Annotated in this window: 76 protein-coding genes and 1 pseudogene; 37 read left to right on the forward strand and 40 right to left on the reverse strand. The window is 70.8% G+C overall.

Annotated features, from left to right (window positions below; genetic code table 11):
* Positions 1 to 2918, reverse strand: a 2918-nt coding sequence (locus tag SFY69_06290; GenBank protein MDX2131641.1) for a VWA domain-containing protein, incomplete at its 3' end; no start/stop codon positions are given.
* A gap of 151 nt (positions 2919 to 3069) precedes the next feature.
* On the opposite strand from SFY69_06290, the gene SFY69_06295 reads away from it, so the two are divergent.
* A complete protein-coding gene (locus SFY69_06295) occupies positions 3070 to 4335 on the forward strand; it encodes a hypothetical protein (protein MDX2131642.1) in 1266 nt (421 codons plus the stop codon).
* 3 nt (positions 4336 to 4338) lie between these two features.
* On the opposite strand, the gene SFY69_06300 is transcribed toward SFY69_06295, so the two are convergent.
* Together SFY69_06300 and SFY69_06305 are read right to left on the reverse strand one after the other, a co-directional pair.
* Entirely contained in the window at positions 4339 to 4623 is a 285-nt protein-coding gene (locus tag SFY69_06300; GenBank protein ID MDX2131643.1) for a hypothetical protein, read from the reverse strand.
* Positions 4624 to 4735: 112 nt separating this feature from the next.
* The gene (locus tag SFY69_06305; protein ID MDX2131644.1) at positions 4736 to 5521 is read right to left on the reverse strand and encodes an enoyl-ACP reductase; all 786 of its coding nucleotides are present in this window, start codon (positions 5519 to 5521) and stop codon (positions 4736 to 4738) included.
* An 81-nt stretch (positions 5522 to 5602) separates the two neighbouring features.
* On the opposite strand from SFY69_06305, the gene nadC reads away from it, so the two are divergent.
* Positions 5603 to 6535, forward strand: coding sequence for a carboxylating nicotinate-nucleotide diphosphorylase (gene nadC / locus SFY69_06310; GenBank protein ID MDX2131645.1), 933 nt, complete (start codon positions 5603 to 5605; stop codon positions 6533 to 6535).
* On the forward strand, positions 6532 to 7392 hold the full coding sequence (locus tag SFY69_06315) for a biotin--[acetyl-CoA-carboxylase] ligase (GenBank protein MDX2131646.1): 861 nt from the start codon (positions 6532 to 6534) through the stop codon (positions 7390 to 7392). Before nadC ends, SFY69_06315 begins: the two co-directional genes overlap by 4 nt.
* 31 nt (positions 7393 to 7423) lie before the next feature.
* Here SFY69_06315 and SFY69_06320 read toward each other — a convergent pair whose 3' ends face one another.
* Complete coding sequence (locus tag SFY69_06320) at positions 7424 to 7846, reverse strand: HIT family protein (GenBank protein MDX2131647.1); 423 nt, start codon at positions 7844 to 7846, stop codon at positions 7424 to 7426.
* A 29-nt stretch (positions 7847 to 7875) separates the two neighbouring features.
* Positions 7876 to 8292, reverse strand: coding sequence for a VOC family protein (locus SFY69_06325; protein ID MDX2131648.1), 417 nt, complete (start codon positions 8290 to 8292; stop codon positions 7876 to 7878).
* Positions 8293 to 8390: 98 nt separating this feature from the next.
* Here SFY69_06325 and mutL point away from each other — a divergent pair, with 98 nt between their 5' ends.
* On the forward strand, positions 8391 to 10433 hold the full coding sequence (mutL, locus tag SFY69_06330) for a DNA mismatch repair endonuclease MutL (GenBank protein ID MDX2131649.1): 2043 nt from the start codon (positions 8391 to 8393) through the stop codon (positions 10431 to 10433).
* A gap of 34 nt (positions 10434 to 10467) precedes the next feature.
* On the opposite strand, the gene SFY69_06335 is transcribed toward mutL, so the two are convergent.
* Positions 10468 to 11055, reverse strand: coding sequence for a hypothetical protein (locus SFY69_06335; protein MDX2131650.1), 588 nt, complete (start codon positions 11053 to 11055; stop codon positions 10468 to 10470).
* Between the two features lie 187 nt (positions 11056 to 11242).
* On the opposite strand from SFY69_06335, the gene SFY69_06340 reads away from it, so the two are divergent.
* Entirely contained in the window at positions 11243 to 11632 is a 390-nt protein-coding gene (locus tag SFY69_06340; protein ID MDX2131651.1) for a hypothetical protein, read from the forward strand.
* Between the two features lie 84 nt (positions 11633 to 11716).
* Here the strand turns inward: SFY69_06340 and SFY69_06345 are convergent, their stop codons facing one another.
* The 9 genes from SFY69_06345 to alaS form a co-directional block, all read right to left on the reverse strand.
* The gene (locus SFY69_06345; GenBank protein ID MDX2131652.1) at positions 11717 to 12922 is read right to left on the reverse strand and encodes a phosphoglycerate kinase; all 1206 of its coding nucleotides are present in this window, start codon (positions 12920 to 12922) and stop codon (positions 11717 to 11719) included.
* 40 nt (positions 12923 to 12962) lie between these two features.
* Positions 12963 to 13571 carry an ATP synthase F1 subunit delta gene (gene atpH, locus SFY69_06350; GenBank protein MDX2131653.1) on the reverse strand — a complete coding sequence of 203 codons (609 nt, stop codon included), beginning with the start codon at positions 13569 to 13571 and terminating at the stop codon, positions 12963 to 12965.
* Positions 13572 to 13619: 48 nt separating this feature from the next.
* Positions 13620 to 14207 carry a F0F1 ATP synthase subunit B gene (gene atpF / locus SFY69_06355; protein MDX2131654.1) on the reverse strand — a complete coding sequence of 196 codons (588 nt, stop codon included), beginning with the start codon at positions 14205 to 14207 and terminating at the stop codon, positions 13620 to 13622.
* Positions 14208 to 14317: 110 nt separating this feature from the next.
* Positions 14318 to 14521, reverse strand: coding sequence for an ATP synthase F0 subunit C (locus SFY69_06360; GenBank protein ID MDX2131655.1), 204 nt, complete (start codon positions 14519 to 14521; stop codon positions 14318 to 14320).
* A 193-nt stretch (positions 14522 to 14714) separates the two neighbouring features.
* Complete coding sequence (gene atpB / locus SFY69_06365) at positions 14715 to 15632, reverse strand: F0F1 ATP synthase subunit A (GenBank protein ID MDX2131656.1); 918 nt, start codon at positions 15630 to 15632, stop codon at positions 14715 to 14717.
* A 14-nt stretch (positions 15633 to 15646) separates the two neighbouring features.
* Positions 15647 to 16078 carry a hypothetical protein gene (locus SFY69_06370; protein ID MDX2131657.1) on the reverse strand — a complete coding sequence of 144 codons (432 nt, stop codon included), beginning with the start codon at positions 16076 to 16078 and terminating at the stop codon, positions 15647 to 15649.
* A gap of 120 nt (positions 16079 to 16198) precedes the next feature.
* The gene (locus tag SFY69_06375; protein ID MDX2131658.1) at positions 16199 to 16693 is read right to left on the reverse strand and encodes an AtpZ/AtpI family protein; all 495 of its coding nucleotides are present in this window, start codon (positions 16691 to 16693) and stop codon (positions 16199 to 16201) included.
* Positions 16690 to 17229 carry a hypothetical protein gene (locus SFY69_06380; protein ID MDX2131659.1) on the reverse strand — a complete coding sequence of 180 codons (540 nt, stop codon included), beginning with the start codon at positions 17227 to 17229 and terminating at the stop codon, positions 16690 to 16692. Before SFY69_06380 ends, SFY69_06375 begins: the two co-directional genes overlap by 4 nt.
* Before the next feature lie 6 nt (positions 17230 to 17235).
* Positions 17236 to 20136: an alanine--tRNA ligase gene (gene alaS / locus SFY69_06385; GenBank protein MDX2131660.1), complete on the reverse strand. Its 2901-nt coding sequence runs from the start codon at positions 20134 to 20136 to the stop codon at positions 17236 to 17238.
* Between the two features lie 98 nt (positions 20137 to 20234).
* Here alaS and sthA point away from each other — a divergent pair, with 98 nt between their 5' ends.
* From sthA to SFY69_06400, 3 genes are all read left to right on the forward strand, one after another.
* Positions 20235 to 21653 (forward strand): Si-specific NAD(P)(+) transhydrogenase, encoded by a 1419-nt coding sequence (sthA, locus tag SFY69_06390; protein ID MDX2131661.1) that lies wholly within the window; start codon positions 20235 to 20237, stop codon positions 21651 to 21653.
* Positions 21654 to 21715: 62 nt separating this feature from the next.
* Entirely contained in the window at positions 21716 to 22201 is a 486-nt protein-coding gene (locus tag SFY69_06395) for a hypothetical protein (protein MDX2131662.1), read from the forward strand.
* Between the two features lie 36 nt (positions 22202 to 22237).
* Positions 22238 to 23371, forward strand: coding sequence for an AAA family ATPase (locus SFY69_06400; GenBank protein ID MDX2131663.1), 1134 nt, complete (start codon positions 22238 to 22240; stop codon positions 23369 to 23371).
* On the opposite strand, the gene fliS is transcribed toward SFY69_06400, so the two are convergent.
* The 3 genes from fliS to SFY69_06415 form a co-directional block, all read right to left on the reverse strand.
* Positions 23355 to 23798: a flagellar export chaperone FliS gene (gene fliS / locus SFY69_06405; protein ID MDX2131664.1), complete on the reverse strand. Its 444-nt coding sequence runs from the start codon at positions 23796 to 23798 to the stop codon at positions 23355 to 23357. The genes SFY69_06400 and fliS overlap by 17 nt on opposite strands.
* Positions 23799 to 23873: 75 nt before the next feature.
* On the reverse strand, positions 23874 to 26795 hold the full coding sequence (fliD, locus tag SFY69_06410) for a flagellar filament capping protein FliD (GenBank protein MDX2131665.1): 2922 nt from the start codon (positions 26793 to 26795) through the stop codon (positions 23874 to 23876).
* 26 nt (positions 26796 to 26821) lie between these two features.
* A complete protein-coding gene (locus tag SFY69_06415) occupies positions 26822 to 27058 on the reverse strand; it encodes a hypothetical protein (GenBank protein ID MDX2131666.1) in 237 nt (78 codons plus the stop codon).
* A 250-nt stretch (positions 27059 to 27308) separates the two neighbouring features.
* Between SFY69_06415 and SFY69_06420 the strand changes: the two genes are divergently transcribed.
* Positions 27309 to 27986: a hypothetical protein gene (locus SFY69_06420; protein MDX2131667.1), complete on the forward strand. Its 678-nt coding sequence runs from the start codon at positions 27309 to 27311 to the stop codon at positions 27984 to 27986.
* Here SFY69_06420 and SFY69_06425 read toward each other — a convergent pair.
* Genes SFY69_06425 through SFY69_06435 form a run of 3 tightly spaced genes read right to left on the reverse strand, consistent with a single transcriptional unit; the run spans position 27955 to position 31255 of the window.
* Entirely contained in the window at positions 27955 to 28869 is a 915-nt protein-coding gene (locus SFY69_06425; GenBank protein ID MDX2131668.1) for an aldehyde dehydrogenase family protein, read from the reverse strand. The two genes, SFY69_06420 and SFY69_06425, sit on opposite strands and share 32 nt — an antisense overlap.
* A 32-nt stretch (positions 28870 to 28901) precedes the next feature.
* On the reverse strand, positions 28902 to 30521 hold the full coding sequence (locus SFY69_06430) for an aldehyde dehydrogenase family protein (protein ID MDX2131669.1): 1620 nt from the start codon (positions 30519 to 30521) through the stop codon (positions 28902 to 28904).
* A gap of 56 nt (positions 30522 to 30577) precedes the next feature.
* Positions 30578 to 31255, reverse strand: coding sequence for a DUF1801 domain-containing protein (locus SFY69_06435; GenBank protein MDX2131670.1), 678 nt, complete (start codon positions 31253 to 31255; stop codon positions 30578 to 30580).
* A gap of 101 nt (positions 31256 to 31356) precedes the next feature.
* Here SFY69_06435 and SFY69_06440 point away from each other — a divergent pair, with 101 nt between their 5' ends.
* Both SFY69_06440 and SFY69_06445 read left to right on the forward strand, forming a co-directional pair.
* Positions 31357 to 32517 (forward strand): mannose-1-phosphate guanylyltransferase, encoded by a 1161-nt coding sequence (locus SFY69_06440; GenBank protein ID MDX2131671.1) that lies wholly within the window; start codon positions 31357 to 31359, stop codon positions 32515 to 32517.
* Between the two features lie 97 nt (positions 32518 to 32614).
* A complete protein-coding gene (locus SFY69_06445; GenBank protein ID MDX2131672.1) occupies positions 32615 to 33712 on the forward strand; it encodes a M20/M25/M40 family metallo-hydrolase in 1098 nt (365 codons plus the stop codon).
* A gap of 61 nt (positions 33713 to 33773) precedes the next feature.
* Here SFY69_06445 and SFY69_06450 read toward each other — a convergent pair whose 3' ends face one another.
* From SFY69_06450 to SFY69_06460, 3 genes are all read right to left on the reverse strand, one after another.
* A complete protein-coding gene (locus tag SFY69_06450; protein MDX2131673.1) occupies positions 33774 to 35126 on the reverse strand; it encodes a DUF1501 domain-containing protein in 1353 nt (450 codons plus the stop codon).
* 163 nt (positions 35127 to 35289) lie between these two features.
* Positions 35290 to 36921: a DUF1800 domain-containing protein gene (locus SFY69_06455; protein ID MDX2131674.1), complete on the reverse strand. Its 1632-nt coding sequence runs from the start codon at positions 36919 to 36921 to the stop codon at positions 35290 to 35292.
* A 186-nt stretch (positions 36922 to 37107) separates the two neighbouring features.
* Positions 37108 to 38406: a COX15/CtaA family protein gene (locus tag SFY69_06460; GenBank protein MDX2131675.1), complete on the reverse strand. Its 1299-nt coding sequence runs from the start codon at positions 38404 to 38406 to the stop codon at positions 37108 to 37110.
* Positions 38407 to 38710: 304 nt separating this feature from the next.
* Between SFY69_06460 and SFY69_06465 the strand changes: the two genes are divergently transcribed.
* The 13 genes and pseudogenes from SFY69_06465 to SFY69_06525 all read left to right on the forward strand — a co-directional run bounded on the left by SFY69_06465 (position 38711) and on the right by SFY69_06525 (position 54429).
* Positions 38711 to 39406, forward strand: coding sequence for a cytochrome c3 family protein (locus SFY69_06465; protein MDX2131676.1), 696 nt, complete (start codon positions 38711 to 38713; stop codon positions 39404 to 39406).
* Between the two features lie 79 nt (positions 39407 to 39485).
* On the forward strand, positions 39486 to 43250 hold the full coding sequence (locus SFY69_06470) for a TAT-variant-translocated molybdopterin oxidoreductase (GenBank protein ID MDX2131677.1): 3765 nt from the start codon (positions 39486 to 39488) through the stop codon (positions 43248 to 43250).
* Positions 43247 to 44893 (forward strand): NrfD/PsrC family molybdoenzyme membrane anchor subunit, encoded by a 1647-nt coding sequence (nrfD, locus tag SFY69_06475; GenBank protein MDX2131678.1) that lies wholly within the window; start codon positions 43247 to 43249, stop codon positions 44891 to 44893. Before SFY69_06470 ends, nrfD begins: the two co-directional genes overlap by 4 nt.
* Positions 44894 to 44895: 2 nt before the next feature.
* Positions 44896 to 45465: a DUF3341 domain-containing protein gene (locus SFY69_06480; GenBank protein ID MDX2131679.1), complete on the forward strand. Its 570-nt coding sequence runs from the start codon at positions 44896 to 44898 to the stop codon at positions 45463 to 45465.
* Between the two features lie 53 nt (positions 45466 to 45518).
* On the forward strand, positions 45519 to 46337 hold the full coding sequence (locus tag SFY69_06485) for a cytochrome c (protein ID MDX2131680.1): 819 nt from the start codon (positions 45519 to 45521) through the stop codon (positions 46335 to 46337).
* Entirely contained in the window at positions 46334 to 47653 is a 1320-nt protein-coding gene (locus SFY69_06490; protein ID MDX2131681.1) for a hypothetical protein, read from the forward strand. Before SFY69_06485 ends, SFY69_06490 begins: the two co-directional genes overlap by 4 nt.
* A gap of 94 nt (positions 47654 to 47747) precedes the next feature.
* Positions 47748 to 48155, forward strand: coding sequence for a hypothetical protein (locus SFY69_06495; protein MDX2131682.1), 408 nt, complete (start codon positions 47748 to 47750; stop codon positions 48153 to 48155).
* 2 nt (positions 48156 to 48157) lie between these two features.
* Positions 48158 to 49102: an SCO family protein gene (locus SFY69_06500; GenBank protein ID MDX2131683.1), complete on the forward strand. Its 945-nt coding sequence runs from the start codon at positions 48158 to 48160 to the stop codon at positions 49100 to 49102.
* A complete protein-coding gene (locus tag SFY69_06505) occupies positions 49099 to 50238 on the forward strand; it encodes a cytochrome c oxidase subunit II (GenBank protein ID MDX2131684.1) in 1140 nt (379 codons plus the stop codon). The genes SFY69_06500 and SFY69_06505 overlap by 4 nt, the downstream gene beginning before the upstream one ends.
* Before the next feature lie 22 nt (positions 50239 to 50260).
* Positions 50261 to 51931 (forward strand): annotated as a pseudogene (locus SFY69_06510) (cbb3-type cytochrome c oxidase subunit I).
* 159 nt (positions 51932 to 52090) lie between these two features.
* A complete protein-coding gene (locus SFY69_06515) occupies positions 52091 to 52846 on the forward strand; it encodes a cytochrome c oxidase subunit 3 (protein ID MDX2131685.1) in 756 nt (251 codons plus the stop codon).
* A 29-nt stretch (positions 52847 to 52875) separates the two neighbouring features.
* Entirely contained in the window at positions 52876 to 53631 is a 756-nt protein-coding gene (locus SFY69_06520; GenBank protein MDX2131686.1) for a cytochrome C oxidase subunit IV family protein, read from the forward strand.
* A 36-nt stretch (positions 53632 to 53667) separates the two neighbouring features.
* Complete coding sequence (locus SFY69_06525; GenBank protein MDX2131687.1) at positions 53668 to 54429, forward strand: hypothetical protein; 762 nt, start codon at positions 53668 to 53670, stop codon at positions 54427 to 54429.
* 52 nt (positions 54430 to 54481) lie between these two features.
* On the opposite strand, the gene SFY69_06530 is transcribed toward SFY69_06525, so the two are convergent.
* Both SFY69_06530 and SFY69_06535 read right to left on the reverse strand, forming a co-directional pair.
* Positions 54482 to 55393, reverse strand: a complete 912-nt coding sequence (locus tag SFY69_06530; protein MDX2131688.1) for an ABC transporter permease — start codon at positions 55391 to 55393, stop codon at positions 54482 to 54484.
* Positions 55394 to 55516: 123 nt separating this feature from the next.
* Entirely contained in the window at positions 55517 to 56389 is an 873-nt protein-coding gene (locus tag SFY69_06535) for an OmpA family protein (protein MDX2131689.1), read from the reverse strand.
* Positions 56390 to 56538: 149 nt separating this feature from the next.
* Between SFY69_06535 and SFY69_06540 the strand changes: the two genes are divergently transcribed.
* From SFY69_06540 to SFY69_06570, 7 genes are all read left to right on the forward strand, one after another.
* A complete protein-coding gene (locus tag SFY69_06540; GenBank protein MDX2131690.1) occupies positions 56539 to 57879 on the forward strand; it encodes an amidohydrolase family protein in 1341 nt (446 codons plus the stop codon).
* A 72-nt stretch (positions 57880 to 57951) separates the two neighbouring features.
* On the forward strand, positions 57952 to 60519 hold the full coding sequence (locus tag SFY69_06545; GenBank protein MDX2131691.1) for a hypothetical protein: 2568 nt from the start codon (positions 57952 to 57954) through the stop codon (positions 60517 to 60519).
* The gene (gene ccsA / locus SFY69_06550) at positions 60516 to 62342 is read left to right on the forward strand and encodes a cytochrome c biogenesis protein CcsA (protein ID MDX2131692.1); all 1827 of its coding nucleotides are present in this window, start codon (positions 60516 to 60518) and stop codon (positions 62340 to 62342) included. Before SFY69_06545 ends, ccsA begins: the two co-directional genes overlap by 4 nt.
* Positions 62339 to 62977: a DNA-3-methyladenine glycosylase gene (locus tag SFY69_06555; protein MDX2131693.1), complete on the forward strand. Its 639-nt coding sequence runs from the start codon at positions 62339 to 62341 to the stop codon at positions 62975 to 62977. The genes ccsA and SFY69_06555 overlap by 4 nt, the downstream gene beginning before the upstream one ends.
* A gap of 50 nt (positions 62978 to 63027) precedes the next feature.
* Entirely contained in the window at positions 63028 to 63411 is a 384-nt protein-coding gene (locus tag SFY69_06560) for a hypothetical protein (GenBank protein ID MDX2131694.1), read from the forward strand.
* 46 nt (positions 63412 to 63457) lie between these two features.
* Positions 63458 to 65077, forward strand: coding sequence for an AI-2E family transporter (locus tag SFY69_06565; protein MDX2131695.1), 1620 nt, complete (start codon positions 63458 to 63460; stop codon positions 65075 to 65077).
* 204 nt (positions 65078 to 65281) lie between these two features.
* A complete protein-coding gene (locus SFY69_06570) occupies positions 65282 to 66085 on the forward strand; it encodes a methyltransferase domain-containing protein (GenBank protein ID MDX2131696.1) in 804 nt (267 codons plus the stop codon).
* On the opposite strand, the gene ffh is transcribed toward SFY69_06570, so the two are convergent.
* Positions 66069 to 67592: a signal recognition particle protein gene (ffh, locus tag SFY69_06575; protein ID MDX2131697.1), complete on the reverse strand. Its 1524-nt coding sequence runs from the start codon at positions 67590 to 67592 to the stop codon at positions 66069 to 66071. The two genes, SFY69_06570 and ffh, sit on opposite strands and share 17 nt — an antisense overlap.
* A gap of 147 nt (positions 67593 to 67739) precedes the next feature.
* Here ffh and SFY69_06580 point away from each other — a divergent pair, with 147 nt between their 5' ends.
* The 4 genes from SFY69_06580 (at position 67740) to floA (ending at position 71852) form a co-directional block, all read left to right on the forward strand.
* A complete protein-coding gene (locus SFY69_06580) occupies positions 67740 to 68306 on the forward strand; it encodes an NUDIX domain-containing protein (protein MDX2131698.1) in 567 nt (188 codons plus the stop codon).
* A 50-nt stretch (positions 68307 to 68356) separates the two neighbouring features.
* Positions 68357 to 70174: an NfeD family protein gene (locus SFY69_06585; protein MDX2131699.1), complete on the forward strand. Its 1818-nt coding sequence runs from the start codon at positions 68357 to 68359 to the stop codon at positions 70172 to 70174.
* 33 nt (positions 70175 to 70207) lie between these two features.
* Positions 70208 to 70708, forward strand: coding sequence for an NfeD family protein (locus tag SFY69_06590; GenBank protein ID MDX2131700.1), 501 nt, complete (start codon positions 70208 to 70210; stop codon positions 70706 to 70708).
* 91 nt (positions 70709 to 70799) lie between these two features.
* The gene (gene floA / locus SFY69_06595) at positions 70800 to 71852 is read left to right on the forward strand and encodes a flotillin-like protein FloA (protein ID MDX2131701.1); all 1053 of its coding nucleotides are present in this window, start codon (positions 70800 to 70802) and stop codon (positions 71850 to 71852) included.
* 47 nt (positions 71853 to 71899) lie between these two features.
* Here the strand turns inward: floA and SFY69_06600 are convergent, their stop codons facing one another.
* From SFY69_06600 to SFY69_06640, 9 genes are read right to left on the reverse strand one after another with little or no spacing between them, the layout of a single operon-like run.
* Positions 71900 to 72532 carry a hypothetical protein gene (locus SFY69_06600; protein ID MDX2131702.1) on the reverse strand — a complete coding sequence of 211 codons (633 nt, stop codon included), beginning with the start codon at positions 72530 to 72532 and terminating at the stop codon, positions 71900 to 71902.
* Positions 72529 to 74037, reverse strand: a complete 1509-nt coding sequence (locus tag SFY69_06605; protein MDX2131703.1) for a hypothetical protein — start codon at positions 74035 to 74037, stop codon at positions 72529 to 72531. The genes SFY69_06600 and SFY69_06605 overlap by 4 nt, the downstream gene beginning before the upstream one ends.
* A 35-nt stretch (positions 74038 to 74072) precedes the next feature.
* Positions 74073 to 75146, reverse strand: a complete 1074-nt coding sequence (locus tag SFY69_06610; protein ID MDX2131704.1) for a chemotaxis response regulator protein-glutamate methylesterase — start codon at positions 75144 to 75146, stop codon at positions 74073 to 74075.
* Between the two features lie 17 nt (positions 75147 to 75163).
* Positions 75164 to 75634 carry a chemotaxis protein CheX gene (locus SFY69_06615; protein ID MDX2131705.1) on the reverse strand — a complete coding sequence of 157 codons (471 nt, stop codon included), beginning with the start codon at positions 75632 to 75634 and terminating at the stop codon, positions 75164 to 75166.
* Positions 75631 to 76014 (reverse strand): response regulator, encoded by a 384-nt coding sequence (locus tag SFY69_06620; protein MDX2131706.1) that lies wholly within the window; start codon positions 76012 to 76014, stop codon positions 75631 to 75633. Before SFY69_06620 ends, SFY69_06615 begins: the two co-directional genes overlap by 4 nt.
* Complete coding sequence (locus SFY69_06625; protein MDX2131707.1) at positions 76011 to 76868, reverse strand: HDOD domain-containing protein; 858 nt, start codon at positions 76866 to 76868, stop codon at positions 76011 to 76013. The genes SFY69_06620 and SFY69_06625 overlap by 4 nt, the downstream gene beginning before the upstream one ends.
* On the reverse strand, positions 76865 to 77392 hold the full coding sequence (locus SFY69_06630; protein ID MDX2131708.1) for a chemotaxis protein CheD: 528 nt from the start codon (positions 77390 to 77392) through the stop codon (positions 76865 to 76867). Before SFY69_06630 ends, SFY69_06625 begins: the two co-directional genes overlap by 4 nt.
* Before the next feature lie 13 nt (positions 77393 to 77405).
* Positions 77406 to 78233 (reverse strand): protein-glutamate O-methyltransferase CheR, encoded by an 828-nt coding sequence (locus tag SFY69_06635; GenBank protein ID MDX2131709.1) that lies wholly within the window; start codon positions 78231 to 78233, stop codon positions 77406 to 77408.
* 30 nt (positions 78234 to 78263) lie between these two features.
* The gene (locus tag SFY69_06640) at positions 78264 to 80180 is read right to left on the reverse strand and encodes a methyl-accepting chemotaxis protein (protein MDX2131710.1); all 1917 of its coding nucleotides are present in this window, start codon (positions 80178 to 80180) and stop codon (positions 78264 to 78266) included.
* A 293-nt stretch (positions 80181 to 80473) separates the two neighbouring features.
* Here SFY69_06640 and SFY69_06645 point away from each other — a divergent pair, with 293 nt between their 5' ends.
* Complete coding sequence (locus SFY69_06645) at positions 80474 to 83008, forward strand: chemotaxis protein CheA (protein ID MDX2131711.1); 2535 nt, start codon at positions 80474 to 80476, stop codon at positions 83006 to 83008.
* Between the two features lie 23 nt (positions 83009 to 83031).
* Positions 83032 to 83610 (forward strand): chemotaxis protein CheW, encoded by a 579-nt coding sequence (locus SFY69_06650; GenBank protein MDX2131712.1) that lies wholly within the window; start codon positions 83032 to 83034, stop codon positions 83608 to 83610.
* A gap of 173 nt (positions 83611 to 83783) precedes the next feature.
* On the opposite strand, the gene SFY69_06655 is transcribed toward SFY69_06650, so the two are convergent.
* The 4 genes from SFY69_06655 to SFY69_06670 form a co-directional block, all read right to left on the reverse strand.
* Positions 83784 to 85259 carry a FapA family protein gene (locus tag SFY69_06655; GenBank protein ID MDX2131713.1) on the reverse strand — a complete coding sequence of 492 codons (1476 nt, stop codon included), beginning with the start codon at positions 85257 to 85259 and terminating at the stop codon, positions 83784 to 83786.
* A gap of 32 nt (positions 85260 to 85291) precedes the next feature.
* Positions 85292 to 85669, reverse strand: a complete 378-nt coding sequence (locus SFY69_06660) for a response regulator (GenBank protein MDX2131714.1) — start codon at positions 85667 to 85669, stop codon at positions 85292 to 85294.
* 23 nt (positions 85670 to 85692) lie between these two features.
* Positions 85693 to 86208, reverse strand: coding sequence for a chemotaxis protein CheX (locus SFY69_06665; protein ID MDX2131715.1), 516 nt, complete (start codon positions 86206 to 86208; stop codon positions 85693 to 85695).
* Positions 86209 to 86667: 459 nt separating this feature from the next.
* Positions 86668 to 87619, reverse strand: a 952-nt coding sequence (locus tag SFY69_06670; GenBank protein MDX2131716.1) for a hypothetical protein, incomplete at its 5' end; no start/stop codon positions are given.

Genomic DNA, 87619 nt, shown 5'->3' on the forward strand with positions numbered 1-87619 from the left:
TCGGCGCGAAGGCCCGCGAGGCGCTCGGCCCGGCGCCGGTCGCGGGCGGCCGCCGCGAGCGCCGCCGCGTCGTTCGCGCCCAGCGTGAGGGCCGGGCCGGCGGGCGGCGCGTCCTCGGCGCGCAATCGCCCGGCCCGCAGCCCGCCGACGGTGCGGCCCGCCGCGAGCGCGCGCTCGCGTTCGAGACGCTCGGCGGCGAGCAGGTCCGGGTTGAACCGCCGGCTGATCCAGCGGTCCCAGGCGATGCGCCGCGTCGCGATGTCGAGCAGCAGCAGCGCGAGCGCCCACGACAGCAGCGGACGCCACAGCGACGACACGCTTTCGCGCGGCGGCACGCCGGTGCGCTCGAAGAGGGCGGCGTCGGCGGGGCGGTCGATGGACAGCACCCGCCCGCCGCTCGCGCGGGCGATGCGCTCGAGCAGGGCGGCGTCGGACGATCGCGCGCGGTACTCGACGCCCTCGAGCACGGTCGAGCCCACGACGCTCGCGGGCAGCGGGCGTCCGTCGCGCGTGGGGCGGATGACGGCGACGTGCGTGCCGGTCTCGCGCACGCGCGCGAGCCCCTCGTACACGCCCGGGGCCACCTGCGAGAGCACGAGCGTGCGGGCCTCGCCCGAGGGCGCGAAGACGGTCGCGTCGACGGCGAGCGCGTCCATGGGCGTGGCGTCGGGGTTCTGCGCGACCAGTCTCAGGCGGATGCCCTCGGGGCCTGATTCGCTCTCGCCCCGGATGGTCGGGCTCTCGGGCGCGCGGCCGACGGTGCGCAAGATCTGGGTCCAGAGGCGGGCATAGGCGGGATCGTCGATCCAGGCGCGCGACCAGGCGCCCGCGTCGCTCGTCCACGCCGCGACCTGCCCGAGGCCGACGTTCCAGATCGCGAGCACGGGCTCGCCCCGGGGCGTGGTCATCGCGAGGGTGATGCCCGGCTCGGTGCGCGGGCGGGTGAGCACGAGCCCGCCCAGGATCGGCGGCGCGTCGAGCCCGGCGGTGACGGCCGACCCGCCCCCGAGCACGACGGGCGTGAACGGCTCCTCGCGGATGAGCGGGGAGCGCACGATGCGGACGGCCTTGAGCAGCAGGCGGGGGAGTTGGGCGGCGCTCTGGGCCTCGAAGTGCTCGCCCCCGCCGACGGAGGCCATGCGCCGCAGCAGCGCGTTGTCGGCGCTGTCGCCCACCGCGATGGTCGAGACCTTGATGCCCTCCGCGGCGCACTGCTCGGCCAGGGGGACAAGGCGCTGCTGCGCCTGCGAGACGCCGTCGGTGAGGAGCACGATGTGGCGCACCTTCGCGTCGCGCCCGGCGCGGCGCATCTCGGCGATGGCGATCTCCATCCCCGCGGGCGCGTTGGTGCCGCCGCCCGACGAGATCCCCCGGATGGTGCGCACGAGGGCGGGCGGGTCGTCGTTGGGCGCCAGCGGCGCCTCGAGCGTCGCCTCGGTGTTGAACGTGACGACGCCCACCAGGTCGCGCCGGTCCATCGAACGCACCGCGAGGGCGGCGGCGTCGTTCGCCAGTTCCTGCTGCGAGCGACCCGACCCCAGCACCGGACGCCACATCGAGCCGGAGTTGTCGAGCACGAAGATCGTCGCGGCGTCGGGCGTCACGACCACGTCGGGCACCTCGAGGTCGACCGGGAGCACGGGCTCGAGCGTTGAGCCCCGCCAGCCGCCCGGCGCATACGAGTTGAGCCCCCCCACGTACACCAGCCCGCCCCCCAGGTCGTTCACATGCGTGCGCAGGGCGAGTTGCACGGCGTCGGGAACGTCCTCGGCCGGCACATCGTTCAGGATCACCAGGTCGTGCGCCTGCAGCGCGAGCAGGTCGGCCGAGAGCCCGGCGGGCGCGGTGACGCGGACGTCGGCCCCGCCCGCGCGCAGCACGCCCGCCAGCGTGCGCGACGACAGCGACTCGGGCTCGCCCACCAGCAGGACCGACCCGCGCCCGGGGCTCACGGTGAAGGCCTCGCCCCGGTTGTTCTCCTCGATCGTGTCGGCGAGCGCACGCACGCCCCCCTGGTCGTCGGGGCCCAGCGCGGGCTCGAAGACGGCCCGGAACCGGTGCACGCGCCCCTCGCCCAGCGGGACCTCCACCCGCTCGACGCGCAGCCCGGGCTCGAGCGCCACCGCCAGCCCGTCGCCGGGCGCGCCGGGCGAGATGTCCACGCTCTCGCCGTTGCGCAGGAGGCGGAGCGTGCCGGTCGTCGCCTGCGTGCTCGAGAGCGCGACGCGCACGCTGACCGTGCTGCCCGCGGCGGCGGTGGCGGGGGCGTCCACCGCCTCGATGGCGACCTCGCGGTCGACGCTGTACTCCAGCGGCACGACATCCACCGGCACCACCGTGCCGGCGACGACGCCCGCGCCCGGCGCTTCCTGCGCCGCGGTCAGGGCGTCGCCGGCGGTCTGCACGCCGTCCGAGATCAGCACGAGGCGACCGGCCGCGCCGGGGGGGATCATGGCGCGCGCCAGGCGCAGGGCCTCGGCGATGTTGGTGCCCTCGCCGGTGCGGACGTCGAGGGACAGATCGCCCACGCCCGCGCGGGTCGGCCTCCGGACGCCCACCGGCGCCGCGTCGAAGGCGACGATGCCCAGGAGATCGTCCGGTCCGCGCGAGACACCGGCGGCGCGAAGAAACGCGGCGGCCTGCGCGGTCGCGTCTTCGCCCTGTGCCCCCCGGTAATACCGACGAGCGCTCCCCGAGGTATCCACGACGGCGACCACCGCCAGCGCCTCGGACCGGCGGACCGTGCTCAGGTCCGCCAACGCCGCCACGAGCACGGCGCCCAGCACCACCCGCACCAGGACCGCGGCGGCCCGGCGCACGCCGGTCATCGCGAGCAGCCATCGCGCGCCGATCAGCGTGAGCAGCACGAGCGCGCCCAGCGCCCAGACCCAGACGGGCTCGTCGAGTCGGACCGTCACGAAGAAGAGCGTACGCGCGGAGTTATGCGACACGGCGCAGCGGCGGGCCGGCCGCACCGGCGTCAACCCCGTCATACGCGCGGTGATTCACCGGATCATCACGGATGGGAACACGAAATGGGCCATACCCGGGGACCGATGTCAGAGGGCCATGGAAGACACCAACACATTTCGCCAGGCGGGCGTGCTGCCGCTGTCCCGCCGTGAACCCTGGCCCGGATCGCTCGTGCGCCGGGCGACGCTCGCGACGTCCGCGATGCTGCTGAAGCTGAGCGCGGCGTCGATCGACGCCTGCCGCGGCGCCGGCCTGCGCGCGGGCGGGCACATGATGTTCCCGGGCTCGGCGGCCGACGCTCTCGGCGCCTGGCACGACCGCCAGGCATGGCCCGAGAAGCCGCTGCGGGTGGGGCTGGTGGATCCCGGGCACTGGGCGACCGTGCTCGCCGAGACCTCCGGGGCGACGCACGTCGAGTGGTACGCGCTGGCGGACGGCGTCGCGTGCGACTGGGTGCGCGAGGGGCTGGACGCGCTCGTCACGCACGACGCGGACGGGATGCTGACCATCGAGACGCCCGAGCACGCCGGGCGCGAGGCGCCGTGGTACGACTGGAACGCGCCGCGCCCGCTGTCGTACCCGTCGGTGTTCCCCAACCGGCTCGACGCGGCACGGGTGACCCTCGCCGAAGGGATGAGCGACGCCGCCATGACCCGGCTGATCATCGAGGCCGCCGGCATCCTCGCGCGTCATCCCGCACGCCTCACGCTGCACGACCGGCTGATCGGGCGGCGTCCGCTCCCGGCCACGCCCGAACGCAGCGAGCGCCCCGTGCGCTTCTACCCGCGCGCGGACGTGACGACCGCGATCGTCGGCCGCATGGTCGAAGAACTCGCGCGCTACCGGACCGGTTCGGTGCCGACCGACGCCGAGCGGGTCGCGGCCCGGCTCGTGAGCGCCTGGGCCGCCACCTGGTCGGCGGACGTCGACGAGGAGTTCCGCCGGCTGGCCGCGGAGGCGTCGATGCGGGTGTGCGCCGACGAGCCCGAGACGCTGCTGCGCGTGGGGGCGGTGCGGCTGTCGGGCATGGACGATGAGGCCGGGCTTGAAGTGCTGCTCCGCGCCGAGCGGGTGGTGCGTCGGCGCGAGCCATCCATCACCGACCAGGTGCCGTTCCTCGCGGGCGAACTGGACGCGGGCACGCCGGGCCCGCGCACCACGGGACGCATCGCCGCGGGCATCAGCCTGGTCGCCGCGACCCTTCCCGACGACAAGCTCGCGTACTTCCGCGACGATCTGACCGATGACCTGCGCCACGCCAACGCGCTCGTCGGGCGCGACCAGGATCACACGCTGCTGCTCTCGCTCGTCCGCCAGATCATCGAGTTCCGCACGAAGGTCGCGACCGCCGCGGCTGCCTGAACCCTACCCCGCGACGTCGAGCCGCCCCGGCCCGTCCGGGTGGTGCAGGCGCCCGCTGGCGGTGTACTGGCTCTGCTCCCGATCCTCGTGGGCTTCCTCCTGGTCGTTGCCCTTCAGCGAACGGGCGGCCTCCGGGGCTTCCACCTCGGTGCTGTCCACGAGCACCTCGTCCGCCGCGGGCGCGTGCTTCGGGGGTGGGGCCGGGCGCGCGGGCGGTCGAGCCATGACGCGTTCGGCGTGCAGCGCCCCGGCGAGTGACGCGGCGATGTTCGTGCCGATCACGGGCATACCCGTAGATCGGCGAGCGGCCCGCGCGCACTTGATCAACGGACCACCCGTTTAGGGGATGATGGCCGGAAACGCGCGGCGCGACGCGCACGCCCCGCGCCCGTCGCACGCATCAGGCTCCGAGAATGTTCACGCCGCAGTCCACGTAGATCGTCTCGCCGGTGACGCCCGAGGACAGGTCCGACACGAGGTACACCGCGGTGTCGCCGACCTCGCGCCCCTCGACGTTGCGCCGCAGCGGGGCCTTCTGCTCGACCATCGCGGAGATGGTGTCGACCCCGCCGATGGCCGACGCCGCGAGCGTCCGCAGGTACCCGCCCGAGATGAGGTTCACGCGGATCTTGTCGGGGCCGAGTTCGGCCGCGAGGTAGCGCCCGGTGGCCTCGAGGGCGGCCTTGGCGACGCCCATCACGTTGTACCCGGGCACGACCTTCTCGGCGCCGTAGTACGACATGCCGAGGATCGAGCCCCCGCCCGAGCGCGCCATCAGCGGCCTGGCGCGCTGCGCGAACGCCAGCAGCGTGTACGCCGAGACGTCCAACGCGCTCGTGTACTGTGCGCGGGTGGTGGTGATGAACTTGCCCGGCTGCAGGATGTCGCGGTCGGCGAAGGCGATCGAGTGGATCACGAAGTCCAGGCGGTCGAACGACTCGGCGTACTTCGCGAAAGCGCCGTCGATCTGCTCGTCGTTCCCCGCGTCCATCGGGCACATCCACGGGTTCTGGGCCCCCAGCGTGTCGACCGCGCGCCGGGTGCGGTGCTCGTTGCGCTCGCCGGGCATGTGCGTGAACGCGCAGCGCGCGCCGTGCTGAATCAGCGACTTGGCGATGTGCCACGCGTACGAGCGGTCGTTCGCGATCCCCACCACCAGCCCGACCTTGCCGTCCAGAAGACCCATGTGGTTGCGCTCCATGCGGCGTTGGGACGCCGGAATCGCAATGCTAGGAACCCACCCGCGCGACGCCCGGTACCATCCCGCGTGCCCGACGACACCGAAGTCAACGCCCTGCCCCTGCCCGACCTCTTCGCCCGGTTCGTCGCGAGCGGGCTGGTCGCGCGCGTCATCGACCTCGCCTTCGACGAAGACCTCGGGCGGGCCGGCGATGTCACCAGCCTCGCGTGCATCCCCGAGGATCGTGTGGGCGTTGGTCGCCTGGTGGCGCGCGGTGGGGGGGTCATCGCCGGGCTGGCCGCGCTTCCCCTCGTGCGGGATCGCTTCGCGCCGGGCCTCCATCTGCGCATCGCGCATCGCGACGCAACGCCCGCCGCGCCCGGCACGCTCCTGGCCGAGCTCACCGGCCCGCTGCGCGCCATGCTCGCGATGGAACGCACGGCCCTGAACCTCGTCGGGCGTCTCAGCGGGGTCGCGACGCGCACCGCGGCGTTCGTCGGCGCCATGCCGCCCGCCTCGCGTGCCGCGATCTACGACACGCGCAAGACCACCCCGGGCCTGCGCGTGCTCGAGAAGTACGCCGTGCGCTGCGGCGGGGGGCGCTGCCACCGCCTCGGGCTGCACGATGCGATGCTCATCAAGGACAACCACCTCGCGGGCGTCGGCACGGCGGAACTGGCGGCGTTCGTGCAGGGGGCGGCGTCGCGGGCGCGGGCGATGTCGCCGGTCGCGTTCGTGCAGGTCGAGGTCGACACGCTCGACCAGTTCGAAGCGCTGCTCGCGCTCCCGCCGGGCGTGGTCGACATCGTGCTGCTCGACAACATGACGCCCGCCGACCTTGCCCACGCCGCCCGCAGGCGCGACGCCCGCGCCCCGCGGCTCGAACTCGAGGCCTCGGGCGGGGTCACGCTCGCCACGCTCCCCGCGATCGCGACGAGCGGCGTGGATCGCATCAGCGTCGGCGGGATCACGCACCAGGCCGTCTCGCTGGATGTCGCCCTCGACGTGGAGCCCGGATGACCGCGCCCGACGAGACGGGCCGCGTGCGTGACGCGGTGGGCGAGATCCTGGCGCGCGAGCAACGCCCGGCGCGCGTCGTCGTGCTCGATGAAACGCCGAGCACGCAGGACGTCGCCCGCGAGATGGCGCGCGACCTCGAGGGGGCGTGGGGAGTGGCGATCGCGCTCGCGCAGACCGCCGGACGCGGGCGCCTCGGCCGCTCGTGGACCGCCTCGCCCGGCCTGTCGCTCGCGTGCACCATCGCGATCCCCGCCCCGGCGCTCGACCCGGCCCGCCTCAGCCTCGCGGCGGGCGTGGCGGCGGTGCGCGCGTGCGAGGCGCTGCTCGGCACGCCGAACGCAGTTACCCGGCCGCCCGCGCCTACCGCGCCAGATGCGCCGCCCGCTGCCCGTCTGGGCCTGCGCTGGCCGAACGACGTCGTGGAGCGCGGCCCGCGCGGGCGCAAGCTGTCGGGCGTGCTCATCGAGATGGCCGGCGGGGCGGCGTTGGTGGGCGTGGGCATCAACCTCCGACACACCGACGCCGACTGGCCCGCCGAACTCCGCGGCCGGGCCGTCTCGCTGCGACAACTGGCGTCCCGCGACGACGGGCCGCTCGTCGACGTTTCCGCCGCGGCGTGCGCGCTGGTTCGCGCCATGAGCCGCGTGCTGCGCGAGCCGTTCGAGCACGCCCTCGACGACTGGCGCGCGTGCGACGTGCTCACGGGCACCCGGCGCGCGTTCGTCCGCGATGGCGTGCGCTACGAGGGGATGGTGCGGGGCGTCGACCCGCTCAGCCACCTGGAACTCGACGACGACCAGCGTGGCCTCGTGCGCCTCGACGTGCTCACGACCTCTATGGTGCACGACGTGCCGTGAGGGAACGGCGCGAGCCGCCGGGAACGCCCCCTCACACCCCGGCCGCGATCTCGCGCGCGAGCGATGCGCCCTCGCCAGCGTCGAGCTTGCCGGCCTTCCACACGATGCCCAGCCCCGCGCCGTCGGTGCGGTCGGCGTACTTGGGGATGATGTGGAAGTGCACGTGGTCGATCGCCTGGTGCGCCAGCCCGCCGTTGTTCTGCAGCACGTTGTACGCCGTCGCGCCCGTCGCCCGCATCACGGCCCGGCAGATCCGCGGCAGCACCCGCCCGATCGCGGCGGCCGCGTCGTCGGACAACTCCGCCAGCGTCGCCTTCGCCTCCCTGGGGATCACCAGCGTGTGCCCGCGGCTGATCGGGAAGATGTCGAGGAACGCCAGCACGTGCGCGTCCTCGTGCACCGTGTGGCACGGGATCTCGCCCCGCAGGATCTTCGAGAAGATGGTGTCGGCCATGGTCTCATCGTAGTGACCGGGCTGAACTTCTACACGCGTGTCGGCAGGGCCGTGGTGTCGAGCCAGATCACTTCCCAGATGTGCCCGTCGAGGTCGGTGAAGGCGTGCCCGTACATGAACGCGTGCTCCTGGGGCTCCTTGTGCACGCTCCCTCCCGCGGCGACGGCCCGGCGGACCAGCTCGTCCACGTCCTCGCGCCGTGGCCTGGTGATGCACACGAGCACCTCGGTGGTGCGGGTCGCGTCGGCGATGGCCTTGGTGGTGTACGAGCGGAAGGCGTCGTGCGTCAGGAGCATCGCGAAGATGGTGTCGGAGAAGACGACGCACGAGCCGTGCTCGCCCGAGAACCGCGGGTCGATCTCGAACCCGAGGTGCCGGAAGAACGCGGTCGATGCCGCCAGGTTGCGGACGGGCAGGTTGACGAAGATCTGCGTGTGTGCCGCCATCGTGGCCTCCGCGGGCGCGGCGTGCGCCGGGCCCCGCGGGGCGAGCATACCACGCTGCGTGTCGGGAGCGCCCCGAAGACGCGGGAGTACGATCGCGCGTGCAGGAGAGCCGCCGCCCGATCCGAGTGCTGCCGCCGCTCGTCGCGAACCAGATCGCCGCGGGAGAGGTGGTGGAGCGTCCGGCCAGCGTCGTGAAGGAACTGCTCGAGAACGCGATCGACGCCGGCGCCACGCGCCTGGTCGTCGAGCTCGAGCAGGGCGGCATCGAGCTGGTGCGCGTGACGGACGACGGCGTGGGGATCCCGCCCGACGAGCTCCCGCTGGCGCTGGAGCCGCACGCCACGAGCAAAGTCTGGTCGCCCGACGACCTGGCCCGCATCGCGACGCTGGGGTTCCGGGGCGAGGCGCTCGCGTCGATCGCGTCGGTGTCGCGCCTGTCGATCCGCTCGCGCACGCCCGGCGAGGCGGGCGCGACGCAGATCGACCAGGAGGGCGACCGGCGCACCGCCCCGCGCCCGGCGCCCGGGGCCGTGGGAACCAGCGTCGGCGTGCGCAACTTGTTCTTCAACACGCCCGCACGCCGCAAGTTCCTCCGCACCGTGCAGACCGAGCAGGAACGCAGCGTCGAGGTCGTGCGCCACGTCGCGCTGGCGCACCCGGGGGTGGGCGTGCGGCTCACGTGCGACGGGCGCGAGGTGCTCGACCTGCCGGCGAACCAGTCGCCCCGCGCGCGCGCCCTGGCCGTGCTGGGGGGCGAGCTCGCGGGCGAACTGCTGGACGTGGCGGCCGATCGCTTCGACGACGCGCGCGGGCTCACGCTGTGGGGGCTCGCGGGCACGCCGTCGATCGCGCGCGGGAGCGCCAAGGGCCAGTTCGTGTTCGTCAACGGGCGCCCGGTGCGCGACCGGACGATCCAGCACGCGATCGCCGAGGCGTACCGGGGCCTGATCGACGCGTCGCGCTACCCGACGGTGGTGCTCATGATCGAGATGTCGCCCGAGGGCGTCGACGTGAACGTGCACCCGCAGAAGGCCGAGGTGCGCTTCCGCGATTCCTCCATGGTGCACTCGACCGTGCTGCGGGCGCTGCGCGATGCGCTCCGGGGCGCGGACCTCACGCCCGCGCTGCACGCCTCGCCGGCGTTCCAGTCGCTGGCGCGCCAGGGCGTGCCGGCGTCGATTCCCGGGTCGGGGCTTTCAGGAGTGGGGCTGTCCGGTCTGGGGCCGCCCGGTTCGGGGCCGCCCAGTTCGGGGCCGTCGGTGCCGAACGCGGCCGGTGCCGCGGCACCGTGGGCCGGCGCGCGCGCGGGCGCCTCAGGCGACAACGTCGCACGCTTCGTCGAGTACTTCACCCGCCCCGCGCCGGCGCAGCGCACGCTGGATTTGATCTCGGTGCCCGCGCTGCGCGAGGCGCTCTCCCCCGCGGCTCCGGACGCCGCGTCGCCCGCGCCGGTCGAGGTGCTGGCGCCCGATCGCGCGGGCGCCCCCGACGCAGGCCGCCCCGCCTGGCGTGACGATCCGCCCGGCCCGCTGGTGCCGCAGGAGGCGCCCCGCGTGCTGCAGGTGCACAAGAGTTTCCTCGTCACGCAGGACGAGCAGGGCGTGGTCATCATCGACCAGCACGCCCTGCACGAGCGCGTGATGTTCGAGTACCTGCTGGCCCGCGTGCTCGGCCCCGAAGGGCGGCCTCTGGAAACGCAGCGTCTGCTCAGCCCCGCGGTGGTCCCGTGCTCGCCCTCGCAGGGCGAGCGGCTGGGCGCGCTCCGCCCGCTGCTGGCGCGCCTGGGCATCGAGTGCGAGGCGCTGGGGCCGACGACGCTGGGCGTGCAGGCGTTCCCGTCGTTCCTGTTCGAGCGGGGCGTCGATCCCGTCGAGTTCATGACCGGGCTTCTGGAACGCATCGAGCAGGCCGACTTCCTCCGCGAGGCGTCGCACGCCGGCGAGGCGGCGTTGCGCGAGGTGCTCGACATGATGAGCTGCAAGGCGGCCGTCAAGGCCGGGGACCGCCTCACCGACCTCGAACTGGGCGAACTCGTGCGACTGCGCGAGGACGTCGAGCGAGCGTCGAGCTGCCCCCACGGGCGCCCGACCAGCATCCGCCTGAGCATCCGCGAACTGGAGAAGCTCTTCGGGCGGACGTGACGCGGCGGTCAGCGATCAACGCCCCGCGCGCCCTCTACGACCGCCGCCGGCGGGCGACGGCCAGCCCGGTCGCGAGCAGGAGGGCGCTCGCGCCCGGGGAGGGCACGTCGACGACGACGTCCCAGCCGTACTCGGTGTACGGCCCGATCTGCTGCACCCAGAACGAGTACGTGCCCGCGGGCAGCGGCGGGGTGAACCCCATGCCGTTGCTGCCCATGATGGGGAGCAGGTCGACGTTCAGGTCCTGGGGACCGAAGAGCATCCAGCCGAGGAGGTCGTCGGGCTGCACGGTCTCGGGGTCGTTCGGAAAGACCGGGCCGGGCTGAATGCCGCCGAACGCGGCGAAGTCGTCCGACGCCCAGCCGGTGAGCGTGATGGACGAGAGTTGAAAGCCCGCGGGCACGGTGAAGCTGAAGTAATCGCGGTCGAACGAGCCGTCCGGGTTGTCACCCGAGATCACGCCGAACAACTCGTTCGAGCCCGGCGTGAGCGTGAACGCCGTGGGCTCGAAGCGGTTATTGGACAGGTCTCCCTGCAGGAACTCGTTGTAGAGCAGCCCCGCGCTGGCCGGGGCGGCCAGGGGGACGCAGAGCATCAGGATCGCGGCTGAGCGGGTGTTCATGCGGGGGTCCTCCGTCGTGCGGAACGATCAATTCTGGCACATGTTTCTGCGCGGGCAAGCAAATTCGGTGATCGCCGCCTCCGGGCGCCCGCATGAACCGCTGGTTTCGCGGGTGCTGCGTCGTGCGCCCGATCAGCCGGGCGCCCCGGGGCGTATCGAGCGTGGGGACGGGCCCAGGGAGGCGCCCGTGAAAGACGTTCGAGTGATTCACCCCGACGGGACGACGACGCGCGCCGTCACCGATTCTTCCGTCGAGCACGTGCTGCCCGAGACGACCATGCCCGGCACGCCCGAGGAAGCGGCCTCGGAAATCCGCGAGGTGAGCCCCGAAGGCCGCCCCGGCGACGCGAAGACCGGCCCGGGCGGGATCATGCTGTGGATGGCGGCGGCGCTCGTGTTCGTGATCGTCGTGTCGGTGGTGGTGGGGTGGTGGGTCGATTGGCCGGTGGGCGCGATGGTGTTCGCAATCGGTACGATCGGGCTGCTGTCGAACCCGTCGATCTACGCCGCGGCGAGCCGGGCGAAGGAGCGCGGGGCGGTCATCCGCCAGCACCGGCACGACCACCCGCCGCGGTGAAGCACCCGCGCAGGACGAGCCGCGCGTGGGGCGTTCGGCCCGTGCGGCACCCCGGGGCGCGATGTGTCGAAGGCGCGAGCGTGCCTACGCGTTGTCGAGCAGGTCGACGCTCTCGAACTTCTTGCCCTCGAGCATCTCGAGGCTGGCGCCCCCGCCGGTCGAGACGTGCGACATCCTGTCGGCGAGGTGGAACTTCTCGACCGCCGCGGCGGAGTCACCCCCGCCGACGATGGAGACGGCACCGCTCTTGGTGGCGTCGGCGATGGCCTTGGCCACCTGCTGGGTGCCCTGCGAGAAGGGCGACCACTCGAACACGCCCATCGGCCCGTTCCACACGATCGTCTTGGCCTTGCGCAGCGTGAGGGCGTACTTGGTCTGGGTCTTGGGGCCGATGTCGAGCCCCATGAACCCGTCCTTGATCTCGGCGTCGAAGACCTCGATGTCGCCGGACTGCTCGTCGAACTGCGTGGAGCAGACGTGGTCGAGCGGGTAGAGGATCTCGACCTTCATCTTCTTGTCGAGCTCGATGATGCGTTTCGCGTCCGCGATGCGGTCCTGCTCCACGCGCGAGGTGCCGACGTTCTTGCCCATCGCCGCGAGGAACGTGTAGGCCATCGCGCCGCCGACAAGGATGAAATCGGCCTTGGGCAGCAGGTTCTCGATGGCGCCCAGCTTGTCCGAGACCTTCGCCCCGCCGAGCACGACGACGAAGGGCTTGGCCGGGTTCGCGAGCGTCTCGGAGAGGAACTTGATCTCCTTCTCGACCAGGAACCCGCTGACGCGGGGCTTGCCGCTCATGGCCTTGGGGACCGCGACCATGCTGGCGTCGGGGCGGTGGCAGGTGCCGAAGGCGTCGTTCACGTAGACGTCCCCGTACGCCGCGAGCTTGGCCGCGAACGCCGGATCGCCCTTCTTCTCGCCCTTGTGGAAGCGGAGATTCTCGAGCAGCAGCACGTCGCCGTTCTGCATCGCCGCGACGGCGGCCGCGGCGGCCTGGTCGGTGCAGTCCTGGCTGGGGAACGCGACGGGCTTGCCGAGCAGTTCGCCGAGGCGGACGGCGCACGCCTTGAGCGAGGCGTCGGCCTCGTAGCCCTGCCCCTCGGGTCGCCCCATGTGCGACATGAGGATCGCCCGCCCGCCCCGGTCGATGACGGAGCGGATCGTGGGGAGCGCCTCGCGGATGCGCCGGTCGTCGGTGATCGCGCCGTTCTCGACCGGCACGTTGAAGTCGACGCGGATCAGGACGCGTTTCGCGGACACGTCGACGGCGCCGATGGTCTTCTTGGGCATGGGCTGTTCTCCGCTGGAGTTCGGGTCGGGCGGGGACGGGCTACTCGGACAGGATGTCGGGGAGGCGCGCTCGCACGCCGGCCGCCCCGTCGGTCGCCAGCTGGTCCTTCAGACGCCGCAGCTTCGTGGCGATCGACCCGTCGATGAGCTGGTCGCCGATGCGCAGCTTGACCCCGCCGATCATCTGCGGATCGATGTACGGGTGCAGCACGACCTCGCGCGACAGCGCCCCCTGCAGGCGCTCGCGCAGCGAGGCGAGCGAGGCGGCGTCGAGGCGCTCGGCGGTGAAGACGTCCACCTCGACGCGTCCCAGGCGCTGCTGCACGAGCGAATCGAACCCCTCGACGAACGCCGGCAGCGCGCCGATCCGCTTCTTCGCGTTCAGCACCAGCAGGAAGTTCAGGGTCAGGTCCGTCACGCGCCCGGCGAAGATCCGGCGCAGCGACGCGCCCCGCGCCTCGGCGGTCACCGATCGCGACGAGAGCAGCTCGGCGAACTCGGCGTCGTGGCGCGCGATCTCCAGGACGTCCTCGAGTTCGGCCAGCACTTCTTCGATCTTCTCGCGCCCGCCCCGCTCCGACGCGAGGTCGTACAGGCTGCGGGCGTAGGTGAGCGCGACGGCGTCGGCGGGGATTTCGAGCAGCGGCATGGTCGGTCGTCGTCCTTCCTCGGGAGGGGGTCGTCCGCGGGCGCGCGGTCAGTTCCGCGACGCCGCCAGCTGGGTCACCGATTCTTCGACCAGCGCCTGGGTGTCGGCGGGGGTCACCTGGCGCTTCAGGATCTTGCCGGCGATCATCGCGCCGAGGTTCGACGCCTCGGCGTAGACCTCCGCCACCGCCGCCCGCTTGGCGGCCTCGATGTCCTTGCGGGCCCGGTCGCGCATCGCCGTCAGCTCCGCGTCGGCCTGGGCCTTGAGCGACGCCGCCAGCGCCGTCTGCTGCTGGCGCGCCTGCTCGATCATCTTCTGGGCCTCGGCCCGCGCCTGCGCGAGCGACTGCTGGTACTGCTCCAGCGCGTCCTTGGCCTGCTGGCGGGCCATCTCGGCGGCCTCGATCTCTTCGCGGATCTTGTTCGACCGGGCGTCGAGCGCCCCGGCGATCACGGGCCACACCTTCACGTGCAGCACCGCCGCCACGATCACGAACACCACCACCGCGGTGATCGCCGTCACCAGCCCCTGGTTGGGCGAGGGGACGGCCTGCAGCGGCGCGTGATGGGCATCGTCGGCTCCGAACGCGACCGGGGCCAGCACAGCGAGCATCGCGAACGACACGGGGATCTTCATGCGGCAACTCCGCGAACGGGTGGCGGGGCTCCAGGCCCCTTCGGGTGGATCTCGAACAATCGCCCCGACGCCGGTGAGGGCGGCGGGGCGTACGTCTGGATGACGGAGCCTTAGGCCAGGAAGCCCACGGCCACCGCGAACAGCGTCGCGCCTTCGATCAGCGCCGCCGCCAGGATCATGTTGATCTGCACCTTGCCGGCCGCCTCGGGCTGGCGGGCGATCGACTCGACGGCGGCCTTGCCGACCAGGCCGATGCCCAGCCCGCCGCCCACCACCGCCAGGCCCGCGCCCAGCGCCGCCAGGCCCTTGCCCATGGGCGTGCCGACGTCCTCGGCGGCCTGGGGGGCGGCGGCCGCCGCCGCCGCGATCGCCGGGAAGGCCAGCACCGCGGCGCCGGCGAACAGAGCAGAGATCTTCTTCATCGCAACATTCCTTTCACACCAACAACCCGCACGAGCGAGGAAAGCGTCGGGGCGGGGTCCGCCGCCGCCGAACATGGCCCGTTATTCACGCGTGCGCGTGCTCGTGGCCGGGGGCATGGGCGTGCTCGTGTTCGTGCCCATGCTCGTCCGAGTGATCCATGAGAGAGATGAACACCGTCGTGAGGAACATGAAGATGAACGCCTGCAGGAACGCGACGAACAGCTCCAGGAACATGATCGCGATCGCCCCGACGACGCTGATCAGCGTCACCGGCGCCTGGATCAGCAGGCTCTTGCCCCACACCTGCCCCACGAACCCGAACAGCGTCGCCAGCAGGATGTGCCCGGCGGTCATGTTCGCGAACAGACGCAGCGCCAGCGCCACCGGCTTGATCAGCACCTGCCCCGCGAACTCCAGCAGGAAGATCAGCCACGCCACGAACCAGGGCGAGCCCGCCGTCATGTGCGCGAAGTACCCGCCGATCCCCAGCCGCTGGATCGCCGCGATGTTGAAGAAGATGCCCGCGATGACGGCGAGCGCTCCGGTCACCCAGATGTTCTGCGTCGCCGTCCCGCCGATGAACGTCTCGTGGTCCGCCTTCAGGTCCGGGATCGCGATGTGCACGATGTCCATCAGCGGGACCAGCCCCAGCAGGTTGTTGATCAGGATGAAGAAAAAGATCGTCCAGAGGAACGGCGTCACCTTGTTCGTGCGATCGTGCAGCAGCGGGCGGACGACCTCCTCGCGCAGGTACAGGCAGATCACCTCGATCATCTGCGGGAACCGACCCCGCGTGAGGTACCGGTCCGCGCCCATCGTGTCCGGGCCCGTGCGGATCCGCCCGGCGACCCACAGCATGCCCAGCACCAGCAGCACGCCCCCCAGCACCAGGTTCCCCTGATTGCCGGACCACAGCCACAGCCCGTGGTCCGTCTTGAGGAACGGGTGGTTGTACACGTGCTGGGCGGGGTCGTCGGCGGCGAGAGTGAACAACTGGTGCATGGGTGCTCCGAAAGTCATGCGGCGTGGGGGCCGGCCCCGCCGCGCTCCGACGCGGGCCGCAGGCCCCGCGCGAGTGGGTCTGTCGGTACGAGCGCGACGCCGCCGGAGCGTCCGCGCAGAATCACGATCGCCATCGCCGTTTCCGCCACCAGCACGACGCCCGCCCCGGCCAGCAGCGCGATCGCGAACGGCTGACGGGGCAGGTCCTCGACCACGCGGCTCGCCAGCCCGCCCGCCGACAGCAGCGCCAGCATCCGGGCCATCGACGACCCCGCCACCACCAGGCCCCACCGCTCGGCGGACACGTGCAGCAGCGCCGGCGCGAAGGTGAACACCGACGACACCAGCAAGACCAGGACCGCGGCCTGCTTCGCCCCGCCGGTGTTCTCGCCCGCGGGCGCCAGCATCCACGCCAACCCCAGCGCGACACCCGTCGCGATGGTCATCGCGAGGGCGTATCGGACGCGCGGGATGGCGGAAGACGGGTCACGCATGGTCTGGCCCCGCGCCCTGCCCGGCGCGAGGGGATCAAGGGTAGCGCTCGCGTCCCCGTCCGGCGAGGTTGGTCACGGTTTGCGCGCGCCCCGCGGGCCGTCCCCCGGGCGCTGCCCCGGTCCCGGGCTCCCGGCGCGCTCGCCACCCCTCGCCCGCTCGCGGGCACGCTCCTCGAGCAGGGTGCGACGCAGGATCCGCCAGAGCGCGTACGCGAAGCCCAGCCCCAGCCCGATGAGTGCGCCCGTGGGCGTCGACTTGAAGTAGAGATCGGCTGCGACGCCGATGAGCAGCCCGCCCGCGATGGTGAACATGAACTCCATCGCCACGCCCCAGGCCTTGCCCATCTCGCTGAGCGAGGTGCGGCGTGATGCGCCCGTCTCGGCGGGGGCTCGCACCGGGTGCAGCAGCACCGACGGGATCGGCGGGGGCTCGGGCGTTGGGGGAATGAACGCGACGTCGTGGCGGGCGTCCTCACCGGGAGTGTGGTCGTGCCCGCCGCTCCACGGCCCGGGGTCGGGCGGGGAAAAGTCGGGGGGCGGAACGTCCGGCGGGGGGGAGTCGCTCACGGGGCATTGTTCGGGGGTATACCCGACCCGTGCCGGCGCAGGGCCAGCACCGCCCAGGTCGCCTCGGCCGCGGTGATGAGGAACACCGCGGCGATCAGCGCCACGACGAAGGGCGTGCGCTCCGGGCGGAGGTTGATCCAGAGCGTGTAGCCGAGAAGGCCCGCCACGCCCAGTCGCACCATGGACGCCACGACGATGGCCACGCCCAGCCGCGACGGGCCGCGCATCGCCCGGGGCGCGAGCACGAAAAGCCCGACGACCGCCCCCGCGCACGCCGCGAACGCCCCGAGCATCGCCGAGTGGGACGGGCTGGTGCCGCCGGACTTTTCGCCCACGATGCCCGCGGCGAAGAACCCCAGCGGCATCGCGAGGAGGCACGCGCACGCGACCGCACCAACCAACAGGGGCAGGCGCCCGATCGGGGCGTCGGGAACTGCGCCCGGGCCCGTGCCGCGCACGCCTCCCGGCGGCGCCGCCGAGCCCGCGGGCGCGGGTTGGTCCGGGGCCTTGTCGATGGGCCTTGGGGGGGCGCTCATGGCGGGCTACTTCATGGCGATGGTCAGTGCGCTCACGCGGGCGGCCTTGATCGCGTCGCTCACCTTCGCGATGTCCGTGCCGCCGCCCTGGGCGCTGTCGGGCTTGCCCCCGCCCTTCCCGCCCAGCAGCGCGCAGGTGTCGCGGACCCAGTCGCCCGCGCGCAGGCCCTTCTGCACGAGCCAGTCGGGGACCATCGCGCACACGCCCACCTTGCCGGCCCCCTCGTCCACGCACACCAGCATCACCGCGGACTTCGTGCAGATGTCGCGCACCGTCTTGACGGCGGCCTGCAACGCCGCCCGGTCGTCGCCGATCGCCAGCGTCGTGACGATCACCTGGTCGTTGGCGGCCTGGGCGCTCTGCGCGATGCTGCGCGCCAGTCGGACGGCCTCGTCGCGCATCGCGGCGCCCATCGCCTTCTCCGCCGCCTTCACACGCTCCTGCAGCGACGCGATCCCCGCGCGGACCTGCGCCTTGCGCCACGACGAGCAGACCGCGGCGTCCAGGTCCGCCAGCAGCCCCTGCACGAGATTCGGAAGGTCGATGTCGCGCGCGCCCGCCGCCTCCGCGACGCGCCGTTCGAGCGCGATGCCCGCGGCCTGGGCGGCTTCCGCCGGCTCGCCCGTCAGGGCCACGATGCGCCGGATGCCCTTCGCGACGGCCTCCTCGCCCACCACCGCGAACGACGCCAGCAGCGCCGTCCGCTCGACGTGCGTCCCGCCGCAGAACTCGACCGACAGCTCGCGCCACGCCGGGTTGGCCGGGCCCGCCACCAGGTCCGACACGGGCTGCCCGATCGAGACCACGCGCACGGGGTCGGGGTATGTCTCGCCGAAGACCGCGCGCAGCCCGCTGATCTCGCGGGCCGCCGCCAGCGGCGCCGGCTCGGCGTACACCGTCAGGTCCTGGCGGATGGCGGTGCCGACGATCTCCTCGATACGCCGCAGCTCGTCGGGCGAGACCGGCTGCGCGTGGCTGAAATCGAACCGGAACCGGTCGGGGGCGACGAGCGAGCCCTTCTGGTCCACCCCGTCGCCCAGCACCGCGCGGAGCGCGAAGTTCGCCAGGTGCGTGCCCGTGTGGTTGCCCGCGATGCGCGCCCGACGCAGCTTGTCGATCTGCATCGACACGCTGTCGCCCACCCGGATCTCCCCGTGCGTCACGCGCCCGATGTGCAGCACGTACCCGCCGAACGCCTGCACCGATTCGACGACGAACTCGCCCCCCTCGTGCCGGTCGTGCGCGTGGGCGCGGCTCTCGGACACCACGACGATCCGCCCCGCGTCGCACTCCTGCCCGCCCATCGTCGCGTAGAACGGTGTGCGGTCGGTCACGATGCCGATCGTGCGTGACCGCTGCGACAGCGTGACCCGCGCGTGCTCGTCGAAGTGCTCGCCCGTCCAGATCGCACGCACGTGCGCCACCAGATCTCGCGCCTGGAACTTGTGATGATCGTCCGTCGCGTCGATGTGCAGGTGCTTCAGGCGCGCCACCGCATCGCCCGGGAGCGTCAGCGCCTTCGCCTCGTCCTTCGCATCGACCGCGCGAGAACGCTCCTTGGCGGCCTCCATCGCCGCCTCGAACCCGGCGACGTCGACCTTCAGCCCGCGCTCCTCGGCCATCTGCACGGTCAAGTCGATCGGGAACCCGTAGGTGTCGTACAGCTTGAAGGCGTCGTCGCCCGAGATCGGGCTGCGGGCCGCGACTTCTTCGAAGAGCTTGATCCCGCGGTCCAGCGTCTTGCCGAAGCTCTCTTCTTCCTCGTGGATGACCGCCGCGACGCGGGCGGGGTCCTTGTTCAGTTCGGGGAACGCGTGCCCGAAGCGCTCGACGACGGTGGGGACGAGCTGCGCGAAGAACCCCGTGCGGGCGCCCAGGACCTGGCGCCCGAAGCGGACGGCCCGGCGCAGGATGCGGCGCAGCACGTACCCCCGCCCGACGTTGCTGGGCAGCGCGCCGTCGGTGATGGCGAACGTGAGCGTGCGGATGTGGTCGGCGATGACGCGGTAGGCCGTGTCGACGTTGCCGGTGTCGGCGGCGCCGAGGCGGCCCGTGTAGCCGTGGGGCGGGTTGGTGAGCTGCTCGATGCGCGCGAAGATGGGCATGAACACGTCGGTGTCGTAGTTGCTGCGCTTGTTCTGGAGGATCGAGGTGAGGCGTTCGAGCCCCATGCCGGTGTCGACGTGGCGCGCGGGCAGGGGCTTGAGCGTGCCGGCGTCTTCGCGGTTGAACTGGATGAACACGTTGTTCCAGATCTCGATGAGATCGGGGTCGCCGGCGTTGACGAGCTCGGGGACGAAGCGCCCGCGCTCCTGCGGGCCGATGCGGTCGTAGTGGATCTCGGTGCACGGGCCGCACGGCCCGGTCTCGCCCATCTCCCAGAAGTTGTCCTTCATGTTGCCCGGGAGGACGCGCTCGGGGGGCAGGTACTTGAGCCACAGCGCGCGGGTCTCGTGGTCGGGCTCCAGGCCTGCCCTGGGGTTGCCCTCGAAGTACGTGGCGTAGAGGCGGTCGGGCGAGAGGGCGTAGACCTTCGTGAGCAGTTCCCACGACCAGTCGACGGCCTCCTGCTTGAAGTACTCGCCGAACGACCAGTTGCCGAGCATCTCGAAGAACGTGTGGTGGTAGGTGTCCTTGCCCACGTCGTCGAGGTCGTTGTGCTTGCCGCCCGCGCGGATGCACTTCTGGCTGTTGGCGGCCCGTCGCAGGCGCCCCAGGTCGGAGTTCGGGTCGGCCTGCCCGAGAAAGATCGGCTTGAACTGGTTCATCCCCGCGTTCGTGAAGAGCAGCGTCGGGTCGTCGAGCGGGACGCACGGCGACGAGGGCACGAAGACGTGCGACCGCTTCGAGACGAAGTAGTCGATGAAGGCGGCGCGCACGCGATCGACGGTCCAGTGGGTGCCCATAGGGGGCGGATTGTAGTTTCACGCCGGGCGGGCAGAACGCGCCTCGCCCCGGCGCACCAGCGCTCCGCCCGAGCGCCGGTCGGGTATGCTGTGCCCCGATGCGTTCCTACGACCTGGTGGTGATCGGATCGGGCCCGGCGGGGCAGAAGTGCGCCATCCAGGCGTCCAAGCTGGGCAAGCGGGTGTGCGTGGTCGAGCGCAGCGAGGTCGTCGGCGGGGCGGCGATCAACACTGGCACCATCCCCAGCAAGGCGCTGCGCGAGGCGATCCTCGCGGCGACGGGCAAGAGCCCCTTCATGCCCCGCTTCGGCGACTTCATGTCCGCACGCGGCAAGGTGAGCCTGCGCGACCTGTTCACCGCGTGCGAGGCGATCATCAAGAACGAGATCGCGCTGGTGCGCGGGCACTTCCGCAGCAACGGGATCGACCTCCTCAACGGCAGCGCCCGGTTCCGCGATGCCTCGACCATCGAGGTCGTCAGCGAGCACTCGCAGGAGGTGGTGCAGGCTGCGCACGTGTGCATCGCCGTCGGCACCAGCCCCGCCCGCCCCGGCACGATCGACTTCGACGCCTCCGACATCATCACGAGCGACGACCTGCTGCGCCTCGCCGAACTCCCCCAGTCCATGATCGTGGTGGGGGGCGGGGTCATCGGCACCGAGTACGCCTCGATGCTCGCGGCATTGGGCGTCAAGGTGACGCTGGTGGAGGGTCGCACGCGCCTGCTGGACTTCGTCGACGCCGAGATCGCCGAGGCGCTCCAGTACCACCTCCGCCAGGCGGGCGTCACGCTGCGCATGGGCGAGAAGGTCGTCAGCATCCGCAAGGTCGAACCCCCGCCGGGCGCGCGCAGCACGAACAACGTCATGGCCGAGGCCACGCTCGAGAGCGGGAAGACCCTGCGCGCCGACTGCCTGCTGTACGCCATCGGGCGTCAGGGGGCGACGGCGTCGCTCGGGCTCGAGGCCGCGGGGCTCGCGCCCGACGATCGCGGGCGGATCAAGGTGAACGCCCAGTACCAGACGGTCGTCCCGCACATCTACGCCGCGGGCGACGTCATCGGTTTCCCGGCGCTCGCGAGCACGAGCATGGAGCAGGGGCGGATGGCGGCGTGCGGGATGTTCGGGGAGAAGTGCGAGAGCTACGGCAACCTGCTCCCGTACGGGATCTACTCGATCCCGGAGATGAGCATGGTGGGGTGGACGGAGGAGGCCCTGACCAAGGAGGGCATCCCGTACGAGGCGGGGGTGGCGCAGTACAAGGAGATCGCGCGCGGGCAGTTGCTGGGCGACGAGATCGGCATGCTGAAGATGCTGATCCACCAGGAAAGCCGCACGATCCTGGGCGTGCACGCGCTGGGGACGGGCGCGACCGAGCTGATCCACATCGGCCAGGCGGCGATGGCGTTCGGCGCGACGGTCGACTACTTCGTGAACGCGGTCTTCAACTGGCCGACGCTCGCGGAGTGCTACAAGGTGGCGGCGCTCAACGGGCTGAACAAGCTGCGCAACGTCTGAACGTGCCGCGGGGTGTCCGGGCGGGGTGGCGGTGCTCGTGCGGAGCGCCGTGGGGAGGACGGGTGTTCAACGTCATCGCGGCGCAGCCGAGCGAGAACCTGCTGTCGGGGGCGGCGGACATCATCGCGCTGGTGGTTCTCGGGGCGGTCGCCGTGGCGGGCCCGTTCGTCGCGCTGCTGCGCCGCGAAGCCAACCGGCGGCGGCAGGCCGAGCAGGCCCTCGTCGAGGCGCGCCGTGCGCTGGAGGCATCGGCGAACGCGGCGGGCGCTGGAGGCGGGGTGTCGCGCGAGGTGCACGCGCAGCGCGAGTCGATCGCGTTCGAGCAGCACCGGCGGCTGAACGACCTGGCGTACCGCAAGATGGGGCTGGAGGTGCAGGCGCTGGAGGTGCAGCTCAAGCTCATGGAGAGCGACCTGCGCCGGCGCGACGAGGCGGGCGAGCACGCCGAGGCCGCCCTGCAGAAGGTGCGCCTGGAGATCGACAGCCTGCGGTTGCACATCCGCGAGCAGCGCAAGCGCGTGGACGACTACGGGCAGTTCGACGAGTAGCCGCCGGGCGTGGGGCGGGGGCCGTACGCTGGGGCCGTGGCGAAGCGTCCGGCAAAGTCCGCGGTCGGGGCGATCGAGGCGCCCCCGCCTCCCGAGCACCCCGTGCCCGCGCCGATCCCGCTGACGGGCGTGGTGGGGCAGGACCGCGCAATCGGCATCCTGCTCGACGCGATGCGGGCGGAGCGCGTCCACCACGCGTGGGTCTTCCACGGGCCCACGGGCGTGGGGAAGTTCACCACCGCGCTCGCCTTTGCGGCGGTGGTGCTGGACCCCACCAGCGCCCCGACGCTGACGGGGGGCCTCGCGCCCGACCCCGAGAGCCACACGCAGCGCCTGCTGCGCGCGGGCGCGCACCCGGACCTGCACGTCATCCGCAAGGAACTGGCCCGGTTCCACGACGACGCGAAGGTCCGCGAGCGCAAGCAGACGAACATCCCGCTGGACGTGGTGCGGTCGTTCATGCTGGAGCCGGCCGCGCTGAACGCGACGGTGCGCACATCCGCGCCGGTTGCCAAGGTGTTCATCGTCGACGAGGCCGAGATGCTGGCCGGCGCGTCGCAGAACGCCGTGCTCAAGTTCCTCGAAGAGCCCCCGCCCCGGACGCTGGTGATCCTCGTGACCGACAGCGAGGAGCGCCTGTTGCCCACGATCCGCTCGCGCTGCCAGCGGGTGTTCTTTCCCCCGCTCTCGCAGGCCGACATGCAGCGCTGCGTGCGCGCGAGCGGGCTGGAGCTGGACCCCGCGGCAACCCCGTGGCTGCTGGAGTTCGCCGACGGCTCGCCCGGCGTGCTGCACGGCGCGGTGCGCCACGGGCTCTGGGCGTGGCAGCAGCGCCTCGCCCCGCTGCTGGCGGCGTCCGACGGCGCGTCGTACCGCGTGGAGCTCGGATCAACGATGGCCGACCTGGCCGACGAGTGGGCCGAGGCGTGGGTGAAGGCCAACCCGTACGCGAGCAAGGAAGGCGCGAACAAGGCCGGCGCCGACTGGGTGTTCCGCGTGGTGGCGTCGCACCTGCGGGGGCGGCTTCGCCGGGGGGCGTCGGCGGGCGCGTGGCGCCGCGTCGAGGCGCTCCGCGAGGCGGAGCGCGAGATCGATTCCAACGTGAACCAGACGTTCGTGTTCGAGAAGCTCGCGGCGGAGCTGTGCGCCCGGGCTACGCCTGCGCGCTGAACGCCGCGGGCGCCGGGCGCGGGGCGGCGCCGCGCTCCTCGGCGAGGCGGCGCATGAGCAGAACCCAGGTCTCGCGCTCGAACTCGAGCAGCTCGATGACCTTGTCGATCTTCGCGAGGTCCTTCTCGTGCGCGCCCTCGACGAGCGTTCGGTAGATGAAGGCGTAGAGGGCCTTGGCGTTGCGGGCGAGCTCGGGGTCGATGTCCTCGCGGATGGTCGTCATGAGTTCGAAGACGATGTCGCGCGCCTGCGAGAAGCCCTGGAACGCCGCCTCGTGGCGCGCGCGCGCCAGCCCGTCGCGCCCCTGCGTCGCGAACTTCACCGCGCCCTCGAGCAGCATGAGGCGGAGCTCCTCGGGCGAGGCGGTGAGCACGCGGGTGCGGAGGTAGGCGTTGGCGTGCGCGGCGGCCTGGGGCGACGTGGTCATGGTGTTCATTCGATCGGAGTGCGGGGGCGTCGTCTTGAACGCGTCGGGGGCGGATCTCGTCGGATCGTGCGGCGACTACCCGGCGCGCGTCACCCCGCCGATGGAACCGAGGGCCGCCTGCTGCGACTGGAGCGAGCCGATCGCCTTCTCCATGGCGAGGAACTGTCGTTCGAGGATGTTGCGTCGCTGCTCGAGGCGTGCGTTGTACGACTCGATGCGGGCGTTCTGCAGGGAGATCTGGTTGCCGATGCCCTGGGTGCGCCCGGTCAGCACGCCGCTGGTCGAGTCCACGTAGCGGTCGACGAGCTGCTCGAACTGGCCCATGACGCCCAGCGCGGAGAAGGTCGAGCCGGCGTTGGGGTTGCGCACGAGCACCGAGCCGTCGCCGAAGACGTCGAGCTGCGCGTCGTCGGACTGCGTGCGCGTGACGAAGAGCGATTCGACGCTCGCGGGGTCCTCCTGCAGGGCCTCGCGCAGACGATCGGTGTCCAGTTCGAGCGTCCCGCCGTCGCCCACCGAGATGCCGACCTCGAGCAGCGTGTTGAACCGCCCGCTCGTCCCCACCCCGGGCGACGAGACGGCGCGGAACAGGGCGGCACGCAGCTCGCGGACCGTGCCGTCGCCCAGCAGGGGCCCGCCCCGCTCGGTCGCCTTGTCGTAGCGGCTCTGCGTGTCGATGCGCTGGATCGCTGTGTTGAAGCTCGACACGAACAGCTCGACGGCCTTCTCGATCGCGTTCGTGTCGGTCTGCACGTTGAGCGTCACCGGCGAGTTGCTCGCGCCGGTCAGATCGATCCGCACGCCCGGCACGATCGAGTCCACCGTGTTCGACGAGCCCACGATCGCGACGCCCCGCGCCGCGTCCGTCGAGCCGTAGAACACGCGCGAATCGCTCCCGGCGTCGAGCGTCGCGAGCCCGAGGTCGACCGAGCCCGAGTCGATGATGAACCGCCCCGCGGTGCCGGCGTTCCCGCTCGTCAGGCTCAGGCGGAACGGCGCGGACGACGATCCGTCGCGCACGATCGCCGCCGTCACGCCCGCGTTCGCCTGGTTGAGCTTCGTCACGACCTGGTCGAGGGTGTCGGCGGCGGAGAACGACACGACGCGCTCGAACGTGCCGTTGAGGGCGTTCGCCCCGCCCGTGCCCGACGCCGTGCCCGCGAGGTTGAGGCTCCGCGCCACGCTGCCGGACTGGTCGCTGATGGAGATCTTGGTGGCGCCGGGGACGGGGTCGGTGGTGAGGTCCTCCACGATGCGGATCCCGTCGCCGTTGCTGTTGATCTCGGCCCGCACCCGCAGCCCGCGCGAGTTGATCTGGTCGATGAAGTCGCCCACGGTCTTGATCGAGTCGGAGATCGTCACCACCTGCGACTCGCCGTCCGAATCCACCAGGCGGAACGTGCCCGTGCCGATGCCCCGCCCCGCGTTGAGCGAGGAGAGCAGCGTGGCGCGGCTCATGTACTGGCGCTGCAGGTTGCCCGACGACTCCGTGCTCGACGCGACGCCCGAGGGCCCGGTCGAGATGCCCAGCGAGGCGGCGGTGTCGCTCCCGGACGTGCCCGTGATGATGAGGTTCGAGGCCGACGCGCCGGTGAGGTCGGTGACGACGATGCCCGTGCCGCGTTCGTCCAGCGAGACGTCGACGCGCGCGCCCGAGCCGGCGTCGGACGCCTGCTCGATCTGGCGGAAGATGTCGTCGAGCGAGGCCTCGCGGTCGATGGTGACGGAGAAGGTCGCCCCGTTGCGCAGCGTGAAGTTCAGCGCGCCGTCGCCGGCGATGCCCGCCCCGCCGTTCAGCCCGCGTCCCAGGGTGGAGTTGAGCGTGGCGAGCACGCGCTTGCCGTTCAGCGTGGCGCCGGGGGTGGCGCCGATGAACCCCAGGTCGGTAGCGGTGGTGTCGCCGTTCTCGACCACGCTCAGCGTGCGTGTGCCGGTCGAATCGACGAGGCGCAGCCGCCCGTTGGTCGCGTCGACGCTGATCGAGACGTCCGTGACGTTGCTGTCGGCGAGGGCCTGGGTGACGCGGTCGATCACGCCCTGCACGGTGGTGACCGCGCCCTGCGTGCGGGTGAGCACCGGATCGCCCCCGCCCGAGGGGACGACGTCCTCGTAGACGTCGCCGATGTTGACGAGCACCTCGGTGGGCGTGCCCCCGCCGTTGTCGATCACGATCTTGAAGTTGAACGCGCCCGTGCCGGCAACGCTGTCGATCGACACGCCCCGCCCGTCGTTGAGGGTGCTCAGCAGCGTGCCCCCGTGCAGCGAGTAGACGGACGAGCCGGTGATCCGCCCGCCCGTCGCCGAGCCGGCGATGCCCAGGCTGCTGGCGGTGGTGTAGCCGGCGGTGTTCGCGATGGACATGGTGCCGGGCCCGCCGGCGGTGTCGTCCACGACCAGGCGCCCGTCCTGGACCCGGGCCGAGACCCGCGCCGTGCCGTTCTGGTTGATCGCGGCGAGCACCTCGCCCACCGTGGTGGTGCGCGACAGGTCGACCACGGCCGTCCCGCCGGCCGAGTCGGTGATGGAGATCCTGCCGCGCGAGACGCCCGCGCCGCTGTTGAGGTCGCTGAGTTCCACGTCGCGATCCAGTCGCGCCTGGGTGGATTCCAGCGTCACCTGCGTGAGGCCCACGGCCGAGACATCGCGATTCGCGAAGCCGCGGCTCAGGAGCTGCTGCGTCGACACGAGCCGATCGACGATGAACTGGTACACGCCCGGGGCCGCGTCGGTCGAGGCGGTGGCGCGGAGCACGTCGGGGTTCGAGGACGTCGCGCTGCGCGTCTGGAAGGTCTTGTTGTCGCGGAACGCCTTCGCGGCGGTGCGGAGTGCGCTCAGGCGCGAGTTGATGTCGAGGTACGCGGAGTTCTGGAGCTGGAGCTGCACGATGCGCGCCTGCGCCTGGTCGCGCGGGCGGGCCTCGATCGCCAACAACTGGCTGATGATCGACTGCGAGTCGATCCCGCTGAAGATGCCCACCCCGCTGGTGATCCCGCCCATGACATCCTCCTTGAACCCGGCGCGATCTACGCGGCGCGCCGCTGCGGCCGCCAGCGCAGCAGCGACGTGTCCGCCTCCGCCATCTCGGACGCGACCGGCGTGCCGCGACTCGGGAACGCCAGCACGCGGCGTGCCGAGGCCCGGCGGGGGATGTCGCGCCCGGTGCGCCGCAACTCGAGCAGGTCCTGCGCCCATGCGCACATCACGCGGGCGTACATCGCCCGCGCAGCCTCCAGTCGGGATTGGACTTCCGCGTCGATCATGGCGTCTCTAGTAGATCGGACCACGCCCGGTGCCCCCTTCAGCCCGCCTCGGCGCAGGCCGAACATCGCACGCCCGGTGCCTCGAAACGTCCGATAGTCGGCCGATACCATCCGAGGCCGCACTTCGCGCGGGTGAGCGTCGTACGTGCCGAGGTGGTTTTCGGGCTGAAGCCGGCCCGCCCGACACCCGAAGACCCCACCGAGACCGGCGTCCGACGATCCCGCCCCGCAGACCCCGACGAGCACCCGCATGACCACCCAGACGCGCGAGACTTTCGCCCCGCCGTTGCCCGCCTGGCTGCGCCTGGGGCTGCGCGTGCTGTCCGGGGTCGTCGCGCTGAGCGCCGTGGGCATGGCGCTGGCATCGCTGGTGATCGCGCCCAACGCCGTGTGGGTCATGTTCGGGTTCGAGGTGGTGGTCGCACTCGCGGGGGTTGTTGGCGTCGTGGCCGCGGGCGGGCGGTTCGACAGCGGCCAGGGGCTGGTCTGGCTGTGCGTCGCGGGTGTGCTGTTCGTGGCCGGGGTGCTGAGTTACCTCGGCACGCCGCAGGGCATCGTGTGGTCGCAGGGAACGCCGGCCTCGCCGACGACGACGTGGAGCGTCGGGCGGGTGGCGCTGGCGGGCGTGTTCGGCGCGGCGGCGGTGTACGCCGTGCTGCGTCGCAGCGCCGAGGCGCGTCGGAACTTCGCGCGGGGGCTGGTTGCGGGCGTGCTGCTGGTGTGCCTGATGGGCGGGCTGGTGATTTTCGGCGGGCGCGCGATGGCGGCGCTCGCGGGCACGGCGGGGGTCGTGAAGGCCGCGATCGCGATCGTGGTCGGTTTCATCGGCATCACGCTCATGAGCGCGGCGGGGCACTGGCTGATCCGCGCGTTCGAGTGCGCCCGGCGCGAGGACGCTACGCCGACGCCGGCTGCCAGACCGTCTTGAACTCAACGAGCGGCTCGATCCACCAGGGCGAGCAGCACGCGCCGTCGTCGTGCCAGTCCACGCCCTCGATGATCCGCACGCGCTTGAGATTCTCCGCGACTCCGGCGCGCAGCGTGCGCGCCAGGTCGGGCTCGGGATCGCCCGCGACGATCGCGTCGATGTCGCGGTGCTGCGCGGCGATCGGGGCCAGTTCCTTCGCGTCGCCGGTCAGGATGTTCACCACGCCCGGCGGGACGTCGCCCGTGGCGATGGCCTCGGCGAGCGCGACCGCCGCCAGCGGGTTGCGCATGCTCGGCACCGCGACGCAGGTGTTGCCCGCGCACAGCGCCGGCGCCAGCAGCGACACGAGCGCGAGCAACGGGTGGCGGTCCGGGGCGAACGCCGCGACCACGCCCGTGGGTTCCGCGACCGTGAACGTGTAGTACGAGCCGGCGACGGGGTTGTGGCAGCCGAGCACCTGCGAGAACTTGTCGGCCCATCCCGCGTAGTGCACGACGCGGTCGATGGCGCGCGAGACCTCGCCCGCGGGGCCGAGGTCCGGCGCGTTCGCTCGCGCGGCCCGCTTCGTCGCGGTTCGCCCGGGCGAGCGGGTCGCATGGATCGCGTCTTCCAGTTCGCGACGGCGCGATTCCATCATCTCCGCGACGCGGTACAGGATCTGCCCGCGCAGCAGGGGCGACGCCGCCGCCCAGCCGGGCTGTGCGCGGCGGGCGGCCTCCACCGCGTCGCGCAGGTCCTTGCGCGAGGCGAGGCTGGCGTGCGCGAGAATCCCGCCGCGTGTGTCGTGCACGCCCCACGTCCGCCCGCTCTCGCTGCGCGGGAACTTGCCGTCGATGAACAGCTTGAGCGTCTTCTGCACGTCGAGGCGGGCGTCGTCGGGCATGGCGGCACCAGTCTAGCGGTCGGTGCGGGCGCTCATGTCGCGCGCCCGCGCGGGCGTCGGGGCTCGTCCAGGCGGACGTACGCGCGCAGGCCCTGCACGCCCCCCTCGCGCCCGAAGCCCGACTCCTTGTACCCGCCGAAGGGCGAGGCCGGGTCGAAGCGGTTGTAGGTGTTGCACCAGACGACGCCGGCCTTGAGCTTGCCGGCGATCTCGAAGACCTTGGAGCCCTTGTCGGTCCAGATGCCCGCCGCCAGCCCGTAGGGCGTGTTGTTGGCGCGGGCGACGGCCTCGTCGGGCGTGCGGAAGCTCATGACGGCGAGCACGGGGCCGAAGACCTCGTCGCGCGCGATGGTGTGGCTGGGCTGCACGCCCGTGAAGAAGCAGGGCGGGCACCAGAAGCCCCGCGAGAGCCCCGCGGGCCGCCAGGCGTCGAGCGCGTCGGACGTAAGGGGCCGGGCGGGCTCGCCGTTCTCGCGGGCGGGCGTGCAGAGCACCGCGCCCTCGGCCGTTCCTCGGCGCAGGTATCCGAGCACGCGGTCGAGGTGCGATCGCGAGTTCATCGCGCCCACGTCGGTGTTCTTGTCGAGCGGATCGCCCACGCGCAGCGACGCGAGGCGTACCTCGAGCGTGCGGAGCACCTCGGGCAGGATCGACTCCTGCACGAAGAGCCGCGACCCGGCGCAGCAGACCTCGCCCTGGTTGAAGTAGATGCCCCGCACCACGCCCTCGACCGCCTGGTCGATCGACGCGTCTTCGAAGATGATGTGCGGGCTCTTGCCGCCCAGTTCGAGCGTGAGGCGCGTGCCCCGCCCCGCGACGCTCGCGGCGATGCGCTTGCCGACCTCGGTGGAGCCGGTGAACGCGATCTTGTCGACCCCGGCGTGCTCGACCAGGGCCGCCCCGGTCGTGCCGTCGCCCGTGACGACGTTCACCACGCCCTTGGGCAGGCCGATCTCGTCGATGATCTCGGCGAGGCGCAGGGCCGAGAGGGGCGTGGTCTCGGCGGGCTTGAGGACGCAGGTGTTGCCGCAGGCGAGCGCGGGTGCGAGCTTCCACGCGGCCATGAGCAGCGGGAAGTTCCACGGGATGATCTGCCCGCACACGCCGACGGGGCGGGGCGTGCGTCCGGCGAAGGCGAACGCGAGCTTGTCGGCCCAGCCGGCGTGATAGAAAAAGTGTGCCGCGGCGAGGGGCACGTCGACGTCGCGCGATTCGCGGATGGGCTTCCCGCTGTCGAGCGACTCCAGCACCGCCAGTTCGCGCGACCGTTCCTGGATCCGCCGCGCGATCCGGAAGATGAACTTCGCGCGCTCGGCGGGGCGCAGCGCGCTCCACGCCGGGAGCGCCGCCCGGGCCGCCCGCACCGCGGCGTCCACGTCTCGCCCGCTCCCCTGCGCCACCTCGCTCAGGACTTCCTCGGTCGCCGGGTTGATCGTCGGGAAGCGCGTGCCCTCCGACGGCTCGCGCCACGCGCCGTTGATGTAGTGCGCGTGGCGCGGGGCGATCGCAGTGCGGACGGTCTCGGGCGCGGGGGCGTAGTCGGCCGCCCACACGCCCGCGAGCGACGGTCCCGGCGCGCGGTCGTGTACCCCGGCGCGCGCGGACGGGGCGTTCGAGGGCGTCGTGCCGTTGCGGGCGGTGGTGCGGGCCATGCGTCCTCCGCGCCGGGTGCGTCGCCCCGCGCGGAGCGACTGTATCGCGCGGACCGTCAGGCCCGGGACTTCTTCTTCGACGCCTTGCGAGCCGCGCCGCCCGCCCCAGCCCCGCGCGAGGACCCGCGCGAAACCCCGGCCCTGCGCGGGGCCTTCTTGGAAGCCGCGGAGCCGGTCCTCTTGGACGTTTTGCGGACGGCTTTCCCGGAGACCTTGGTGGCGGTCTTGGCGGCGGCCTTCCCGGTGTGGCTGGCGGACGCCTTCGCCGCGCTCGCCTTGTTCTTCGATCGGATCTCGCGCGTGTAGTGCTCGATCCACCGGTGCGCCGGCATCTCTCGGATGGACTTGCCGAGTACGTCGAGCGCGACCTGTTCGAGGCGCTTGAACCGGATGCAGCACTTGCCCATGTCGAGCTTGCGACCTGTCGCCTCCCAGTCGCGCCGGAACGCCGCCTCGCCCCCCGGACTGCCGTACATGCTCATGAGGTACACCGACATGTGGTTCTTCTGCGATGCCAGCCCCGCGAACGGCAGCGGCTGGCGCGGGTCGCAGTGGTACCCGTCCGGGAACACCGAGTGCGGCACGTAGTACCCGATCATCCCGTACTGCATCCCTTCCTCGTACTGGTCGTCGAGATTCTCGAGGATCGTCCGGCGGACGGCCTCCAGCGCCTCACGCCGGTCGGGCGGCAACGAATCCAGATACTCCGCGACGGTGGTGGCCTTCGATTGCATCGGCCCGAGTGTACCTCGCGGGCGTCCCGTGCGCCCCGCCGACTGTGGGGGGCGTGGGCCCGCTGGAGCCCGCCCGGGCGAGCGCGATACCCTGCCCCCTCATGCGCTACGCGATGATCATGGCGGGCGGGGCGGGGACGCGGCTGTGGCCCACGAGCCGCAAGGACCGCCCCAAGCAGTTGCTCCGCTTCATCGAGCGCCCCGGGCGCGTTGGCCGCGTGTCGCTGCTGGAACTGGCGGCGGCGCGGCTGGACGGGCTTATCGACCCGCAACGCCGCTACATCTGCACCGCCGAGTCGTACCGCGAGGCCGTGCGCGAGCAGCTCCCCCAGTTTGATGACGCGCACGTGCTCGGCGAGCCCTGCGGGCGCGACACCGTGAACGCGGTGGGGTTCGCGGCGGCGGTGCTGGCGAAGGAAGACCCCGACGCCGTCTTCTGCGTGCTCACCGGCGACCACGTGATCGAGCCCGAGGACGCCTTCCGCGCGCGGATGGACCTGGGCTTCCGGCTGGTGGAGAACGACCCGCGCCGGTTCGTGACGTTCTCGATCAAGCCGACGTACCCCGCGACGGGCTTCGGCTACGTCGAACGGGGCACGCCCATCCGCGACCCCCGCCACGGCAAGAGCGCCATGATCGACGGCGCCAAGGAGCACGCGTACCACGTGGCGCGGTTCGTCGAGAAGCCCGACCGGGCCCGGGCCGAGGTCTACGTGCAGTCGGGCGACTTCGGGTGGAACAGCGGGATGTTCGTCTGGAAAGCCTCCGCCGTGCTCGAGGCGCTCGCGAAGTTCAAGCCCGAGAGCCACGAGGGGCTCGTCAAGATCCAGAAGGCCTGGGGCACCAAGAAGGCCAAGGGCGTGCTCGAAGAGGTCTACCCGACGCTTCCCAAGATCAGCGTGGACTACGCGCTGCTGGAGCCCGCGAGCCAGGCGGCCCGCGCGGGGGCGCCCGGCGCCGACCAGTTCTCCGTCTGCACCGTGCAGATGGACCTCACGTGGCTGGACGTGGGCAGTTGGCCCAGCTTCGCCGAGACGCTCACGCCCGACAAGGCGGGCAACTGCGTCGCGGGCGAGGGGGAGGCGGTGATCCTGGGCGGGCGGAGCAACCTGGCGGTGACCGCGGCGGGGCACACCCTGGCGCTGCTGGGGTGCGAGGACATGATCGTCGTCCACACGCCCGACGCGACGCTCGTGATGCCCAGGGCCAAGGCCGAGGAACTCAAGCTGCTGCACGCGCAGATCGACGAGCGCCTGCGGTAACGGGCGACGGGGTGCGGAGGGGCGCGCATCCGCGTGATCTGCTACGCTCGCGCCCCCGAGCGCCCGCGGGAGGGCGCCGAACCACCGAGAGAGAACCATGGCGAACATCGAACTGCTCAAACGCCTGTGCGAGACCCCCGGCGTGCCGGGGCGCGAGGAACGCGTCCGCGCGCTGATCGAGTCGGAGATCGCGGGCCTCTTTGATAGCGTCGAGACCGACGCGCTCGGCTCGCTCATCTGCACCCGTGCGCCCCGCCCGGGCAAGAAGGGCGCCAAGAACGCCCCCGCCCGCCCGGCCAAGGCCCGCGGGGGCGAGCGCCCGCTGCGCGTCATGCTGCTCTGCCACATGGACGAGATCGGGTTCTACGTCACGTCGATCGACAAGAACGGGTTCCTGTGGATGAACCCCGCGGGCGGGTTCGACACGCGGAACCTCTTCTCGCGCCGGGTGCTGGTGTGCGCCGACAGCGGCGACTTCCGGGGCGTCATGAACCCCTGCGGCCGCCCGATCCACATCTCGAGCCCCAAGGACCGCGAGAAGGTGCCCGAGGTCAAGGAGTTCTTCGTCGACACCGGCATGAAGGCCGACGACGTCAAGAAGAAGATCAAGGTCGGTGACTTCGTCGTCATGGACGAGCCCGCGATCGAGATCGGCACCAAGGTCGTGAGCAAGGCGCTCGACAACCGCGTCGCGTGCTGGCTGGGCATCGAGAGCATCCGGCGCCTCGACGCCTCCGGCTCCGGGCACGCGTGCGAGATCGTCGTCGCCTTCACCACGCAGGAAGAAGTCGGCCTGCGCGGCGCCCGCACCGCCAGCCACCGCGTGCTCCCCGACATCGGCATCGGCCTGGACGTCACCCTCGCCTGCGACACGCCCGGCGTGCCCGACGAAGAAACCGTCACCAAGCAGGGCGTCGGGTTCGGGCTGCACATCAAGGACAGCTCGTTCATCGCCGACCACCGCCTCGTCGCCGAGTTCGAGGCCCTCGCCAAGAAGCACAAGGTGCCCTACCAGCGCACCATCCTGGCGGCCGGGGGGCAGGACGGCGCCGCGGCCCAGCAGGCCGCCGCCGGCGCCCGCGCCATCGGCATCACCGTCGGCACCCGCTACATCCACACCGTCACCGAGATGATCGACACCAAGGACCTCTACGCCGCCCGCGACATCCTGGCGGCGTACCTCGCTGTCGCGTAGGCGTTGCAGAGGCGTCAAGGGCCAAAGTCGTTCCGCGGCCCGCCGCCCGGCCCCGAGCGCGTCAGCGCGCCGTCTTCGCGTTCGTCGCGCCCGCCGCCAGCACGGGCAGGGCCTTGAACGTGCCCTCGAGCACGGCCTTGCTGTCGGCCTTCATCCACGACTCCAGCACGCCCGCGTACACCGAGCGGAAGTCGATCTTGTACTTGAGGTCGCCGTCGTCCAGGTCCTTGAGCGACGGGTGCTCGCCCACGACGCCCCGGCGCACCATGGGCCCGAACAGGAACATCGGGGCCGCCGTCCCGTGGTCGGTGCCCTGGCTCTGGTTCTGCCCCACGCGCCGCCCGAACTCCGAGAACGCGACCGACAGGACGCGCTCGTCGGCGCGCTGCTCCTTCAGTTCGGCGTAGAACGCCCGCACCGCCTGCGAGAACTGGCCTAGGAGCTGCGCGTGGCGCCCCTGCGCTCCGCCCTGGCCGGCGTGCGTGTCGAACGAGCCCATGTTCGCGTAGTACACGCGCGTCTTGAGGCCCGCCCCGATCATGCTGGCGATCATCGAGAGCTGGCGCCCCAGGTCGCTGTTGGGGAACTGCGTCTTGGGGCGCTGCTCCACCGCCTTGCGGATCAGGTCGCTGGACACCTGCGCGTCGAGCGAGGTCCGCAGCAGGAACGCCGCGTTCGAGTCGGCGCGGGCGGCGTTGCCATCGCCCGACTCGCGCGTGTTGAGGCTCGAATAGCCCTTGCGGAGCGCGTCGTTCATTTCCTGCGCCGACCAGCGGAAGAGGTCCGCGGACTCGAACGCGACGGGCTTGATGCGGCGCCCTTCCATGGCGAGCGGGGCGGTGCGGCCGATGGCGATGCCGGGGGGCCCGGCGCCGGGCGTCTGGGCCGCCTCGGGCGTGCCGGACTCGCCCTTGCCAAAGCCGCAGCACTCGCTGTCGAAGTACTTGCCCAGCCAGCCGTCGCCGGTGGCGGAGGTGTCGGCGGTGTGCCAGATGTCCATGGACTTGAAGTGCGAGCGGTTGGGGTTGGGGTAGCCCACGCCCTGCACGACGCAGACCTTCCCGTCGTCGTACATCTCGCGGAGCGGGGCGAGCTGAGGGTGCAGCCCCACGCCGTCGGCCTTCGACAACTTGAGCACCTGGTTCTCGGGAACGCCGATCCCGGGCCTGGCGCGGTAGTACTCGGGCGCGCCGAACGGCACGACGGTGTTGAGCCCGTCGTTGCCCCCCGAGAGCTGGATCACCACCAGCACGTGGTCGTCGGGCACGCCGGGCACCGACGACAGCCCGCCCGCCGCGGCGTGCATCGCGAGCGCGGAGTTGTTGAGAAACGCCGGCAGCGTCGCCGCCGCCGACGCCATCACCAGCCCGGTGCGGAGAAACTCACGACGCGTAAACGGGTTCTGCGTGCTCATGACGTCCCTTCCGCCCTCTTGCTCGTCCCCAGTCCCCAGTCCCCAGTCCCCAGTGCCCAGTGCCCAGTGCCTTTATGTCTCTTCCGAATGCCCTAATGCCTAATGCCTAATGCCTCATGCCTAATGCCTAATGCCTAATGCCTCACGCCTCATGCCTTCGTCTTCAGCACAACTGATACTCCGGCATCGCCGAGATGAGCAGCAGCATGCCGCTCACCGTCTCGTTGTTCACCGCGTTCTCGTTCGACCCGAGGAACGCGAGCAGTTCGGCGACGCCCGCGCTGGGCGCCCAGCCCAGCGCCAGGCGCAGCAGCGCCTCGGCGACCGCGCGGGGCTCGCCCCGCCCCACGGGCGAGTCCTTCCCGTACGGCGTGAGCAGGGCCATCGCGTCGTAGGTCTGCGTCCGGGCCGTGGGGTCGTAGCCCCGCGGGCGCTTGCCCGCGATGAGAAACGCGAGCGTGTTCTGGCGCACGTAGTACGTCGAGGTGTTGATCCACGCCCGCCCGCCTTCCCAGCCCTTGACGCTGGGCGGGAACATCAGGCGCTGCCCCATCAGGTCCATCGCGTCGTTGAGGATCGAGAGATCGCGCACGGGCGTGTCGAGCGAGCGGCACGCGCCGACGACCAGCTGCACCGGGCTCTTGATCTGGTCGTTCATGAACCGGGGCTCGTAGAAGTGCTCGCTCAGGAAGAGCTTGCGCAGCACAGGCTTGAGTTCGTACTTGCCGCCCGAGAGCGAGATCGCCATCTGCCGAAGCACCGCGCGCTGCGCGGGGTCGAGGCCCTTGTCCCCGCCGCGCTCGTCGGGCGGGACGTCGGCGACGAAGTGGTGGTAGAGGCGCCGCGAGATGTACCGCGGGCACGCGGGCTGCGAGAGGATGATCCGCACGAAGTCGTCGCCGTCCCAGTTGCCGGTCTGCCCGAGGATCGTCTTCTTGCCGGTGTCGTGGTTGTCCTTCTCGAGCACGAACTCGTCGTCGCGGAACGTGTAGCCCGTCAGCGCCCGCGCGCCCTCCTTGATGTCCTGCTCGGTGTAGTTCCCCACGCCCAGCGAGAACAGCTCCATGATCTCGCGGGCGAGGTTCTCGTTCGGGCGGTTCTTGCGGCTGTCGTTGTTGTCGAGGTACGCCAGCATCGCGGGGTCGCGGATGAGGGCCTTGAGCAGGTCGGCGTAGCTGCCCACCGCGTGCTTGCGGAAGGTCTGGTTCTGCAGGAACATGTGGTACGAGTTCTCGATCGTGCGGTAGTTCGTCGCCAGCAGCCCGTGCCAGAAGAGCGTCATCTTCTCTTCCAGCGGGTTGGGCGTCTCGATCATCCGCGCGAGCCACCACTTCTGCACCTGCGTGATCTGGGCGCGGTCGTCGCGCTCGCGCCGCTCGCGCTCCAGGCGCAGGCGCGCGAGGGTTTCCTCGTCCTGGTTGCGCTGCGCCATGCGGTACGCCTGACGCTCCTGCTCGCTGGGCGGGCGCATGATGTCGGGGTCGAACTCGCGCTCCCCGGGCCACGCGAAGTCGCTGGGCTTGTAGTTCACCAGCAGGTCGACCGCCTTCTCCGGGCCGATGTCCGCGAGGTAGCGCACCTGCTTCTCGTTCCCGCCCAGGCCCGCCCGCCACAGCAGGTGGCGCGCCTGCTCGTACCCGAAGTCCTTCCGCTTGATCGGGCGCAGCGAGGCCTCGAGCTTCTCATCGATCGGCGCCCCCGGCACCTCGTCCGTGGGCGCGGCCGGCGGTTGGTCCGTCGCGCTCGGTGCGGCGTTCGGTTCGGTGCCCGGCGTTGGTCCGTCAGGTTGGCGCATCGTCCCCTCCGACGCCGCCCCAGACGGCGGCCCCCGTGCCCAAGTCTCCGCGGGCTTCGAGCGCCCACGCACCGCCGAACGCCCGCCGTCCGCGCTCATTGCAGCGCGAACCGCACCCCGTGAATGTATCGGACGCCGGGACGCGAGAGAAGCCCGATTTCGTCGGCAGTTACCCGCCCTCGACGATCACCCGCCCGCCCGCGCGGGCTCAACCCCGCCGACCACCGGCGGCGTGGCGCGCGCCAGTTGCTTCGCGATCACGACCAAGTATGCCACGACCCCGATGAGCAGCGCCCCGTTCGCCTGGTGTGCGGTCCGCACGAGCGCCTGCGGCACGGACGACGTGTCCAGCGACTGACCGGCGGTCACCATGAACGCGATCCACCCGAGCACGAACTGCACCGCCACGACGCCCACCAGCGCCCCGCCCGCACGCCGAACACGGGCGCCCGGACGCGGGTCTGACGCGTCCTTCAGGAAACTCATCGCGGCGAACCCGGCGATGATCGCCACCAGCAGCACGACCGTGGCGAACGCCGCGTGCGTCCAGAGCACGTGGGTGTGACGGAACTGGCGGTAGACAGCGCCCAGCGCGAGCTGGATGAACAGCGTGTGCAGCGTGGCGGTCGCGAACGCGCGCAGACGCCGCGCCCCCGGCTGCGCACCGCCCGCCGCGAGGCCCGCGTACCACGGGGACAGATACACCGCCAGCGCGACCATGCCGGCGAAGATCACCTGCGCCGACACGCCGTGGAACGCCGCCATCCAGCGGCTGTTCTCCAGCACGCGGGCCGCCCCCAGCAGCCCCTGCGCGATGATGAACAGCAGCAGCCCCGTGGCCCACCACTTGACGAACGACGAGGTGCGCGACACCCACACCCAGACGGTCAGGATGATCGCGGCGAACCCGACGAGCGTGCCGAAGAGGCGGTGCGCGTGCTCGAGGTAGATGTTCGCGGGCACGCGCGGGCCCAGCGGGTACAGGAACATGTTCGAGCCGTACGTGTTGGGCCAGTCGGGCACCGCCATCCCCGCGTCGGTGCTGGTCACGAGCCCGCCGACGAAGAGCAGCGGGGCCGCGGCCAGGCACGCGACCCACGCGAAGCGCGCGAGCCAGGGCGTGTTCGCGGCCGAAGCCGCGGGGCGCGCGAACCGCGAGCCCAGGAAGGCGCCTGCAAGCCCGAGCACCGTGCCGAACACGAGAAAGCCGAGCACGATCGCGGGCGCGCTGGGCGTGAGCGAGGGGTCCGCCGGCCCGCCGCCCTCAACCTGCGGGCGCAACTTGCTGCCGACCACGGCGAGGCCGGTGAACGCGGAGACGAAGCCCGCGAGCGCACCGACCTGCCACGCGCGCGCGTGCGCGAGGTTCCGCCCCGCGACGACAAAGCACAGGAACCAGACGCCGACGATCGCGGGGATCGAAATCTGTTCGCGAATTCCCAGCCAGGGGAGGTGGGTGACGAACCAGAGCACCCAGACTCCCACGGCCGCCATCATGCCGGTGACAAGCGCCGGAGAAACAACGTCGGCGAGGGGAGAACGAGCGGTACCAGTGGAAGACGCGGGCATGACCAGCACCTCCGAAAAGTTCTGAGAATCGGTCTCAGTTGCGGTCCGACAGGAATCGGGACTTGACAGGGTAGGGGTACTCAGTCCAAATTGCGGTCTCGCAGGAACGGTTGTCGTCCGGCGGGAGACCCTTCGGCGGTTCGCCGCGGGCCGTGGATCGGACGCGGAAGAAGGCGTAAGCGCGGCGTGAACGCCGCTGAGGAGGCCGGCGGTGTCGCTGATGTTTCCCAAGTGGATGAACCTGTTTCCGACGGTCTCCGCGGTCGCCGGGCTGCTGGGGACGTGCACGATCATCGGAGGGTTCTGGTACTACGCGACGCCGAAGTTCTTCCGCGTGGGCTACATGCCGACGCAGCCCGGGGGCGGGTTCAGCCACCAGTTGCACGCGGGCAAACTGGGGATGGACTGTCGTTACTGCCACACGAAGGTGGAAGAGAGCGCCGAGGCGAACATCCCGAACGTGGCGACGTGCGTGGGGTGTCACGCGGAGGATCGGCTGACGCTGTTCCAGACCTCCGACACGCACAAGGCGCTGACGCAGTTCGTGCGGGACGCGTATGCGGCCGACCAGCCGATCGCCTGGGCGCGGGTGCACAAGCTGCCGGACTACGTGCGGAACTTCCCGCACCAGGTGCACCTGCAGGCGGGGGTGAGCTGCTTCTCGTGCCACGGGCGGATCGACCAGATGCCCATCGTGTACCACGCGGAGCCCCTGTCGATGGGGTGGTGCCTGGAGTGCCATCGCGAGCCGGAGGCGAGTCTGGTGCCGCGGGAGCAGGTCACGAACCTGAACTGGGTGGAAGAGCACCTGGCGCAGCGCCAGTCGGGGGCGGCGGGCGCGGTGACGACGGGCAAGCAACTGCTGGATTCGCTGCGGAACGCGCCGCCGGAAAACTGCGGCGCGTGTCACTACTAGCGGGGCGGCGTCCGGCGTGGCCGGTCGCGGGGGCGTGCAGAGGAACGGAACGGTGTTCGCGCGAGGACAGACGGCATCTATGACACACGATCAATGCCCATCGACGCGGACGGGGGAGAAGGCCAAGCCGGGCAAGGCCCAGTTGGCGCGCGTTCCCCGTATCGCCGGCACGGTCAACGGGCTTCCCGTCTGGCGCAGCCCCGAAGAGCTGGGCGACGAGGCGGCGTTCCGCGACTGGCTCGAGCGTGAGTTTCCCGCGGGCGCGTCCGAGCTCGACCGGGCGGAGATCGCCGACGCGGGTGATCCCTCGGGGACCGGCGAGACCCGCCGCACGTTCCTGAAGCTGATGGGGGCGTCGGTGGCGCTGGCGGGGGCGGCGACGATCCCCGGCTGCCGGCGGCCCGAGCACCCGATCATGCCGTACTCGCGCGTGGTGCCCGAGGAGGTCGTGCCCGGCAAGCCCCTGTACTACGCGACGAGCTGGGCGCGCCCGGACGGCGGGGTCGAGGGCCTGCTCGTAGAGACGCACGAAGGGCGTCCGACGAAGATCGAGGGCAACCCGCTGCACCCGGCCAGCCGCGGGAAGTGCACGTCGTGGGCGCTGTCGAGCATCCTGAGCCTGTACGACCCCGACCGCCTGAAGAACCCGGTCTACCGCAACCCCACCCGCGGGCAGGTGGGCGCGACGTGGGACGACTTCCGCGTCTGGGGCGCCTCGCACTTTGCGCCCTACGACGCGTCGAAGGGCGAGGGCCTCGCGTTCGTAGTGGCCAAGTCTGCGAGCCCGACGCGCCGCGCGGTGTGCGCCCGCCTTCGTCAGAAGTACCCCAACGCGATGTGGGTCGACTGGGCGCCGGCCGAGTCGCCGGGCCCTCGCGAGGGGACGCGGGCGGCGCTGGGTGCGCCGTGCCGCGAGGTGCTGCACCTGGGGCGTGACACGGCCGAGGTCATCCTGAGCCTCGATCACGACTTCCTGGAGCACGTGCCCGACCAGGTCCGCAACTCGCTCGGGTTCGCTTCGTCGCGGTCGCTGGGCGCTCCGAACCCCGCCGACGACACGATGTCGCGACTGTACATGGTCGAGAGCGGGTTCTCGATCACGGGTGCGCAGGCCGACCACCGCGTGCCGATGGCGCCGTCGCGCATCAGCGGCTTCGCGGTCGAGCTGGCCAGGTTCATGCTGCCCAAGGTGGGCGCCGCCGACGCGGCCCCGCTCGCCACGGCGCTGGGCGCGGTGCAGACGCCCGCGGGCGAAGACCTGGGCGGAGCCCGCGCGTTCCTGGAGGCGTGCGCCAAGGACCTGATGGACCCCGCGCGGCGCGGGCGCGCGGTCGTGACCGCCGGCCCGAGCCAGCCCCCCGAGGTGCACGCCCTGATCGTCGCGATCAACGCCGCGCTGGGCAGCATCGGCGTCGGCGTGTCGTACGTCGCGATGACGCCCGACGAGGCGGCCGACGGGCACGCGGACCTGGCGCGCCTGACGGCGGCGATGAAGGACGGCGCGATCTCCACGCTCGTGTGCGTCGGGGCCAACCCCGTGTACGACGCGCCCGGCGCGCTCGACTTCGCCGGCGCGATGGCCAAGGTGGGCGCCACCGTCACCCTGAGCGTCGAACTGACGGAGACCGCCCTCGCCTCGACGTGGATGCTCAACGCGGCGTCGTACCTCGAGAGCTGGGGCGACACGATCAGTTCCGAGGGCGTCATCGCGCCCGTGCAGCCCATGATCGCCCCGCTGTACGAGCCCGCCCTGTGCGAGATCGAGTTCCTCGCGCTGCTCGCCGGCACCGACTGGACGGCACGCATCGACGGGTTCGAGATCGTCCGCGCCCACTGGCGGGGCGTGGTCGCCGGCACGGACGGCGCGTTCGCCAAGGCGTGGCGGGCGGCCCTGCACGAGGGCATCGGCCCGGTCGTCGCGCCCGCCGCGCGGACGCGCGTGGACTACGCGAGCGTCGCGCAGGGCGTGTCGCGCCTGACGCTGGCCGGTGCGCCCGGGGCCGAGGCGCTGGACGTGGCCTTCGGGGTCGGCAACCTGGCGGACGGGCGCCTGGCGAACATCGGCTGGCTGCAGGAGCTTCCCGCCGCGGGCACGCGCGTGGTGTGGGACAACCCGGTGCTCATGAGCCCGCGCACGGCGGAGGCGCTCGGCGTCGCGCCGGTGGGCTTCTCGCGTGCGGACGACATGGGCGGGGTGTACACATCACCCAAGTACCCGACCGCGCGGCTCGCGAAGCTGACGCTGGCGGGGCGCGAGGTCGTGGCGCCGGTGTGGATCCTCCCGGGCATGCCCGACTTCACGCTGCGCTGCACGCTGGGCTACGGGCGGACAGCGGCGGGGCGCGTGGGCGACGGGGTGGGCGTGAACTTCTACGCCGTGCTGCCCGCGACGGGGCGCCAGAGCATGGCGGGCGGCACGCTGCGGCGCGAGCCCGGATCGCACATGATCGCCTCGACGCAGAACCACTGGTCGATGGAGTCGCGCACGTCCATCGTCCGCGCGGTGGATCTGCCGGCGTGGCAGAAGCACGGCACGCACGTGCAGAAGACGCTGGACACGTTCTACGCGAACGAGGGCAAGGTGCGCGAGCTGAACTTCGCCGAGATGCTCGGCGAGCTGAGCCACACGCCCCCGAACATCTCGATCTACGAGAACCCGTTCAACCGCTCGCACGCGGACCCGGACCCCAAGGACATCGGGCCCGCGAAGCCGGACGGCCCGGCGTATCAGTCGCTGCAACCCCCGGTGTACACGCAGGGACCGCAGTGGGCGATGACGATCGACCAGACGCTGTGCACCGGGTGCGGCGCGTGCACGATCGCGTGCCAGGCGGAGAACAACATCCCGGTGGTGGGCAAGAAGGAAGTCGCGAAGGGGCGCGAGATGGCGTGGATCCGCGTCGACCGGTACTTCACCGGCGACATGGACAACCCCGGGGCGATGCTGCACCAGCCGGTCGCGTGCGTGCACTGCGAGAACGCCCCGTGCGAGGTGGTGTGCCCGGTGAACGCGACGGTGCACGGGCCCGAGGGGCTCAACTACATGACGTACAACCGCTGCATCGGCACGCGGTACTGCGCCAACAACTGCCCGTACAAGGTGCGCCGGTTCAACTTCTTTGACTATGGCGTGACGAAGTTCAACGGGGACTACTTCTTCAAGGAGTTCGTCGACGACGCGGGCGGCATGGTCCCCGGGCAGGAGGGGATCACGGGGAGCGGGGCGTACAACAAGATCAACCCGAACCTGATTCCGCCTCGACTGCGCGAGAAGCTCGACCAGATCAGCCGCATGCAGAAGAACCCGAACGTCACGGTGCGTTCGCGCGGCGTGATGGAGAAGTGCACGTACTGCATCCAGCGGATCAACGCCGGTCGCATCGAGATCAAGCTGAAGGGGCTGGAGAAGCTCCCCGACGGGTTCGTGCAGGCCGCCTGCCAGCAGGCGTGCCCGAGCGACGCGATCGTGTTCGGCGACATGCTGGACCCGGCCAGCCGCGTGGCGCGCACGCGGGCGAACGCGCGGAGCTACGAGCTGTTGGGGTATCTGAACACGCGCCCGCGCACGTCGCACATGGTGCGGGTGATGAACCCGAACCCCGCGCTGTGCGACGCGGCCCGGAAGGACTCGTGGGAGCACCCGTTCCACCACGCCGGCGGGCACGGGGAGTCGCACAACGGGCACAACGGGCACGGGCACGACGGGCACGGGCACGATGAACCGGGGCACGACGGGCACGCGCCCCCGACGCCACCCCAGTCGTTCCGCTTCGACGGGCGCCGGCGCCGCGAGGACCGCGGGTACGCCCTGAGCCTCACGGTGCTGCACGGGAGGAAGGCATGACGACGCACCCGCATCCCGACGAACTGACGGCCCGGCGCCTGGCGGGGCTCGAGCGCGACGCCGCGGGGAGCGTGCTCCCGCCGCCGGGCACGGGCGACGGCTCGCTGGTCGAGACGCCCGGGGTTCGCCCGCCGCTGGTGCTGAACAACCGCTCGTTCCGCGAGGTGACGGACATCATCTGCGGGTACACGGAGTCGCCCCCGCCCCGGTGGTGGTACGCGGTCGCGGCGATGACCGCGGGGCTGGCGTCGATGATGGGCGCGTTCATCCTGTACCTGGTCATCACGGGGATCGGCACCTGGGGTCTCAACAACCAGGTGGACTGGGCGTGGGACATCACGAACTTCGTGTTCTGGATCGGTATCGGGCACGCCGGCACGCTCATCTCCGCGATCCTGTGCCTGCTGAAGCAGAAGTGGCGCACAGCGGTGAACCGCTCGGCCGAGGCGATGACGATCTTCGCGGTGATCTGCGCCGCGACCTTCCCGGGCATCCACGTCGGGCGCCAGTGGATGGCGTGGTTCCTCGCCCCGCTGCCCAACGCGAACGCGATCTGGCCGAACTTCCGCTCGCCCCTGCTGTGGGACGTCTTCGCGGTGTCGACGTACGGCACGGTCTCGCTGCTGTTCTGGTACATGGGCATGATCCCCGACCTCGCGACGCTGCGTGACCGGGCCGACCGTCGCCTGCGTGCCAACCGCGAGGGCAGCCCGCTCGTGGTGCCCTTCCTGCCCTTCCGGGTGGATGAGGTGCGGGCGAAGGTGTACGGGTTCCTGAGCCTGGGGTGGCGGTTCAGCGGGCGCCACTGGCACCGCTACGAGGCGGCGTACCTCGTGCTGGCGGGGATCTCGACCCCGCTGGTGCTCAGCGTGCACTCGATCGTGTCGTTCGACTTCGCGACGTCGATCCTGCCCGGCTGGCACACGACGATCTTCCCGCCCTACTTCGTCGCCGGCGCCATCTTCGGCGGGTTCGCGATGGTGCTGCTCCTGCTGATCCCGGCGCGCGAGCTGTACCCGCACATGAAGGACTTCATCACCCTCCGCCACCTCGAGAACATGGCGAAGATCATCCTCCTCACCGGCATGATGGTCGGCTTCGCGTACTCGATGGAGTTCTTCATCGCGTGGTACGGCGGGAACGAGTTCGAGCTCTACGCCTTCAAGAACCGCGCGTTCGGGCCCTACTGGTGGGCCTACTGGACGATGATCTCGTGCAACGTGCTGAGCCCCCAGGTGTTCTGGCACAAGTCGATGCGGACCAACCCGCTGGTCATCTTCATGGTCAGCGTGCTGGTGACCATCGGCATGTGGTTCGAGCGGTTCGTGATCATCGTGACCAGCCTGCACCGGGCGTTCCTGCCCGGCGAGTGGCACATGTTCCACCCGACGCTCGTGGACATCTGCATCTTCGTGGGGTCGATCGGGCTGTTCATCCACCTGTTCCTGCTGTTCATGCGGTTCCTGCCGATGTTCGCGATGGCCGAGCTCAAGGCGGTGCTCCCGCAGGCCAGCCCGCACTACCACCCTCATGGGCACTCCAACGGGCACGGGACGGGGGACGGGCACGGCGGGGGTCAGACGGGCGACGGGGGCGACGCGCGCGTCCGGGTTGAGACGCGGGCGCCCGGAGGGGGACACTGACCATGGCGACCGCGAGCGGACGCGTCTACGTGACCGAGTCGGGCGAGGCGATCCACGGGATCCTGGCCTCGTTCGCCACGCCGGCGGACCTGTACCACGCCGCCGAGAAGGTGCGCGACCAGGGCTACAGCCGCTGGGACACCTTTACGCCCTTCCCGATCCACGGGCTTGAGGAGGCCATGGGCATGCGGCGGACGAAGCTGCCCGTGCTGGTGGCGTGCATCGGGCTCTCGGGGTCGGGGCTGGGGTTCCTCATGCAGTGGTGGATGTCGATGTACGGGTACGCGCTTGTCACGCAGGGCAAGCCGTTCAACAGCTGGCAGGCCTTCGTGCCCATCACGTTCGAGCTGGGCATCCTGTTCTCGGCGTTCACGGCGCTCATCGGGATGCTGGCGCTGAACGGCCTGCCCCGCCACCACCACCCGCTCTTCCGCAAGGAGCGGTTCCTGGCGAGCAGCGACGACGGGTTCTTCGTGTGCGTCGAGGCGTCGGACCCCAGGTTCGACCCCGACCGCACGCGATCGCTGCTGGAGCACGCGGGGGCGACGAGCATCGAACTGGTCGAGGAATGACGGGCGATGCCCGGTCGGGGCGCCCGAGATCGAACGCAGGGGCTGGTGCACGCATGACGACACGATCCACATCCCGAGCGACCCGCGCGTCCAGGCTGGCCCTGGTCGTGCTGCTGGCGGCGGGCGTCGGGGGCCTGGCGGGCTGTCGCGACGATCGCAGCCGCGAGGCGCCGCGCCAGTTCTTCCCGGACATGGACGACGCCCCGCGCTGGAACCCGCAGAGCGGGACGGAGATGTTCGCCGACGGGCGCACGATGCGTCCGGTCGTGCCGCAGACCGTCGCGTTCGCGCGGTGGCCGATCGTCGCCGACCAGGAATGGGCGGATCCGTGGCGCCAGGAGCGTGCGGACCTGCTGAAGCACGACGACCAGTTCTACACGGGCGTGGAGGGCGTGGAGGCGGACGGGACGAAGCGGTACGTGCGGTCGATTCCCCAGAGCGTGCCGGTGGACGAGGCGTTCATCCGCCGGGGCCAAGAGCGGTTCAACATCTACTGCTCGGCGTGCCACGGCTACCTGGGCGACGGGCAGGGCACGGTCGGACGCCAGTACAACCCGATCGTGGTGAGCTTCTACGACCCGACGTTCGCCGATCCGAAGAACGTGCGCAGCCGCGACGGCTGGATCTTCCAGATCATCCGCAACGGCAAGCCCACCGAGGGCCAGCCGGGCAAGTACAACATGCCCCCGTACGGGCACGCGGTGAACGAGCGTGACGCGTGGGCGATCACGGCGTACGTGCGGGCGCTGCGGGCGTCGCGCGAGGGCACCATCGACGACGTGCCCGCGAGCCTGCGCGACCAGTTGCTGCAGAAACGCACGACCCCGGCGCCCTCGGGCGCCGCGCCGACGCCGGCGGGAGGTGGATCATGAGCGCGGCCGCGACCGGGAACCTCCTGCGTTCCGACAACATCACTCTTCCGGGGGCGCCCATCCGCCCGCTGGGCATGGGCGTGCTCGTGGCGGGGGCGGTCGCCGCCCTCGCGGTGCTGGGCATGGGCTTCACCGGGGCGGCGGGCGTGACGCTGAAGCACGCGCTGGCCGTGTACCACGTCGGGGCCATGGGCGTGCTGGCCATGTGCCTGGGCAGCCTGTTCTTCGTGATGGTGTTCCACCTCATGGGGGCGGGCTGGTCGATCGTGCTGCGCCGCCAGCTCGAGAACATCGCCTCGTTCCTGCCCTTCGCGTGGCTGCTGGTGATGCCCGTGCTGGTCATCGAGCTCGTGACGCAGGGCACGCTGTTCATCTGGATGAAGCCGGTCTTCTACGCGGACTACCTGCTGCAGAAGAAGGCCGCCTACTTCTTCGCCCCGCTCGCGATCGTCGACCACGACACGCACGAGGCGAAGACCACCTTCGTCTTCCCGGCGTTCTTCGCCGTCCGCGCGCTCTTCTACGGGGGCGTGTGGACGCTGCTCTCGCGCCGGATGGTCGCCTTCGGGCGGGCGCAGGAGGCCCGCACCGACCTGCAGGCGGCGTCGAAGGCGCGGTTCACCTCCGCGTGGGGCCTGCTGCTCTTCGCCCTCACCACCGCGTTCGCGTCGTTCGACTGGCTCATGTCGCTCGACTTCAAGTTCTTCAGCACGATGTGGCCCGTGTGGTACTTCGCGGGGTGCGCGTTCTCGGGCATCTCGCTGCTCGTGCTGATCGTCGCGCGGCTCAAGGCCGCCGGACGCCTCCAGGGCGTCGTCACCAGCGAGCACTTCCACGACACCGGCAAGCTCGTCTTCAGCTTCACGGTCTTCTGGTCGTACATCGCGTTCAGCCAGTACTTCCTGATCTGGTACAGCAACATCCCCGAGGAAACGGCCTTCTTCTTCTACCGCACCAACGAGGGTTCGCCCTGGCGACCCCTGGGCATCTTCCTCATCATCGGGCACTTCGCCGCCCCGTTCCTCGTCGGGCTCTTCCGCCCGGTGAAGCGCAGCCCGATGGCCCTTGGCCTGCTGGCGGCGTGGGCGCTGTTCGTGCACTTCGCGGACCTGTACTACGTCGTCCGCCCGATGGTCGAGACCGCGGGCGGCGGGCCGATCCAGATCGCCCGGTTCATCTGGGTCGACGTCATCGCGATCGCCGGCGTGTTCGCGATCCTCATCGGGTACCTGCTCATGCGGATCCCCGCGACGCCTCTGGTGTCGGCGAAGGACCCGCTCATCGAGGAATCCCTGGAACACCGCAACTACGTGTAGGCATCCACAGGTTCGTGGCGACGGGGTCGACTTCTGGTTTCGCAGCAATCCGTTCGGGTTGACCGGACGAATACAAGGCCAAAGGGAACGAGTCATGTCGGGGCACAACCACACGCCGGAGGTTCACGAGCACGTCGACGCGTGGCACCACCACGGGGCGGACGAGGGCTTGCCGCAGGCCGAGCACCTGGGCAACCTGAACGTCACGGCGATCTTCCGGTGGGGCGCGGCGATCAGCGTGATCTTCGTGCTCGTGCTGGTGGTGACGGCGATGTACTTCTCGCGGTACACGAACCGGCTGCGCCTGGAGCGCCAGGAGCGGGCGGCGTGGAACGGGCTCTCGGCCGAGGCGCGCGGGCTGCGCGACAGCGCGGAGGCGACACTCTCCACCGGCGGCAAGCCCGAGACCTACGCGTGGGCGAGCGAGCAGCAGGGGGCGGTGCAACTGCCCATCGAGCAGGCGATGCGCAAGGTGGCGCAGACGTATCGGGAAGGGAAGTAGTCGTGCGGCGGACGGTCCTGGGAATACTGCTGGCGGGCGCGGTCGCGATGAGCGGCCCGTCGTCGGTGCGCGCCCAGGTCCAGGCGACCGACGAGGGGATGAACTTCTACCAGACGCCCTCGCAGATCCGCGGGCTGGACGTGGTGGAGAACATCGGGCGGACGCTGCCGATGGAGCTGACGTTCACGGATCACGAGGGGAAGGTCGTCCGCCTGGGCGACTACTTCGGCGCGAACGCGAAGCCCGCGGTGGTGACGCTGGTCTACTACAACTGCCCGGTGGTGTGCGACGTGCTGCTGACGAAGCAGACCGAGGTGTTTGAGAAGCTCGACTACTCGGTGGGGAAGGAGTTCACGGCGCTGTCGTTCAGTTTCGACCCGCGCGAGACGCCCCCGCAGGCGCGGACGGCGCGCGAGGCGTACATGTCGTCGTACGGGCGGCGTGGGGAGCCGGGCGTCGAGGGCGGGTGGCGGTTCCACGTGGGCGAGGACTCGAACAACCGGGCGCTGGCGGAGGCGCTGGGGTTCCAGTATCGCAAGCTGGGGGACGGGAACTACTCGCACCCGGTGTGCCAGTTCATCATCACGCCGGACGGGCGGGTGAGCCGCTACCTGTACGGGTACCCGTCGGACGTGCGCGATCTGAAGCTGGCGTTGATCGACGCGAGCGAGGGGAAGCTGGTGCGGACGATCGGGGAGCGGTTCCTGTCGTTCTGCTACGAGTTCGACGTGTCGAGCGGGAAGTACTCGCTGCGGGTCTACCGGGTGCTGCAACTGGGCGGCGCGGTGACGGTGATCACGCTGGGGTCGGTGATCGGCGCGTTCATGCTGGCGGAGCGGTCGCGACGGCGGCGTGGGGGCGGGGGGTCGGGCCCGGGCGGGGCGCCGAGTGAGACGGGCAATGAAGACGGGCCGCACGCGGTCGGCCCGACGGGGTACGCACGATGACGGGGCAGCACCACACGCTGGGGACCGGGGGGCCGTTCACGCAGTTGTGGCTGGACGGGCCGTCGGCCACGATGGCCGGTCGCGAGACGGATGAGATGTTCATCTGGCTCTGGTGGTTCTGCGTCGTGTGGTTCGTGGGCCTGATGGCGCTGATGGCGTACTGGGTGGTGAAGTACCGGCGGCGTCCGGGGAAGATCGCGCCGATGAGCCCGTCGCACAACACGCGCCTGGAGATCGCCTGGACGGTGATCCCGTCGCTGTTCCTGGTGTACATGTTCTTCAAGGGGTTCAAGGGGTACATCGGGCAGTTGCTGGCGCCGGGCGACGCGATCGTGATGAACGTGACGGGCGCGAAGTGGTACTGGCAGTTGACGTACCCGAACGGGGCGGAGTCGCCGGCGACGGCGCGCCCCGGGGCGAAGGACATCCCGGTCTTTTACTTCCCGGCGAAGACGAACATCCAGCTCAAGATGCAGAGCAAGGACGTGCTGCACGCGTTCTGGGTGCCGGATTTCCGCGTGAAGCAGGACGTGATCCCCAACCGGTTCACGACGCTGTGGTTCAACGCGGAGGGCCCCGGGCCCGGGGCCGCGGTGCACCCGACGCCCAGCGAGGGGTCGGCGGAGGCCAAGCGGACCGACGTGATCGCGCTGGCGGGCGTGCCCTACACCGAGCACATCCTGTTCTGCGCGGAGTACTGCGGGACGGAGCACTCGGAGATGGCGGCGTTGATCCGGATCGTGCCCGACGACGCGTACCGGCGCTGGGTCGAGGCGATCGGCACGCCCTCGGACCCCGTGGAACTGGGGCGCAAGCAGTGGCGGCTCAAGTGCGCCTCGTGCCACACGATCGACGGCTCGCCGAACACGGGCCCGACGTGGCTGAACGCGTACGGCGCGACGCACGAGATGACCAACGGCGAGCAGGTGACGGTGGACGACGCGTACATTCTCGAATCCATCATGGAGCCGTCCAAGCGGGTGGTGAAGGGGTTCGAGAACGGGAACATGCCGTCGTTCCGCGGGCTTCTCACGCCCACGCAGGTGGACGGGATCATCCAGTTCATGAAGTCGATCAGCGATAAGGCGGGCACGGACGGCGCGGCGCCGGCGGCGGAGAGCGCCCCGACGCCCTAGGCAGGGCGGGGAAGGAGCGGTCATGGCAGGGCACGAGCACCACGGAAGCTACCTGGAACCGAAGGGCGGCTTCATCACGACGATCTGGGACTGGGCGACCACGGTCGATCACAAGAAGATCGGCGTGATGTACCTGTTCGCGATCCTGTTCATGTTCTTCCTGGGCGGGGTGGCGGCGCTGGCGGTGCGGCTCGAGCTGCTCGAGCCCGTCCGCGTGACGCAGGACGCGACCGGCGCGGTCACGGGCGTCACGGGGCAGCTCTTCGGCGACAGCGACGCGAAGTCGATCGCCAAGGGCAACGACATCTACAACACGCTGTTCACCCTGCACGGGGCGATCATGGTGTTCATGGTGATCGTGCCGAGCGTGCCGGCGTCGCTGGGCAACTTCCTGCTCCCGCTGATGCTGGGAGCCAAGGACGTGGCGTTCCCCAAGCTGAACCTGCTGAGTTGGTACATCTACGTCGTGGGATCGATCTTCGCGGTGATGTCGATCATCCTGGGCGGGGTGGACACGGGGTGGACGTTCTACACGCCCTATTCGACGACGATCTCGGCGGGCGAGTCGAAGGTCGTGCTCATGGTGCTGGGGGCGTTCATCCTGGGGTTCAGCTCGATCCTGACGGGGCTGAACTTCATCGTGACGGTGCACAAGCTGCGGGCGCCCGGGATGGGCTGGTTCGACATGCCGCTGTTCGTGTGGGGCATCTACTCGTCGGCGATCATCCAGGTGCTGGCGACGCCGGTGATCGGCATCACGCTGCTGCTGCTGGCGTTCGAGCGGTTCACGCGGATCGGGATCTTCGACACGGCGCTGGGGGGCGACCCGGTGCTGTTCCAGCACTTCTTCTGGTTCTACAGCCACCCGGTGGTGTACGTAATGATCCTGCCCGGGATGGCGATCATCTCGGAACTGATCGCGGTGCACTCGCACAAGAAGATCTTCGGGTACAAGGCGGTCGCGTTCGCGTCGCTGGGGATCGCCGGCGTCTCGTTCATCGTGTGGGGGCACCACATGTTCACGAGCATGAGCGAGATCGCGAGCACGATCTTCTCGGCGCTGACGTTCCTGGTGGCGATCCCGACGGCGGTGAAGGTGTTCAACTGGATCGCGACGCTGTACAAGGGCTCGATCGCGCTCAACACGCCGATGCTCTACGCCCTGATGTTCCTCTTCCTGTTCAGCATCGGCGGGCTGACGGGGCTCCCGCTCGGCACGCTCTCGACCGACCTGCACCTGCACGACACGTACTTCGTGGTGGCGCACTTCCACTACGTGATGATGGGCGGGACGATCATCGCGCTGGTGGGGGGCATCCACCACTGGTGGCCCAAGATGTTCGGCAAGATGTACAACGAGCGGGCGGCGATGGTCGGCGCGGTCGTCGTGTTCATCGGCTTCAACGTGACGTTCTTCACGCAGTTCTTCATGGGCTCGCGCGGCATGCCCCGGCGCTACGCGAGCTACGTCGACGACTTCCAGATGTGGCACGTGGTGTCGACGATCGGATCGTTCATCCTGCTGACCGGGTTCCTCATCCACCTGTTCGTGTTCGTCCAGAGCCTGGTGGGCGGGCGCAAGGCGCCCAAAAACCAGTGGGGCGGGCTCACGCTGGAGTGGATGGCGGACACCCCGCCCAGCGAGCACAACTTCGACCACGAGCCGATCGTGCGCCACGGCCCGTACGACTTTGAGACCAACGTGCCGCACCACTGGGACCCCAAGGACTACCCCATTCCCGCCGAGAACCTCAAGGCGGCCCATCACTCACCGCCGGCCGTCGCGGGCCCGTTGGGGCCCGCGACGGGGGAGACGCCCGCGATGAGCACCATCGACGCGAAACAGACCGACATGAGCCCCCAGCCGGCGTGGAAACGCTACCGGCACGGGCACCACTGGCGCACGCAGGCCGACGAGTTCGACGGGCTGAAGCTCGGCTTCTGGCTCTTCCTTTCCACCGAGGTGCTGCTCTTCGGCGGGATCTTCTGCGGGTACGCGATCTTCCGCGCGCTCTACCCGGGCGCGTGGGCCGAGGGCTCCTCGCAGCTCGACTGGCGCATCGGCGGGTTCAACACCGCGGTGCTGCTGGTCTCCAGCTACACCATGGCCGCGAGCATCTACGCCATTCAGACCGACCAGCAGCGCCGGGCGCGGCTGAACCTGGCGATCACGTTCCTGCTGGGGCTGATGTTCGTCGTGCTCAAGCTGGGCTTCGAGTACGTCCCGAAGTGGTCGGGGTACTTCCTGGTCTTTGATCCGTCGCTGCACCACTACCAGAGCATGGCGGTGGAGGGCAAGACGGCGTTCTTCGGGCTCTTCCAGTTCGTGGAGGGCTACGGCGGGAAGCGCCCCGGGATGCTCTTCGACTACCCGTTCGCGAGCGACCCCAACGTACCCCTCTGGTGGGCCGTGTACTACTGCGGCACGGCCATCCACGCCGCGCACGTGCTCATCGGCATGGCGCTCATCGCCCGGGTGTGGTACTACTCCGGCAAGGGGCAGTACGGCCCGACGCACTACACGGGCGTGGAGATCGCCGGCCTGTACTGGCACCTGGTGGACCTCATCTGGATCTTCCTGTTCCCGCTGCTGTACCTCATCCACTGACCGCGCGCGACGCACCCCGAGACCACGCCATGGCCACCCAGCACCCGCACGCCTCGCACCCCGTCGCCCCGTTCGACCAGACCGACCCGCACGGGACGGGCTCGCACGCCAGCCACGTCATCGTGGGGCCCATGGCCCTGCGGACGGTGCTGGCGATTTTGCTCGTGTTCACGGCCCTGACGGTCGGCTTCGCGCAGGCGGAGCAGTGGGCGGCGTCGTACTTCAACGTGTCGCTGCCCGGGTGGATCAACATCGTCGGCGCGATGACGATCGCGACGATCAAGGCCGTGCTCGTCATGGCGATCTTCATGCAGCTGCGCTACGACAACGCGCTGAACACGCTGATCATGGCGGTGACGTTCTCGGCGCTCGCGATCTTCGTCGGCATGACGGCGATCGACCTGCTCGGGCGCGACCGCGTGTACGAGTTCAAGAGCGGGCAGATCACGCCCGGCGGCACGGGCGACCAGGTGGCGACGGCGAACGGGCGTCCGATGGTCGTCGCCGCGAAGGAGCGATACCTGGGCGTGCTGCGGGAGCGCGTGATCGCGATGCACCCCGAGCTCGCCGACGCCGCGAACGCGGCGGCCCTGGACGCCCGCGTGCAGGCGATGTACCTCGAGCACAAGGGGATCATCAAGCACTCGGCGCACCACGCTCATGATGACGACGGGCTGAACACGCCCAACCGCACGCGTCCGCGCACGGGGCTGTCCGGCTCGCTCCAGACCGACGCCCCGGCGCACGACGATCATTCACACGGGCCCGCCTCGAGCGGGCATTAGCGTCCGGCGGCCCGGCCGCCACCGATTTCGCTCGCGATGGAACGCTCCAGACTCATCGCCCTCGTCCTCGCCGCGACCAGCGGGGTGGCCGCCGTCGCGTGCGCGGTCGGGGTGGCGCGCGCGGTCGCGGACTTCCACAAGCGCAACCCGCGCGAGGTCTTCGCGTTCAAGAAGATCGAGAAGCGCGAGTTCACGTTCTCCGGGCGTCCGGTCTCGCTGACGGACGACCGTTCGAACCCGGACCAGGCCTACCTCGTCGTGACGTACGGCGACACGCAGGAGCGCCTGCGCGTGACGGTGCCGGGCGACTGGCGCCTGCCCGATCTGCTGCCGCACAAGGACTGGCTGCGGGTGCTGGTCTTCGCGCCCGCGAGCGGGCTCTCGACCGAGGCGTTCCTCGACGAGTTCGACCGCGTGCCCGACAACTACCGCCTGGTGATCGTCACGCGCACGCCCCGCGCGGGGGTCGATCCCGAGACGTGGGGTGCCGCGTGGAAGCGCGACTGGGTGTTCGACTTCTACGAGTTCGACCGCGGGGGCGGGTTCGTTCGTGAGCGGCTGAACTACCCGAAGCGCGGCGGGATCCGCGAGCCTCGTCCCGGCGAGCTGCGCGAGAACACGTGGCAGTTCCAGGCGGCGTTGCAGCTCATGCCGCAGGCGGGGGGCGTCGGCCCGACGCGCAACTTCTTCGGCGATGCGCTGTCGGCCGCGGGGTGGCTGCTGCCCGGGGCGGCGTTCGCGGGGGCGATCTTCACGTTCTCGACGGCGTTCGTGTTCGCGCCCCGACGACGCGCGTGAAGGGAGCGAGACCGGCGAGGCGCGAAAAGCGAGACAGGGCAAGAGCGAGCGTCTAGCGGAAGACGGAGTCCACGCCGCCCCGGATGAGGAAATCGAGGTCGTTCAGCAGCTTCACGAGCACGAGGCTCATGACGATGATGGTGATGAAGCTGGTGACGAAGGAATCGGTGGTGGCCTCGCCGACGCCCTCGGCGCCGGGCTTGCACGAGAAGCCCTTCCAGCAGGCGACGAGCCCGATGCCCGCGCCGTAAAAGAGGCTCTTGACGAGCCCGCTGAGCACGTCGAACCAGTGCACGAACTGCTCGGAGTAGCGCCAGTACAGGAGCTGGTCGGAGTCATAGAAGCGCGTGAGGATGAGGTAGCCCCCGAGCACGCCGCAGAGGTTCGAGAGCACGGTCAGCGCGGGGATGACGAGCACGCAGGCGAGCAGGCGCGGCACGACGAGCACGCGGACGGGGTCGCTGCCCATGGCGCGCATGGCGTCGAGCTGCTCGGTGACGCGCATGGTGCCGAGTTCGGCGGTGAGCGAGCAGCCGACGCGTCCGGCGAGCATGACGGCGGCGAGCACCGGGCCGATCTGCTTGACGAGCGAGAGGTTGATGACCCCGCCCAGGCGCGATTCCTGTCCGATGGTCTGGAACTGGCGGTAGCCCTCGAAGGCGAGGATCATCCCGATGAACGCGCCGGTGATGGCGAGCACCGGGAGCGAGGTGGTGCCGACGAGGTACAACTGGCGGGGCAGTCGGTCGCGCCGGCCCCACGAGCGCGCGTCGAAGATGCCCAGGAACGTCCCCGCCGCGAAGCGCGTGAACCGCCCGAACCCGATCACACGGTCGACCAGGTCGTGCCCGAGCGCCACCAGCAGCGTGAGCGGCGTGACGAGCCCGGACAGCATCGCGGACCACAGCCCCGCGGGCGGCGAGGTCGCGTCGGAAGGCGGGGCGGGCGTGGGGGGCGTGCTCATCGGAGGGTCGCCAAGCGTAGACGGTGCGCTGGGGGGCTCGGAAAAAGAAAGGCCGCCCCGGTGTGGGACGGCCTGCGTGGCGTGCGTGGTGCGGACCGGTCGGGGGAGCGCCGCGAGCCGCGATCACTTCGTGAGGTCGATCGCCGGCCCGCTCGGGGTGGTCGGGGTCGGGGTGGGCGCCGGTTCGGCGGATTCCGTCGAGCGGCGCGAGCCGGTGGAGCGGACGAGGAAGATCTCGACGCGCCGGTTCTGCGGGGTGTTGCCGCTGGCGGTGTTCGGTACGGCGGGGCGATGCTCGCCCCATCCGGCGGCCATCATGCGGTCGGACGCGACGCCCAGCTTGCCGAGTTCATCGATGACGGCGATCGAGCGGTGGGCCGAGAGGCGGCGGTTGGTGCGGTGCTCGCGGAGGGTCGCGGGGTTGGCGATGCGCTGGCTGTCGGTGTGCCCCTCGATGATGACGTCGTAGGCGCTGGCCGACGCGCTGTTGAGGATCTGCGCGAGCGCGCCCAGGGCCTGGCGGGCGTTCTCCTTGACGGCGTCGGAGCCGGAGTCGAACGTGAGGTCCGAGGCGAAGCGGAGCATGCCGCGAGCGGGGTCGTAGCGGATGAGGTCCGGGTACTGGGCCGCGAGGGCGGCGAGGGCCTGGTCGGTCTCGGCGTCGACGGGCCCGAAGTCGAAGGCGGCGATGCGCTGTTCGAGCGTGCGGTAGTCGGCGAGGGCCTGCTCGAGCTGGCGGCGGAGTTCGTCGTTCTGGCGCTGCAGGTCGGAGAGGGTGCCGGCGTTGCTGCCGACGCTGCGGCGCATGAGCTCGATCTGGGCGCGTGCCTCGTCGCGCTCGCGGGTCAGTTCGGCGTTGCGCCGGGTGAGGCTGCTGTTGGTCTCGTACAGCTTGTCGTACTGGCCCTGGCCGATGCAGCCGGTGAGCAGGGCGGCGCTGGCGAGCATGCCGAGCACCAGGATCAGTTGAACGCCACGCCTCTGGGACGTTGCCATCGTCGTACACTCCTTCGCGAACGGCGCCGCGCGGCGCCGGGGCCTGCCAACGGCGAGCCCGTCCGCGCCGATCGTAGCCGACGGCGCGAGAGCGGGACCTCTTCCATCGTCCGTCCCGGCGCCGGGGCATGAGTTCGGGGGCACCCCACGTGACGCGTCGCACAGCCCTGCGCATCGACGGCGCGTGCGTCGCCGACGCGGAACGGGCCTATTCGCCCGGGTCCCTGCTGCTCGAACTGACCGACGAGACCCCGCCGGTGCAAGGCGCGATCCACGCCCGGGCGCGGGTGCTCGCGGTCGGGGGGCCCGAGGACGTGGCCGCCGACGCCCGGGGCGCGGGCGCCCGGGTTCTCGACATGCGGTCGCACGCGGTGCTACCGGCGTTCGTGAACGCCCACACGCACCTGGACCTGACGTGCGTGGGCCCGCGGGCCTACGACCCCGCCCTGGGGTTCGGCGGGTTCGTGGAGGTCGTCCGGGCCGCCCGGCCAACGTCGGCGGAGGCGATCGCCGCCAGCGTGCGTGCGGGGGTTGAGGCGTCGATCCGGGGCGGGGTGGCGATCGTCGGCGATATCTGCGGCGCGGTGGGCGGGCGGGCGTCGGCCCACGCGTTCGAGGCGCTGCGCGATTCGCCGCTGTGGGGCGTGGGGTTTCTCGAGTTCTTTGCGGTGGGGGGCTCCACCCCGCGGGCGTTCGCGGCGCTGCGCGAGGCGCTGGAGCGCGCGGAAGCGGGGGGGCGAACAGGAACACGTGTGCGGCCCGGCGTGCAGCCCCACGCGCCGTACTCGGTGGGGATCGAGGGATACGCGAGCGCGTGGGACATCTGCCGCGAGCGGGGATTGGCCTTCGCGACGCACCTCGCGGAGACGCTCGAGGAGCGGGAGTTCGTGGAACTGGGCCGCGGCCCGCGCCGGGCATTCCTGGAGCAGATCGGGCTGTGGGACGAGCACGCCGCCCGCGAAGTCGGGCACGGACGCTCGCCCATTGCGCACGTGGCCCGCGCGCTGGGGGGCTGGTCGCCGGGCGATCCTCCGCGTGTGGCGGCCCACGTGAACGACCTCGGGGACGACCTCGGCACGCTTGCGGCGGCGAAGTTCGCGGTCGTGTATTGCCCGCGGGCGAGCGCGTACTTCGGCGCCGAGCGCGTCATGGGCGCGCATCGGTACCGGGAAATGCTGGCCGCCGGAATCCCGGTGGCGCTGGGGACCGACTCGGTGATCAACCTACCGGAGGATGCGAGGCCGCTGGTGCTGGGCGTGCTCGACGAAGCGCGGCGTCTGTTCTCGCGCGACGCGGTCGATGCACAGACGTTGCTGCGGATGGCAACCGTGCACGGGTGCGCGGCGTTGGGCATCTCGACGGCGCACGCGTTGCTGGGCCCGGGGTGCGAGCCGGCGGGAATCGTCGGTGTGCCCGTCGGTCCGAGCGCGGGTTTGTCTGGGGTCTTTGCGGGTTCGGAACCGCCGGCGATGCTGGTGCTCGGGAAATAGTACTGTCTGACTAGAATCGGCGTCCGATCGGAACGGGTGCGCTCGGTGTCCGGGCGCGGTGAAACACACGACATGAGCGTCAAGTGGCGAGTGAACAAGGCGTGGGAAGATGCGCACCTGACGGGGGCGTGGCTGCCGCTGAAGTGGGTGCTGCGTGCGTTCAGCAGCGTGACGCTGGCGGTGGTGCTGCTGACGTTTGTGATGTTGTACGGCGTGACCGCGAGCGTGCCGGTCGGGGTGCTGGCGTTGGCGCCGACGTACGTGGTGTACGGGCTGACGCTGCTGGCGGTGGCGGTGGTCGTTGTCGGCGGGTCGCTGCTGGGCGTGCGGACAGCGCTGCGGGGCGACGCGCGCCGGGTAGGGCGTGTGGCCGCGATGCTGGGCGTGGTGGTGCTGATGACGCCGCTGGCGGTGTGGGCGTGGCACGCGTGGCTGTGGCCCGTGCTTCGGTACGACCCGATCGCGGGGACGGGCGTGCGGCTGTTCGCGGGGTTCGTGCGTGAGACGTCGAGCACGACGCTGCGCCGCCTGCCGGGCGTCGAGATGAGCGAGTTGGAGTTCTACGCGTGGTGGCCCCTGCGGCTGGCGCTGCTGCTGTTCGTGGTGAACCTGGTGGTGGCGACGATCCGCCGGATCGAGTTCAACTTCAAGAACGTGGGCGTGCTGACGGTGCACACGGGGATCGTGACCATCGCGCTGGGGAGTGTGTACTACAGCGGGCTGAAGCTCGAGGGCGACACGCTGCTGCTGGCGGGTCGGGCCGGGCCCGACGGGCGACCGGGCGTGGGGCCGGCGCAGGACCGGTTCTTCGACAACACCCGGGTGGCGCTGTTCGTGGACCAGGGGTGGGGGCTGGAACAGCGCTTGCTGGAGGGCGTGCCGCGGTACAACCACTACGGGCTGGAGCAGGTCGGCGGACGGCCTGGGGAGGCGTCGGCGCTGGAGGCGGCGCTGTATCGCCGGCCATGGGCGGAGGTGCGGTCGAGAGATCTGTCGCTGCCCGTGCCCGGAACGCCGGTGGGAGAGGGCGACGAGGGGTTCCGGCTGCGGATCGTGGGGTATGCGCCGTACGCGGAGCCGGCGGAGGACTGGGTGCGCGCGGGCGCCACGGAGGGCCCGGGCGAGCCGGTGCGCATCGTGCACCTCTACAGCGCGCTGCCCGATCCTGAGACGGGCAAGGCGCCCGACGGGCCGATCTTCGGATTCGTGCTGACGCCCCAGAAGCCCGCGGGACGCATCTCCGACAACGGCGTGTTCGGGATCGAGTACACGCGCGGGGCCGATGAAGGGATGTCGCCCGCGCGGTGGCGCGATCTGTCGGAGGCACTGCCCGAGGGCACGTCGCACGCGCTGGCGCTCGACCTGCCCGGGGGCGAGCGGGTGGTGCGGGCGGTGAAGCCCGGCGACGAGGTGTCGGTGGGCGGGTTCGTGGTGGCGGTGCGCGACCTGCTGCCCGAGCCGCCTTTCCCGATCATCACGCAGGGGTACCAGGGCGCGACGAGTTCGGTGGCGGTGCTGCGTGTGACGACGCCCGGCGGCGAGTCGTTCGACCGGTACGTGTACCACCGGTTTCCGGCGATCGACCAGGACGTGCTGGGGGCGAAGGACGACGGGCGTCCGATCCGGCGCGACGCGGACCCTTCGATCCGCATCGGGCTGATCGAGTGCGACCGGCTGCAGGTGTACATCGACGACGCGCCGGGCGGCGTGACGCGGGCGATTGTGCGCCAGCCGGGCGGGGCGGTGCGGGTGGTCGAAGACGCGGGGGCCGAGGGGTGGCTGCGGGAGATCGTGCCGCAGGTCAGCCTGCGCGTGGCGGCGAGGTGGGACGACGGGGTGCGGGTGGAGCGGCCCGCGCCGGTGCCGCCCGAGCGTCAGGACAAGCGATTCGTCGGCACGCACGACCAGGCGATGCTGGGCGTCGAGGTGACGGTGCCGGGGGGGGCGGGCGCCGGCCCGGCGTTCCGGCGCGTGGTGTGGGTGCCTTTCTCGAAGTACGTGGGCGTGGCGGCGGGGACGGAGCGGCCCGTGTTGCTGCCCGACGGGCGCACGGTGCGACTGTCGTTCGGGCGTCTGCAGCACCGGCTGCCGGGGTTCGTGATCCGCCTGGTGGACTTCGAGATGGTGTCGTACGACCATCGCGGCGCGCCGCGAGACTACCGGTCGGTGGTGAGGGTGTCGCCGGTCGACGGGGCGGAGTTCGAGGAGTACGAGCACGTCACGAAGCTGAACGAACCGCTGCGGGCGCCGTTCCGGTGGGACGAGTCGCGCGGGCTGGCGGCGAACATCGCGGGGCGGATCGGGGCGGGGCTGTCGCCCGGGCAGTTCAAGCTGAGCCAGGCGGGGTGGGACGAAGCGGGGTGGGAGCGGACGCAGAAGCAGGCCGACGCGGGGGCGATCCCGCGCGCGTACGCGTCGTTCACGATCCTGGGCGTGGGGAACAACCCGGGCATTCACGTGATCGCGCTGGGCGGCGTGCTCATGGGGCTGGGCATCCCGTGGGCGTTCTATCTGAAGCCTTATCTCGTGCGGCGGGAGCGCGACCGGCTGAAGCGCGCGGTGCTCGCGACTCGGCCGGGCGCGGGCGGCGAACCGATGAGTGTGCCGGCGAACGCGGCGGCGGAAACGGGGCGGCCATGACACGAGTGCTGTCGGTGCTGGCGGGGGTGCTGGTGGTGCTGGGCGGGTGGGCGCGCGCGGGCGCGCAGACAGCCCCGGACGGGAACGCGCACCCGCCCACGCAGGGCGTGAACGCGGGGGGCGCCGCGGTCGGGCACCCGTTCGGGAGGCCGTCGGCCGATGACGTGCCGACGCGTGACGAGAAGTGGGCGTTCGCGGAGCAGGTGGACGTTGGCGCGCTGCGCGACCTGGCGGTGTTTCACAACGGACGCGTGAAGATCATCGACACGCTGGCGCGCGAGACGGTGCGGTCGATCACGGGTCGGGCGACGTACCGCGAGGACTATCGGAACGAGCGGAGCGGCGAGACGACCGACGGGCTGGGCGGGCCGGTGAAGATCATCTCGCGGACGTACGACCCGGTGTTCACGCTGTTCGACCTGACGATCGACCCGGCGTACTACCTGGACAAGCCGCTGATCGGGGTGGACTACCTGCCGCTGCGTCGCGAACTGGTGGAGATGGCGTACCCGGACGACGCGGACGCGCGGGAGCGCTGGCTGAAGCTGGGGCGCGTGACGCCCCGGGTGGTCGAGTCGTTCCTGGGCGAGCTGTCGCGCCGGCACATGGGCGAAGACGCGTGGCGGCGCGCGCAGGACCGCGTGGACCGGTCGGTGGGCTGGTTCATCGGCGGACGCTCGAACTTCGAACTGGTGGCGCCGGAGCGGCGCGACCTGGCGTGGATGCACATCGCGTCGCTCGACGACACGCACCCGGCGCGGGCGGCGGCGCTGGAACTGGGGGCGGCCTGGCGGGCGCGCGACGCGGGGCGCGTGAACGAGGCCATCGCGCGCCTCGCGGCGGAACTGCCCCGGATCAACGCGGAGGTCTACCCGCAGGGGCGTCGGACGCTCGAGCGCACGTACAACCGGGTAAACGCGTTCGAGTGGGGCTTCTGGGCGTACTTCGTGGCGCTGGTGTCGCTCGTGCTGGCCTTCGGCACGGGGCGCGTGTGGCCGGCGCGGATCGGCACGGGCATGCTGGTGCTCGGGCTTGGGCTGCACGCCTTCGGGTTCGTGGCGCGCTGCATGATCGCCGAACGGTTCGCGATCCAGAACCAGTTCGAGTCGATGACCGGCCTCAGCCTCTTCGGCGTGATTGTCGGCGGGGGCATCATGCTCGCACGCCGCGCGTACCTCTTCGGGGCGGCGGCGGCGGCGGTGGGGTTCATGGTGCTCGTCACCGCGACGCAGGCGAAGATCCCCGGGGTCTCGATCGAGCGCGAGGCCGCGATCCTGAACACGAGCGTGCTGCTCAAGTACCACGTCACCACGGTGCTCTCGTCGTACGCGCTCATCGCGCTGGGGTTCGTGGTGAGCATCTTCTACCTCGCGACGCACTACCTGGGGGCGCTGCGGAGCGCCCCGGCGGCGGGCGGCGGCGGGGCAGGCACGCCCGCGCTCGCGGGGCTCGACGGAGAAGGCGCCGCCCTGGCCCTGGGCGCCACGGACGTGCGGACGCCCACGCGCGAGCGTGTGCTGGGCGACCTCGACTCGGCGCAGATGATCGTGCTGCAACTGGCGTTCTGGACGCTTGGCGTGGGGATCCTGCTGGGCGCGTGGTGGGCCGACCACTCGTGGGGGCGGTGGTGGGCGTTTGACCCGAAGGAGACGTGGGCGCTCATCACGTGGATCATCTACCTCATCGTGATCCACGTGCGGATCGGGTTCCCGCGCGGGAAGGGCCTCACGACGGCGTGGCTGAGCGTGATCGGGTTCATCATCATGCTCTGGACGTACTTCGGGGTGAACCTCATGCTGCCCGGGCTGCACGCGTACGCATGAGCGGGCCCACGCGGCTGGATCGGTCGTTCTTCGCGACGCAGGCCGACACGCTGGCGCCGCGCCTCATCGGGTGCGTGCTCGCGCGGCGCGAGCCCGGGGGCCGGGTGCTGCGCGGGCGGATCGTGGAGGTCGAGGCGTACCTGGGCGCGAAGGATCGCGCGAGCCACGCGTACGCCGGGCGGCGGACGCCTCGCAACGAGGCGATGTACATGCGCGAGGGAACGCTGTACGTGTACTTTACGTACGGCATGCACCATTGCCTGAACGTGGTGTGCGCCGAAGAGGGCGTGGCGCAGGCGGTTCTCGTGCGGGCGCTGGAGGCGGTGGACGGGCTGGAGGTGATGCGGGCGCGCCGCGCGCGGGCGGGACGGGTGCCGGCGGACGAGGCGCTGTGCCGCGGACCGGGCAACGTGTGCAAGGCGCTTGGGGTGGATCTTGCCCAGAATCGCGCGGACCTGTGCGATGGGGGCGTGGTGTGGCTGGAGGCTGGGGCGGGCGGGCGGCTGGGCGTGAGCGCGCGGATCGGGGTGTCGTCGGCGGGGGCGTGGGCCCGGCGGCGGCTGCGGTGGTTCGAGCGTGAAAACCGGTGTGTGAGCGGGACGGGAGCGTTGTCCGGGCGTCGCCGCCGGACATAGAGTTGTCCCCCGAACCGGCTGGCGGGTGCTAGGGATGGGAGGATTCGTTCGTGAGCGAGCAACAGCCTGGGAACCAAGGACTTGACGCCCTGGGGAGCGTGTATCCCCCGCAGGCGTTCCAGTTCATCCGCGACGGGCTGGCGCACACCGTGAAGACGGTGCACGGCTCGGGCGAGGGCGACGACGAGCGGCGGCACGTGACGGGACAGCAGTTGTGCCTGGGGCTGAAGGACTACGCGATCCGGCAGTACGGGCTGCTGGCGCGGACAGTTTTGCGGAGCTGGAACATCCACGGCACGGAGGACTTCGGCAAGATCGTGTTCGCGATGATCGAGGCCGACCTCATGCGCAAGAGCGACGAGGACACCTTCGACGATTTCCGGCGGGTCTACGACTTTGACGAGGCGTTCGGGGAGTTCACCTTCAGCGGGTGAGGCGGGCCGAATTGCGTCGGGCCGCGCGTCCCCCTAGATTCTGCGGATGCCGCGCGAACAGGACGACTGGAAGAACCTTCATCTCTGGCAGATCCAGCCCGTGCGGGACGGGCTGGTGTTCGCTGGCGTGTTCGGCATCGTGTACCTCGGGTACGTGCTGCGCGTGGTGACGGTGCCGATCCTGCTGGCGCTGGCGCTGGCGTACTTGTTCGAGCCTCTGGTCGGATGGCTGGCACGCCGGGGCTCGGTGCGGCGGCCCGTGTCGGCGGCGGCGATCATCGTGCTGGCGGCGGTGGTGATCGTCGTGCCGGCGGTGGCCGGGCTGGTGGCGGGGGGCGTGCAGGCGTCGCAGGCGGCGCGGTCCATTGCCGGCAAGGTCGATCTCGTGTATCGATCGACGCAGCACCCGGAAGACACGGCGCTGCTCACGGCCCTGTACGCGCCGGCCGAGCGCGCCAAGCCGTCCGGCGAGCGCGTGTCGAACGCGTGGGTTGATCTCCGCAACTGGCTGGTGGAGCAGGAGCGGCGTGCGGGGCTCGAGCGGCAGATCAGTGGCTCGAACAGCACTGCCGACCCCGAACAACGCAAGACGCCGGACGGTGAGGGCACGCCGGGCGACAAGCAGCCGGACGACAAGCCGCCGGGCGATGCGCCGGGCGGCACGCGCCCGGATGGCACCCGCGCAGAACCAGCGGACGGGGCCTCGGGCGACGCGGAGCGCCGGCGCGAGCCTGTGGTCGAGGGCGGTGCCCCGGGCGAACCCGCAGCCGACGCGCCGCCGGGTGACGCGGGCGAACCACCAGAGAAACCAAAGCCGGAACTGACAAACCCCGGGGCGCCGGCGACCGGCGGGAGCATCGTCGAATCAGCGGTAGCGGAACTGCTGCCCCCGGAGGCGGCGTACGCGGCGGCGCAGTGGCTCATCCGCTGGATGAAGGCGAATGTCGAGGCGATCGGGCAGCACGCGCTCGAGGCGGGCGGGGGCGCGGTGGGCGCGGTGGGCGGTGCGGTCGGGTGGCTCGGGCGCGTGGCATTCGGCGGGTTCCTGACGGCGTTCTTCTTCTACTTCTTCGTCGTGGGGTACGACCACGTGCTGCGCTTCGGGCGCGAACTGGTGCCCAAGACCAACCGCGGGCGCGTGCTCGACCTGGTGCACCAGATGGACCGGGTGATCGCCGGGTTCATCCGCGGGCGCCTGACGATCGCGACGATCCTGACGCTGTATTACATCATCGGGTACTGGATCATCGGCGTGCCGGCGTTCCTGATTTTGGGGATCGTGGTGGGAGTGCTGACGCTGGTGCCGTACGCCGCGGGAATCGGGATCCCCGCGGCGATACTGCTGCTGTGGCTGAGCGCGCAGGACGGGGTGCAGGGGACGTGGTGGTGGATTCTGGGCGCGCCGATGGTGGTGCACTCGCTGCAGCAGTTGCTGGACGACTACTTCCTGACGCCGCGGATCCAGGGGAAGAGCACGAACATGGACACGCCGACGATCCTCTTCGCGTCGATCGCGGGGGGCGTGCTGGCGGGGTTTTATGGATTGTTGCTGGCGATCCCCGTGGCGGCGTGCATCAAGATCCTGCTGAAGGAGGTCTTCTGGCCGCGCTTCAAGGCGTGGAGCGAAGGCCGCGCGAGCGATTTCCTGCCGATCGGGAAGGAGTGACGCCCGGGAACCGAAGCACCGCGGGCGCGAGAACCCGGCTGGATCCGCGGCGGATTGTGCCGGGCGCTTCGCGGCGTTCACCGGCCGTACTGTCGGGCGTTGCGGAGTGCGAGCCGGCGGTTGCGCCGTGGGGCACCAGTGACCCCACGGTGCGCCCGGCATGACCACATCGACTCTGACCCCCGTCGTTCTTACGTGCCCGCTGTGCGAAGAGCCAGCCCCGATGCGCCGGTGTTCCGCACGCACCGGGAATGGACGCTGCGGCGTTGCCCGCGCTGCGCGGCGGTCTTCCTCGAGAACCCCGCGACGAGCGACGAACTCGGCGGCGACATGCGGTGGTCCGACACCTACACGCGTGAACGCACGCGACGCGACACCCGCCCGCTCGGCATGCGAAGGCTGCGGGCCGGGCTCCGCACGTTTCAGCAAGCCGTGCGGCGGAACAAGCTGGCGGCCCTGGTCCGTGCGTTCCTGCCCCGCGGCGGGATCCTGATCGATGTCGGCTGCGGGCGCGGGAATCAGTTGGCCATGCTCCCGGCCTCGATCGTTCCCATCGGGGTGGAGATCGACCCCGAAGGCGCCGATCAGGCCGAGGCCGCCTTTGCGCCGCGCGGCGGGCGGGTCATCCGCGCCGATGCCCTGACAGCGCTCGGCGCGCTCGAACGGTCGTCTCTCGACGGTGCCGTCCTGATGTCGTACCTGGAGCACGAAGCCCAGCCGATGGCCACGCTCCGCCTGCTGCGCCGAGCGCTCCGGCCCGGGGCGCCGGTGTTCATCAAGGTGCCGAACCACGCCTGTGTGAACCGGCAGGTGATGAACGGGCGGTGGAGCGGCTATCGCTACCTCGACCACGTTGTGTGTTACACCCCACGCACGCTGCGGCGGACGCTCGACCGCGCGGGATTCGACGTCCGGCGCTTCGGGATCACGGATCGCATGCCCACCAGCGACAATGTGTGGCTGGTCGCCGCTTCCCGCGCGGAGGCGACGCCTACTTGCGCTTCTTGAAGCGGCTCTTGACGCTCGGGGTGTAGCTGCTGCCCTTCGAGGAGAAGTTGGGCATGCCCTTGAGCCCGGGGATCATGGCGCCGGCGCCGCCGCTGCTGCCCATCTCCTTGACGGCGCGGACGCGGTCGGCGGCGGAGAGGCTGGCCATCTGGCGGGTCATCTTGCTCACCATGTCGAACTGCTTGGTGAGGGCTCCGACGTCGTCGGGCTTGACGCCCGAGCCTTTCGCGATGCGACGGCGGCGTGAGATATCGATGACGCCGGGGGCCGCGCGTTCGTCGCGATTCATCGAGCAGATCATGGCCTCGACGCGGTCGAGCTGCGAGTCTTCGATGTGGACGTCCTTGAGGAGCGAGCCGACGCCCGGGAGCATGCCGAGGAGCTGCTTCATCGGGCCCATGCGGCGCAGGGTCTTGAGCTGCTTGAGGAAGTCGTCCATGCCCATCTGGCCCTTGGCCATCTTGGCCTGGAGTTCTTCGGCCTCCTTCTCGGAGACCTGCTCCTGGGCCTTTTCGACGAGGCTGAGCACGTCGCCCATGCCGAGGATGCGTCCGGCGAATCGCTTGGGGTGGAACTCTTCGAGCGCGTCGATCTTCTCGCCGATGCCGACGAACTTGATGGGCGCGCCGGTGACATGACGCACGGAGAGGGCGGCCCCGCCGCGCGTGTCGCTGTCGAACTTCGTCAGGATGACGCCGTCGACTTCGAGGCGCTGGTGGAAGGCGCGGGCCGAGTTGACGGCGTCCTGGCCGGTCATGGCGTCGACCACGAGGAAGATGTGATGGGGCGGGACCATCTGCTTGACGCGGGCGAGTTCGCCCATGAGCTCGTCGTTGACGTGCAGGCGTCCGGCGGTGTCGAGGATCAGGACGTCCACGCCCTGCTTTTTGGCCTCGTCGAAGGCGCGGCCGGCGACCTGGACGGCGACGCCGACGGCCTTGCCGTACGCGGCGCATTTGTCGGGCTCGCCGTAGAAGAGCACGCGTCCGGTGCCGGGCGATTCGTCGCGGACCTGGTTGGCGAGGATGTGGAGCTGCTCGACGGCGGCGGGTCGCTGGAGGTCGCAGGCGGCGAGCATGACCGACCAGTTGCGCTTCTTGAGGTAGGCGGCGATCTTGCCGCAGGTGGTGGTCTTTCCGGAGCCCTGCAGGCCGCACATCATGACGACGGCGGGCCCGCCGGCGACCTTCATGATGGGGGGCGTGGAGGTGGTGGAGGGGAGGCCCTGGGCGTCTTCCGGGGTGCCGCCGAGCAGTTGGATGAGCCGCTCGTAGACGATGCCGATGATCTCCTGGCCCGGCTTGAGGCTGGCGGTGACGCGTTCGCCGACGGAATCGGCGACGACCTTGTCGCAGAAGTCGTTGACGACGTCGAGGTGGACGTCGGCCTCGAGGAGGCTGGTGCGGACCTCGTTCATGGCGTCGCGCACGTTCTTTTCGGAGATCGTGTCGTTGCCGGAGAAGCGCTTGAACAGGCCGTTGAACGATTCGGTGAGGCGGTCGAGCACGGGGAGATCCTTCGCGAGGCGCGGCGGGCGCGCCGGTAAAGCCACCCGGGCGAAATCGGGGCGGGAGCACGCCGAATGAGGGCCGTGACCGCAGCCGCGGGAGCGTAGGTTGCGCGGGGCGGGTGCGGGTGCGATACGCTCGGGGCCATGGAGTCGAGCGAGGCGAAGAGGTCGAGCGAGGTGACGGGATCGAGCGGGTCGATGCCGTACCGGATCGCGTGCCTGTGCGACCTGCGGGACGATCGCGGGCGGGTTCTGCTGCTGCACCGGGCGAAGGCGCCGAACCTGGGGATGTACTCGCCGATCGGCGGGAAGCTGGACGTGGTGTCGGGCGAGTCGCCCGCGCAGTGTGCGCAGCGGGAGATTCTGGAAGAGGCGGGGGTCGAGGTGCCGGTGGAGCGCCTGCACCTGGTGGGGCTGGTGAGCGAGGCGTCGTACGAGGGGCACGGGCACTGGCTGATGTTCGTGTACCGGGTGCTGGGCGCGGTGCGGGTGGAGGCGCGCGAGATGCGCGAGGGGCGGCTGGACTGGCACGCGATGGAGACGCTGGAGGGTCTGGCGGTGCCGGAGTCGGACCGCGAGGTGATCTGGCCCCTGATCCGCCGGGCGGAGCCGCGCGGGGCGGGCGGGCGGCCGGGGTTCTTCGCGGTGCACATCGATTGCACGGGGGGCGGGATGCGGTGGGTGGTGGAGCAGGAGACGCCCCCGTCGTAGTCGCGTGCATCCAATAATGTGAATCGGGCGGAACACGCCAGGAGCCCGGCATGAGCGCGCCCAGCGGACAGGTCGACATGATGACGGGAGCGCGGAGGGGTGTGCGCACGGTCGCGCGCCTGGTGATGCTGCTGTGCTCGCTGGCGGCGTTGTGGACGTCGGCGACGGCGCAGGCGCCGGCGGTGGGCGGGGGCGTGCCCAAGGACCGGCAGGCGACGAACATCGCGATCATCACGATCCGGGGCGAGATCGACGCGCAGGGCGTGATGGCCGAGAGCGTGGAGCGCCGCATCCGCCTGGCGGAGCGGGCGGGGGCGGACGCGCTGGTGTTCGAGATCGACACCCCGGGCGGGGCGGTGGACAGCGTGCTGCGGATCTGCACGGCGATCAAGGGGTCGACGGTGCAGAACACGGCGGCGTGGATCAACCGCGACGCGTACTCGGGCGGGGCGATCATCGCGCTGGCGTGCCGGCGGATTCTGGTGAACGACCCCGTGAACTTCGGCGACGCGATGCCGGTGTCGGGCGGCCCGCTGGGGATCGTGCCGCAGGAGATCCCGACGGAACTGCTGAAGAAGGTGCTGACGCCGCTGCTGTCGGACGTGCGGGACTCGGCGCGCCGGCACAACGAGCACTTCGGTGCATACCTGCGCGACGAGTACCTGGTGCAGTCGATCGTCGCGAACGACGTCGAGCTGTGGTACGTGCGCAATCGCGAGACGGGCGTGCGGGTGGCGATCGACCGCGCGGAGTTCGAGCGGCTGTTCCCCGGCGCGGACGCGGGCGGGCCGACGCGTCTGGCGGGCCTGCCCCAGTCCGGCGGCGGGGGCGGCAGCGGGGCGGCGGAGAGCGCGCCCGACACCGGGGTGCCGGCGGGCTCGCGGAAGATGGCGCTGGTGGCGGGGGAGGTCGAGGGGCGTCAGACGATCTCGTCACGCCGCCCGGTGATCAACGGCGCGGACGCGGGGAAGTGGGAACTGCTGGAGAAGGCGACGGACGGGACGGCGCCGGCGATGCTGAAGGCGTCGGACATGATGTTCTTCGGGCTGGCGAACAACGACGTGCTGCCGACGGGCGAGGTCGTGCACATCCGCTCGGACGCCGACGTCATGGCGTACTTCCAGGGGTCGAACCTGCTGCGCCTGGACCGGACGTGGTCGGAGGGGCTCACGCTGTTCCTGACGAACATCGTGGTGCGTGCGGTGCTGGTGATGATCTTCCTGGTGGCGTTGTTCGTGGAGATGACGCACCCGGGAACGTTCGTGCCCGGGCTCATCGCGCTGGCAGCGCTGGTGGCGCTGGTCGCGCCGCCGATGCTCATCGGCATGTCGGGGTGGTGGGCGATCGCGGCGATCGGCATCGGGATCGGGCTGCTGCTGGTCGAGGCGTTCGTCCTGCCCGGGTTCGGCGTGGCGGGCGTGGTCGGGCTGGTGCTGCTGTTCGCGGGGCTGATCGGGACGTTCCTCCCGCGCGGGGAGGGCGGGTTCCCGGGCATCGGCGAGGGCGGACGCCCGGCGATCTACGGCTCGACGGCGGTGCTGCTCGCGACATTTACGGCGGGCGTGGTGATGTACTTCATCGCGAAGAACTTCGGCTCGCTCCCGATCCTCGGGCGGCTGGTGCTCAAGGACCCGGGCACGACCGAGGAGTCCGAGGGCTTCCTGGCGGACGCGTTCCCGCCCTCGCCCGCGGAGGGCGTGAAGGTGGGGGACGAGGGCGTGGCGCTCACGCCCCTGCGCCCGGCCGGGCGGGTTGAGGTGGGGGAGCGCGTGATCGACGCGGTGGCGGAGTTCGGGTTCATCGACGCGGGCTCGCGGGTGCGCATCGTCACGATGGACGGGTTCCGGACCGGGGTGGAGCGGGTGTAGGCCCGCGACGCCGGGCAGGAGAGTGGCCAACCTATGGAAGCGATGCTGGTGTGGGGACTGTCGCTGCTGGGGGCGGCGGTCGTCATCGGGGTGCTGGAGTTCGTGCTGCCCACGGGGGGCGTGCTCGGGGTCATGGCGGCGGTCGTCGCGATCGCGGGCGTGGTGTGCCTGTACCTGGTGGGCCCGGAGTGGGGCGGCATCGGCACGCTCGGGCTGCTCATCCTGGGGCCCGCGGCGGTGTACCTGGGCTTCAAGACCTGGCCCCACACGGCCGTGGGACGCCAGATCATCGGGACCGAGACCGACGAGCAGCGACACACGCGCGAGCAGACCGAGCAGGAGGCCCGCGCGCGGGTGGCGGCGATGATCGGCAAGGAGGGCGTGGTGCTCACCGACCTGCGCCCGGTGGGCACGGTGCAGGTCGACGGGGTGCGGTACGACGCCCTCTCGGACACGATGTTCGTCCGGGCGGGCGCCCGGGTGAAGGTCATCGGGACCGACGTCGCCCAGTTGCGGGTGCGCGAGGTCCGGTAAAGTCGGTCGTCGACGGCTACACTGGGCACGCGCCCGCGGTTTCCCAAGTTTCCGGCGGCGCGGGCGCGCGCGGGGAACTTACGGCATGCAGATGTACACAGCGTCGGCGGCGGCTGCGCCGGTCCTTACTCTCGGAGTGGTAGAGGTGATCCTCACGATCCTCGCGATCGTGGGCATCATCGTGGCGATCATCATCTTCTTCTTCCTGCTGCAGTTCTTCAATCTCTACATCCAGGCGTACACGAGCAACGCCAAGGTCGGCATGTTCGACATGGTGGGGATGAAGCTCCGCAAGGTCGACATCCGCACGGTGGTGATCAACCGCATCCGGGCGGTGAAGGCGGGCATGGACATCCCGACGAACGCGCTCGAGACGCACTACCTGGCGGGCGGGCGGGTGAGCAACGTGGTGACCGCGCTCATCTCGGCGCGCAGCGCGAAGATCGACCTCCCGTGGTCGACGGCGACGGCGATCGACCTCGCGGGGCGCGACATTCTGGAGGCCGTGCACACGAGCGTGAACCCGAAGGTCATCGACTGCCCGGCGTCGGTGGGCCCGCGCGCGACGATCGACGCGGTGGCGAAGGACGGCATCCAGCTCAAGGTGAAGGCCCGCGTGACGGTGCGGACGAACATCGCCCGCCTGGTGGGCGGTGCGACCGAGGAGACGATCATCGCGCGCGTGGGGCAGGGCATCGTCTCGACGATCGGCTCGGCGCACGACCACAAGGCGGTGCTGGAGAACCCCGACGACATCTCCAAGACGGTGATGAAGTCCGGGCTGGACGCAGGGACGGCGTTCGAGATCCTGTCGATCGACATCGCGGACGTGGACGTGGGCGAGAACATCGGTGCGCAGCTGCAGGCGGCGCAGGCCCAGGCGGACAAGAGCCGCTTCCAGGCCGAGGCCGAGAAGCGCCGCGCCATGGCGATGGCGCAGGAGCAGGAGAACAAGGCGAAGATCGAGGAGAACCGGGCGCTGGTGACGCTGGCCGAGGCGGAGATTCCCAAGGCGATCGCCGAGGCGTTCCGCAGCGGGCGGCTGGGCGTGATGGACTACTACCGCTTGCAGAACCTGCAGGCCGACACGGGCATGCGGTCGGCCATCGCGGGCGAGGACTCGGGCCCGCGCGCGAGCGTGTAACGCCGGCGCGGCATGCAGGCGCCGGCGCGTCAGGCAGGCGGCTCCGGTCAGGGGTGGGGCCGCGACTCGTGCCGCTCGGCCGGCGCGTGCAGGGCGGCGTCGAGCAAGGCCGCGATGCGCAGGGCGCGGTAGTCGGGGTCGGTCCAGATCGATACGCCGCGAATCTCGGTGATGCTGGCGCCGCTGGAAGCGGGCGGCACGGCGCCGGTGGGGCGATCGTGCGAGGGCGAGGTGCCCGCGGCGGCGCCGGCGGCGTGACCGGCGGAGAGGTCCGCGCGCCGGTCGTACGCCGCGTCGCCGGTTCCCGGACGCGGGGGCGGCTCGCCGATGAGGAACGTGGTGTCGGCGGGAATGGTCGCGACGAAGCGGCCGTCGGGCCCCATGACGTACGACGACTCGGGGAAGAGCGCGGTGGTCGCTCCGGCGCGGCGGGCGAGCATGCGTCGCGGCTCGGGCGCGAAGAGGCGGGAGGGCGTGTTCACCTCGTAGACCGTCGAGAAGTCCGGCTCGAGGCGGAGGTCGATCGGTTCAAGCCGGAACGAACGCTGCAGCGGGGAGACATCGCCCACGCCCGGATCGAGGCGCGTGGGACGCGCGAACTCCGGCTGCGTGCGGCCCGGCGCCGGCAGGCCGAAGATCGCCCCGGTGACACAGATGAGGATCGCGGCGCGCGGGTTCATGGCGATTGGAAGTCGATGCGGAAGACGAGGGTGATCGTTGCGCCGGGATCCGAAGCGCTCAGGCGATCGAGCTCCTTGCCCGCGGCGCTCCAGCGGTAGAGCGAATCAAGCAGCGGGCGGTCGATGGCCTCGTAGCCGGTGGTGCGTCCTTCGACGAACTCGGCGCGAGTGACGCGCCCCGTGCGGTCGAACGAGAGGCGCACCAGCGGGTTGCGGGGCCTGGCGAAGACGCGGGTGGTGCTGTCGAGGCGCAGATGCGAGGTCCGGATCTGCAGGCCGCGCCGGGCGAGGTTCTTGCCCGGCTGCACCACGATGGGCTCCAGCGCGGCGCGAGCGATGGACTCGTCTTCGGCGACGGCGTCGGCGGCGCGTCCGGGGACCGTGGCGGAGCCCTCGCGCCGGGCCGGGTCGGGCGGGGGCGCGTCGGTGATGCGCACGGGACCGGGAATCGTGTCAGGCTCTGCGAGGTCCAACGCGGGAGCGCGTGGCTCGCGCGCGAGCGGCGAGGGCGGCTGCGGTGCCGGATAGGCCGTCGGAGGGCTGGGGGCCGCGGGCGGAGAAGGGCTCTGCGCGTCGGGCAACGTCGGGGCGGGCGCGGTCAGGGCGGGCGTGGTATCGCGCGTCAGGGCGTCGGGCGCGATGGCTCCATCGGATTCCGCCGGGTCGGGTGCGTTTTCCGGACGTTCGTCGGCCGGCGTGTCGGCGTGATCTTCGGCCGGCGCTTCGACGAGCGGCGTCGCGGGCTCGGCGGGAAGCGGGAGGTCGATCTCGGGTGCCCCGTCGGCCTGTGGCGGGGGCTCGCGCTGCGCGTCGGCCTGCGGCGGGGCCTCGCGTTGCGGGGCGGCCTGCGGCGGCGGCTCGCGTTGCGGGGCGGAATCGCTGGCGGCGAGTTCCGCGGGCTGCGGCGCGGGCGCGGGCTCGAGTTCGGGCGCGGGCTCCGGGGCGGGTTCGGGCTCGGGGGCGGGCTGTGGCGCGGGCGCGGGCTCGAGTTCGGGCGCGGGCTCGGGGGCGGGCTCTGGTTCTGGTGCAGGTTGCGGCTCTGGCTCGGGCTCTGGCTGCGGGTTTGGCTGCGGCGCGGGCTGTGCCGCTGGCGGCGTTACCAGGCCGCCGGGCGCGCGCGTGAATCCTGCCTGATCCATGGACCAGAGCGGAGCACTGCGCGGGGTTTCCTCGAGGAAGCCCTTCCATGCCTGGACCATGGCGTCGGAGTCGTCGATACCGGCCGTCACGATCGGCTCGGGCTCGGGCTCCGGTTCGGGCTTCGGCGTCGGCGCCGGCTCGGGTTTGGGTTCGGGCGGAGGCGCGGGAGCGGGCTCGGAGGGCGCCGGGGGTTCGGGGGATGGTGGTTGCGGCTCCGGGCGTGATTCGAGCGGGAGCAGCGGGGCGAGGCGGGAGAGCGCGCCGTCGCGGGCGGGCGGGCCGCCGTATCGGGCGAGCACGCCCCCGGCAAGGGCGTGAACGCCGATGCTCAAGGCGCTCGCGGCGATGGCGGTGCGGGCGTGCATACGACGGGGAATCGTATGAGGCGCCGCGGGGCGGCTCAGGCCGACGCGCTGCGGGAAGCCCGGAGGGTGCCCGTGGCGAAGTCGACGATGTGCCGGGCGATGTCGGAGAGGGGCGATTCGAACATGGCCGCACCGCGGGCGATGGCCTCTTTGGGCATGCCGAAGACGACGCAGCTCGCCTCGTCCTGGGCGACGGTGACCGCGCCCGCACGGCGCATGGTGAGGAGCCCATCGGCGCCGTCGTCGCCCATGCCGGTGAGGATGATGCCCATGGCGTTGGGCCCGGCGAACTGGGCGACGGATTCGAAGAGGACCTCGACGGAGGGTTTGTGCCTGCGGACGCGCGGGCCGTCGCAGACGCGGACGACGTAGCGAGCGCCGTCGCGCGCGAGTCGCATGTGCCGGTTGCCCGGGGCGAGGAGTGCGACGCCCGGGGTGACCCAGTCGTTGTCTCGTGCCTCGCGGACCTCGATCTCGCAGAGGGTGTTGAGGCGGCTGGCGAACGGGCCGGTGAAGCCTTCGGGCATGTGCTGGGTCATGACGATGCCCGGGCACTGCTTGGGGAGGGCGGTGAGGATGGTGCGGAGCGCCTCGGTGCCGCCGGTGGAGGACCCGATGGCGACGACCTTGTGGGTGGTCTGGATCATGGCGTCCGCGAGGGCGAGGCGGCGTGGGGGCGGGGCGTCGGAGGTCTGGGCGCGTGCGCGGATCTTGGCGCGGGCGGAGCCGCGGATGATGTCGCCGAGCTGGGACGCGAGGTCGCCGATGGAGTAGGACTCGCCGGGCTTGCAGAGGACGTCGATGGCGCCGGCTTCCATGCAGGCCATGGCGGTCTCGCAGCCCTTGGGCGTGATCGAGCTGACGACGATGACGGGGAGCGGGTGGAACTTCATGAGGCGGCGGAGGAACGAGAGCCCGTCGAGCCGGGGCATCTCGAGGTCGAGCGTGATGACGTCCGGGCGGAGGGCGAGGATCTTGTCGCGCGCGACGAAGGGGTCCGGGGCGGCGCCGACGACGGCGATGCCGGGCTGGCGCCCGAGCTCGTCGGTCAGGACGCGCCGGACGATGGACGAGTCATCAACGATCAGCACGCGGACAGGGTCGGGCACGCGCGGTGTCTCCGTGTTCAGGCGGCCTTGGCGGCGTCGGCGGCGTCGGGGATCCAGGTCACGTACAGCGTGTGCCCTTCGCAGTGCAGGGCGCAGGTCGTGGCGCGCGGGCGGCCGGGGAGGCTCGCGGGCGGGACGGTCTGCGGGAGACCCAGCGAGTACGTGGAGTTGGCCCCGCCGAGCGTGGCGACGACCGACCCGCCGACGATGTTCGTGAGTTCGCGGATGGCGTCCTCGCCGCTGGCGTCGAGGTCGATGTCGTCGGGCTCGACACCGAGCAGCCCCGCGGCGAGCCCGCGCAGGAAGCCGTCGGTGGTGCGGAGTTCGACCTGGCCGGCCTGGGGCCCGTGGTAGCGGATGATCGCGGCGCGGGTGGTGCGGGCGAAGGCGGCGGGGTCGGTCTCCGCGGGGTCGGCGAGCATGAACGCGGTGCGCTCGAGCGTCGCGATCGTGAGCTGCGCGAGATCGTCGGCGGTGAGAGTGGTCATTGCTTGACTCCGAGCACTTTGGAGATGAGGCGGCAGAGGTCCTCGGGCTCGAACGGCTTGCGGAGCGACTCGGCCACGCCGAGCTCGCGGAGGCGGTCCAGGCGTTCGCGGTTGGCCTCGGTGCTGACGATCACCACGGTGACGTCGGCGAGGTCCGGGAGCGTGCGGAGCTCGCGCACGAACTGCTCGCCGTCCATCACGGGCATGTTGAGGTCGAGGAGCACGAGGTCGATCCACACCATGTTGAGGATGTCGAGGGCCTCGCGTCCGTTTCCGGCCTCGTGGATGCGGTCTTCCTCGATCCCCGCGAGACGCACCACCTTCTTGATGGCCTTGCGCAGGATCGGCGAGTCGTCGACGATCAGGACGTTGCAGTTCATGCGGGTGCTCCGGGAGCGTGCTGGGCGGAGGCTTCCACTTCACGGACGCCCGCGAACGCGTCGGCCATGGCGAGCTCGACCGTCGGACGGTCCAGGTTCAGGCGTGTGCGGACGTGATCCGCGAGGCGGTAGTGCAGCCCGTCGACCCCCACGCCCAGGCCGGCCCACAGGGCGACCATGTCCGCGGCGTGGACGATGTCAAACAGGGCGTTCTGGCGACGGGGATCCTCGGGCGGGGCGTGGTGGAACGCGATGGCCTCGGCGATGCGTTCGGGCAGGCTCCAGCGCGTCGCGAGCGCGGCGCCGAGCTCGGCGTGGTCGAACCCGTACACCGCGCGCTCCGCGTCGAGGCACGAGCGATCGGGCGTCATGGCCTCGGCGATCCGGCGCGCGTGCTGCTCGCCGTGGGCGGCGTCGAAGGCGAGCTTGCCCACGTCGCGCAGCAGCGCGGCGATGAAGGCGAGGTCGGCGTTGACGCTGGCGGCCCGCCTGGCGAGCCCCTCGGCGGCGTGCGCCCCGCCCACCGCGCCGCGCCAGAGCGCGCCGCGCTGCAGCCCGTACGCGCCGCCGGCGTCGGCGAAGACACCCGCGGCCTGGTGCTCGAGGACGATCTTCTTGAGCAGTTCGGTTCCCAGGCGCGCGATGCCCTCGCGCAGCACGAAGGTGCGGCCCGGGCGCCCGTAGCGCGCGGAGTTGGCGTAGCGGAGGACGGCCATGCTGAGGGCCTCGTCCTGGCGGATGACCTTCTCGAGGGCGGCGACCGTGGACTCGCCGCCGGCGATCATCGAGCCGACGCGCAGCACGGTGGTGGGGAGGGCGGTGAGGCGCCCCACGCGGTCGAGGATGTCGTTCATGCCGCCCATAGCGTGCGCTCCGTTCCCTGGGACTTGGCGATCACGAGCCCGTCGGCGATGCGCAGCGAGAGTGTGCGGCTGTTGGCGCCGCCGGTGTCGTCGGCGGAGAGGAGGATGCTGTTCTTCCAGAAGATCTTGCGGAGCAGCGTGCGGTTGCGGGTGCCGATCTTGAAGTGCCCGTCCTCGCTGAGCGTCTCGGCGCCGCCGGCGGCGCAGACGATGAGCCGCTCCTTCTTGGCGCCGCGCTCGTAGCAGGTGCGGAAGAGGTGGGGGATGCCGGTGTCGCCGAACATGGCGGGGTTCTGCGCCGCCTTGTCCTTGTTGAGGTCTGAGGTCGGCAGCATGAAGTGGAGCAGCCCGCCGACGCGCGCGACCGGGTCGTAGATGGTCACGCCGATGCACGAGCCGAGCGCGAACGTGACGATCGTCGAGGCGGGATCGGCGGAGACCGCCATGTCGGCGACCCCGACGATGAGTTTCTCGTCGGTCGGCGAAGAAGTGGAGCCCGGGGCCAGTCTGGACACGAAGTACTCCCGTTCATTCCTTGACGTACACCGACGGCTGCACCGAACGGAACGGCACGCCCAGACCGGCGAGGGTCTCGGCGCTGCCGACCGCGAGGATGCCCTGGGGACGCAAGAGGTCGTGGAACCGGCGGACCAGCCGGCGCCGGGTCTCGGCGTTGAAGTAGATCATCACGTTCCGGCAGAAGATGACGTCGAACGGGCCTCGCATCGGCCAGGCGTCCATCAGGTTGAGGCGTCCGATCGTCACGAGTTTGCGGACCTCCGGCGCAACCTCGAGCATCGGCGGGGATTGCCCGGGCACGCTCGAGAAGTACCTCTCCGCGAGCTCCGGCGGCATGCCGTCCATCGAGTCGGGCGAGTATCGGCCCGCTTTCGCCTGTCCGACAGCGAAGGTCGAGAGATCCGTGCCGAGGATCCTGACGTCCCACGCCCGGATGTCGGGCAGGCTCTCGAGAGCGTTGATCGCCAGCGAGTACGGCTCCTGGCCCGTCGAGCACGCGGCGGACCAGACCCGGATCCGCCGTCCCGGGGTCGTGAGGTTCTCTCTCGCCAGCGGGGTGTAGAACTCGCGCTCGAGGTAGGCGAAGTGCTGCGGGTCGCGGAAGAAGCTGGTGACGTTCGTCGACAGCAGGTCGAAGAACAGCAGCATGTCCTCGTCGGTCGCGTCGGTCTCGAGGTGGTCGAGGTAGGCCTCGGGCGAGGCGAAGCGCGACTTGCGGAGGAATGAGGCCAGGCGGCTGGACACCAGCGGGAGCTTGACCGGGGTGAGGTGCAACCCCCACCGGGCTTGGGCCAGGGCCGCGATGCGCTGGAACTGTGATTCGGCGAGCGTCCGCATGGGTCGTTGGGTGAGTCCTGGCCGGGCGGGTTAGAAGTTGGCGAGGGCGTCGTCGTCCGGGGTGAGGGGGATGGCGCGGCCGGGGTCGTCGGCGGGTCGAGGTGCTGCCGCGGCGGCGGCGAGTGCGGCGCGCTTGGTGGGGGCGTTGGAGGCGGAGGCGCGTGGGGCAGGGCGGCGTGGCGCGGGGCGGGCGGGGTGAGCGGGGGCGTGGGGCGCTTGCGGGCGCGGGGCGGGGCGTTCGAGCCGTGCGCCGCCGGTCTCGGCGCTGGTCTTGAACTGGCTGACGAGTTCCTGGAGGGAGACGACCTGGGAGGCGGTCTCTTCGGCGCCGGAGGCGAGTTCCTCGGAGTTGCTGGCGTTCTGCTGGGTGACCTTGTCGAGCTCGCTGACGCCGGTGTTGACCTGGCTGATGCCCTTGGCCTGCTCGCCGGAGGCGGAGGCGATCTCGGCGAGGAGGGTGTTGACCTTGCCGGTGGCGGTGGCGATCTCGTCGAGGACGGTGCCGACACGGGTGGCGATCTCGACGCCGGTGTCGGCGCGTCGGGTGGCCTGGTCGATCATGGCGGAGGTGTTTCGGGCGGCCTCGGCGGAACGCTGGGCGAGGCTGCGGACCTCTTCGGCGACGACGGCGAAGCCCTTGCCGGCCTCGCCCGCGCGGGCGGCCTCGACGGCGGCGTTGAGGGCGAGGAGGTTGGTCTGGAAGGCGATCTCGTCGATGACCTTGATGATCTTGGCGATCTCGGTGCTGGACTGCTTGATCTCGTTCATGGCGGCGGACATCTGACGCATCTCGGTCTGGCCGCGGTCCGCGGCGGCCTTGGATGTCTCGGACATGGCGTTGGCCTGGCGAGCGTTCTCGGCGTTCTGCTGGGTCATGGCGGACATCTGCTCGACCGAGGCGCTGATCTGCTCGAGGCTGGCCGCCTGCTCGCTGGCGCCCTGCGCCAGCGACTGGCTCGCCCCCGAGATCTGCGATGCGCCGGCGTCGATCTCGCCCGCGCCGGACTGCACCTGCACGATGACATCCTCGATCTTCTTGACGAACGCGTTGAAGTAGCGGGCGACGGTGCCGACCTCGTCGGTGCTGGAGTCGTTCAGGCGGACGCGCAGGTCGCCCTCGCCGTCGGCGATGTCCTTGAGGCTGGCCGCCAGCGTGTTCAGCGGGCGACCCAGCCAGCGGCGCAGGAGCACGACCATGGTGAAGATGCCGACCGCGGCGATGGGCAACGTCCACAGTGCGGCGCTGGCGACGAATGACGCGACCTCGTCCTCCAGGCGCTGCAGGGGCTGCGAGACGACGAACGCGCCGTGCATGTCGCCGGGCTTCCAGTTCTCCATCGGGAAGCCGAGCAGGTCCTTGCCGTCGCCGGTCGGGCTGGTGGCGGGGTCGCCGTGGCAGACCATGCACGAGGAGTCGAGCATGATTGCCCGCATGTAGACGAGCTGCTTGTCCTTGGCATCTTCGCCCCAGAGCTCGGCGGAGCCGCCCGACTGGACCTGGCGCGTGAGCTTCTCCAGCAGTTCGTGCTGGTACTCCCCGGGCTTGGGCTCGTTGTCCTTGTTGCGGGCGTCGAAGGCGCGCACGACGAACTTGACGTTCTCGCGCTTGGCGGCCTCCTCCGCCGCCTTCCAGCCGGCGACGATGGGCACGGTCTTGAAGAAGCTGGTGTCCGAGTAATGGCGTCCCTTCTCGCGGGCGTCCTGCAGTTCCTCGATGAGTTTCTCGGTGTCGAAGGAGCCCGCCTTGTGCAAGGCGGAGACGTGGTTCTTGGTCTCGTCCGCCAGGGCGGTGAAGACCTTTGACTCGGTGACCAGGTCTTCCTTCACGGTGTGCTCGTGCTTCAGGATGAGCACGTAGGACGTGATGCCCATGACCGCGAGGAGGAGCGCGGTGCTCAGCACGATCAACCGAGTACTGATGTTCGCGGCGAGGAGTTTCTTCAGCATGGCGTTCCCCACGAGTGCGATGCGGGCATTGCCCGACGTTTCCTTTGCCCCGGCGCCGGTCAACGTGCCGGCCACCTCAACGGGCGGCGTGCGATCGAGCGCGCGGGCGTGGACGCCCGCGGCGAGTGGACCATCGGACGCGGAGCGTTGAAACTTTGCGATCTACCGCGTGGAATTCGCTTGTTTGTAGTCGGTTACGACCCTGTGCAGGGGAGTCGTCCGCGGTGCAAGACGGTGAACTCGGGGCGCCGTTCGACCGACGATAGAGCACCCTTCCAGGAAGAACGCCACCCGTGACGATTACCCCAGCCATCGAGCAACTCGCCAAGACGTCGGTGCTCATCGACGAGCACGATCTGCCCGCGCTGGTGGAACTGCACGAGCGGATGCGCGGGGTACTCCGCGAGTTGGAGGCTGTGGATCTCGCGGCGGTCACGGACTGCCTGGAGCAGTCGGACGGGCTGCTGCAGCAGATCATCTACCGGGAGACGGAGAACGCGGCGGCGGCGCTTGACCAGATCCGCGCGGGGATCGACTTCGCGCAGCGCGCGGTGGCGGCGGACGAGGAGGGCAGGCCCCTGTCGGAGGTCGGCGCGTCGCCGTTCGAGGCCTCGCCCGCGCGGCGTGAGCCGATCGATGCGGAACTGCTGGCCTCGTGGATCGCGTCGTGCGCGTCGGGGCTGGGAGAGATCGAGGGGCTGGCGGTGTCGCTCGACACCGGGTCTGCCCCGGCCGACGCGATGGCGGAGCTTCGGCGCAGGCTGCACACGCTCAAGGGCGAGTGCGGGGTGCTGTCGCTGCGCGAGGCGCAGCAGCTGTGCCACGCGGCGGAGACGATGATCGATTCGTGCGGCGCGGCGCTCTCGCGCATGCAGCCGGTGCTCGAGGTCGTGGACTGGATGCGCGGGTACATCGGCACGCTGGCGAACGACGCGCTCGCGCCGGCGCCCGAGCACCGCCCGCTGCTCGAGACGCTGCGTCGCCTGGGCGAGGCGTGCGCACTCCCGCCGGCGTCGCCCGCGGCGGAGGCGTCCGACCCGGTTCGTCCGGCGCAGGCCCCCGCCGAGGCGGCGCCCGCGGTGGGCACGCCGGTGGACCTGTCCGTTGACCCGGCGATGCAGGGCACGCTGCAGGAGTTCCTGTGCGAGGCGCGCGAGCACATCGCGCAGTCGGAGCACGCGCTGCTGGAACTGGAGAAGCACCCGGGCGACCGCGAGAACATCAACACGGTCTTCCGTGCGTTCCACACGATCAAGGGCGTGGCGGGGTTCCTGAATCTCGCCCCGGTCGTGTCGCTCGCGCACAGCACCGAGTTCCTGCTGGACGCCGCACGGTCGGGGCGCGTGACGCTGGACCACGCGAGCCTGGGCCTGGTGCTGCGCAGCTGCGACATGATGGCGGCGCTCATCCGGGCGCTCGAGGGCGGGGGGGCAGCGCCGACGGGCGAGCAGCTCGGGGTGCTCATCGCCGAGGTGGAGCGCGCCACGCGCGGCGAGCACACGGCGAGCACCACCGGCACGCCCGCGACGCCGGCCCGGGAACATCCCGCGGCGGGCGATCCGGCGGGGTCAGCCCCGGCGCCCGAGGCCCCCGCGGGGCCGACCCCCGGAACGGCGCAGGCGCCGAACGCGATCGCCAAGCGTGCGGACCAGACCGTCAAGGTCAGCACGCTGCGCATGGACGCGCTGGTGGACATGGTGGGCGAGCTGGTGATCGCGCAGCAGATGGTCGTGCAGGATCCCGCGGTGCGGGGGCTGCGCGAGCAGCGCGTGAGCCGCAATCTCGCGATGGTCGGGAAGATCATCCGCGACCTGCAGGAAGTGTCGATGTCGCTGCGGATGGTGCCGGTGAAGGCGACCTTCCAGAAGATGGGACGCCTGGTGCGCGACGTGTCGGCGAAGTCGGGCAAGCGCGTGACGCTGCACACGGAAGGGGAAGACGTCGAGATCGACCGCACGGTGGTCGAGGAGATCGCCGACCCGCTGGTGCACATGATCCGCAACTCGTGCGACCACGGGATCGAGCCGGCGGACGTGCGCCGGGCGGCCGGGAAGCCCGACGGGGGCAACATCTGGCTCCGCGCGTACCACTCGGGCGGGTCGATCCTGGTCGAGGTGCAGGACGACGGCAAGGGGCTCGACCGCGACCGAATCCTGGCCAAGGCGATCGAGCGGGGGATCTACACGGCGGACCGCCCGCTGCAGGAGATCCCCGACGCGGAGGTGTTCAACCTCATCTTCCTGCCCGGGTTCTCGACCGCCGAGCGCATCACCGACCTGTCGGGGCGCGGCGTCGGGATGGACGTCGTGCGCCGGAACATCGAGGCGCTGCGCGGCACGATCGACATCGACTCCAAGCCCGGGCAGGGCACGCTCTTCACGCTGCGGCTCCCGCTCACGCTGGCGATCATCGACGGGATGGTCGTGCGGTCGGGGACGCAGCGGTTCGTCATCCCGACGCTGTCCATCGAGCGCAGCTTCAAGCCCACCCCCGCCCTGGTGAACACCGTGCTCGAGCGCGGGCGGATGGCCCGCGTGCGCGACGGCCTGCTCCCCATCTACCGCCTCGACAGCGTGCTGGCGGGGCGCACCAGCACCGACACGCCCGCGGACGAACTGCTCGTCGTGGTCGAATGCCGCGGGACGCGCGCGTGCCTGTCGGTGGATGAGATCATCGGGCAGCAGCAGGTTGTCATCAAAGGGCTCGGCCAGGGCACGCACACCATCCCGGGCGTGTCGGGCGGGGCGATCCTCGGCGACGGGCGCGTGGCGCTCATCCTCGATGTCGGCGGCATTCTCGGAGGGGCGGCCAGCGCGGCGGCCTCGTGAACTGTTCCGTCCAGGAGTCTTCCATGTCCAGCTTGACGACCCAGCCAACCAGTGCCACCAAGGTCCGCAACGCCTCGCGCACGGACGACGGCAATCACGACAAGTTCCTGACCTTCTGCCTCGGCAAGGAGGAGTACGGGCTGCCGATCCTGAGCGTCCGCGAGATCATCGGGCTGATCGACGTCACCCCCCTGCCGCAGACGCCCGCGTACGTCAAGGGCGTCATCAACCTGCGGGGGAAGATCATCCCGGTGATGGAGCTTCGGGCTCGCTTCGGGCTTCCCTTCGTCGCGTACACGCCCGAGACGTGCATCCTCGTGGTCGAGGTCGGCGGTGAGGCGGACGGCAGCGGCGCGTTCCAACTAGGCATCATCGTGGACTCGGTGCGCGAGGTGGTGGACATCAGCCGCGGGAACATCGAGCCGCCCCCGAACTTCGGCACGTCGATCCCGCTCAGCGCCATCCAGGGCATGGGCAAGGTCAAGGACAAGGTCGTCATCCTGCTGAACGTGAACAGCGTGGGTGCGAAGCAGGACCTGGAGAAGCACGTGGCCGACGCGCAGCCGGCGCCGGCGTCGGACTCGATCCGGGCGGCCGCCTGACGACATTCGCGGGCGTGTGACCGGGCGCACCGCCGAAGCGAGCGCGCGCCCGCGTTGCGCGCTGGCCAGCCGTGCGCGCTGGCATGCTTGGTGCGACGGCGTCCCTTGGTGCGACGGCGTGCTTGGTGCGATTGGTCGCTGGGCGGGCCGGCGCTCCTGCTCGTCGCGTCGACTCACGCCGCCAGGCGAGCGGTGGATGGCGATTCGGGCGTCGCGGCGGGCGCGGGCAGGGTGGTCACTCGGGCCAGGTCGGCGAGCGGGCGGGATGGGCCCGAACCGATGCGGCACAGGAGCGCGCCGGAGGCGTCGGTCTCGATGTGCAGGGGCCCCCGCACGGCGCGCGAGAAGACGGCGATGCTCGCGTCCACGTGCAGCGACACGCCGGCGTGGATGGTGTGATGCACGACGATCGACGGCCTGGGGCGCCCGCGGTACAAGGCCTCGAGCTGGGCCAAGTCCGCCTCCGCCGCGACGATCGCGCGACGAATCTCGCTCAGTTCGTACGCGACCTCGGTCAGGCGTTCCTTTTCGGCGGCGCACGGGCGGGGGTTCACGCGCAGCATGAGTTCTTCTTCCGTGCACCGCGCCAGGCGCGCGCGGGCCGCCGTCACCCGACGCATCGCCCCGGCGAGCGCGGCCCGGTCCATCGGGAGGTCGCCCAGGCGGACGACCGTCGGGGTGCCCGCCTCGCTGCCCAGCACGCGGACGTCGAGCGACGAGGCGAGGGCCAGCGTCCCGCCGAGCACGGTGCCGGCCGGCGAGCGGACGCTCCCGCCCACCGCGAGGCGACAGGCGATGAGTTCGCGCTCGACGAACAGGTCGCCCTTGATGGTGCCGCTGACGGCGTCGAGATACGCGACCCGCGCGGTCCCGCCCACCTCGAGCGTGCCGCGCCCGTCGCCGGCCATTCCGCCCGGCGCGTCGAAGTCGCCCGCGCATTCGATGGCCGAGGCCTCGGCGAGCCCGCCGACGCGCAGCGCGCGTCCGGCCTTGACGCGAAAGCCCGCGCGCACGCCCCCGGAGATGTAGACGTCGCCGGCGAAGTCGATGTTGCCGCTGGAGAAGTCGACCGGGCCGTTGATCTCCAGGGCCTGCGAGACCTCGACCTCGCCGTCCCGGAGCGTGAGCACGCCCTCGCGCTGCGCGATCACGCGTCCGTCGGGATCCACGCTCAGCGACGCGTGCAGGCGGACCGCGGCGGCACGCCCCGGGGTCGCGCGAATCGCGTTGCCGCGGACATCGCAGCCGTCGATGCCCTCGGTGGGCGGGTGCAGGGTGCCGACGACATCGCCCGCGCGCACATGGAGGTAGCGGCGTCCGGCGTGATGATCGACCGACCCGGAGCCGGACTCGGGCGTGCTGGGGGGCGCGTCGGGCGCGTATCCCTCGGCCCATTCCAGGCGCCCGTTCGTGCCGGGTGTGGGAGGGATGGCGCGCGCGATCACGATCGGGGACGCCTGGGCCGTGTCCGGGCGAATGGCGCCGATGGCCTGACGAACCTGCGGGGTGAGAGCGACGCCCGCCTGCTGAACAAGCATGAGCAGCGAGGACGGGGAAAGCAGTGCGCGGTCGCAGCCGGGCGGGACGAGCAGGCACGCCTCGGTGGCGTCGTGAGAGATCCGGATCGTGATGTCCCCTGAAGAGGTCACAGAGAACTCCCTCGGCTCGGGAACGTGGAGCGCTACGCCGCCTTGACGGCGGCCTTGGCGAGCGTGATCTCGATGATCTTGGAGAGACCCTCGGGGGTGAAGGGCTTGACGGCGTAGTTGTTGACGCCGGCCTTGATGGCTTCCATGACCCGTGCCTTTTCGGCTTCGGTGGTGACCATGATGATGGGAGTCTGCTTGCCCTTGGCGCGGTAGGTCCGGACGAAGGTCAGCCCGTCCATGATGGGCATGTTCCAGTCGAGGAGGATGATGTCAGGGCCGAAGGCGTCGACGCGGCTGAGGGCGTCCTGCCCGTCCCCGGCCTCTTCAACGGCCTTTGCGCCGAGCGTCTGGACCACGCCCTTGACGATGTTCCGCATGGTCTTTGAGTCATCGACGATGAGTACGCGCATGACAGTGGTCTCCGCACCAACGGCTAGGCGGCGGCCTGCCCGGTTCCGTTTGCTGCCGGGCTTGAAACTGACGCATGAGACTTCCCGACCGACTTGAAGGCCACATCGATCACCAGGCGTCCCGCGGGCGTCTGGCAGGGGATGCAGATGCCCAGGGCGCTGGATGGGTTGCGCACCTGGTGGCTGGGGGCGATGATGACGGTGGGGCATCCGATGCTGACGTTGAGCCCCTCGAAGCGGGCCTTGGCGCCCCCGGCGATCATGTTGACGAGCTCGCCGACGGCGTCGGCGAACTCCGCGCACCCGACCTCGTATTCCGTGCCGGTGAACGCGCGGACGATCCCGCTGGCGCACGAGCGGGGGATGCCGATAATGACCGATCCCACGACGTCGCCGGAGAGCCCAATAACGCCCGAGACGTCGTACGTGGGATTCCCGCAGATCACGCTCGGGCGATCGAACGAGATCTCGAGATTGAGCATCGTGGTGAAGACCGCCTTGGCGGCCTCGACGAAAGCGTTGATGTGTCGGGCGTCCATGGCGGGTGTGTGGAGAGTCGCGAGGTGAGCGGTCGGGAGGAAGCCGGGCCGGCGACGCTCGCCGGCCCCGATGCCCGTGAGGAATCGACCGCGACGGGCGGACGATTCACCACTCGGATCGAGAAAAGCGGCAAGGGCGCCCGTGCGGATGACAGAATCCCACCGCCAGTTTGGGTGGGTCGCGCGATCGGGCGAAGCGGAGAGGGGGGGAGTCGATGGGCGGGGCCTTGCCTCCGAGTCGCCGATCGTGCATGTTTGCCTAAACCACTGCAAAAACAGGCCTTCGGAGAAGCGGTTCGAATAGCCATCTCTTGGATCGGCGCGATTCGGAGCTGCTGTTCTGGGGACACTTTTGGGGACACAACTGGCCAGTTCACCGATTGACAAAGGACGCGGGCCAATCAAATGCACATGCCATACCACCTGAGTCCTCAAGGTTCGTCCGGATTGAGCGAGGTGTCATCGTGAAGACGCTACTTCTGCTGCGCGTGTGATGCTGCGAATCAGCGATTGCTTTCCTCGCCCTGTGCAGGGGAACCACGGTGTCGCTTCGTTGCAAAGGGCACGGACATGGCGCCCAAACTGAGTACGAACCATCGAACTCAGCACGACCGCATGCACATGCGGCAGCTTCCGCTTGACGTCCTCTACCCACGTATGCCAGTTCGAGGTCCAACCCGGGAACAAGAAGTCAAGTGTGAGGTTGGGCATGGTCTTCGCGAATACCTGCCGGATCAAACCTTCGTACTGCTGCTGAGTCTCATTGCCGCCGATGTAGAGCAGCCTCACGGACTGAGCCGAAGCGGTGCCATTGGGCTGGGATGCGTTGGGTTGGCCGCTGCTCTCCTGACCCAACAGTTCGTCTAACCGATCGCAGTCCACTGATCCGACTTGGTACTCACGCAGTTGCTCAACAATTTGCTGAGCCTGTGCAGAAGCAAGAGGAGTGCCGATCTGGCGAAGCCTGTAGAACCGTTTCTCGAGAATCTGAGCAGCTGTGTCAAGATCACCGTCGAGTTCGAGCATCCTGACTCGCGCAGTCTCCGCGTCCTCGGGATCCCACGCGGGCGAGTACGCGGCGGGCTGATCGAGCAAATCGCAAAACTCAGCCCGGCGATTCTCAAGCTTCACGGCGATTCGTTCGAGTTGATCAAGGGCGAGCTGCGCGAGTTCCAGTTCGCCCGCTCTTAGCGAGCTTGCCAGTATGCCTTGGCTCCCATCCCACTGGTGATCGATGTTGGTCTGGCCGTCGCGCAACCATTCGAAGTACACGCGGCGAAGCGAAGGGCTCCGCTCGTAGAGCTTCGTGTCGGCCAGCAGTGTGGGTATTCCTCGCTCGCGTGCCTCAAGTAAGTGGCGACAGGCTCTTTCGGCGAGGGAATGATCTGCGAACATGCTCGCCGCCCGGACA

This window comes from Planctomycetota bacterium (assembly GCA_033763975.1).
Lineage (GTDB): Bacteria > Planctomycetota > Phycisphaerae > Phycisphaerales > UBA1924 > RI-211.

Coding starts and splice junctions, on each gene's coding strand:
- SFY69_06305 (MDX2131644.1), bottom strand. CDS start 5,521: ATGGGTCTTCTGGACGGCAAGGTCGGGCTGGTGGTGGGGATCGCGAAC.
- SFY69_06605 (MDX2131703.1), bottom strand. CDS start 74,037: ATGCACGCCCGCACCGCCATCGCCGCGAGCGCCTTGAGCATCGGCGTT.
- SFY69_06535 (MDX2131689.1), bottom strand. CDS start 56,389: ATGGCAACGTCCCAGAGGCGTGGCGTTCAACTGATCCTGGTGCTCGGC.
- SFY69_06520 (MDX2131686.1), top strand. CDS start 52,876: ATGGCCACCCAGCACCCGCACGCCTCGCACCCCGTCGCCCCGTTCGAC.
- SFY69_06580 (MDX2131698.1), top strand. CDS start 67,740: ATGGAGTCGAGCGAGGCGAAGAGGTCGAGCGAGGTGACGGGATCGAGC.
- SFY69_06345 (MDX2131652.1), bottom strand. CDS start 12,922: ATGCCCAAGAAGACCATCGGCGCCGTCGACGTGTCCGCGAAACGCGTC.
- SFY69_06555 (MDX2131693.1), top strand. CDS start 62,339: ATGAGCGGGCCCACGCGGCTGGATCGGTCGTTCTTCGCGACGCAGGCC.
- SFY69_06440 (MDX2131671.1), top strand. CDS start 31,357: ATGCGCTACGCGATGATCATGGCGGGCGGGGCGGGGACGCGGCTGTGG.
- SFY69_06660 (MDX2131714.1), bottom strand. CDS start 85,669: ATGCGCGTACTCATCGTCGATGACTCAAAGACCATGCGGAACATCGTC.
- atpF (MDX2131654.1), bottom strand. CDS start 14,207: ATGAAGATCCCCGTGTCGTTCGCGATGCTCGCTGTGCTGGCCCCGGTC.
- SFY69_06650 (MDX2131712.1), top strand. CDS start 83,032: ATGTCCAGCTTGACGACCCAGCCAACCAGTGCCACCAAGGTCCGCAAC.
- atpH (MDX2131653.1), bottom strand. CDS start 13,571: ATGCCGCTGCTCGAAATCCCCGCCGACGCCGTCGCGCTCACCTACGCC.
- SFY69_06380 (MDX2131659.1), bottom strand. CDS start 17,229: ATGAGCGCCCCCCCAAGGCCCATCGACAAGGCCCCGGACCAACCCGCG.
- SFY69_06620 (MDX2131706.1), bottom strand. CDS start 76,014: ATGAACTGCAACGTCCTGATCGTCGACGACTCGCCGATCCTGCGCAAG.
- SFY69_06525 (MDX2131687.1), top strand. CDS start 53,668: ATGGAACGCTCCAGACTCATCGCCCTCGTCCTCGCCGCGACCAGCGGG.
- SFY69_06640 (MDX2131710.1), bottom strand. CDS start 80,180: ATGCTGAAGAAACTCCTCGCCGCGAACATCAGTACTCGGTTGATCGTG.
- SFY69_06585 (MDX2131699.1), top strand. CDS start 68,357: ATGAGCGCGCCCAGCGGACAGGTCGACATGATGACGGGAGCGCGGAGG.
- ccsA (MDX2131692.1), top strand. CDS start 60,516: ATGACACGAGTGCTGTCGGTGCTGGCGGGGGTGCTGGTGGTGCTGGGC.
- SFY69_06320 (MDX2131647.1), bottom strand. CDS start 7,846: ATGGCCGACACCATCTTCTCGAAGATCCTGCGGGGCGAGATCCCGTGC.
- SFY69_06300 (MDX2131643.1), bottom strand. CDS start 4,623: ATGCCCGTGATCGGCACGAACATCGCCGCGTCACTCGCCGGGGCGCTG.
- SFY69_06485 (MDX2131680.1), top strand. CDS start 45,519: ATGACGACACGATCCACATCCCGAGCGACCCGCGCGTCCAGGCTGGCC.
- SFY69_06430 (MDX2131669.1), bottom strand. CDS start 30,521: ATGGCCCGCACCACCGCCCGCAACGGCACGACGCCCTCGAACGCCCCG.
- SFY69_06415 (MDX2131666.1), bottom strand. CDS start 27,058: ATGATCGACGCGGAAGTCCAATCCCGACTGGAGGCTGCGCGGGCGATG.
- SFY69_06590 (MDX2131700.1), top strand. CDS start 70,208: ATGGAAGCGATGCTGGTGTGGGGACTGTCGCTGCTGGGGGCGGCGGTC.
- SFY69_06530 (MDX2131688.1), bottom strand. CDS start 55,393: ATGAGCACGCCCCCCACGCCCGCCCCGCCTTCCGACGCGACCTCGCCG.
- SFY69_06495 (MDX2131682.1), top strand. CDS start 47,748: ATGTCGGGGCACAACCACACGCCGGAGGTTCACGAGCACGTCGACGCG.
- SFY69_06435 (MDX2131670.1), bottom strand. CDS start 31,255: ATGCAATCGAAGGCCACCACCGTCGCGGAGTATCTGGATTCGTTGCCG.
- atpB (MDX2131656.1), bottom strand. CDS start 15,632: ATGCACCAGTTGTTCACTCTCGCCGCCGACGACCCCGCCCAGCACGTG.
- sthA (MDX2131661.1), top strand. CDS start 20,235: ATGCGTTCCTACGACCTGGTGGTGATCGGATCGGGCCCGGCGGGGCAG.
- SFY69_06370 (MDX2131657.1), bottom strand. CDS start 16,078: ATGACCATCGCGACGGGTGTCGCGCTGGGGTTGGCGTGGATGCTGGCG.
- SFY69_06490 (MDX2131681.1), top strand. CDS start 46,334: ATGAGCGCGGCCGCGACCGGGAACCTCCTGCGTTCCGACAACATCACT.
- SFY69_06615 (MDX2131705.1), bottom strand. CDS start 75,634: ATGACCACTCTCACCGCCGACGATCTCGCGCAGCTCACGATCGCGACG.
- SFY69_06470 (MDX2131677.1), top strand. CDS start 39,486: ATGACACACGATCAATGCCCATCGACGCGGACGGGGGAGAAGGCCAAG.
- SFY69_06635 (MDX2131709.1), bottom strand. CDS start 78,233: ATGCGGACGCTCGCCGAATCACAGTTCCAGCGCATCGCGGCCCTGGCC.
- SFY69_06455 (MDX2131674.1), bottom strand. CDS start 36,921: ATGCGCCAACCTGACGGACCAACGCCGGGCACCGAACCGAACGCCGCA.
- SFY69_06445 (MDX2131672.1), top strand. CDS start 32,615: ATGGCGAACATCGAACTGCTCAAACGCCTGTGCGAGACCCCCGGCGTG.
- alaS (MDX2131660.1), bottom strand. CDS start 20,136: ATGGGCACCCACTGGACCGTCGATCGCGTGCGCGCCGCCTTCATCGAC.
- SFY69_06465 (MDX2131676.1), top strand. CDS start 38,711: ATGTTTCCCAAGTGGATGAACCTGTTTCCGACGGTCTCCGCGGTCGCC.
- SFY69_06545 (MDX2131691.1), top strand. CDS start 57,952: ATGAGCGTCAAGTGGCGAGTGAACAAGGCGTGGGAAGATGCGCACCTG.
- SFY69_06665 (MDX2131715.1), bottom strand. CDS start 86,208: ATGGACGCCCGACACATCAACGCTTTCGTCGAGGCCGCCAAGGCGGTC.
- SFY69_06315 (MDX2131646.1), top strand. CDS start 6,532: ATGACCGCGCCCGACGAGACGGGCCGCGTGCGTGACGCGGTGGGCGAG.
- SFY69_06425 (MDX2131668.1), bottom strand. CDS start 28,869: ATGCCCGACGACGCCCGCCTCGACGTGCAGAAGACGCTCAAGCTGTTC.
- SFY69_06600 (MDX2131702.1), bottom strand. CDS start 72,532: ATGAACCCGCGCGCCGCGATCCTCATCTGTGTCACCGGGGCGATCTTC.
- SFY69_06450 (MDX2131673.1), bottom strand. CDS start 35,126: ATGAGCACGCAGAACCCGTTTACGCGTCGTGAGTTTCTCCGCACCGGG.
- SFY69_06335 (MDX2131650.1), bottom strand. CDS start 11,055: ATGAACACCCGCTCAGCCGCGATCCTGATGCTCTGCGTCCCCCTGGCC.
- SFY69_06480 (MDX2131679.1), top strand. CDS start 44,896: ATGGCGACCGCGAGCGGACGCGTCTACGTGACCGAGTCGGGCGAGGCG.
- SFY69_06505 (MDX2131684.1), top strand. CDS start 49,099: ATGACGGGGCAGCACCACACGCTGGGGACCGGGGGGCCGTTCACGCAG.
- SFY69_06565 (MDX2131695.1), top strand. CDS start 63,458: ATGCCGCGCGAACAGGACGACTGGAAGAACCTTCATCTCTGGCAGATC.
- SFY69_06295 (MDX2131642.1), top strand. CDS start 3,070: ATGGAAGACACCAACACATTTCGCCAGGCGGGCGTGCTGCCGCTGTCC.
- SFY69_06625 (MDX2131707.1), bottom strand. CDS start 76,868: ATGAACGACATCCTCGACCGCGTGGGGCGCCTCACCGCCCTCCCCACC.
- SFY69_06515 (MDX2131685.1), top strand. CDS start 52,091: ATGAGCCCCCAGCCGGCGTGGAAACGCTACCGGCACGGGCACCACTGG.
- fliS (MDX2131664.1), bottom strand. CDS start 23,798: ATGACCACGTCGCCCCAGGCCGCCGCGCACGCCAACGCCTACCTCCGC.
- SFY69_06325 (MDX2131648.1), bottom strand. CDS start 8,292: ATGGCGGCACACACGCAGATCTTCGTCAACCTGCCCGTCCGCAACCTG.
- floA (MDX2131701.1), top strand. CDS start 70,800: ATGTACACAGCGTCGGCGGCGGCTGCGCCGGTCCTTACTCTCGGAGTG.
- nrfD (MDX2131678.1), top strand. CDS start 43,247: ATGACGACGCACCCGCATCCCGACGAACTGACGGCCCGGCGCCTGGCG.
- SFY69_06360 (MDX2131655.1), bottom strand. CDS start 14,521: ATGGGCAAGGGCCTGGCGGCGCTGGGCGCGGGCCTGGCGGTGGTGGGC.
- SFY69_06420 (MDX2131667.1), top strand. CDS start 27,309: ATGACCACCCAGACGCGCGAGACTTTCGCCCCGCCGTTGCCCGCCTGG.
- fliD (MDX2131665.1), bottom strand. CDS start 26,795: ATGGGCGGGATCACCAGCGGGGTGGGCATCTTCAGCGGGATCGACTCG.